Source organism: Pseudomonas brassicacearum subsp. neoaurantiaca (assembly GCF_013608025.1).
In the GTDB taxonomy this organism is placed as follows: Bacteria; Pseudomonadota; Gammaproteobacteria; order Pseudomonadales; family Pseudomonadaceae; genus Aquipseudomonas.
Genome location: NZ_VDLV01000036.1, coordinates 8342 through 123684 on the forward strand (window position 1 = coordinate 8342; position 115343 = coordinate 123684).

A 115343-nucleotide genomic window follows, 5' to 3' on the forward strand; every position below is an offset into this window, starting at 1 on the left:
GGGCTGGGCGACGATCAGTTCGTCCGGCTCATTGCTCAGGTAGATCGCCGCGCGGGCCAGGCTGTTGTGGATCGCCGGGCGTTGCAGGCTGGGAAGGGGGAAGGTGGTGCGGCGGTTTTCCTGGTCGAGCCAGATGACCTGCTCGCCTTCGATCAACAGGCGATGGGCCAGGGCATGGCTCCAGCCGCGACCGAGGCCGATGTCCAGCTCGGCGGCACTGGTGCGGTAGAGCCGGGTGAAGGTAAACGGCAGGCGTCCGTCGAGGGTGCCGTCGTCCAAGGTCAGCAGTTCTTCGCCGGTGACCATCGACACCGGGCAGCCGTGGGTGCGGGTCTGGTTGGCGTTATCGGCGGGGTCGCCGTTGGGGTTTGTTGATTGGGTGGAGGCGTCGTCGTGGTGTTCTTGTTTGCTCAGCCGTGTAGAGGGCTGGGATTTTTCCCGCACCACCGGGGCTGGATTTCTGACCGACAGCGGCGGGGAATCCCCAGTGGTGATTTGCAACGGTGTGACTGGCGCGGGGCCTATGGACGGTCCTCGGCCGGCCATCACGACCGGCTTGAGCACATCGGCATGAGCATCAAGGCTGTCGCCGCCGAGGTGACCCAGGCGTTGGCTCGAGGCCTGCAGCCACGTCCGGACGCGTTCCGAGCGAACCAAACGCAGCACCTTGCCGCTCAGGCGCAGACCCAAACCCAGGCCACCGGTAACAGCCGCCAGCAGGAAATTGATCAGAATCTCGGCGCGAATTTCCCCTATGATTTCGGCCAAGTACCGGGGCGGCAACATCCGCATCCAACTGGTAAACGCGGCGATATAAACGAAGAGCAAGGGCTCATCGCTCAGGATCATCAGTCCTTTGGCGATCGCTTCGGATGAAGCGCTCAGCAGTTGCTCAAGCTCGGCCTCGGTGAGGTATTCCAGCAACTTTTCGCTGTTGGCCTGCAAGTCCGCCAGCAGATCGAAGATCTGTCTGACGTCGTCCCACAGCTTATACAAAGCGTTTTCAAAGCCACGCAGCTGAGCCTCCTCCAACGCGTTGTAGCGATCCAGGAAACCGCTTTCGGCATGCTCCTTCCACAGCGGTTGAAACTCTTTCCACTCGGCTTTCAGCCAACCTTCGAGCTCGCCGATCGCTGTCTGATAAGAGGCATACAGCGCCTCGACATGACCGGTCGTGATATTTGGAAAAAAGCTGATGCGGTAACGCTGGCCGCGATCGCATTCGGGTATTTCCAGAATGCCGCTGGGGCCGATGACGTATGGGATGGGATCGCCAAACGTTTCTTTCCCTGATGCGTCCCGAATGATGGGTTCGAGCACCACGGGTGTGTCGCCGATCGGCACGAAACGCGATGCCCGGAACATATGCACAAGCGTCAATGGGCCTTGTGCCGGACAGCTAGCCACCACGGCGCTGACTTGCTTGCCGCCGTCCTTCGCAGGCGCGAGCGACACCTCATTGCCCACTTTGAACACCTGCTCGATGTCCAGCGTCTGGCCGTTCCAGAACTTTTCCGCCCAGGTGTCGTAATCGCCCAGGCAATTGCGAAAGTCCTGTAGCACCGCCTCGACATCGGGCGAGTTCATGACGGCCAGGACCAGCGAACCAATGGCGCCGTTCAGGGACGGGATCTTGTCAGGGAAACGCATTCAGACATCTCGCAACGCAGGAAGGCGCGAGACTTTGCCGGGGATGGCAGGAGAAATAAGTCAGGAAAGGAGGCAGTGTCTGTAGGGTAAATCTTTAATTGGTCCCGGTTAGGCGAGAACCCCACCAAACCCCTTGTGGGAGCGAGCCTGCTCGCGAAAGCGCCGCATCAGCAGCATGGTTGTCGTCTGACAGACCGCTTTCGCGAGCAGGCTCGCTCCCACAGCTCCCACAGTCGGCAAGTTACCAAGGCGTCCAGCCATTAAAAAAACCACCCCTTTGGCACCGATAACATCGTTTCTCGCGGGTGCGGCTTTTCCCTATATTGGCCCTCAGATTCCGGCGGATGGCTCAACGTCCGCCCCCTCAGTGCGAGTAGTCACAATGAACAAAAAACCTGACAGCGCAGGGCTTATCAACGCAGGAGCGGGCACCCGGGCGGTGTGGGGCGGGGAGCAAGTCAGGCACCCTTACAACGCCACCCAGACCCCCATCGTCGTCAGCGCCGCGTACGGTTATGACGACATCGACGTCTGGTACGACGTCGCGTTGGGCAAGGCCCCCGGCTTTATCTACAGCCGCATGAGCAACCCGACCGTCGAGACCGTCGAAGCGAAAATCCGCGAGCTGGAAATGGCCGAATCCGCCGTCGCCTTCAGCAGCGGCATGGCGGCGATCAGCAGCGTGCTCTACACCTTCCTCGCCAACGGCGATCGCGTGGTGTCGACCAAGGACAGCTACGGCGGCACCAACAAAATCTTCGAGGAATTTTTGCCGCGCACCGGCGTCGCCGTGACCTTGTGCGAAACCTTCGACCACGAAGAAATCGAGCGGGAAATCGCCAAGGGCTGCCAGGTGCTGTACCTGGAAACCCCCACCAACCCGACCTTGAAAATCCTCGATATCCCACGCCTGGTCGCGGCGGCCAAACGCGTCGGCGCACTGGTGGTGGCGGACAACACCTTCGCCACGCCGCTGAACCAGAACCCGTTGGCACTGGGTGTCGACGTGGTGATCCACAGCGCGACCAAATTCCTCAGCGGCCATGGCGATGTGCTCGGCGGCCTGGTGTGCGGCAGCGAAGCCTTGATGGCGAAGGTGCGTCATTACCGCGAAATCAACGGCGCCACGCTCGACCCGTTCTCGGCCTACATGATCATCCGTGGCATGAAAACCCTCGCCCTGCGCATGCGCCAGCAACAGGCGAGCGCCCGTGCCCTGGCGGAGTTCCTCTGCACCGAACCGCTGGTGGAATCGGTCAACTATCCCGGTTTGCCTAGCCATCCGAACCATGCCGTGGCCTGCGCGCAAATGTCCGGGTTCGGCGCCATCGTCAGTTTTGTCCTCAAGGGCGGGATGGACACGGTCAAGGTGCTGTTGCCGCGCCTGCGATTTGCTCATTGCGCGGGCAATCTCGGCGCAGTCGAAACCATCTACGGCCCGGCCCGCACCACCAGCCATGTCGAGAACACCTTGGAAGAACGCCTGGCCCTGGGGATTTCCGAAGGGCTGGTGCGCGTGTCGGTCGGCATCGAAGACACCGACGATTTGTTGGACGACCTGAAACAGGCCTTCGCCTTCGTCAGGAAAACCCTCAACCCGCAACTCAATGAAGTGCTCACCGAGACGGCAAGCTGAAGTCAGCAAGTTGATAACCCCGCGACAAGGCTGTCAGCGGGGCGTTCATGAATAGGAATAATAATAAAAGCTCAGAGGCGCTTGTCTGACTCGCGTAGACGTCGATGCGCGCCCTGACATTTCATGAGAAACAACCATGTCCATAACAGAACAACAAAGCAGTACGCGGGCCGGCTTCAAGCAGGAAATGCAGACGCGCCATATCGTCATGCTCGCCTTGGGCGGCGTGATCGGCACCGGCCTATTCCTGACCTCCGGCTACACCGTCAACCAGGCCGGCCCGATGGGCGCGGTCATCGCGTACGTCATCGGCGCGCTCATGGTCTACATGGTGATGATGTGCCTCGGCGAACTGGCGGTGCAGATGCCGGAAACCGGTTCGTTCAGCACCTATGCAACACGCTTTCTCGGGCCGGGCACCGGCTATACCGTTGCGTGGCTGTACTGGCTGACGTGGACGGTGGCGATCGGTTCCGAGTTCACCGCCGCCGGCATCCTCATGACCCGATGGTTTCCCGACACACCGGTGTGGATCTGGAGTGCGCTGTTCGCCGGCGTGGTGTTCCTCACCAACGTGGTCTCGGTGCGTTTGTTCGCTGAAACCGAGTTCTGGCTGTCGTTGATCAAAGTGTTGACCGTGGTGGTGTTCCTGCTGATCGGCGGTGGTGCGATTCTCGGTTTGCTGAACATCGACCAGGCCCACAGCATCGGGTTAAGCAACTTCACTCGCGAAGGGCTTTTTCCTACGGGCTTCATGCCGATTGCGATGACGCTGCTGGCAGTTTCCTTCGCCTTCTCCGGCACTGAACTGATCGGCATCGCCGCTGGCGAAACCAAGGATCCGCAACGCAACGTGCCGCGCGCCATCCGCACCACGGTGCTGCGTCTGGCGGTGTTTTTTGTCGGGACCATTTTTGTCTTGGCGACTTTGCTGCCCCGCGAACAAGCCGGTCTGGTGGAGAGTCCGTTCGTCACGGTCTTCACTTACATCGGCATTCCATACTCGGCCGACATCATGAACTTCGTGATCATCACCGCGCTGTTGTCGGCGGCCAACTCCGGGTTGTACGCCGCCTCGCGCATGCTCTGGACCCTCAGCGACCAAGGCCACCTGCCCAAGCAGTTCTCGGCCCTGACCCGCATGGGCACGCCGCTCAACGCGATCATCGTCAGCATGGCCGGCGGCGCCGCGTCGTTGCTCAGCAGCGTGTTTGCCGCCGACACCATCTATCTGGCGCTGGTGTCGATTTCCGGCCTCGCCGTGGTGGTGGTGTGGATGAGCATCGCCGCGAGCCAGATCGGTTTCCGTCGTCACTACGTCGCGAACGGCGGCGACATTCGCGATCTCAAGTTCCGCGTTCGCGGTTATCCGTGGGTGCCGCTGGGAGCGTTGGTGTGCTGCAGCCTGGCGTGCGTCGGCATCGCCTTCGACCCTGAACAACGGGTGGCGCTGTACTTCGGCCTGCCGTTCATCGCCTGGTGTTACTTCGTGTATTACATTACTCGCAAAAGCCGCGAGCGACGCTTGTCGGTTACCCTCGTGGCACAACCGTCCGACGCGTTCTAACCGCATCGACGGGGCGGGCAAACGTGCCCGGTGCGTGGGGGTTAACGAGGTAAGACCATGAAGCAAAAAACGTTGCCCCCGTTGAACTGGCTGCGGGCGTTCGAAGTGTCCGCCCGCTGCCTGAACTTCACCCACGCCGCAGACGAATTGTTCTTGACCCAGGGCGCGGTCAGCCAGCAGATCCGCCAGTTGGAAAGTCACCTGGGCGTGGCGCTGTTCAAGCGCTTGCCTCGCGGTCTCGGTCTGACGGAAGAGGGCCAGGCCTACCTGCCGGTGGTGCAGGACGCGATCACACGACTGGCGGTGGGCACCAACGAGATCTTCGGCCAGCACAAGCGCCGGCCGATCAAGGTGCGCGGCAGCCTGGCGTTTTTCGTGCACTGGCTGGCGCCGAAACTGGTGGATTTTCGCCAGGCCCATCCCCACGTCGACATCCGCTACATCAGCAACATTTGGGTCAAGGAGCTGGACGGCGAAGACGACATGGAGATTCGTTGGGGCCACGGTCAATGGCCGGGCCTGGTGTCGCAACGGCTGACCTGGGACACCTTGTTCCCGGTGTGCGCGCCAGCCTTGATGACAACGCTGAAGGAACCGGCGGACGTGGCCAAGCACCCGCTGCTGCACGTGTTGGGTTATGAAGAAGGCTGGGGTTACTGGCTGAACTTGGTCGGCGCGGACAGTGTAGATTCTTCGACTGGCCTGCAATTCGACACGCTGGTCTGCACCTTGCGCATGGCCGAGTTGGGGCAGGGCATTGCACTGGCGCGGTCGTCGATGGTCAGTGAACTGCTGGAAGACGGACGCCTCGTCGAACCCTTCGCCCAGCGCATCGAAGCCAGTGAATCGTTCTACCTGGTGCGCAGTTCCGGTGCCGAGCAACACCCGGACGCGGCGCGGTTTTCCACCTGGTTGGTGGAGCAGGCGCATCGCTACAAATGAGCTGTTTTATCTGATTTTGCGGAGTTGACCATGCGCTACGTGAGTACCCGAAATTCCGCCGTGCAGGTCGATTTCGAAAAAGTTGTGTTGTCGGCCATTGCCGAGGATGGCGGCTTGTTCGTCCCGGTCGAACTGCCGCTGTTCGAACCCCAGGACATCGCCAATTGGTCGACCTTGTCCTACGACGAACTGGCTTATCGTGTGATGCATCCGTTCGTGGGCGAGGCGATCCCCGAGGCCGACTTCAAGCGCCTGCTCAAGGAGGCCGGCAGCCAGTTCAGCCATCGCTCCCTGGCGCCGCTGCATCAGGTGGATCGCAACGAATGGGTGCTGGAATTGTTCCATGGGCCGACTCGCTCCTCGAAGGATTTTGCCGCGCAGTTGCAGGCGCGGCTGGTGCAGTACTTCCTGCGCAAACGCGGGCGTCGCGCCGTGGTGATCGGCGTCACCAACGGCCACACCGGCCTGGCGGCCATCGAGGCGTTCAAGCACTGCGACGAGACTGACGTGGTGGTGATCTACCCCGAGGCCGGCGTACCGCAAGACCAGCTTCAAGACCTGCAAGCGACGGCGCACCCGCGGGTGCATCAAGTCGCCGTGGATGGCAGTTTCGATGAATGCCAGACCCTCGTCACGCAACTGTTCCGAGAGCATGAAGCGATCAGTTTCAACTCCAGCAACTGGGTCAGCGTCATGGCGCAGTTGGTGTTTTATTTCCACGCCGTGCTGCAGTTGGGCGGCGGTCAGCGGCCCATCGGTTTCAGCGTGCCAGCGGCGAGTTTCGCCGAGGTTTATGCCGGTTACATCGCCCAGAAGATGGGCTTGCCAATCACGCAAATGATCGTCGCCACCAACCAGAACGACGCGCTGCATCAGTTCTTTTTGAAGAATCACTACTCGCGGTTACGCGCCAGCAAGACCTTGTCGCCGGCCATGGATCTGTCGATCTTTTCCAACCTGGAACGGTTTCTCTGGGAACTCTATGGCCACGACGATCAAGCCGTCAGCGCGCTGATGCATACCTTCGAAACTGACGGCGAAATGAGCATTGGTAACGAGTTCTGGCTAAAGGCGCGGATGATCATCGACTCGTACGCGGTCAGTGATGAGCAGACGCTGAACGAGATCACGTCGCTGTATCGCGACACCGGTTATGTCATCGATCCGCATACCGCCACCGGCGTGCTCGCGGCGCGCTTGTACCGCCGCAGCTTGGTGGCGCCGATGGTGACTCTCGGCGAGATTTCACCGGTTAAATCGGCGGTATTGCTGGGTGAGTTGGGGATCCCCGTGGCGGCGCAACAACGTGCGGTTTCCGAGCATGGCCCGGCGCAGATTCATCGCATCCAACCGGACGACCTCGGCGCCCTCCATCAACTGCTCGGCTCGCTGTAACCGGAGGCCTCATGAAGCGAATACTCGACCCCCTCGACGAACGCATCATCGCCGAACTGCGCCTCAACGCCCGCGCCGCCCACGCCGAGCTGGCGGCCAAGGTCAACCTCTCGCGCAACGCCGTCCGCCAACGCATCGAACGCCTCGAACGCGACGGCGTGATCCAGGGCTACACGGTGCGCACGGGGGAGGGCGCGCAAGCGTCGTCGAACATCAACGCCGTGATCTTCGTCTACCGCTACGACCGCATGCGCGGCGCCGAGGTGTTGAAGGCATTGCAGGCGATGCCGGAAGTGCTGCAGTGCGATGTGATGAGTGGTGAGTTTGACTTGATGCTGAGGGTCGGCGCCGCGAACCCGGAGCGGGTCCATAAAGTATGGAAAGACATCTCCGCGCTGCCGGGAGTGGAGAACACCGTGACATCGTTTGTGTTGTCGTCGGTGGTCTGAACCTTCACCCAACCCGTGGCGAGGGAGCTTGCTCCCGCTGGGCTGCAAAGCAGCCCCAACCAAATTGACCTCAATCAACCTGACCCACCGCGCTGCATGATTTGGGGCCGCTGCGCAGCCCAGCGGGAGCAAGCTCCCTCGCCACAAGAGCCGGCGCGAGTGCATGCTCTGCCACTAATAGACCAAACACTGAAAAAAACTGTGGGAGCGAGCTTGCTCGCGATAGCGGTACACCAGCCACCATCAATGTCGCCTGACCTGGCCCTTTCGCGAGCAAGCCCGCTCCCACAGGGGAATGTGTTCGGCCAGGCCCCGCCTACTCACTACCGCTAATGGTGTTCACCAATAAGCCAGCCACCACAAACCCCGTGGCGAGGGAGCTTGCTCCCGCTGGGTTGCGAAGCAGCCCCAACCAGGTCACTCCCAATCAACCTGACCCACCGCGCTGAATGATTTGGGGCCGCTGCGCAGCCCAGCGGGAGCAAGCTCCCTCGCCACAAGGGCCGGCCAGGTGCACGCCCCGACACCAATGGACCAAACACTGAAAAAACCTGTGGGAGCGAGCCTGCTCGCGAAAGCGGAGTTTCAGTCGACTTATTGCTGACTGAACCACCGCTATCGCGAGCAGACTCACTCCCGCAGAGGCCTGTGTTCGGCCAGTCGATTCTGTCGGCTTTCCCCCCGCCCACCACTTCGCCCAACCCCTGGTCAAAACGCCCAGAAAATAGAGCAAATTGGCATATTTCACTGCCCACCCAGCCCCCCTAACCTAGATCCCAACAAACCTCATCACCCGGATCATGGGACACAACAAAAATGACTGAATACAAACTGGCTCTAGTCGGCTTCGGCGGTGTAAACCGGGCATTGGCTCAACTGATCGCCGAGCGCAATCAGCAGTGGAAAACCGAACTCGGCTTCACCCTGAAAATCGTCGGCGTGACCGACCTGTTCCTCGGTTCGGTGATGAACCGCCATGGCCTCGACGCCGCCTCGCTCGCCCGACTGCCCGCCAGCAAAGGCGCCATGGCCCAACTGCCCGGTGGCACCGTCGATGCCCTCAACGAAGCCGTGATCAAAGACTGCGGCGCCGACATCATCGCCGAAGCCACCTTCACCAACCCAGTGGATGGCGAGCCCGCCACCTCGTTCTGCCGCTGGGCCCTGGAGCGCGGCAAACACGTGGTCACCACCAACAAAGGCCCCATCGCCCTGCACGGCGCCGAACTCAAGGCCCTGGCCCAACGCAACAACGTCGCCTTCGAATACGAAGGCTCGGTGATGAGCGGCACCCCGGTCATCCGACTCGCCAAACAAGCCTTGGCCGGCAGCTCGATCACTGGTTTCGAAGGCATCCTCAACGGCACCTCCAACTTCGTCCTCACCGCCATGGAGGGCGGCCTCGGATTCGCCGAAGCCGTCAGCCAGGCCCAAGCCCTGGGCTACGCCGAAGCCGACCCAACCGCCGACGTCGAAGGCCACGACGTACGCCTCAAGGTAGTCATCCTCGCCAACGAACTGCTCGACGCCAAACTCACCGTCAACGACGTCAGCTGCAAAGGCATCTCCGCCCTCAGCCTCGCCGACATCGAAAAAGCCCGCCGCGACGGTGCCCGCTGGAAACTCATCGGCGCCGCCACCCGCCAAGCCGACGGCTCCATCAGCGCCAGCGTCGAACCGCGCCTGCTGAGCAACGACCACCCACTGGCAAGTATCAGCAGCGCCACCAACGCCGTGTCGTTCACCAGCGAACTGCTCGGCGCCGTCACCGTCTCCGGCCCGGGCGCTGGCCGCACCGAAACCGCCTTCGCGCTGCTGTCCGACATCATCCAAATCCACCAATCGGCAACCCGCAAACAGGAGCAAGCCCTGTGAACGTATCGCGCCTGGCCCTGGCGGTCGTCGAACCGCACATCGAAGTCCTCAACCCCTTTGACGGCAGCATCGTCGGCACCGTCGCCGACGTGTGCGCCTCAGAAGTCCCACACCTGCTCGAAACCGCACGCGACGGCGCAAAAGCCTGCGCCGCACTGCCGCGTCATCGCCGCGCAAGCATCCTCGAACACGCCGCACTGAACATCGAACGCGACGCCAAAGCCTTCGCCCGACTCATCGTCGACGAAGCCGGCAAGACCCTCAAACAGGCCGAAAAAGAAGTCAAACGCTGCGTCAATACCCTCAAACTCTCCGCCGAAGAAGCCAAGCGCAACGCCGGCGAAATCGTCCCGTTCGACGCCTACGAAGGCGCCGAATCGCGCCAAGGCTGGTTCACCCGCGAACCCCTCGGCCTGATCGTCGCCATCACCCCCTACAACGACCCGCTCAACCTCGTCGCCCACAAACTCGGCCCGGCCATCGCCGGCGGTAACGCGGTCATCCTCAAACCGTCCGAACTGGCGCCGCTGTCCGCCCTCAAACTCGTCTCCTACCTGGTCGACGCCGGCCTGCCACAAACCGTCGTCACCGTCGCCACCGGCGGCGCAGAACTGGGCAAAGCCCTGGTCGCCGCCCGCGACGTGCGCATGATCTCCTTCACCGGCGGCTTCGTCACCGGCGAACAAATCGCCCGCACCGCCGGCCTGAAAAAACTCGCCATGGACCTCGGCGGCAACGCCCCCGTCATCGTCATGGGCGACTGCAACCTCGACGCCGCCGTCGAAAGCTGCGTCTCCGGCGCCTTCTGGGCCGCCGGGCAAAACTGCATCGGCACCCAACGCCTGCTCATCCACGCACCGATCTACGCAGCCTTCCGCGAACGCTTCGTCAACCAGGCCCAAGCCCTCGTCGTCGGCAACCCACTGCTCGCCAACACCGACATCGGCCCGATGATCACCCAACAAGCCGCGCAAAACGCCGAACAGGTCGTCAACGAAGCGCTGCAACAAGGCGCCACGTTGCTCTGCGGGCATCGGCGTCAGGGCAATTGCTACGCGGCTACAGTGTTGGAGAATGTCGATCATTCCAGCCGGCTCTGGTGCAACGAAGCGTTTGCGCCAGTGGTGGTGTTGCAGCCGTTCGACACGTTTGATGAGGCGATTGCGTTGGCTAACGAGCCTGAATACGCGCTTCATGCGGGGATCTTCACCAATGATCTGTCCACGGCAATGAGCGCTGCACGGCGGATCGAAGCGGGCGGCGTGATGATCAATGACTCGTCGGATTTCCGGTTTGATGCGATGCCGTTTGGTGGGTCCAAGTATGGAAGTTTGGGCAGGGAAGGCGTGCGGTTTGCGTATGAGGAAATGACCCAGCCGAAGGTGGTTTGTTTGAATACGTTGGGGTGAGAGGACGCGTGTTTATTGGGGCGCTTGGAATCAGGGCGCGACTGACGTTTTCTTGCGCCATTGCCTACAACTACGCCAGAATCGGCCGGCTTGTGCGTTTTGGGGCCTGTCGGTAGCTTGAGTCTGTCACTGAGCATCAGTGATCGGGTTTAGTCGCCCGTCTCAACCTAAGGCGTAACAAGTCCCCGTCGGACAGGCTTTGCTGTTCCTGTATTGATGGTGGCTGTGCGCAGGGCGCCCTCGGGCGCGCCGGGATTCTTAGGTTCACCGGTCGACTAACCTGCGCACAGCTGCCGCCCTCTCGTTTAGTCGCGAGGTGGTTGCAGCATCACTTAAGGAACCTAAGTCGATGGCAAAAATTACACCGAACCCTCCGATTACAGATGAGCATGTGTCTCGCGCTCAGACTGCTCGTAACAAGAAGCTTGATGACGCTGCCACCCGGGCATTGGATTTTTATCTGAAGCCTACTCCGAAGAAAGAAACGTCTGACAAACCCAACAGCATTTTCCGTATTGCGCCGGATATAGATTCGGAATGTCTGCTTGCCAGTCTCAGTGAAAACCTGGCTTCGGCGAATGCCATGATCAATGATTTGGCGTTTGATCTGGATGGATCGCGACGGCGTGTTGCGATGGGGATTTTGCAGGTGATTGAGGTGAGTGAACTGCTGGCGAATCGGGCTTTGGATATTGTTGAGGTGAGGTAGAAAAGCGAGGCATTCGTGCTTTGGGAGGAAAAAAGGTCTTGCTCAGCAAGGCCTTTTTTTGTGGGGGCTCGGGCAATGAACTGTCATGCATGGAAGCCCCAAGTTTCTGGTTGTCCAATTCGACTGTGAATTTCATTCAATCGCTAATGTCGATCATGACCACGACACCACCCTGGACCGGCAGCTATGCGGAACGGCTTATTAAATCGCTACTGTCGATAGAGCTTGCCGCAGCGTGCCCCGCAAAGCCGCAGGTCCGCCACGAAAAGCCCTTTATCCTCTCAAAGCTGATGCAGTGGCTGACTCGCAGACAGAATGAGTCAAGGGCTTACGGTTGATTTTCTCAATGGGAAATGGCTTGTTTGGGTACGTTGGAGGCACGTTGTTTATCGGGGCGATTTGGATGTGGGCGTGACTGACGTTTTCTTGCGCCATTGCCTACAACTACGCCAGAATCCGCCGGCTTGTGCGTTTTAGGGGCCGCCGGTAGCTTGAGTCTGTCACTGAGCATCAGTGATCGGGTTTCGCAGCCCGGACTCTATAGGCGCACAACGTCACCTTCGAAAGCAGATCGCCCATATCTGCGATTTCGTCAGAGGTGGCTGTGCGTGGGAGACCCCTTGGGTCTGCCGGTCCCTAGAGTCCCGGTCTGCGAACCCGCGTACAGCTGCCACCCCAACTTCGTTTCGCAGCGAATGGTGGTAGCTCCAACAGACTCTAGGAGCTTTACCATGGCTAAAATTACACCAAACCCGCCAGCTGCAGATGAGCATGTATCTCGCGCTCAGACTGCTCGTAACAAGAAGCTTGATGATGCTGCCACCCGGGCATTGGATTTTTATCTGAAGCCTACCCCAAAGAAAGAAACGTCTGACAAACCCAACAGCATTTTCCGTATTGCGCCGGATATTGATTCGGAGTGTCTGCTTGCCAGTCTCAGTGAGAACCTGGCTTCGGCGAATGCCATGATCAGTGATTTGGCGTTTGATCTGGATGGATCGCGACGGCGTGTTGCGATGGGGATTTTGCAGGTGATTGAGGTTAGTGAACTGTTGGCGAATCGGGCTTTGGATATTGTTGAGGTGAGGTAGGGCGTTGCGTTACTGCCCTCCAGGCGTAAAAAAGGTCTTGCTTGGCAAGACCTTTTTTGTGGGCGAGAGATTTGAATGGGTACTTCAGGTTTGGGAGCGTCAGAAGATTCGCCGCTCAATTTGTGCAACGGGTGCTGCACTACTACCAATTAGGAATTTTGTGATGTTGTGTCTCCGGGGCTACAGTATTGAGCAAAATCTAGATTTTTGACGCTTGGGGGCTACAAATGACCACCTTGTTCGACGTGGCTGAGATGCTGAAACAGGCTCGAGGTGAGGCCGATTTGAGCCAGGAGGCCTTGGCCAGTCGTGCTGGCGTATCCCGTTCAACAGTGGCACGTATGGAAACAATGGCAAAGGGAGACATGAGCGTCTCGGCTCTTGTCCGATTATTGGAAGCGGCTGGATACGACTTGAGACTCGTGAAAGCTGGTCATGAACGCACGGTTGAGGACATTCTTGCCGAGCAGCGTTCCGGAGTTTCTGAATAATGATCTTAGACGTACACGTCAGCGGCAAAACGGTCGCCAAACTTTACCGAGAGCGTGATGAGTACGTCCTGAAATACCTTCCGGGTACAGCTGCGGCGGACTTTGTCAGCTTGGCATTACCCGTGCGTGAAGAGCCGTGGCGCTGGCCCCGCGACCTGTTCCCGTTTTTTCGGCAGAACTTACCTGAAGGATACTTGTTGGGAGTTATCCGTGAAGAGTTTGGCGCCTTGCTAGATGGCACGGGCTTATCACTGCTAGCCGTAATTGGCGGTGCGGGTGTTGGGCGTGTGACGGTAACACCGGAAGGCATCATGCTGGGCGTCGAAATGGAGCCCTTGGAAATAGATCATCTGCTGACCGCTGAAAACACAGCCGAGTCGGCATTTCCAATAAATCGGTCGCGCACCTGATGATCGAAGAGGCTGCAACGAAGCTTTGATTTGACGGAGGTAACCTCTGCTCCCCATGCGGTGTACTTAGATTAAGGAGAAACAGATGGATTTAGTATATAGAGATGCCCTGGCTGGCATCTCTATGGGAACTACTAGATAAAACATGGGTAGTGAGTGAATTAGCGTCACAGTAAAGATTTCTGCTCTGGCCGAGATGCACGCATCCACTCGCGCAAACTTACTAGGTCCTCTAAGTCCACATCACTACCCAGCGAGCCGTCTTCCTTAACCCACTTTAAGCGATTTTTATCTTTGGTTAAAAATAAAACTTGACCATAAAAAGCAGGCACATGTTTCGCTTTGCGCGCAGCATCTTTGCTGTCTTGCTTGGTTTCCACCAGCCGCAGAATAGGCGTGTCTCCGGGGTAGTGTGACAAGCAAACAACAAAGTCTGGATAAAAATTATTCTTATGTTCTCCTCGGACGAGTCTCACGGAGTATGGTTTACGGTCAGGGTTGCGATGCCACCATGAAACAAAGTCACTTTTATCAAGGGCGCGTGCGAAATTCATCTCCTCTTTGTTTAGTGCGGCAGTTGAGTCGTACTGCCCGATCTTGAAGCTTCCTTCTTGTAATGGCCACAATTTATCCTTCAATAAATAGCGGTCATCAGCAAAAATGTACTGAGCAATCTGCGGTATCTCATCCTTTGTTGGTGGGAACACTCCATATATATTTCTAATGGATTTGTTTAAAGGTAAAGCTGCTGCAAATGCCATAGCATCCGGAAGCGGGTCTGCCATGAAGGATTCGGCTTGTAAGGCAATTTCCGAATATAGATCTTCCTCAATTTTGTCTGCTTGTTGCTTGGCGACCCAATTCGCAGCATCACGAGACATACGTTCTAGGATTTTTTGATTCGGAATGTTTTCTGAATCGAATTCTTCAAATTTCCCTCGTAAGACTGGGAGAAGTCTTGCGGCCAGAACCGTCAAAATTTCACGGATGTCTTCCTCTTCAACTTGAGGTAGCTTCGCAAGCACTGCATGAGTTTCTTTCGCCAAAGCATTCCGGTCAGTTACGATCAAAACTTTCTCATCGTGAAAATTACCAGATGTGAGCTCAGTGCGTCGCTCCGTATCCCTTAATTGATTTCGAGCAACCTTGATCGCGTTGTCAGCAAGTAGGGTCGGGATTTCGAGTCTTGCGGCAATGTTTCGAGACAGTAACGACATATCAATGAACTGGGGCTTGCGCTCCGCAGGTAATGCTCCGGGCAACGTGGCGAGGTCGGACCGGCGCGGATAAATACGAACTTCTCCTTGTGCCAAACGATTTAATAGCTGTGATCGAGTTTGGGGCTGAAACTTCGCAATAGTTGTGCTCTGCGCTCCTGTATGACCTGGGGCTATTTGCCATTCATCCGGAGCGTCCGTATCCGAAGCGCCAAACATTTCGGCCTGGGGGCCAGTCGTAGCGAGAATACTTACAGCTTTGGTTTTGTCTGGTTTGTTGAAGCCCATCTTCAGCGAGCTGTCAGAACTATAAGTCAACGGAAACTGCAAGGTTTGCTTATTCGTCAATACCGTAGCGCCGCTTGAGGTGCGTCGCTGTTGTAGTTTTTCTGTTTGTCCTTGCAACTGACTTTGCACCAGACTCGTGGCGTAAAGTGCTTTTTCGAAACCCTTCTGTGCACTAGCATCTGCCAAATATACATATGCGGTGTCGAAAGCTTCAGGCATCGCTATAGCGTTGTCGGGATAAGCGTTTCGCATTGCCAGCGAAACCCGCATAACGCGACCAATAAATTGCATCGCAAAGTCAGGGTCATTAACTGGCTTAGTCGATGCAAGGATAAAGGCACGCGGAGCGTCAAAGCCGGTGCCAGCAGATTGTTTGAAAATTAAAACTTCTTTTGAATTGTCATTAGCAATTGCAGCCATCAAAACTGGGTCAGGGTCATCGGAAGAATGTTTTCCTATTAGTCCTGGAGCCACTTTACAAAGCTGTATCAGATCTTGCTCGGCTTCTTCAACCGTTTTATTGCCGTTCGCCACCTGCACGAGCAGCAAAGGTGTCAACGGTATTCCAGCGTCAGATAAGCGCTGCTTAAGCTGTTGGTTTCGCTTCCAAGCTTGACGCAACACGGTACGTTTCAGGTCAGCAACGCTTTGGATACTCTGAGCAAGATCGTAAATGACTGCCTCAATGTATCGCTTATTTAAGCGTGCATCCACGACATCATCGCGGCTAACAGCGAAGGATTCAAAGTCTGATTTCCCAGCACTATCAAGAAAATCCAGTATTCGTTGATCTTTAGGTGTAGCTGTTGCCATTAACAAGAAATCGGGACTGAGCCATTGTGCAAATTTACCGAACTCAGTGGCTTTATCTAATGCTATATGAGCCTCATCCACGACCATTCCGATGGAGTAGCTTCGTTCCCGAGCCAGTGCAACCCACTCTGCTATGGTTCGAGTATCATCATCACCATCTGCGTCATAGCCTTTAGCCCGCCATTGCGACTTCGCAACAGCTTGCGTCGTGGCTATCATCACCAACCCTTCGTCGGGTTGTTGATTCCGCCCTATAGCTAATGTTGTAGGAGTAAGATCACTAGCGTTACTTTTCAGCGCATCGAGTGTTTGAGCTACAAGCGTAACGAAGGGCACAAACCAAAACCAGACCGTAGGCGTAGCGGCGCTTACGTCAGCTAGCACCCTTGCCAACATGAAGGTCTTCCCGGAACCTGTAGGAGCCCGTAGAAGACAAGGAGGTCTACTGCTGCGGAGTAACGTCTTAGTCATATTATTGATCAAGGTCCGTTGGAACGCTTCTGGCTCCAGCAGCGGACCTTGAGCAGTTGTAATTAAGGCTTGCATGGAGATCGCTGTATCAGACATTTCATGACACTCGATGGGTAGTCTGTCCGCGCAATAGCGCGTCCAGCAGGCTGTAACTATTTGCTGACTTTCCATTTCTAGCTAAATGATCAGCCACGCTTTCGGGACGGCTTGAGTACACAGCAAGGCGGCGAGCAGGCCATTCAGCTAATTTCTGTAAAGTTTCATCATTAATATGCGAGGCGAGTAGCACGGCGAGCTCGCCATCAGAGGCTATCTGCAGGATGGAGCTATCGCCTGTATTGATCATCGCTCTTTGACGGTAGCGTAAAGACAGAAGCTGGGCAGCATGGCTAAGCGAACTTTCAAAAGGCACATCCGCGCTGTCCATTTTATCCATTTGAAGATATGCAAATCCTCCTGGCAAGAATCCCTTGGTTCCATATCTTTCGATAACTCTTCGGAGGCGTTTGGCGCAAATATCACGGCATAGGTTTTTGTTTGGCTCTTTGGAGGTGGCTTCGGTGCTAGAACATAGGATGAATTTTCGCGCTCCGCCGTCTTCAGCATTGAGAGCTAGAACGGCCTGTGCAGTGGTGCCAGAACCAGCAAAAAAATCAAGTACAATGTCGCCGGGCCTGGTAGCTTGCGAAAGTAAATTTTTGATCAGCTCGACAGGTTTTGGATGCTGAAATACTTTTGCCCCTAACCACATTTTTATCTCATCGGTAGCAATGCCTCCTCGTGGACTACGCAAGGCGATCGGCTCCATCAGATCATCATGGTCCAACAACGGATCAAGGGTTTCATTTACCCCGCCAATCCAGCTACTCAACGGAGCAATACGTTCCTCCTCTGACTTGGCGTCCCAAAATTCTTTACGTGAAGGCCGTCCAGTAGCTATGGGCTTTGCAATCCAGAATTCTAAATCGGGAAGATCCTCTCGCAAAAGCGGGGTTTTCTTTTTTGGAAGAATTGGACCTTTTCCTTCGCGGATAGCTTTTAAAAGCGCATCCTTATCTTCGAAATACATCACATCTTTTTCAGCGCAAGGCGGAAAATAAACATGGCGTTTCGCGATTAGAGTTTCAATAGTGTCGCTGCGAAGGGCACCAAGCGCTGCCTGAACAGCAATTTCGTTATTTGCATACCGTTTTCGAATTTCTTTCTCGGACGCAAATCGCCAGACGCTATTGGGGTCACAAGGGTACCAATAACCTGTATCTGGGTTTTGAATTGGATAATAAGTGTTGGCGCGCTCGCTCAAACTTTTGTTAGACGTCATTGGTTGTGGCGACCAATCGCCACGCGCATCATTATCGACATTTCTAAATTTAGAACGGTCCGTTTTGCGACCATTAAATTTAAATCTTGAATTTGCATACACCAAGATGTGTTCATGAACGTGACTAAACCGTTGAGACAGATCATTGCCTGTATCTTTGGTGCGCCATACCAAGCTGCCGAGTCTACGTCTTGGAAAAACCTGTTCCATCAGTAACTCGAGGCGTGAGCGATTTTCATCATTTATCGATACGAGAATCACGCCGTCGGGGGTTAGCAAATCACGTGCAAGCGTCAGCCTCCGATAGAGAAATTCTAGCCACTGAGAGTGACGATACCTATCGTTAGCACCAACAAAGTGGTCGTTATATACCCAGTCTTTATTGCCAGTGTTATATGGGGGGTCAATATAGATAACCCGTATTTTACCTCTGTGAGTAGCGCGAAGAAGACGCAGAGAGTCGAAATTGTCACCTTCAATAATGATGTTGCCGTTGGCATCAGGACTGTCCAGCGAATGGCATTCTTCTAGAACCAGTCGAGGCAGCACGATATCCGCATTTAGGGCTTCGTCACGCTCAATTGCGTTGGACTCCCAGTTCAACCCCAGTTTCTTTTGTGTCAACTGCTCCACTAGCAACCGACGTAACTGAGCGGGCGTCATGTTATCCAACTGAGCTAGCAGGCTGTTCGTTTTTGTGCTCATAAAGGCTTTCATATCTCGAAGGCGTTCCGTGGGGCCGATTATCCGGGGTTAGACGCGGTACGTCACCCACTGAGAATAGAAAATCGTACCCGCAGGCCATATAGCAAATTCGCTAAGGATCTTCCTCGATCGGACAGGCGGATGCCTTTGGCGCCCATGGCAGCTAAGTTGTCAAGGGTTTTTTAAATGGAATAGGATTGTTTCAGACAGTAAAAAGCCGGCTTATGGCCGGCTTCTCGTTGACTGATTCAGTTCGTTTTTGACAAACCTTACCAGCCTTCAAAACGTACATCCGGCTCTTGCGGCCGGCTGTGGGACTTGGTCAGAAAGTGATCTGCCTTGTCGGTGCGAGGCGTGGGCTCGCAAATGTGGGGCGGAGGATACGCGGGTTTGCTTTGGAATCCCAGTGGTAAGTGGTGTGGAATCATTGGGTTAGGGGGATTAGGGGGAAAGCAGGGGGCTGCTGCACAGCCCAGCGGGAGCAAGCTCCCTCGCCACAAAAGCTCTCTGCCACAAAAGCTCCTGCCACAGCTCCTACTGCAGTTCTTGCCACGGTTTCTGGTCTTGGGTGGGTTAGTCGAACACCGGCGGTCTCTGTTTGTTGAGGGTTGACCACCAGAACACCCAGCCGATCACGTGGATGTGTTGCGCGTCGATCTGTTCTGCGCTGAAGACTTCGTCGGGGTAGGCGGCGCTGTTATGACTCCGCAGCCGTAGTCGGTTGCCGGGGATGCGGTGGAGGTATTTGATGCGGAGCATGCCGTCGTGTTCGAGGGCGTAGATTTGGCCGTCGACGATTTGGGTCAGGCCGCGGTCGATGGCGAGGGTGGAGCCGTCTTCGATGCGTTCGGCCATGCTGTCGCCGACCATGGTGGTGCAGATGGCGTCGCTGGGGTCGATTTCGAGGGATTCGAGGTGGCTGCGGGGCAGGCGGATGGATTGGTCGGGAATTTCGATGATGTGGGTCTTGGTTTCGCCGGGGGCGATGGGGACTTCCTTATAGAAGGGCAGTTCGATGTCGGTGGGTTCCGCCACGCTGTAGACGCCGTCGTTTTCGGCGGCTTCATAGGTGGTGCCGGGGCCGAGGCCCAGTGGGGTTTGCGGGCCTTCGGCGCGGGCGAGCCATTCCGGGCTGACGGTCAGCAGGCTGGCGATGGAGTGGATGCGCCCGGGCGGGATGCCACGGTTGAACCAGTTGTTCACGTGTTGGGATTTCACGCCGTATAACTTCGCGAAGTCGGCGGATCGGATGTTGGCTTCTCTGAGAAGGGCTCGGAAGCGGTCGCCACTGGAAAGTATTTTCATAAACGGAAAGTTTAGAGACGACTGTGTTTTGGGCAATAAACATGTCGTGTGAATTTATAAGGCGATCTTTCCGTTTGCGGGAATCAAAACTGCCAATGTAAACGTAGGTAAACATTGCTAATACAAGGTTGTATTAAGTTTGGTCCGGGCATAAAAAACCCCGGTATTAACCGGGGTTCTTTTTAAGTTCGATCTTAGCCTTTGTAAGCAGCAACCGACTTGGTGATCGCTTCGCGGGCGGCGTCTGCGCCGGCCCAGCCTTCGATCTTGACCCACTTGCCTTTTTCGAGGTCTTTGTAGTTCGCGAAGAAGTGCTCGATCTGCTGGATCAGCAATGGCGGCAGGTCGGTGTATTCCTTCACGTCGACGTACAGTTGCGACAGTTTGTCGTGCGGCACTGCGATGACTTTGGCATCGCCGCCGCCGTCGTCGGTCATGTTCAGGATGCCGACTGGACGGGCGCGGATGACCGAGCCTGGGGCCACTGGGTATGGAGTTACGACCAGCACGTCGAGGGGGTCGCCGTCGTCGGCCAGGGTGTTGGGGATGTAACCGTAGTTGGCCGGGTAGAACATCGGGGTGGCCATGAAACGGTCAACGAACAGGCAATCGCTGTCTTTGTCGATTTCGTATTTGATCGGGGCGTGGTTGGCCGGGATTTCGATCGCGACGTAGATGTCGTTCGGCAGGTCTTTGCCAGCCGGAATCTTGCTGTAGCTCATTGGGCGGTGCCCCCGTTAGTTGACCAGATGACTGGTCGGATTGACCAAAAAGTGGCGGCGATTATAGGCATATTCGTCCGCTGATGCCACGTTCCCAAGGTCTTAGAGACCTTGGTATGACGCCTGATAGACCGGATCTTCGGCCTGAAGTTGCCGCAGCCGGGCCAACGGATCCTGGCGGTAGAACGCCTTGAGCTGTTCGTACACCTTGGGATAGGCCTGGTGCAGCAGGTCCGGGGCGCTGAAGAAGTATTCGCTGGTGACGGCGAAGAATTCGGCCGGGTTTTCGGCGGCGTAGGGGTCGATGGCGGTTTCTGCGTCGGGGTTCTGGTCAAGTTGGCGGTCGAGGTCGTCGAAGGCTTGCTGCATGGCCTCGGCCCAGTCGCTGACGCGCATGTCGGCGTGCAAGGGCGGCAGGCCGTTGGCGTCGCCGTTGAGCATGTCGAGTTTGTGCGCCAGTTCGTGGATCACCAGGTTGTAGCCGTCCCAGCCGCCGCTGGCCATGACGCCGTCCCAGGCCAGGATGATCGGGCCTTGGGGCCAGGCTTCGCCGCTGTGTTCGCCGTCCCATTCGTGTTCGATGCCGCTGGCATCGCGGTAGCGCTGGGGGCTGAGGAAGTCGTCGGGGTAGAGGACGATTTCGTGGAAGCCCTGGTACCAGTTCAGTTCGCCGAGGTGCATCAGTGGCAATTGGGCTTGGGCGGCGAGCAGCAGGCGTTGTTCCTGGTGCAGTTCGACGCCGGGCAGGGCGGTGAGGTGTTTATCGTGCAGGAACAGCACGCAGGCATCCCGCAGCCATTGATCCTCGGCGGCGCTGATGCCGTCGAGGAAGCTCAATTGTTGGCGCACCCGCTGCCAGGTGTCGTCGGCGACGGGGTGTTTGGCGAGAGTGCGTCGGCGGCGCCAGTTGCTCAGGGACCACATGGGCGATCAGCGCGATTCGGCTTTCGAGGCGCGCTGGCTCATTTTGCTGCGCACCAGGCTGATGATCATCGGCAGCAGCGACACCAGGATGATGCCCACCACCAGCAGCGACAGGTTTTGCTTGATGAAGGGCACGTTGCCGAAGAAGTAGCCGAGGGTCACCAGGCCGCCGACCCAGAGGACGGTGCCGAGGACGCTGAAGCCGAGGAAGCGCAGGTAGTTCATTTTGCCGACGCCGGCGACAAAGGGCGCGAAGGTGCGGATGATCGGCAGGAAGCGCGCCAGGGTCACGGTTTTGCCGCCGTGTTTGTCGTAGAAGTCGTGGGTTTGCTGCAGGTAGTCGCGGCGGAAGATTTTCGAGTTGGGGTTGCTGAACAGTTTTTCGCCAGCGGTACGGCCGATGAGGTAGTTGGTGCTGTCGCCGAGGATGGCCGCGAGCATCAACAGGCCGGCCAGCAGTAGTGGGTCCATGGCGCCACCGGCGGCGACGGCGCCGGCGATGAACAGCAGGGAGTCGCCGGGCAGGAACGGCATGACCACCAGGCCGGTTTCACAGAAGATCACCAGGAACAGGATGGCGTAGACCCACGTCCCGTAGTTGGTCACTAGCATGTCGAGGTAGACGTCGAGATGCAGGATGAGGTCGAGGGGGTTGAAGTCCATGTGTAGCACCTTGGTGGCGGCCCGGCTCGGCGGGGCTGGTGGGTCTGGTTTTGATTATGACTACGGAGTGTGTAGCTTTTTCTTACAAGCTGGGACGAGCGGCATTATACGGTGGGGATTGTGAAGCGCGTGTTGAGTTTGTAGCTGGGGATTTCGAGGTAGGGCAGGTGGTTTGTGGCGAAAGGGGTACCTGTGGCGAGGGGATTTAGCGAAACGTCGCACCGCCCCGCTGGGCTGCGTAGCGGCCCCAAAATCTGGGTATGCGGTGTATCAGGCTGAATGAGTTGGCTGCTTTGGGACCGCTTCGCGTTCCAGCGGGGATAAATCCCCTCGCCACGGGGGGCGGTGTTGTGTCATTGGGTTTTTGGGGTTGCAGAAGGATTGGGGCTGCTGCGCAACCCAGCGGGAGCAAGCTCCCTCGCCACGAGGGTTGCGTCTGGCCACAAAGTTTCATTCATTCACAAGGACGGTGGTGCTAGGGGAGGGCTTTGGTTGTTGGGTCTGTAATGGGGGATGGAGCAGGCTGTCTTTTGTGGCGAGGGAGCTTGCTCCCGCTGGAGCGCGAAGCGGTCCCAAGGCAGCCGACTCGGTCAGCCTGATACACCGCGTGCTCCGGTTTTGGGGCTGCTTCGCACCCCAGCGGGAGCAAGCTCCCTCGCCACGAGGGTTTCACTCAGCCACAAGGGTTTCAGCCAGCTGCAAGGGTTTCATCAGCCACAGAGGCTTCATCTAGCCACAGGGGTCAAAGCCCTTCGCTGATCGGCAGTACGTAGTTCTTGAACTCGGTGTCTTCCTTGAAGCCGATCGATTCGTAGGTTTTCTGCGCGACTTCGTTGTTGCTGCTGGTGGAGACGCGCATGCGGACGGCGTTGGTTTCCTTGGCCATTTTTTTTGCGGTGCGGATCAGGTTGTCGGCGACGAGTTGGCGGCGGGCGTCTTCGGCGACGTAGATGTCGTTGAGGATCCACACGCGCTTGAGCGACAGCGACGAGAAGCTTGGGTAGAGCTGGCAGAAGCCGAGCAATTTGCTGTCGTCGTCATCCGGCAGGGCCAGGTAGATGACCGACTCCTTGCGGCGCAGGCGCTTTTCGAGGAAGGCCTTGGATGAGTCCGGGTAGGGCAGCGAGCCGTAGAATTCCCGGTATTTGACGAACAATGGGGTCAGCAGGTCCAGGTGTTCCAGCGTCGCTTGGATAATCCGCATGGTAGGTCTCGCTTGAAAGGTCGACATGAAGTCTGACAACAACGGCGGACTGCCGTGCCAACGATGCTGCCTGAAAGCGGATCAAAAGCGCAATTGCCAGGCAGGATCAGCTTGGGGGCGGCGCCAGTAGGAAATTACCTTTCATATCGGCGGCGTTTTCCGACTCTAGAGTGTGAACCTGGGCTTCGTCCTTCAGATTGACTCCCGAAAGCTGTCGGCGACAGGCCTCGCGCATCAGGTAGATCAGGCGATGGGCCGCCATGCCGTAGCTCAAACCTTCGAGGCGCACGTTGGAGATGCAGTTGCGGTAGGCATCGGTCAGGCCGACTTTTGGTGCGTAGGTGAAATACAGTCCCAGGCTGTCGGGGGAGCTGAGGCCAGGGCGTTCGCCGATCAGGATCACCGACATTTTTGCGCCGAGCCGCTGCGCCACTTCATCGGCAACGGCGACGCGGCCTTGTTCCACCAATACGATGGGTGACACAGACCAGCCTTCGGCGGCGATCTGTTCTTCGAGCCGCGCCAGGAACGGCAACGTATGGCGATGCACCGCCAGCGCCGACAGGCCGTCAGCCACCACGATAGCCAAATCCACGCCGCCGGGATGGGCCGCCGCGTACTCGTCCAGGATTTGCGCGGAGGCGTCGTCGAGCCTTCGGCCCAGGTCCGGGCGCTGTAAATAGCTGTGGCGGTCGGCTGCGGCGCTGTGGAGCAACAGGCTTTCACGGCCACGTTCGCTCAGTTGTGTACGAATGCCTTGGTGATCGAACGCCAGGTGCACCGCATCGCGCGCTTGGGCGTGGGCGTATTGGAAGTCCAGTTGCGCCTGGGTCGGCAGGCTGGTGCCGGTGCGCCCGAGGGCGATGCGCGCCGGGGTCAGGTTGCGCAGGTTCAGCCAGGGGTTTTGCGAGTCGACAGGTTTTTTATCCATGGGCAGCTCTCTTATCCCAAATGCGCGAGGGCGTGACGGAACGCCGGTGGCAGGTTGTCGCCGAACCGCACCCGGCCATCGGCCTGGGTGAAGATGCCCATGTTCGCAAGCCAGGTTTCGAATTCCGGCGCCGGCTTCAGGCCTAGGGTCTGGCGCGCGTAGAGGGCGTCGTGGAACGAGGTGGTCTGGTAGTTGAGCATGATGTCGTCGGAACCGGGGATGCCCATGATGAAGTTGATCCCGGCCACGCCCAGCAGGGTCAGCAGGGTGTCCATGTCGTCCTGGTCGGCTTCGGCGTGGTTGGTGTAGCAGATGTCGCAACCCATTGGCACGCCCAAGAGCTTGCCGCAGAAGTGATCTTCGAGGCCGGCGCGGATGATTTGTTTGCCGTTGTACAGGTATTCCGGGCCGATGAATCCTACAACCGTGTTCACCAGAAACGGGTTGAAATGTCGCGCCACGGCGTAGGCCCGTGTCTCGCAGGTCTGTTGATCGACGCCGTGGTGGGCGTTGGCCGACAGCGCGCTGCCCTGGCCGGTTTCGAAATACATCAGGTTGTTGCCCAAGGTGCCGCGATTCAGGCTGAGCCCGGCGTCGTAGCCTTCCTTCAAGATGTTGAGGCTGATGCCGAAACTGGCGTTGGCCGCTTCGGTGCCGGCGATGGATTGGAAGACCAGGTCCAGGGGCACGCCGCGATTGGCCGCTTCGATAGAGGTGGTGACGTGGGTCAGCACGCAGCCTTGGGTGGGGATGTCGTAGCGCTGGATGATGGCGTCGAGCATTTCCAGCATGGCGCAGATCGAGGCGGTGCTGTCGGTGGCCGGGTTGATGCCGATCATGGCGTCGCCGTTGCCGAAGAGCAGGCCGTCGAGGATGCTCGCGGCGATCCCGGCCGGTTCGTCGGTGGGGTGGTTGGGTTGCAGGCGGGTGGACAGGCGCCCGCGCAGGCCAAGGGTGCCGCGGAATTTAGTGACCACGCGGATTTTCTGCGCCACCAGCACCAGGTCTTGCACGCGCATGATCTTCGAGACGGCGGCGACCATTTCTGGCGTCAGGCCAGGGGCGAGTGCGCGCAAGCTCTGTTCATCGGCGGCGTCGCTGAGCAGCCAGTCGCGAAAACCGCCGACGGTGAGGTGGCTGACGATGGCGAAGGCGTGTTTATCGTGGGTGTCGACGATCAGCCGGGTGACTTCGTCGGCCTCGTACGGAATCAGCATTTCTTGCAGGAAATGGCTGAGGGGCAAGTCAGCCAAAGCCATTTGCGCGGCCACGCGTTCGCCATCGTTGAGCGCGGCGATCTCGGCGAGGAAATCCCCGGAACGCGCCGGGCTGGCCTTGGCCATCAGGTCTTTGAGGCTGTCGAAGCGATAGGTCTGGGCGCCGACGGAATGGGCGAATGCGGCCATGGGCGGTGTCCTCCTGGTTTCCTATATAACTCAAATACATCCGGTGAACCCTGTGGGAGCGAGCTTGCTCGCGATAGCGGAGTATCAGTCGACAACTACTCTGCTGACCCACCGCTATCGCGAGCAAGCTCGCTCCCACAGAAGAGCAGAACCGTGTGCACTTCTATATGGCAGGCACCGGCCCTTGGGCCCGGTGCCGGTGCAACTTCAGATACCTGTGAGCATAGCGTCCGCCGGTGCATCGGAGCGTTGCTTGGCGGTCAGTTGGAAATACAGGTAGCCGACCACCATGAAACCGAGGAACACCAAGCCGATCACCGTGTTGAACCAGGCCATCGCCACCAGGCACACCACTGCCAGGAACAGCGCGATGCCCGGCACGAGCGGGTAGCCCGGTGCGCGGAAGGTGCGTTCCAGGTTCGGCTCGGTCTTACGCAGCCGGAACAGGCTGAGCATGCTGATGATGTACATGACGATGGCGCCGAACACTGACATGGTGATCATCGCCGCCGTCAGGCTCATGCCCTGCAGATTGACCAGGCCATCGCTGTAGATCGCCGCGATGCCGATGACGCCGCCGGCCAGGATCGCCCGGTGCGGGGTCTGGAAACGCGAGAGTTTCGCCAGGCCGCGAGGCAGGTAGCCGGCCCGGGCCAGGGCGAAGAACTGTCGCGAGTAGCCGAGGATGATCCCGTGGAAACTCGCCACCAGGCCGAACAGGCCGATCCACACCAGCATGTGCATCCACGTTGAGTTGTTGCCGACCACGGCCTTCATGGCCTGGGGCAGCGGGTCGTTGATGTTCGACAGTTGGCGCCAATCGCCGACGCCGCCGGCCATGATCATCACGCCGATGGCCAGGAACACCAGGGTTAGGATGCCGCTGACGTAGGCGCGCGGGATGGTGCGTTTCGGGTCCTTGGCTTCTTCGGCGGCCATGGCCGCGCCTTCGATGGCGAGGAAGAACCAGATCGCGAAGGGAATCGCGGCGAAGATGCCCGGGATCGAGGCGAGGGTGAACTCATTGGAGCCCGACCAGCCGTTGAGCACGAAATTGCTGAAGCTGAAGCCCGGCGCGACCACGCCCATGAACACCAGCAACTCGGCGACCGCCAGCACGGTGACCACCAGCTCGAACGCCGCAGCGATGCTGACGCCGAGGATGTTCAGGGTCATGAATATGATGTACGCGCCAACCGCCGCGAGCTTGGGGTCCAGCTCGGGAAATTGCACGTTGAGGTAGGCACCGATGGCCATGGCGATGGCCGGCGGCGCAAAGACGAATTCGATCAGGGTGGCGATCCCGGCGATCAACCCGCCTTTCTCACCAAACGCCCGTCGGCTGTAGGCAAAAGGCCCGCCGGCGTGGGGAATTGCGGTGGTCAGTTCGGTGAAACTGAAGATGAAGCAGGTGTACATCAACGCCACCATGAGGGCGGTGACGAGGAACCCCAGGGTCCCTGCGGTGCCCCAGCCGTAGCTCCAGCCGAAGTATTCGCCGGAAATCACCAGGCCGACGGCAATGCCCCATAAATGCAGGGTGCCGAGTGTGGGTTTGAGTTGAGTGGTAGAAGTCATAAGTCCTCTCTGTCTTTTTTATTGTTTGATCTGTTGGACTTTCGGGTTTGCTGTGGAGCGGGCACGCAAGGCTCATGCCAGAGCGGTGGGGCATTCGTTCTTTGTGTTAAGTGAGGGCGCCATCGCGAGCAAGCTCGCTCCCACAGTGGATCTGTTGCCAACCCTGGAATAAGAGTTATCCACAAATCCCTGTGGGAGCGAGCTTGCTCGCGATAGCTATCTAAGGGCCAGGCAGAATGACCTGCCCGGCCCTAAGGGCTTAGAAGAACCCCAACGGATTGATGTCGTAGCTCACCAGCAGGTTCTTGGTCTGCTGGTAATGGTCGAGCATCATCTTGTGCGTCTCACGCCCGACGCCGGACTTCTTGTAGCCACCGAACGCGGCGTGCGCCGGGTACAGGTGGTAGCAGTTGGTCCAGACGCGACCGGCCTTGATCGCCCGGCCCATGCGGTAGGCGCGGTTGATGTCGCGGGTCCAGAGGCCGGCGCCGAGGCCGAACTCGGTGTCGTTGGCGATCGCCAGGGCTTCGGCTTCGTCCTTGAAGGTGGTGATGCTCACCACCGGGCCGAAGATTTCTTCCTGGAACACGCGCATCTTGTTGGTGCCCTTGAGCAGGGTCGGCTGGATGTAATAACCGCTGGCGAGGTTGCCTTCGAGTTTTTCCACCTGGCCGCCGGTCAGCAGTTGCGCGCCTTCGCCTTTGGCGATTTCCAGGTAGGACAGGATTTTGTCGAATTGCTGCTCGGACGCCTGGGCGCCGACCATGGTGTCGGTGTCCAGTGGGTCGCCGCGCTTGATCTGCTCGATCTTCTTCATCACCACTTGCATGAATTCGTCGTAGATCGACTCCTGCACCAGCGCCCGGGATGGGCAAGTGCAGACTTCACCCTGGTTGAAGAACGCCAGCACCAAACCTTCGGCGGCTTTTTCGATGAAGCTCGGCTCGGCTTGCATGATGTCTTCGAAGAAAATGTTCGGCGACTTGCCGCCCAGTTCGACGGTGGACGGGATGATGTTCTCAGCGGCGCATTTCATGATGTGCGAGCCCACCGGGGTCGAGCCGGTGAAGGCAATCTTGGCGATGCGCTTGCTGGTGGCGAGGGCTTCGCCGGCTTCTTTGCCGAAACCTTGCACCACGTTCAGCACGCCCGGTGGCAGCAGGTCGCCGATCAGCTCCATGAGCACGCAGATGCCCAGCGGGGTTTGTTCGGCGGGCTTGAGCACCACGCAGTTACCGGCGGCGAGGGCCGGGGCGAGTTTCCAAGCGGCCATCAGCAGCGGGAAGTTCCACGGGATGATCTGCCCGACCACGCCCAGCGGTTCGTGGATGTGGTAGGCCACGGTGTTGCCGTCGATCTCGGCGGCGCTGCCTTCCTGGGCGCGCAGGCAACCGGCGAAGTAGCGGAAGTGGTCGGCGGCGAGGGGGATGTCGGCGTTGAGGGTTTCGCGCACGGCCTTGCCGTTGTCCCAGGATTCGGTGATCGCCAGGGTTTCGAGGTTGGCTTCGATGCGGTCGGCGATTTTCAACAGGATCAGCGAACGCGCCTGGACGGACGTGGCGCCCCAGGCATCGGCGGCGGCGTGGGCGGCGTCCAGGGCTTTGTCGATGTCTTCGGCCGTGGAGCGCGGGAATTCGGCAATGGGCTGGCCATTGACCGGGGAAGTATTGGTGAAGTACTGACCTTTGACAGGCGCGACGAACTCGCCGCCGATGTAGTTACCGTATTTAGCCTTGAACGAAACGATAGCGCCTTCAGTACCGGGGTGAGCGTAACGCATGATGAGTTCTCCTTGGCTTTTGTGCTTATTAGGGAGCCGCGCAAATTCGCGCTGGTACTTAAGCCTAGAGCAAAGGTTGGGCCATTGCCTTGCAGGGCCCGGAAATCAAGACTTTAGGAGGAGTTGACCGGACAAACGGAGGGGGGTTGTCACGGTTGCGATACGCAGGGTGTGACAGTTTGTGCCATGGGTGAGACAGTCTGTGACCGGCAGGTCGCGCCAGCATTGCAAAGGTCGGTGGGCTGGAGGATGCTGGCTCCGACGGCGAGGCCATGGACGGACCGCTATTGTGGCGAGGGAGCTTGCTCCCGCTGGACCACGAAGCGGTCCCCTCAAAGCCAACTCGGTCAGCCTGATGCACCGCGTGCTCAGGTTTTGGGGCTGCTGCGCAACCCAGCGGGAGCAAGCTCCCTCGCCACGGAGCAGTGTGTCTGCAGGTCCAAACGGTCCTTCGGGGAGAACAATAAGAAATGCACAGCAACCACTTGAGTCGCCATGCCCAGCAAGTCCTGACGGTCACCCAGGGCAAGGCCCATTTGCACGGCCCTGGCAGCGATCCGTCGATTGCCCGTTCCTGGCTGCGCTGCCTCGAGGATTATCACCTCGATCCGGCCCAGAACCTGGCGCCGACGGTGCTTGAGCACGGTCGAGTGCTGGAGAGCCGCGAACGTTTGCAGCAAGTGCTGCACATCGCCGGCACGGAAATGACCAGCCTGCATCAACAACTCTCCGGCGCCGGCCACGCGGTGCTGCTGACCGACGCCCGGGGCGTGATCCTCAATTGCGTCACTGCCCCCAGCGAACGGAAGATTTTCGAACGGGCCGGCCTCTGGCTCGGCGCCGACTGGAGCGAAGCCTGCGAGGGCACCAACGGCATCGGCACCTGCCTGGTGGAGCGCCAAGCCCTGACCATCCACCAGGAAGAACATTTTCGCGGCCGCCACACCGGCCTGACCTGCTCGGCCAGCCCGGTGTTCGATCCCCAAGGCGAACTGCTGGCGGTGCTCGACGTATCTTCGGCCCGGCCGGACGTGTCGCGCCAGAGCCAGTTCCACACCATGGCCCTGGTCAATCTCTCGGCGAAGATGATCGAGAGCTGTTATTTCCTGCGTTGCTTCGACAATCAATGGTTGCTGCGCTTCCACTTGCAGGCCGAGTCGGTGGGGTTGTTCAGCGAAGGGTTGATGGCGTTCGACGGCGAGGGGCGGATCTGCGCGGTGAACCAGAGCGCGCTGAACCTGCTCGGGCATGTTCGTGGCGGCTTGCTCGGTCAGCGGGTCGAGGACTTTTTCGATTGTTCCCTGGACGAATTGATGGGCCGGGCCAGCGCCCAGGCCAGCGCCAGTTGGCCGTTGCGCACCCGTGACGGCCGGCATTTGTTCGCCGTGTTGCGCGGGCAGCCGCGCAGTGTGCCGGTGCCGATTGCGCCGGCATTCAAGGTTATCGAACCCGCGCGCCTGCCGGGTATCTGCCTGGGGGATGCGGCGTTGCAGGAGCATTTTCGCAAGGCACTGCGGGTCTACGAGCGCGATGTGCCGCTGCTGATCCATGGTGAAACCGGCTCCGGCAAGGAGGCGTTTGCCAAGGCAGTGCACCACGCCAGCCAGCGTGCCGGGAAAAATTTCGTCGCCCTCAACTGCGCGGCCATTCCGGAAAGTCTGATCGAAAGCGAGCTGTTCGGTTATCGCGGCGGCAGTTTTACCGGGGCACGCAAGGAAGGCATGCGTGGCAAGCTGCAACAGGCCGACGGCGGCACGTTGTTCCTCGATGAAATCGGCGACATGCCCCTGGCGTTGCAGACCCGCTTGCTGCGGGTGCTGGAGGATCGCCAAGTGGTGCCCATCGGCGGCGAGCCCGAAGCGGTGAACGTGCGAATCATCAGCGCCACCCACCGGCAGTTGCTCGACCGGGTGCGGGACGGCAGTTTTCGTGAGGATTTGTACTACCGGCTCAACGGCCTGGAGATCCCGCTGCCGGCGTTGCGTGAGCGCAGTGACAAGTCGCAGTTGTTGGACTTCTTGTTGGCCGAAGAGAGTGGGGTCGAGACGGTGTTTATCGACGAACCGGCGCGCCAGGCATTGTTGGGGTTCGACTGGCCGGGCAACGTTCGGCAATTGCGTAATGTGCTGCGAACCCTTGCAGCGTTGTGCGACGGCGGGCGGATCGGGTTGGAAGACTTGCCGGCCATGATCCGCCAGCGCTCGGTTTCGGCGATTGAACCTCCGACTGAACACCCATTGGAAGACGCTGAGCGCCTGGCGTTGCTCGACGCCCTGGAGCGCCAGCGCTGGCATATGACTCACACCGCTGAGCAACTGGGTATCAGCCGCAACACCCTCTACCGCAAGCTGCGCAAGCACGCGATTGCCCGCTGAATCACTGATAATTAATCTGCTGACTGCTGACTGCTGACTGCTGACTGCTGACTGCTGACTGCTGTTGTGGCGAGGGAGCTTGCTCCCGCTGGGCTGCGCAGCAGCCCCACGTTTTCTTTCCACCCTGAAACCGAAGGCGACTGCTGCGCAGTCGAGCGGGAGCAAGCTCCCTCGCCACAAAAGCAGCCAGTAGCAAGCCGGGGTTGTGCGATCAACTGTGGGAGCGAGCTTGCTCGCGATGACGTCGGCACATCCAACTTCGACGCAAGCTGACCCACCGCTTTCGCGAGCAAGCTCGCTCCCACAGGGGATTTGCGGTGTTCGGGCAGTGCGAAATCTAAACACAAGGTGCGATTTTCCCCTCCCTAGGCTAACCTGCGGCCATGTTTTACGAGGTCGACTATGCACATCCATATTCTCGGTATTTGCGGCACTTTCATGGGTTCGATGGCGGTCCTGGCCAAGGAGCTGGGCCATCACGTGACGGGCTCCGACGCCAACGTCTATCCGCCGATGAGCACTCAACTGGAAGCCCAGGGCATCGAGCTGACCCAAGGCTATGACCCGGCGCAATTGGACCCGGCGCCGGACCTGGTGGTCATCGGCAACGCCATGTCCCGTGGCAATCCGGCGGTGGAGTACGTGCTCAATAAAGGCCTGCCATACGTGTCCGGGCCGCAGTGGCTGGCCGACCACGTGTTGCAGGGTCGTTGGGTCCTGGCCGTGGCCGGCACCCATGGCAAGACCACCACCAGCAGCATGCTCGCCTGGGTTTTGGAGCACGCCGGCATGAGCCCGGGCTTCCTGATCGGTGGCGTGCCGCAGAACTTCTCCGTGTCGGCGCGCCTGGGCGGCACGCCGTTCTTCGTGATCGAGGCCGACGAATACGACAGCGCGTTTTTCGACAAGCGCTCGAAGTTCGTGCACTACCGTCCACGCACGGCGATCCTCAACAATCTCGAGTTCGATCACGCCGACATCTTCCCCGATCTGCCAGCCATCGAGCGTCAATTTCATCATCTGGTACGCACCATCCCTAGCGAAGGTTTAGTGATCCATCCGACCACCGAGCCGGCATTGCAGCGCGTGATCGAGATGGGCTGCTGGACCCCGGTGCAAACCACGGGCGCGGGCGGTCAATGGCAGGTGAAGTTGCTCAAGGATGACGGTTCCGAGTTCGAAGTGATGTTTGAGGGCCAGTCCCAAGGCATAGTCGAATGGGACATGACCGGCCAGCACAACGTCGCTAACGCCTTGGCGACCCTGGCGGCGGCCCGTCATGTTGGCGTGGTGCCATCCATGGGCATTGCCGCGTTGAGTGCCTTCAAAAGCGTGAAGCGGCGGATGGAGAAAGTCGCCGAGGTACGCGGCATCACCATTTATGACGACTTCGCCCACCACCCGACCGCTATCGCCACCACGCTCGACGGTTTGCGCAAGCGCATCGGTGATGCGCCACTGATCGCGATCATCGAGCCGCGCTCCAACTCGATGAAGCTCGGCGCCCATCGCGACGGTTTGCCGGAAAGCGTGGTCGATGCCGACCAGGTGATCTGGTACGCACCGGCCAACCTGGGCTGGGACCTCGCTGCCACCGCCGCGCTGTGCACGGTGCCGTCGATCGTCAGCGATTCCCTGGAAGGCATCATTGAACGCGTGAAGAGCCAGGCCCAGCCCGGCACTCACGTGGTGATCATGAGCAACGGCGGCTTCGGCGGGCTGCACGGCAAACTCGCCGAGGCGCTGAAATGAACACGCGTTTGCAGGACGGCGGCCCGGAGCGCATCACGCTGGCAATGACCGGTGCGTCCGGCGCCCAGTACGGCTTGCGCCTGCTCGATTGCCTGGTGCGCGAGGACCGCGAGGTGCATTTCCTCATCTCCAAGGCTGCACAATTAGTGATGGCCACCGAGACCGACGTGACCTTGCCGGCCAAGACCCAGATGATGCAGGCCTTCCTCACCGAATACACCGGTGCGGCGGCGGGGCAGATTCGCGTGTACGGCAAGGAAGACTGGATGTCGCCGGTGGCCTCGGGCTCCGGCGCGCCGGCGGCGATGGTGGTGGTGCCGTGTTCCACCGGGACGCTGTCGGCGATTGCCACCGGGGCCTGCAACAACCTGATCGAGCGCGCGGCGGACGTCACGCTCAAGGAGCGTCGCCAGTTGATCCTGGTGCCGCGGGAAGCGCCGTATTCGAGCATTCATCTGGAGCACATGCTCAAGCTGTCGAACATGGGCGTGACCATCCTGCCGGCGTCGCCGGGTTTCTATCACCAGCCGCAGACCATTGATGACCTGATCGATTTCGTGGTCGCGCGGATTCTCAACCTTCTGAATATTCCCCAGGACATGTTGCCGCGCTGGGGCGAGCATCATTTGAGCAGTGATGAATAAGCTGCTGGCGGTGTTGCTGGCCTTGCAACTGACCGGCTGCGCCACCGCCCGCACCCTCGACGCTGCGAAGCCGGGGGCGCCGGTGGTGTATGCGGGGACGCGCCTGGACTTGTATGCACTGAACGGTGGCTGCTGCGCCAAGGACCGTTTTGGGGCTGAAGCGCCGAGCTATCCAGGGCTCGATCTGCCGGGGAGTGCGCTGCTGGATACTTTGTTGTTGCCGTTGTCGTTGTTTACCGCGATAGGTGTGGGGTTTCAGGCTACGGGTGGGTTGTAACAAACGCTACAGTGCCTTGAACTGCTCACAATCTGTGGCGAGGGAGCTTGCTCCCGCTGGGTCGGTCCGACGCTTCGGGCGGAGCAGCCCCAAGTTTTTCCCCCTGAAATCCAAGGCGACTGCTGCGCAGCCGAGCGGGAGCAAGCTCCCTCGCCACGATGAGTGCCTGGCTTTGGATCGGCGTTGCTTCCCATCGCGAGCAAGCTCGCTCCCACAGGAATTGCGTTCCACCTCGGTCCACTGTGGGAGCGAGCTTGCTCGCGAAGGCGTCCGACTCGGCACCACATGACTATTTGCCGAGCTTGCGCAACTCATCCGACTCCACCACCCGCACCCCATCCTGTTCTTCCAGCGCAAGCCGCCACATGGCCCGGGCCAGTTGGCAGGCTTCGATGCCGTGGTATTTGCCTGGGATCAACTTGGACAACGGCCCGGCCAGTTGCTCGGCCAAGCGCGGTTCCACTCGGTCGCCCAGCAACAGCGAGGGCCGGCAAATGGTCAGTTGCGGCCAGTCCTGGGCCTTGAGGGCCGCTTCCATTTCACCTTTGACCCGGTTGTAGAAAATCGAGGACTTTGCATCGGCCCCCAGCGCGCTGATCACGATCAGATGCCGTGCGCCCAACTCCCGGGCGCGTTTGGCGAAGGCCACCACCAGGTCCAGGTCCACCGCGCGAAAGGCCTGCTCGGAGCCGGCTTTCTTGATGGTGGTGCCGAGGCAGCAGAAGGCGATGTCGACCTGGCCTGTGAGCCGTGGCAGCAACTCGGCCGGTTCCCCAACCGGATTTTCCAAGTGCGGATGCTCGGCCAATGGGCGGCGGGAAGGGGCCAGGACTCGGGTGATGGTCGGCTCGTTGAGCAGCCGATCCAACAGGTGTTCCCCGGTCAACCCGGTCGCGCCGGCGAGCAAAACATGCTGAGGCGTCAAGTACATAGTGTTTCCCCCTTGATACGGTTCAGCTTAGTTGCTCTTTTTGTCCTCGTCGTTCAGTGCAGCACTTTGCAACGCTTTGCGCGCCTGCTGTTTGCGTAGCAGTTGCCAGTGGGACAGCACGGTGCGGGGCGCCCAGATCTGCGGCTCCGAGGCTTCGAAATTGTCCGCCTGTTCCCGCTCGGCGACGATGCCCTTGGCACGCTTGAAGGCTTGTTCCAAATCATCGGTCTGGTTCAGCGCCTGGGCGAACAGGGCATCGCCAAAGTAAGTGAAGTTCGCCTCCTCCGAGCAGCCGAAGGACACCCGGTCGGCCCGCGAAGCGGTCATGACCAGGGTCCGTTCATCCTTGAGCGCCGGAATGAAACCACCGGAATAGCAGGCGGAAATCACCACGATCTTGTCACGGTTCTTCAGCGGCGCCAGCACCGCGGCGAGTTCGTCGGCGGGCAGGTCGGCCAGTTCCATGCGCGGTTGGTCGAGGACCAGCTCGTGCTCGCTGGTGCCGTGGCTGGTCAGGTAGATGAAGACCAAGTCTTCCGGGCCACTGCGTTCGGCCAGGGTGGCGACGGCGCGGCGCAGGCTCTCGCGGGTGGCCATGGGGCGGTCGCCGAGGTGGTCGCGGTGGTTCACCAGGCGGATCTGGCCGAAGGCGCCGAAGCGGCTGGCAAGCATGTTGGCGACGTAGTCGGACTCGCGCAGGAACACGCTTTGCTTGCCGTCGCCGCCCAGGGTCAGGCTGTACAGCTCCACCGCTGGCGTCGAGGCCGGGATGTTGGCGAGGGCGTCGTCCAGCAGCCGGCCTTGGGCCAGGATGCCGAGTTCGAGCACATCCGGCAGCAGTCTGCCATCGGCGTCGCGTATCCGCTGGCCGTTCGCCCAGGTGCCGCTTTGCACGGTGCCGTCAGTCAGCACCAGGGTGCCGCGCCCGTGGTAGCTGTCGCTTTCGAACTGGCCGGTGTAGAAGCTGCCATCGGGCAGGTTCAGGCGACCCTCGCCGGTGAAGCGCCAATCGTTGAAATGCCCAAGGTAATGGCTGCCGTCGGCGCCGATCAATTCGCCCTTGCCGGTCAGTGCGCCATCCTTGAACTGGCCGATCCAGACATCGCCGTCGGCGTTTTCGTAGCGGCCGCGTCCGTTGAGTTGGTTGTTCCTGAAACCGCCAATGTAGACATCGCCATCGGCGCTATTGAAGGTGCCCTTGCCCTGGAGCTGGCCGTCGACGAAATGCCCGGTGAACTGGTTGCCGCTGGCGTCGAAGCGCTGGCCTTCGCCGTTGGGCTTGCCGTTGACGAACGGGCCTTGGTACTGGCTGCCGTCGTCGAGTTCGAGGCGGCCGAGGCCGGCATAGCGGTCGGCCTTGAACTCGCCCCGGTAGGTCATGCCGTTTTCCTTGAGCGTCCCTTCGCCGTCCCGCCGGCCCTGCTTGAAGCCACCGGTGTAGCTGCTGGTCGGCGTGGTCAGGCTGCCCTGGCCGTGGAACAGCCCATGCTCGAATTGGCCGCGATAAACCTCGCCGTTGCTGCCGTGCCATTCGCCGGCGCCGTGCCACTGACCCTTGTCGAATTGCCCGGCGTACCAACTGCCGTTGGGGTAATCGATGCGCCCCTGGCCTTGCAGGAGGCCGTCCACCAGATCGCCGCGATAGCGCCCACCGTCGGGCAGGCGGGCATCGGGAGGCAACGGCGATTCGCCGTCGCCGCAAGCGGTGAGCAGGAGAGCCAGGGTCAGGGGGACAAGTGCGCGCATAACGGGATCCAAGTAATCAGGCGACGAGTATGCCGCAGCTATGCGCGTTGAAGCGATGCGAAACTGCATGAGCGGTTTCGCGACCGCAAGGGTCTACACGAAGCAGAGTGACAGTGGCTCGGCGATGTAGGCCGGTTTTTCCGACCCTTCGATTTCCAGGGTAGCGGTCGCCTTGAGCAGCCACTGGCCGGGTTTTTTCTCGGTGGCGTCCACCAGTTCGACCTTGAGCCGGACCTTGGAATCGACTTTTACCGGCTGGATGAAGCGCACGCTGTCCAGCCCATAGTTGACGACCATCTTCACGCCCTCGGGCAAAATCAGGATGTCTTCCATCAGTTTGGGCATCAGCGACAGCGACAGGAAACCATGGGCGATGGTGCTGCCGAACGGGGTCTGCGCGGCCTTCACCGGATCGACGTGGATGAATTGGAAGTCGCCAGTGGCTTCGGCGAACAGGTTGATGCGGTCCTGATCGATGGTCAGCCAATCGGAACATCCGAGTTCCTTGCCGACATAATCCTTGAGCGCTGTAACGGGAACGTAGGGCATTGCGACTCTCCTTGGTTCATCTGTCCTGCTTTTATGGAACGGGGATCTGCGCCCCCGAGAACCACTGTAGATCAACATGGCGCGCCGGGAAGGTCACCGACCATGCTTTTTACGAATGCCGAACCATAGGGCGGGCATGCTTATAATGCCGGCGCATTCATTGCAATGCTGTTCACCCAGGCGCTTTTCGTGGCGAGGGAGCTTGCTCCCGCTTGAGTGCGAAGCACTCATGAAACAGGGCTGCTGCGCAGCCCGGCGGGAGCAAGCTCCCTTGCCACGGAATCATTCCGCTTGCTGGCGTGAACCGTATTGGGCGGGTTTTTTGAGGCTGTGAGGGGAGAGAGCGGATGTTGCTAAGGGGCCTGACCTGGCTGGTGCTGTTCCAATTGCTGGGCACCGCCATCAATCATTTGTTCCTGCCGATCCTGCCGGGGCCGATCGTGGGCCTGCTGCTGATGCTGGGCTACCTGATCGCTCGCGGCGAAGTGAGCGAGCCATTGAACCTGGCCGCCAGCAGCTTGTTGCGCTACTTGCCATTGCTGCTGGTGCCGCCGGCGGTGGGGGTGATGGTCTATGCGCGGGCAATCGCCGCCGACTTCTGGGCCATCGTCGGTGCGCTGGTGCTGTCGTTGGTCCTGTCCGTGATGCTGACGGGCGTGCTGATGCAGCGCCTGGCCCGGCGCCACGTTGTCGAGCCGGAGGACGCGCCATGATGTTCGATTGGCAGGGCGCCTGGACCTCCGTCATCCACCATCCGCTGTTTGGCATCGGCATTACCCTGGGTGCCTACCAATTGGTGCTGGCGGCGTTCGAAAAGACCCGCTGGGTGTTTCTCCAGCCGGTATTGATGTCGATGCTGGTGCTGATTGCCGTGCTGGTGGGCTGTGGCATCAGCTACGCCGAGTACCGCAAGAGCACTGAAATCCTCAGCATCCTGCTGGGGCCGGCGACCGTGGCGCTGGCGGTGCCGCTGTACTTGAACCTGCGGCGAATCCGTCAATTGTTCTGGCCGATTTTTACTACGCTGGTGATAGGCGGGGTGTTTGCCACCGGTTCCGCCGTGGTGCTGGGCTGGGCGTTTGGCGCCGAGCACATGATTCTCATGACGATGGCACCCAAGTCCGTGACTTCGCCCATCGCCATGCTGGTGGCCGAGCAGATCGGTGGCGTGGCGGCGATGGCGGCGGTGTTTGTGTTGATCACCGGTGTGCTCGGGGCGATCCTCGGCCCGAGCATTCTGACCCGGTTGGGTGTCCACAGTCCCGAGGCCCGGGGTATGGCCCTGGGCCTGACGGCCCACGCGGTGGGCACGTCGGTGGCATTGCAGGAAAGTGAAGAAACCGGTGCCTTCGCGGCGCTGGCGATGAGTCTGATGGGCGTGGCCACGGCGGTGCTGCTGCCGCTGGTGGTGTCGATGACGGTTTAAGGAATGAGTTATGAGCTTGCCGCTGTTTCCGTTGAACACCGTGTTGTTCCCCGGTTGCATTCTCGATCTGCAGATTTTCGAGGCGCGTTACCTCGACATGATCGGACGCTGCATGAAAAAGGGCGAAGGCTTCGGGGTGGTGTGCATCCTCGATGGCGAGGAAGTCGGCATCGCGCCTGACGGCTATGCGCGGGTCGGCTGTGAAGCGCTGATCACCGATTTTTCCCAGCAGGAGAACGGCCTGCTGGGCATTCGTGTGCAGGGCGGCCGGCGTTTTCTCGTGCACAGCAGCAGCGTCCAGGCTGATCAGCTCACCGTGGCTGAGATTGAATGGTTGGAGGATGAGCCGGAACAACCGCTGCAGGATGAAGATGCCGACCTGGTGGCGCTGCTCAAGGCCTTGGCCGAGCACCCGATGGTCGAGGCGCTGAACATGGGCACCGAGGCGACCGGGCAGCAGTCTCTCGCCAATCAGTTGGCCTATCTGCTGCCGTTCAACGAACTGGACAAGCTCGACCTGTTGCAACTCGACGACCCGCAACAGCGGCTGGATGCGATCCAGGCGTTGCTCGATGAGTTGCAGGGCGAGCTGTTTGCCTGACGTACATCCATGGAGAAGCACCGATCCCTTGTGGGAGCGAGCTTGCTCGCGATAGCGGCGGGTCAGCTTGCATCATTGTTGAATGTACAGCCGCCATCGCGAGCAAGCTCGCTCCCACAGGGAAACACTGTGTCTTGGGGTCAATAGGCATACCGCAACATTGCATGCGGCAAATGCCGCAGCGCGAAGAAGCTGAACACCGCCATCAGCGCCGGCAGAATCAGCCACCAGATTTTCGGCGGCATGGCGCGCAGCGGCTCCTGGCGTTGGCTCAGCCACAGCACGGCGGCGCAGACGCTGGCGGCGAGCATGGCGCCGGCAACGATGTCGCTCGGCCAATGAGCGCCGAGGTACACCCGCGACAGGGCAATGGCCAACGCCGGCAATGAGCCGAGCAGCAGCCAGGTCAGGCGCAGGCGCGGCGGTTGGCCGCGACCGGCCAGTACGGCGAGGCTCAGGAACAGGGCAAATGCGCCGGAGGCGTGACCGCTGGGCATGCTGTAGCTGGTCAAGGGATCGGTGAGGATTTCCGGGCGCACGCGGGCGAAAAAGTGCTTGGTGCCGGTGTTCGCCAGGGCGGTGAGCAACATGGTCGCCCCGGCAAAGATCGCCTGCCGCCACTGGCGCGCCAATAACAGCAGCCCGGTCAGCAGGGCGCTGAAGATCAGCATGTTGCGAAATTCACCGATCAGCGTGAACGTCACGGCGATTTCATCCAGCGTCGCGCTGCGATGTTCTTGCACCAGTGCCATCAAGCCTCGGTCGAAGGCTTCCAGGTAGCGAAAACCGATAAACAGACTGATCAGGATCGCCAGGCCAACTCCCGCGATGATTGCCGAGGCATGGCGATGGCGGCGCAGGCTGCTGTTGACGCTCAGGCCGAGCATCAACGCGATGCTGCCGATGACGACGCCAGCCTGCGGCCAGAAGCCTTCGGGCAATGGCAGGCGGAATGCCGCGCCAGTGGCCCAGCCCGGCAGCAGATAGGCGACGGTCCAGCCTGATGCGGCCACCAGGCTGACGAGGGCGAAGCGCGGGAACGGCATGTCACACATCCCGGCCACCATCGGCAGCATCGGTCGCAACGGGCCGATAAAGCGCCCCACCAGCAGGCTGGCGATGCCGTAGCGTTGGAAATAGTTTTCCGCCGCGCTCATCCATTCCGGATGATGCCGCAGCCCCGGCAGGCGGCGGATGTTCTGGTGGAAATGCCGGCCCAGGAAGTACGACACCAGGTCCCCCAACAATCCGCCGAGAAGGCCCAGCAACAAGGTTTCACCCAAGGACAACGCACCACTGCCGGCCAGTACTGTGATCGCGAACAACAGCACGGTGCCCGGCACGATCAACCCGGCGATGGCCAGGCATTCAACGCATGCGACGACGAACACCGCCACCGCCAGCCACTGCGGATTGACGGTCAGCCAGCCGGTAATGCTATCGAGCCATGGGCCCATAAAGACAACTCCTTTGAATGTTGATGGGCATGCACCGAACCCCCTGTGGGAGCGAGCTTGCTCGCGATAGCGGTGTGTCAGTCGCCATTTGTTTCACAGGTCCGACGCTATCGCGAGCAAGCTCGCTCCCACAATGGACAGCGTAGGGTTCAGGACAGCAAAAAATAATCCCGGCCCTCGACCTGTCCACGCCGCAGTGGGTTGCGGGTGCACCATGGCGCGTAGGCTGCATCGACGAAGCGGTAGGGCAGGTGTTCGTCCCGTCCCAGCGGGATGCCCAGGCGAGTGGTCTGGATCACATTGACCGTCGGCACGCCGACGTCTTCCACCAGCAACCGTTCCGGGTCGAAGCGCTTGGCGTCCCAGTCCGGCACTTTCAGGCCCAGGGCCTTGCACAGCAAGGTCTGGCCCGCACAGAGCTTTTGCGGTGTGCGCGGCCGGCCTTGAGCGTCGGGGTTGTTGAGGAGCATCTGCGCCAGGCTCGCTGGCCCGGAAACAGCATCGACCCACGGGTAGGCCGATTTGATCAGCACGGCATTGCCCGGGCCTTGGGCACTGAAGTTCAGCGAATCGCCGCCCCGGGCGTAATACATATAGATGTGCCCGCCATCCAGAAACAAAGCCCTGCGCTTTTCGGTGTAGCCCAGTGAGGCGTGGCTGCCTTTTTCGGCGAAGTAATACGCTTCGGTCTCGATGATCCGCGCGCTGAGCCACAGGTCACCGACCTTGTGGCGGATGACCTTGCCCAGCAGATCCCGGGCGAGTACCTGGGCGTCGCGGTCAAAAAAAGCGTGGGGCAAGGCGTTGGGTGTTGGAGGCGAATCGGTCATGGCAGTGGACGAGATAAGGCCAAAGATAGCGCGATGATAACAACGGATTGCTTAATTACCGCTGAACAGTGAGCGGAATGTGGGCCGTTTATGCCTGTTTTCAATCTCCGCCGGTCACTGCTGTGAGACCGCGCTGTTAGTCGAGGGTTACGACAGCTATAATCTGCCGCTTTCCTCTTTGCCAAGACCACACAGACCATGACTGAGTCCGTTCTTGACTACATGACCCGCCTGGGTCGCGCCGCTCGCGAAGCGTCGCGCATCATCGGCCGTGCCAGCACCGCGCAGAAAAACCGCGCCCTGCAGGCCGCCGCCAATGCGCTGGACGCCGCTCGCGCCGAGTTGTCCGCCGCCAACGAACTGGACCTGGCCGCTGGCCGGGCCAATGGGCTTGAGCCGGCCATGCTCGAACGCCTGGCGCTGACCCCGGCACGCATCGACAGCATGATCGTCGGTCTGCGTCAGGTCGCGGCACTGCCGGACCCGGTCGGGGCGATCCGCGACATGAGCTATCGGCCGTCGGGTATCCAGGTCGGCAAGATGCGCGTGCCCCTGGGCGTGGTCGGGATCATCTACGAGTCGCGGCCGAACGTGACCATCGATGCCGCGAGCCTGTGCCTGAAGTCCGGCAACGCGACCATCCTGCGTGGCGGTTCCGAGGCGATCCATTCCAACCGCGCCATTGCCGCCTGCATCCAGCGCGGCCTGGCCGAAGCCAACCTGCCAGCCGCCGTCGTGCAAGTGGTGGAAACCACCGATCGCGCCGCGGTCGGCGCGCTGATCACCATGCCCGAGTTCGTCGATGTCATCGTGCCCCGTGGCGGCAAGGGGCTGATCGAGCGCGTCAGTCGCGACGCCCGCGTGCCGGTGATCAAGCACCTGGACGGCATCTGCCACGTCTACGTCAGCGCCCACGCCGAATTGCCGAAAGCCCAGCGCATCGCCTTCAACGCCAAGACCTACCGCTACGGCATCTGCGGTGCGATGGAAACCTTGCTGGTGGACCAGGCGGTTGCCGAGCAATTCCTGCCGTCGATGGCGGCCCAGTTCCGCGAAAAAGGCGTCGAACTACGCGGTTGCGAGCGCACCCGGGCGATCATCGAGGCCGCGGTGGCGACCGAAGAAGACTGGAACACTGAATACCTGGCGCCGATCCTGTCGATCCGCGTGGTGGACGGGTTGGACGAGGCCATCGAGCACATCAACCGCCATGGCTCCCAGCACACCGACGCCATCGTCAGCGAACACCAGGGCGAAACCCGGCGTTTCGTGACCGAAGTGGACTCGGCGTCGGTGATGATCAACGCCCCGACCTGCTTTGCCGATGGCTTTGAATACGGATTGGGCGCCGAGATCGGCATTTCTACTGATAAGCTGCACGCCCGTGGCCCGGTCGGTCTGGAAGGCCTGACCTGCGAGAAGTACATCGTGGTCGGCGACGGCCAGTTGCGCGGGCAGGAGCCGGTCTGACTTGGGCGACCTCGACCCACTGGCCTCTATGACTACGCCGGCTGTGGCGGCGACCGCGCCAAAGCGCATCGGTATCCTGGGCGGCACGTTCGACCCGGTGCACATCGGCCATTTGCGCGGTGCGCTGGAAGTCGCCGACGCCCTGGCCCTCGATGAGCTGCGCCTGACGCCCAGCGCCCGACCGCCTCATCGGGACACGCCGCAGGTGTCGGCCCGGGATCGCCTAGCGATGGTCGAGTGCGCGGTGGCCGGTGTGGCGCCGTTGGTGGTGGACGCCCGCGAATTGCAGCGGGACAAACCGTCCTACACCATTGATACCCTGGAGCTGATGCGCGCCGAACTGGCCGCCGAAGCCCAGGTTTTCCTGCTTCTGGGCTGGGACGCATTTTGCGGCCTGCCCACTTGGCATCGCTGGGAAGAGTTGCTCCAGCATTGCCACATCCTGGTGCTGCAACGCCCGGATGCCGACAGCGAACCGCCGGATGCCTTGCGCAACCTGCTGGCGGCGCGCTCGGTGAGCGACCCGCTGGCCCTGAATGGGCCGAGCGGACAGATTGCATTCGTCTGGCAGACGCCGCTCGCGGTATCCGCCACCCAGATCCGTCAACTGCTGGCCAGCGGTAAGTCGGTACGTTTCCTGGTGCCCGACGCGGTCCTGGCCTACATCGATGCGCACGGTCTGTACCGTGCGTCGAACTGAACAAGGCGCGCTCCGCCGACACGGATCAACGTGTACCGAGCGCCCGAACACATGAGCAAAACGAGTTTTTTATGACTGACAAAGACCTGAACAAAGTAAAGCGCAAGGGCACCTTCAAGAGCGCCCCGCTGCCGGTAGAAGCACACACCGGCGTGGCGCTGGCCGGCGAAGAGCTGGTCAAGGTGGCCGTGGCTGCCCTGGAAGACGTCAAGGCCCAGGATATCCAGGTGATCGACGTTCGCGAGAAGCAGAGCATCACCGACTACATGATCATCGCCACCGGTACCTCCAACCGCCAGATCGGCGCGATGCTGGACAAGGTCCGCGAAGCGGTCAAGGCCCAGGGCGTCAAGCCGCTGGGCGAAGAAGGCAAGGGTGACAGCGACTGGGTCCTGTTGGACATGGACGACGTCATCGTGCACATGATGACCGCGTCGGCGCGCCAGTTCTACGACCTGGAGCGCCTGTGGGCCGGTGCCGAGCAGAGCCGTTCGGCCAGCGCCGCGCACCACAGCCCGGAAAACACCCATGAGCACTTCACCAAGCTCAACAAAGACCAGCAATAAGGGACCGCTGTGCGACTGCGCCTGATCGCCGTCGGTTCTCGCATGCCCAAGTGGGTGGAAGAAGGCTGGCATGAATATGCCAAGCGTCTTCCGTCCGAGCTGGCCCTGGAACTGGTGGAAATTCCGCTCAACACCCGTGGCAAGAATGCCGACGTGGCGCGCTTCATCCGCCAGGAAGGCGAAGCCATGCTGGCCAAGGTCGGGCCGAACGAGCGCATCGTGACCCTGGAAGTCCACGGCAAGCCCTGGAGCACCGAGCAACTGGCGGTCGAACTCGATCGCTGGCGGCTGGACTCGCGCACGGTCAATTTCATGGTCGGTGGCCCGGAAGGGCTGGCGCCGGAAGTCTGTGCCCGGGCCGACCAGCGCTGGTCGTTATCGCCGTTGACGTTGCCGCACCCGTTGGTGCGGATCCTGATCGGTGAACAGTTGTATCGTGCCTGGACAGTCTTGTCCGGGCACCCTTACCACAAGTAATCCTGCTCTCATGCCCCAGCCGATCCGCATCAAGGACCACGAAAAAGACGCCCGCCTGGTGCGGGGCCGCGTCGTGTTCGGCGCCATTACCGTGGTGACGCTGATTGGCGTGCTGATCGCGCGGTTGTATTTCCTCCAGGTCATCCAGTACGAGTACCACTCGACCCTGTCGGAAAGTAACCGGGTGCATGTGCAGCCGATTCCGCCGACCCGTGGGTTGATCTTCGACCGCAATGGCGTGGTGGTGGCGGATAACCGGCCCAGCTTCAGTCTGAGCATGACCCGCGAGCGCTCTGGCGACTGGCAGAAAGTCCTTGATGTGATCGTCGAAGTGCTGCAATTGACGCCCGAGGACCGGGTTATCTTCGAGAAACGCATGCGTCAGGGCCGGCGCCCCTTCGAGCCGGTGCCGATCATGTTCGAGCTGACCGAAGAGCAGATCGCCCTGATCGCCGTGAACCAGTTCCGCCTGCCCGGCGTGGAGGTGGTGGCGCAACTGGTGCGGCATTACCCCCAGGGGCCGCATTTCGCCCACTCGGTCGGCTACATGGGCCGGATCAACGAAAAAGAGCTCAAGACCCTCGACCCGGTCAACTACAGCGGCACCCACCATATCGGCAAGACTGGCATCGAGCGCTTCTACGAGGCCGAGCTGCACGGCCAGGTGGGCTACGAGGAAGTCGAGACCAACGCCCGCGGCCGGGTGCTGCGGGTGCTCAAGCGTACCGACCCGATTCCGGGCAAGGACATCGTCCTGAGCCTGGACATCAAGTTGCAGGAAGCCGCCGAGGCGGCGCTGGGCGGGCGGCGTGGCGCCGTGGTCGCGCTGGACCCGAACACCGGCGAGGTCCTGGCGATGGTCAGCCAGCCGAGCTTCGACCCGAACCTGTTCGTCACTGGCATCAGCTTCAGGGCCTATGCCGACCTGCGCGATTCCATCGACCGGCCGTTGTTCAACCGCGTGCTGCGCGGGCTCTATCCGCCGGGTTCGACCATCAAGCCGGCCGTGGCGATTGCCGGGCTGGACTCCGGCGTAGTGACCGCATCGACCCGTGTCTATGATCCGGGCTATTACATGCTGCCCAACTACGACCACAAGTATCGCAACTGGAACCGCACCGGCGACGGCTACGTGGACCTGGAAACAGCGATCATGCGTTCCAACGATACCTATTTCTATGACCTGGCCCACAAGCTGGGGATCGATCGGTTGTCGTCCTACCTGAACAAGTTCGGCATCGGTCAGAAAGTGTCCCTGGACATGTTCGAAGAATCCCCAGGCCTGATGCCGTCCCGGGAGTGGAAACGGGCGACCCGCCGCCAGGCCTGGTTCCCCGGCGAAACCCTGATCCTCGGGATCGGCCAGGGCTACATGCAGGCGACGCCGCTGCAGCTGGCTCAGGCCACCGCGCTGGTGGCGAGCAAGGGCAAGTGGTATCGCCCGCACCTGGCCAAGACCATCGAAGGCGAGAAACCGGTCGACCCAGACCCGATGCCGGACATCATCCTGCGCAACCCGTCGGACTGGCAGAAGGTCAACAACGGCATGCAACAGGTGATGCACGGCGCCCGGGGTACCGCGCGCAAGGCAGCCATCGGCTCGCCGTACCGGATTGCCGGCAAGAGCGGTACCGCCCAGGTGGTGGCGATCAAGCAGGGCGAGAAGTACGACCGCTCCAAGGTTCAGGAGCGCCATCGCGACCACGCGTTGTTCGTCGGCTTCGCGCCGGCCGACAACCCGAAGATCGTCGTTTCGGTGATGGTCGAGAACGGTGAGTCCGGCTCCGGCGTCGCCGCCCCGGTGGTGCGCCAGGTCATGGACGCCTGGCTGCTGGACGAGCACGGCCAGCTCAAGCCCGAATTCGCAAGCCCCATCAGCGCGGAGGCTACGGCCCGTGAAGAATAATTTCGACCGCATCCTCTCCAGCGAAGATGTGATGCGTCGTCGCGCCACCTTGTTGCAGCGCATGCACATCGACGGACCGTTGCTGATCCTGCTGCTGACCCTGGCGGCCGGCAGCCTGTTCGTGCTGTATTCGGCCAGTGGCAAGAGCTGGGACCTGTTGGCCAAGCAGGCCACCTCGTTCGGCATCGGCCTGGTGTCGATGATCGTCATCGCCCAACTCGAACCGCGATTCATGGCGCGCTGGGTGCCGCTGGCCTATGTGGTGGGCGTGGGCCTGCTGGTGGTGGTGGACGTGATGGGCCACAACGCCATGGGCGCCACCCGCTGGATCAACATTCCCGGTGTGATCCGCTTCCAGCCCTCGGAATTCCTCAAGATCATCATGCCGGCGACCATCGCCTGGTACTTGTCCAAGCGCACACTGCCGCCACAGCTCAAGCACGTGTGCATCAGCCTGTTGCTGATTGGCATCCCATTCATCCTCATTGTTCGCCAGCCGGACCTCGGCACCTCGCTGCTGATTCTTGCTGGCGGCGCCTTCGTGTTGTTCATGGGCGGGTTGCGCTGGCGCTGGATCCTCAGCGTGATCGCCATCGCCGTGCCGGTGTCAGTGGCCATGTGGTACTTCGTGATGCACGACTACCAGAAGCAGCGGATCCTGACGTTCCTCGATCCAGAGAGCGATCCGCTGGGCACCGGCTGGAACATCATCCAGTCCAAAGCCGCCATCGGCTCTGGCGGGGTGTTTGGCAAAGGCTGGCTGATGGGCACGCAGTCGCACCTGGACTTCCTGCCGGAAAGCCACACCGACTTCATCATCGCCGTGATGGGCGAGGAGTTCGGCCTGGTGGGCATCTGCGTGCTGCTGCTGATCTACCTGTTGTTGATCGGCCGGGGCCTGGTGATCACGGCCCAGGCGCAGACGCTGTTCGGCAAATTGCTCGCCGGCAGCCTGACCATGACGTTTTTTGTTTATGTTTTCGTCAACATCGGTATGGTCAGTGGCCTGCTGCCGGTCGTGGGGGTGCCGTTGCCATTCATTAGCTACGGAGGAACTTCGCTGGTGACGCTACTGTCAGCGTTTGGGGTTTTGATGTCGATCCATACCCACCGCAAGTGGATCGCTCAGGTTTGAATAAGGTGAAGAGTTCAATGCAAGCAATGCGTGGCTGGTCGACGCGATATGCGCCGTGGGTCGGCCTGGTCGGCTTCCTGGGCTGTGCGCCGCATGCCGTGGCAGGCGACTATGAAGGCTCGCCACAAGTGGCCGAGTTCGTCGGTGAAATGACCCGCGACTACGGTTTTGCCGGCGAACAGTTGATGGGGGTGTTCCGCGAGGCCGAGCGCAAGCAGTCGATTCTCGACGCGATCTCCCGGCCCGCCGAGCGCGTCAAGCAGTGGAGCGAATACCGGCCGATGTTCATCACCGAGGCGCGGATCGCCCGGGGCGTGGATTTCTGGCGCCAGCACGAGGCCGCCCTGGCCCGCGCCGAGCAGGAATATGGCGTGCCGGCCCAGGTCATCGTGTCAATCATCGGCGTCGAGACCTTCTTTGGCCGTAATACCGGCAATTTCCGGGTGATCGACGCGCTGTCGACCTTGGGTTTCGATTACCCGCCGCGTGCCGAGTTCTTCCGCAAGGAGCTGCGCGAGTTCCTGCTGCTGGCGCGCGAAGAGCAAGTCGATCCCATGACCCTGAAAGGCTCCTACGCCGGGGCGATGGGCCTGCCGCAATTCATGCCGAGCAGTTTCCGCGCCTATGCTGTGGATTTCGACGGCGATGGCCACATTAATATCTGGACCAATCCGACGGATGCCATTGGCAGTGTTGCCAGCTATTTCAAGCGACATGGCTGGGAGGCCGGCGAACCGGTGGTCAGCCGTGCCGATGTGCGTGGCGAGCAAGTGGACGAGGGCCTGACCGAGGGCATCGAGCCGACGAAAACCGTTGGGGAGTTGCGAGCGTTGGGCTGGTCGAGTCATGATGCGCTGCGTGATGACATGCCAGTCACCGCAATGCGCCTGGAAGGCGAGCAGGGCCCCGAATATTGGATGGGCCTGAAGAATTTCTACGCGATTACGCGTTATAACCGCAGCGTGATGTACGCGATGGCCGTATATCAACTGTCTGAAGAGCTGGTCAAAGCACGGGGCGTCAAATAATGCGGGCAATGCCTACCTATCAACCCCTGAAAGCCAGGCCCCTCAAGTTGGTGGCATTGGCGGCGCTGTCGCTGTTGGTCGTCAGTTGTTCGACCAGTCGCGCACCGACCCAGAAGAACAGCAACGTCGTGAAGGCCACGCCGGGCCTGGACATCAACCGGGCCCACAAGGATGGCGCGCCGTGGTGGGACGTCGATGTCTCGCGCATTCCCGACGCAACGCCGACCCTGCACACCGGGCCCTACAAGGCCAACCCGTATACCGTGCTGGGCAAGACCTATTTCCCGATGGCCGATTCCAAGCGCTACGTCGCTTCGGGCACGGCGTCCTGGTACGGCACCAAGTTTCATGGCCAGAACACCGCCAATGGCGAGGTCTACGACCTTTATGGCATGAGCGCCGCCCATAAGACCTTGCCGCTGCCCAGCTATGTGCGGGTGACCAACCTGGACAACAACAAGACGGTGATCCTGCGGGTCAACGACCGTGGGCCGTTCTATTCCGACCGCATCATCGACTTGTCGTATGCAGCGGCCAAAAAACTTGGATACGCTGAAACCGGTACCGCGCGGGTCAAGGTCGAAGGCATCGATCCGCAGGAATGGTGGGCCCAGCGCGGCCGTCCGGCGCCTTTGATGCTCAACGAGCCGAAAGTGGCGCAAAATGCCGCGCCGACCGTGACGGCGTCCACCGGTACGGTCGAACAATGGACCCCACCGCCGCAGCAACACGCGGCGGCCGTGGTGCCCGTGCAGATCGACCCAAAAAAAAACGCTTCTGCAACAGCGTCTGGCCAGTATCTGCAAGTGGGCGCGTTCGCCAACCCGGACGCTGCCGAGCTGTTGAGGTCGAAGCTGAGCTCGATGGTCAGCGCGCCGGTGTTCATCAGCTCGATCGTGCGCAACCAGCAGACACTGCATCGGGTGCGCCTGGGGCCGATCGGTTCTCCGGGTGAGGTCCAGCAGGTGCAGAACAGTGTGCGCCTGGCCAATCTCGGTTCGCCGAGCCTGGTCACGGCTGAGTAGATTTGAAAGGCCCGCTTGCGGTTTGGGCGGGTCAGGTTGTTGGCTCCATCAATAACAAAAGCCCGGCAAGGGTTGTGAGTGAGCAACTTAAATACGCGGCGGCCCGTTAAGAGGCAGCCTGTTTAGTTCTGCCTTCGGGCAGTCCCATTAGCGATTTCGAGAGACGGATGAACATCACCACCTTTGCCAAACGCCTTTGCCTGCTAGTCCCGCTGCTTCTCTCTCCGGCCGCGTTCGCGGTCGAGATGATGCCTTCGCCTCCACAACTGGCGGCCAAGGCCTACGTCCTCATGGATGCCAGCAGCGGCAACGTGCTGGTGGAGAACAATGGTGACCAACGCCTGCCACCGGCCAGCCTGACCAAGCTGATGACCGCCTATATCGCCACGCTGGAAATCCGTCGTGGCCAGATTGGCGAGAACGATCCGGTCACCGTCAGCGAAAATGCCTGGCGCACCGGCGGTTCGCGGATGTTCATCAAGGTCGGCTCGCAAGTGACCGTCAGCGATTTGCTGCACGGCATCATTATCCAGTCCGGCAACGACGCCAGCGTCGCCCTGGCCGAGCACATCGCCGGCAGCGAAGATGCGTTCGCCGACATGATGAATAAAACCGTGGCCGACCTGGGCATGACCAACAGCCACTTCATGAACCCGACTGGCCTGCCGAACCCTGAGCACTACTCGTCGGCTCACGACATGGCGGTGCTGGCCCGTGCAATCATCCACGAAGACCCGGCGCACTACGCCATCTACTCCCAGAAGGAGTTCTTCTGGAACGGCATCAAGCAGCCTAACCGCAACCTGCTGCTGTGGCGCGACAAGACGGTTGATGGCCTGAAGACCGGTCACACCGACGAAGCTGGCTACTGCATGGTGTCTTCGGCGGTGCGCGACGGCATGCGCCTGATCGCCGTCGTCTTCGGCACCAGCAGCGAAGTGGCCCGTGCTGCCGAGACCCAGAAGCTGTTGACCTATGGCTTCCGTTTCTTCGAAACCCAGACCTTCTACCAGAAGGGCACCGAACTGGCCCAGGCCCAGGTCTGGAAAGGCTCGACCAACCAGGTCAAGGCCGGCCTGGCCCAGGACCTGACCATGACCTTGCCTAAAGGCCAGCTCAAGAAGCTCGCTGCCAGCATGACCATGAATCCGCAACTGACCGCGCCGATCGCCAAGGGCGACGTCATCGGCAAGGTCGAAGTCAAACTGGAAGACAAAGTGGTGCACAGCGCCGACCTGATCGCGCTGGACGCGGTCGAGGAAGGTGGTATCTTCCGCCGCATGTGGGATAGCATCCGTCTATTCTTCTACGGCTTGTTCAACTGATTTCGAGTGTTGACCTGCATGGCCCCGTTCCTTTCCGGCACGGGGCCATGTTCGTTACCACGGCTTGCGAGGCCGTTACGCCATGACAGACTCTGAAGTAAAGGCGCCAAAGATCGAATTTCCCTGCGCGGATTATCCGATCAAAGTAATCGGCGACACCGGTGTGGGGTTCAAGGACAAGATCGTCGCGATTCTTGAGAAACACGCCACCGTTGACCTCAAGACCCTGGCCGAGCGCCAGAGTACCAACGGCAAGTACACGACGATCCAGTTGCACATCATTGCCACCGGCCAGGAACAGCTCTACGACATCAATAGCGAGCTGCGAGCGACCGGTTTCGTGCACATGGTGTTGTGATGCCGGGCACGCTGGGCTTTCGCGAGCTGGGCACGATGGCTTACGAGCCGGTCTGGCATGCCATGCAACGCTTCACGAACGAACGCGGCGATGCTGCGGGTGACGAAGTCTGGCTGGTCGAACACCCGCCGGTGTTCACCCAGGGCCAGGCGGGCAAGGCCGAGCACTTATTGCTGCCGGGTGACATCCCGGTGGTGAAGGTCGACCGGGGCGGGCAGGTGACTTACCATGGTCCCGGCCAATTGGTTGCCTACCTGCTGCTGGACGTGCGCAAGCTGGGATTCGGCGTGCGCGAGCTGGTCACGCGCATGGAGACGTGCCTGATCGAACTGCTCGCCAGCTACGGTGTGGCCGCGGCGGCCAAGCCGGATGCACCGGGCGTGTACGTCGACGGGGCGAAAATCGCCTCCCTCGGCCTGCGGATCCGCCATGGCTGTTCGTTCCACGGCCTGGCGTTGAACGTGGACATGAATCTTGAACCGTTCCGACGGATTAATCCCTGTGGCTACGCAGGGCTGGCGATGACCCAGCTGCGCGATCACACAGGATCGATTGAATTTTCCGAGGTAAGTGCCCGGCTGCGCGCGCAGCTCGTCAAACACCTCGACTATGCTGAGCAGACGACCCTCACGGGCGGAATCGACTGATATGACTACTGATGCAGTGCAAACCATGATCCCGACGCAGGACGTCACCGAACGTCCGGCCCCGCGTGCCAAGGTAGAGGCCGGCGTCAAGCTGCGCGGCGCCGAGAAGGTTGCACGCATTCCGGTCAAGATCATCCCCACCACCGAATTGCCGAAGAAACCCGACTGGATCCGCGTGCGCATCCCGGTTTCCCCGGAAGTCGACCGCATCAAGGCGCTGCTGCGCAAGCACAAGCTGCACAGCGTCTGCGAAGAAGCCTCCTGCCCGAACCTGGGCGAATGCTTTTCCGGCGGCACCGCGACGTTCATGATCATGGGCGACATCTGCACCCGTCGCTGCCCATTCTGCGACGTCGGCCACGGTCGTCCGAAGCCATTGGACGTCAACGAGCCGGAAAGCCTGGCGATCGCCATTGCCGACCTGAAACTCAAGTACGTGGTCATCACCTCGGTGGACCGCGATGACCTGCGCGACGGCGGTGCCCAGCACTTTGCCGACTGCATCCGCGAAATCCGCAAGCTGTCGCCGAACGTGCAACTGGAAACCCTGGTGCCGGACTACCGTGGCCGCATGGACATCGCCCTGGAAATCACCGCCGCCGAGCCGCCAGATGTGTTCAACCATAACCTGGAAACCGTGCCACGCCTGTACAAGGCCGCGCGTCCGGGTTCGGACTATCAGTGGTCGCTGACCTTGCTTCAGCGCTTCAAGAAGATGATGCCGCATATTCCGACCAAATCCGGCTTGATGCTGGGCCTGGGTGAGACCGATGAGGAAGTCATCGAAGTCATGAAGCGCATGCGTGAGCATGACATCGATATGCTGACCCTCGGCCAGTATCTGCAGCCTTCGCGCAGCCACTTGCCGGTGCAGCGTTTTGTACACCCGGATACCTTTGCCTGGTTTGCCGAGGAGGGGTACAAGATGGGCTTCAAGAACGTGGCTTCGGGGCCGTTGGTGCGGTCTTCGTATCATGCGGATGAGCAGGCCAAGTTGGTCAAGGCTGAGCTTTTGGGTAGCTGATCCGTTTTTTGCGTAACGGCGGCTGATGGTTCCGCCCTTACGGCGGGTCACTTTTTTCAGACGCCAAAAAAGTAACCAAAAAGGCTTTGCCCCCACCACTCGGTGCCTCGCCTAGGCTCGGCATGCCTAAACGAAGGCCTTGCTCCGTGGGCCCGCCGCGATGGGCCATCCATGGCCCTGCGCGGCTAACCCGGCATCCATGCCGGGTTACCCACTGCGCAATACCTTCGTTCAGCCATCGTGGTTAACGGGGCGTTCCAGATCAGAAGCAAAAGCAAAAGCGAGGCGGCCTTAGGGCCGACCTGGTTCCTGATGGATCGCATATCCCCTGTGGGAGCGAGCCTGCTCGCGAAGGCGGTGTGTCAGTTTGCGGTGATGTTGGGCGTACTGGCCTCATCGCGAGCAAGCTCGCTCCCACATTGTTCTGCGGTGTATGTGCAAATTGTGTCTGCTGGGATCAGAAGTGGGAGCGAGCCTGCTCGCGAAGGCGGTGTGTCAGTTTGCGGTGATGTTTGTGTACTGGCCTCTTCGCGAGCAGGCTCGCTCCCACGAGGTTTTGCGGCGAACTGCATCGGTTGGCTCCTGAAGATCCATTGTGGGAGCGAGCTTGCTCGCGATAGCGGTGGTTCAGCTACACATATTCTGGCTGATGCCCCGCTGTTGCTGTTGCTTTGGATCTTGATCTTGATCTTGATCTTGATCTTGGCGCCCCGTTAAACCACGCTGGCCGAACGCAGGCCTTGCGCAGTGGGCATCCCGGCATGGATGCCGGGATAGCCGCGCAGGGCCATGGATGGCCCATCGCGGCGGGCCCACGGAGCAATGCCGGAGTGAGGGCATGCCGAGCCTAGGCGAGGCACCGAGTGGTGGGGCAAGAGCGTTTTGCTTACTTTTGCGCTTCTCAAAAGTGAGCCGCTGTAAGAGCGGAACCGCCAGCAGCCGTGACCGCAGAAACGGATATTCACACGATCAAAAAACCGGAAAACCCATGACCCCACACCACCCCGTCCCAGCACTCCCAAAAGAAGGCCTGATCGGAGTAATCGCCCCCGCAGGCCCCGCCCCCCTGGACACGGAAAAAGCCACCCAATGGATGCGCGCGAGGGGCCATGAACTGCGAATCTTCCCCGGCGTCTACGAAAAAGACAGCTACCTCGCCGGCCCCGACGAAGTACGCCTCAACGACCTCCACGCCGCATTCTCCGACCCAGAAGTAAAAGCAATCATCTGCCTACGCGGCGGCTACGGCACCCCACGTCTGCTCGACCGCATCGACTTCGACCTCATCAAGCGCAACCCCAAGCCATTCGTAGGCTACAGCGACATCACCGCACTGCACCTCGCCATCAGCCGTTACGCAGGCTTCGTGACCTTCCACGGACCGCTGCTCAACGCCGATCTACTGGGCGACAAAGAACCCCCGACCGTCACCTCATTCTTCAGCCTGCTACGCGGCCAATTGAAGGCTGGCGACGCACTGAGCCATCCCGCAGCGTATCCGCTGACCACCGTCGAGCCGGGCGTCGCCCACGGCCGTTTGCTGGGAGGCAACTTGTCGATGATCGCCGCGACCATGGGCACGCCTTACCAAATCGACGCCGAAGGAGTGATCCTGTTCATCGAAGACGTCAACGAACCCCTGTACCGCATCGATCGCCTGCTGACCCAACTGCGACTCGCGGGCACGTTGGCGAAATTGCGCGGTGTGTTGGTGGGCGATGTGGCGGGCGTGGATGTCGAGGCGCTGAACCGGCTGTTCAAGCAGACTTTTGAGCCGTTGCAGATCCCCGTGTTATCCGGTTGGCGCAGCGGGCACTGCGATCCGAACCTGACCTTGCCCATGGGCGCGTTGGTGAGGCTGGATGCGGGGGAGAAGCAGTTGGTGTTGGAACAGGATGTGGTGGTCGGGCGCTAATCATCTAGCGACTGTGAGTCAGTCTTCGCGAGCAGGCTCGCTCCCACATTCGACCGAGGGTCCCCTGTGGGAGCGAGCCTGCTCGCGAAAGCGGTAGCCGCCATACGGCTGACTCAGCGGCTACGCAACGCCTCCAGCAACTGATGCGTCGGATACCCATCCGCCGGCCAGCCAAACGATTGTTGCGCGCTGCGGATCGCCTTGCGGGTGTTGGCGCCGATGATGCCGTCGGGGTTGCCCGCGTCGTAGTTGTGCTTGCCCAGCAGCGTCTGCAATTCGATACGTTCGCTGCGGCTCAGCGGCAAATCTTCCTTTGGCCACTGCCCGTAGACCAGGCCTGCGCCGTTGAAGCGCTCCGACAACAGCCCAACCGCCAGTGCGTAGGACGACGAGTTGTTGTATTTGAGGATGGCGCGGAAGTTATCGAATATCAGGAACGCCGGGCCGCGATGGCCTGCCGGAAGGAGGAGGGATGCCGAGAGTTGCTTGTCGTCCGGGGTTATCGGCAGGCCGCCGTATTCTGAAACGCCCAGTCGCTCCCATTCGGCGACAGGCTTGCGGATCGTGCCATCGGCCAGCGTGTAGTCGAAGCCTTCGTTGAGCGAGACCTCGAACCCCCAGCGTTGACCACGCTGCCAGCCGGAGCTCTGCAAATAATGCGCGGTCGAGGCGAGGGCATCGGTTGAGCTGCCCCAGATATCGCGGCGACCATCACCGTCAAAATCCACCGCATGGGTGTTGTACGTGGTGGGAATGAACTGGGTCTGGCCCATGGCACCGGCCCAGGAGCCGAGCATTTTTTCCGGTGTGATATCGCCCTGTTGCAGGATCTGCAGCGCGGCGATCAGTTGGGCATGGGCAAATGCCGGACGCCGGCCTTCATAGGCCAGGGTCGCCAGGGAGTTGATGACGGACTTGGTGCCCTGGAACTGACCGAAATTGCTCTCCATGCCCCACACCGCCACCAGCGCCGCGCGATCGACGCCATAACGCTGTTCGATGTTTTGCAGGACCTGGGCATTCTGTTGGATCAGGCTCTTGCCTTTATTGACCCGTAGCGGCGACAACGCGCCATCGAGGTATTCCCACACGGGGCGAGTGAATTCCGGCTGGCTGCGATCGGCCTTGATCACGCTCATGTCCGGGCTGACACCGATAAACGCACGATCGAACAGGTCGGCACGGATTCCGGCGGCCAGGGCCTCCTTGCGAAACCCGGCCTGCCATTCAGCGAAGGTCTGGGTCGGTACGATGTCCAGGTCTTCGCCAGTGGGCACAACAGGCGGCACGATGGCCGGTGCGGTCACGACGGGAGCTGTCTGGAGCGGTTGGGCGTCGGCGGCCGTAGGTTTTTCGGCGCAGGCGACGAGCAGGGCGACGCTTGTGGCAACAATCATTTGGCGCAGTGGCCAACGATGGGAAAGACAGAAGGGCATGCACGGGTCCAGAAATACAAATCAGGTGCCGACCTTAACATGCGAAAGGGGCGTAGGGCTTGTCTGGGTGTTTCAAGCCGCCAGAAAGCAAGAAGCCTCCCAGTTGTCAGACTGGAAGGCTTCGCGGCGGTAGCTGCCCTTGCCCTTGGCGGGTCGTTCCTGGCGGCTGCGGAACAAGGGTTGGGCGACGATGGATTTGGCCTTGTTGGGGCCATGCTTGGATGGCTTTTTGCTCATGATCGGATCTCTCGCGGGGTGGTTTTGCGGGGGAAATCATGGGGCAGGACTGGGGTTTTGTCCAGTCCCTGCATTGCGTAGGAAGTTTCAAGGATGGGTAAGGGACATTGTGGCTGGGGCGCATTTGTGGCGAGGGAGCTTGCTCCCGCTGGGCTGCGCAGCAGCCCCAAAAAACAGGGCCGCTACGCGCCCCAGCGGGAGCAAGCTCCCTCGCCACAAAAAGCATCCTTGACACAAAAATCTGTTGCCTGGAAAAGAGGTTTATTCCGCAGGTAAAGGCAGCCGTTGACCCGCCATCAACAACGACAACCGACTGAGGCTCATCCACGGCGAGCCGGCAGCCTGGCCCTTGATTTGCGCATCGATGCGCTGGGCTTCCAGCAGCAGTTGTGCCCAGCGTGACGCCGAATACCGTTGCAGCGCTTTGCTCATCAGCGGTTTGCGTTTATCCCACACGGGCGGACGGGCTTGGCTGAAGGCCTTGTCCAGGGGGACGCCCTGGCTGTATTGCAGCGACAGATTGGCCAGCAGCCGCAGCTCCCGGGCCAAGGCCCAGAGGATCACCGGTGGCTCGACGCCTTCGCCCCGCAGGCCTTCGAGCATGCGCAAGGCGTGGGCGGCTTCGCCGTTGAGGATCGCATCGGTCAGCCCGAAGACGTCGAAGCGGGCGCTGTCGGCCACGGCGGCCTGGACCGTTTCCACGGTGATCTGCCCGCCCTCGGCCATCAGCTTGAGCTTTTCTATTTCCTGGGCGGCGGCCAGCAGGTTGCCTTCGACCCGGGCGGCGATCAATTCCACCGCGTCCTGGCTGGCCGACAGCCCGGCCTGGGACAGGCGCTGGCGGATCCAGCTTGGCAATTGGCTCACATCCACTGGCCAGATCTGCACGAACTGGGTCTGCGGTCCTTCGACCAGGGCCTTGCCCCACTTGGTTTTCTGCGCGCTGCCGTCGAGCTTAGGCAGGCTGATGAGCAGCACCGTGTCTTCGGCCGGTCGCGAGCAATATTCGATCAGCGCGGCGGCGCCTTTGTCACCGGGTTTGCCTGACGGCAAACGCAGTTCCAGCAGGCGTTTCTCGGCGAACAGCGACATGCTTGCCCCGGCCTGCAACAACGTACCCCAGTCAAAACTGGCGTCGGCGGCGAACACCTGGCGTTCGTCGAAACCTTGCTGGCGAGCGGCGGAGCGGATGGCGTCGGCGGCTTCCTGGCACAGCAGCGGGTCATCGCCGCTGATGATGTAGACCGGCGCAAGGGCGCCTTGCAGGTGTTTGCCGAGTTGAGCGGGAGCGAGCTTCATAGGAGAAGGCGAGCGGGGCGCCAAGGCGCCCCGCAAGGCTTATTCCGCTGGGATTTGCATTGGCGACTGTTGCGGGGTTTCCGCCTCAGCCTTGCGTGCTGCTTCCAGTGCGTCGGCTTCTTGCTTGGCCTTGGCGTCAGCGGTCTGCTGCAATTGCTCCAGCTGACCTGGGCTCAACTGCTGCAGGCGCAGCATCATCCGCTGGACCATGTCGCGACGCATCTCTTCGCGCACTTCGCTGGACTCCTGGTCGGAGCCGGTGATGTTGTTGCCGTCATGCAGGTAGACCTTCTGCACTTGCAGCTTGTCGTCCAGCAGCACCAGGTTGTTCCGGCCGCGGATTTCATAGTTCAGCACGTTGTTCAGCTCGTACTCGGCGGAACGACCGGCGCCGGCATAGCTCAGGCTGCGCTGGCTTTGCTGCTCACGGGTCAAGACCAGCTTGTACGGGGCACCGTTGTAGACCTTCACACCGCTGTCTTCCAGCGAGTCGCGCAACGCTTTTACTGTTTCGCCATAAGCATCACGGGCGCTGAGGTCCAGCTCGGTGATGGCCAGTTCGGTGGTGCCGGTGCCGCGCAGCTGGAAGCCGCAGGCGCTCAACAGGACCGCGAGGCCCATCACCAGCAGATTACGTTTGATCATCTTGTTGCTCCCCTTGAAACCCATGGGCCGGTCGTGCGGCCCCGCAGGTCATGTTCGGCGCCGGACCCGTGGCCCGGTCGCCCGGTCCAATTAGCTTGCGACGATATTGACCAGCTTGCCGGGCACGACGATCACTTTACGAATCGTCAGGCCATCGACAAAGCGCAGCACGTTCTCATTGGCTCGCGCCGCGGCTTCGACTTCTTCGCGAGTGGCGGCAGCGGGCATTTCGATCTGGCCGCGCAGCTTGCCATTGACCTGGATGACCAGGGTCAGGCTGTCCTGCACCAGCGCGGTTTCGTCCACCAGCGGCCAACGGGCGTCGATCACCGGGTCGGCGTGACCCAGTTGATTCCACAACTCGTGGCTGATGTGCGGGGTGATCGGCGCCAGCAGCAGCGTCACGGCTTCCAGGCCTTCATGGATCAACGCGCGATCCTGCTCGGTGCCTTGGGCGGCTTTTTCCAGTACGTTCATCAGCGTCATCACCTGGGCGATGGCGGTGTTGAATTTGTGGTTCTGGCCGACGTCATGGCTGGCCTGCTTGATGGCCAGGTGGATCGCGCGGCGAACGGCTTTCTGCTCGTCGTTCAGGCTGGCCACGTCCAGTTTGCCCGGCAGGCCTTGGGTGACGTGGGCCTGGGCCAGGCGCCAGACGCGCTTGAGGAAACGGTGCGAGCCCTCGACGCCCGAGTCGGACCATTCGGCGCTCATGTCGGGCGGCGAGGCGAACATCATGAACAGGCGGCAGGTGTCTGCGCCGAACTGGTCGATCATCGACTGTGGGTCGACGCCGTTGTTCTTCGACTTGGCCATTTTCTCGGTGCCGCCGATTTCCACCGGCAGGCCGTCGGCGATCAGCTTGGCGCTGATGACCTTGGCCTTGCTGTCACGCTCGAGCTCGACGTCGCTCGGGTTGAACCAGGTGTAGGCACCGTTGGCTTCGCGACGATAATAAGTCTCGGCGATCACCATGCCCTGGGTCAGCAGGTTCTTGAACGGCTCGTTGGAGCTCACCAGGCCTTCGTCGCGCATCAGCTTGTGGAAGAAACGCGCGTAGAGCAGGTGGAGAATGGCGTGTTCGATGCCGCCGATGTACTGGTCCACCGGCAACCAATGGTCGGCCGCGGATTTTTCCACCAGGCCGCCTTCAAAGTGCGGCGAGGCGTAGCGCGCGTAGTACCACGAGGACTCGACAAAGGTGTCCATGGTGTCGGTTTCGCGCTTGGCCGGTGCACCGCATTTCGGGCAGTTGCACTCATAGAACTCGGGCATGCGCGCCAGGGGCGAACCGGCGCCGTCGGGTACGACGTCTTCCGGCAGGACCACCGGCAATTGATCTTCCGGCACCGGTACGTCGCCGCAGGTGTCGCAATGCACGATCGGGATCGGGCAGCCCCAGTAGCGCTGGCGGCTGATGCCCCAGTCGCGCAGGCGGAACTGGGTGCGCGAGGCGCCGAGGTTCTTCTTGATGAGGGCCACTTCGATGGCATCGAACGCGCCGGCGAAATCCAGGCCGTTGAACTCACCGGAATTGATCAGCTCGCCGTGCTCACCGTAGGCGTCTTGCCAAGGTGCCGGGGTCTGGTCGCCGGCGCTGGTGCGCACGACCGGTTTGACCGGCAGGTTGTATTTGTGGGCGAATTCGAAATCGCGCTCGTCGTGGGCCGGAACGGCCATGACTGCGCCGTCGCCGTAGTGCATCAACACGTAGTTGGCGACCCACACCGGCAGTTTCTCGCCGGTGAGCGGGTGCTCGACGAACAGCGAAGTCGGCAGGCCTTTCTTCTCTTGGGTGGCAACGTCGGCTTCGGCGACGCTGCCGCCCTTGCATTCGGCGATGAACGCCTGCAGCTCGGGGTTGTTCTGCGCTGCCAGGGTCGCCAGCGGGTGCTCGGCGGCCACGGCCACGTAAGTGGCGCCCATCAGGGTGTCCGGGCGGGTGGTGAAGACTTTCAGGGTGCCGGCTTCGCCAATGGAGGCGACGTCGTAGGGGAACTGCACTTCCATGCCCCGGGACTTGCCGATCCAGTTGCGCTGCATGGTCTTGACCTGCTCGGGCCAGCCGGTCAGCTCGTCGAGGCTCTCCAGGAGTTCATCCGCGTAGGCGGTGATCTTGAAGTAGTACATCGGGATCTCGCGCTTTTCGATCTGCGCGCCGGAGCGCCAGCCGCGGCCGTCGATCACTTGCTCGTTGGCTAGTACGGTCTGGTCCACCGGGTCCCAGTTCACGGTGCCGTTCTTGCGGTAGATCACGCCTTTTTCGAACAGGCGGGTGAACAGCCATTGTTCCCAGCGGTAGTAATCAGGCTTGCAGGTGGTGACTTCCCGGGACCAGTCCACCGCCAGGCCCAGGCTGCGCAGCTGGGACTTCATGTAGGCGATGTTTTCGTAGGTCCACTTGGCGGGGGCCACGTTGTTCTTCATCGCGGCGTTTTCCGCCGGCATGCCGAAGGCGTCCCAACCCATGGGTTGCAGGACGTTCTTGCCTTGCATGCGCTGGTAGCGGGAGATCACGTCGCCGATGGTGTAGTTGCGCACGTGCCCCATGTGTAGCTTGCCGCTGGGGTAAGGGAACATCGACAGGCAGTAGTAAGTTTCCTTGCCTGGCTGTTCGCTGACTTCAAAGGACTTTTGCTCGTCCCAGAACGACTGGGCGGCGGCTTCGATTTCACGGGGCTGGTAGTGTTCGTGCATGGCTACTTTTGTACTGAATGGGGTGGCCCAATCCTCTTCGTTGCCATGCTGGACGCGGACGACGCCGAATGCGGCGTTTTCGATGCCCAGCCAAGCTGGAAGTGGAGTTACAGGAAGCGCCGTAGCATACATGACCGCGCTCTGCCGAGGGAAACCCTGATTGCTGCCGAACCATCGCCAAGCCTTGCAGACCTTCGTCGACGATCGGCGTTCAGGGCCGTTGGTCGCGGCGCGCTGCCGGTTTGCCCAGCGAAGCTAAGCTTCTCAATGGGGAGTGAGTCTTATCTTCAATGAGGTGAGGGATGGTTGAATCACAACGAAAAGTCGCTACACCTGAGTTATACGAAAAACTGATCGATCGTCTCGGGGTGGCCCTTGACGCTGCAAGAACCGCCGGTCGCTTGCGTGATGAACGCCCGGCAGAGCTGGAACTGCGCGGCTTGAGCCCCGCAGAGTTCGAACTGGTCAAGGCCTACCTTGAGCAGGTCGGGCACCAGGCCCCTGCGATCGGGGCCCAGGCAAACAAGCGTCTCGATGCGCCCCGTTCGGCCAAAGTTGTCTGGCTAAAGGACCGGACGCCCGACAAGGATGCTGTAAAGGTCCGGTCACTGCAGTTCAAGTAACGCCGGATTCACGCGTGTCGCTTTTTTTTGATTCGATGTTTTTGGAATCTGTTGTCGCTTTGCGTCAACCCACCTAGGCTTCGGGCATCTATGGAGATGCCCGATGCCGTTTCGCTATTTCATCAAACAACTTTTATTGCCGCCCGGCATTCTTCTGCTGCTGTTGGCGCTTGCCTGGTGGTGGCGTCACTCCCGGCCGCGCCTGGCCCGGGTGTGTTTCGCCGTGGGGATGGGTGGCTTCTGGCTGCTGAGCCTGCCGGTGGTGGTGCAATGGAGCGCCCGGGCGCTGGAGCGTGAACCGCCGCTGCTGCGCAGCGAATGGGCGACCCTGGCCCAGCGCGCCGATGCCATCGTGGTGCTGGGCTCGGGGCGTGAGCGCGGCGACCTGGCCTGGGGCGCCGACCAGCCCACCGGCATCGGCCTGGAGCGCCAGCGCTATGCCGCGCGGCTGGCCAAGGCGTCCGGTTTGCCGGTGCTGACCACCGGTGGCCTGCATTACGGCACCCCGCCCAGCGAGGCGAAGCTGATGGCCGATTCGATGCTCGACGACTTCGGCGTGACCGTGCGCTGGCAGGAGGAACGCAGCCGCACGACATGGGAAAACGCTCAGATGAGCGCGCAGATTTTGCTGCCCGAAGGCGTGAAGCGCGTGGTGGTCGTGACCCAGGCCTGGCACATGCCACGCGCGGTCTGGAGTTTCGAGCGGGCAGGTTTCGAGGTGATTGCGGCGCCGGTGGGGTTCCTGGGGCAGGATAACGCCCGGCCACTGGGCGGCTGGATGCCGGAATTCAAGTCGATCTGGCAGTCGGGACAGCTCATGAACGAGGCGGTGGGGTTGGTGGGGTATTGGTTGTTCTACCGCTGACTTATCAAGGTGAACGCTATGTGGCGAGGGAGCTTGCTCCCGCTGGGGCGCGAAGCGGCCCCCAAAAAGCGGGGCCTGCTGCGCCCGAAGCGTCGGACCGGTCCAGCGGGAGCAAGCTCCCTCGCCACAGGTTTTTCATCCACATGGGGAAGGAGTCAAACGGTCTTGGCCATCCGTCCCGCCATCAGCGCCCAGCCCAGCAGCAACACGCACAAGATGATCAGCGGCCACGAGCGCCATTGCAGGTAAGGCGTCAGGTCGTGCATCGGCACCACTTCGCCGTAAAGAATGCCCCGTTCGAATTGCGGGATGCTGGCGGTAATCTGGCCAAAGGGGTTGATCAGGCCGGTGACGCCGTTGTTGGTGGCGCGAATCATCCAGCGGCCGGCCTCCAGTGCGCGCATCTGCGCCATCTGCAGGTGTTGCAACGGGCCGATCGAGGTGCCGAACCAGGTGTCGTTGCTGATGGTCAGGAGCAAATCACTGCGCGCCGAAAGGCTGGCGGCGAATTCCGGGTAAACCACCTCATAACAAATGAACGGCGCGATCTGGTATCCCTTGGCCTGTAGCAATGGCTGGTCAGCCGGGCCACGGGCAAAATCCGACATGGGCAGGTCAAAGAATGCGATCAGCCCGCGCAGCAGGTCCTGCAGCGGCACGTATTCGCCGAAGGGCACGAGCTTTTGCTTGAGGTAAGTCCCGTCGCCTTCCCCCGTCACCGTGATGCCGTTGAAGTAGCGTTTTTCGTGGCGCACCAGTTGGCGAATCGGCACGCCGGTAATCAGCGCCGAATGCCGCTCGGCGGCAAAACTGCCCATCATGTCCAGGTAGCCCTGGGCAGACTCCTTGAGCACTGGCACGGCGGTTTCCGGCCAGATCAGCAGGTCGACACGCTTGGAGGTGAAACTCATGTCGCGGTACAGCGCCAACTGGGCGTTGAGCTGTTCCGGGTCCCATTTCATGCTTTGTTCGATGTTGCCCTGGATCGCCGCGACGCTGAGCGGGTCGCCCGAAGGACTGGTCCAGGCATGCCCTTTAAGCGCCATGCCGGCGATCCATGGGCCAACCAACAGCGCCACGCCCGCGACGATGAAGCCTTTGCGCCCGGAGCGCAGCAGTCGGGGCGCGTTGTACAGCAGCGCGGCGGTCAGGGCCAGAGTAAAGGAGATCAGCCACATCCCACCCAGCGGCGCGAGACCGGCCAGAGGACCGTCGAGCTGGCTGTACCCGGAGTAAAGCCAGGGGAAGCCGGTCAGGAACCAGCCGCGAAAAGCCTCTTGGCCCAACCACAGCGCGGCGAACGCCAGGGCATCGGCCAAGGGCGCTTCGCTGCGCCGCAACCACCGCGCCCAGAGCCAGGCGGGCAGGGCGAAAAACCAGGCGATGGCGGCGATGAACAACAGCATCAGCAACCCGGCGAGCAACACCGAGGCGCCACCGAAGTTATGGATGCTGACGTAGATCCAACTCGTGCCGGCGCCAAACAGGCCGAAGCCGAAACACCAGCCGCGTCCCAGCGCCTGGCGCGGCGAGAGTTCGCGCAAGCCGGCATAGAACAGCCCGACCGCCAGCAATGCCAGCGGCCAGATATTGAAGGGCGCCAGGGCCAAGGTGGTGATCGCGCCAGCCGCCACGGCCAGCAGGTTACCGGGCCAGCCGGGGCGGGTTATCCAGCGCATGTGTTTCCTTAGCGGGGCTCGCAGGGTTTAACGGGCAATGGGTGACAGGCGCAGCAGATGAATTCGGCGGCTGTCGGCATTCAGGATGCGGAAGCGCCAGGAACCGATCTCGGTGGTTTCGTTGCGCTTGGGCAGGTGTCCGAAAGCACTCATCACCAGGCCGCCGACGGTGTCGAACTCATCGTCGGAAAATTCGCTGTCAAAAAACTCGTTGAAGCTATCGATCGGCGTCAGCGCCTTGATCAGGAAGTCGCCGCTGGGCAGTGGCTTAATGTAGCTGTCTTCCTCGACGTCATGCTCATCCTCGATGTCGCCGACGATCTGTTCAAGCACGTCTTCAATGGTTACCAGTCCAGCCACGCCGCCGTATTCATCGATGACGATGGCCATGTGGTTGTGGTTGGCGCGGAATTCACGCAACAGCACGTTCAGGCGCTTGGACTCGGGCACGAAGGTGGCCGGACGCAGCAGGTCCTTGATATTGAAGCTGTCGCCGTTCTCCTGGAGGATCAGCGGCAGCAGGTCCTTGGCCAGCAGTACGCCCATGACATCGTCATGGCTTTCGCCGACGACCGGGTAGCGCGAGTGGGCGGAGTCGACCACGGCGGGCAGGAATTCGCGGGGTGTCTGGGTCGCCTTGATGCTGATCATCTGCGAGCGCGGGACCATGATGTCCCGCACTTGCAGGTCAGCGACCTGGATGGCGCCTTCGACGATGGCCAGCGCTTCGCTGTCCAGCAATTTGTTCTGGTGTGCATCGCGCAGAAGCTCCAACAGCTCCTGGCGGTTTTTCGGCTCATGGGCAAAAGCCTGGGTGAGCTTGCCCAGCCATGACTTATGCCCGTTGGTCGATCGATCTTCGCTCATAGCGATTACTCTGAATCCTTTGTCGTTACAGTTGATGTATCAATGGTCGTCGTCGGCGTAGGGGTCGGGATGACCCAGCTCTGCAAGCAACGTTCGTTCCAGTGCTTCCATTTCTTCAGCTTCGTCATCTTCTATATGGTCGTAACCCAATAGATGCAAGCAGCCGTGAATCACCAGATGGGCCCAGTGGGCTTCGGGAGACTTGCCTTGTTCGGCGGCTTCACGCTCAACGACCGGGACGCAGATCACCAGGTCGCCCAGCAGCGGAATGTCGAGCAACTCATCGGGGACGTCGGCGGGGAAGGACAGCACGTTGGTGGCGTAGTCTTTCTGTCGCCAGGTGTGGTTCAGTTCACGACCTTCAGGCTCGTCCACCAGGCGGATCGTCAGCTCGGAGTCGGCGCTGCGCTGGCGCAGGGCCAGTTCGCACCATTGGCGGAACTGGGCTTCGCTGGGGGCGGCGTGTTCACAGGCCACTTGCAGGTCGAGTTCAAGCATTGCGGCCATTGCCTTTGCTCTCGGCCAGCTCTTCCTCGGCGCGATGCTCGAAACGCTCGTAGGCTTCGACAATGCGCTGCACCAACGGGTGGCGCACGACGTCCTTGGGCATGAAGTGCGTGAAGCTGATACCCGGCACATCCTTGAGGACCTGGATCACATGGTTCAGCCCGGACTTGGTGCCCCGCGGCAGGTCGACCTGGGTGATGTCCCCGGTGATGACGGCGGTGGAGCCGAAGCCGATCCGCGTCAGGAACATCTTCATCTGTTCGACCGTGGTGTTCTGGCTTTCGTCGAGAATGATGAAGCTGTTGTTCAGCGTGCGACCACGCATGTAGGCCAGCGGCGCGACCTCGATGACCTGGCGCTCGATCAGCTTGGCGACGTATTCGAAACCGAGCATTTCGTACAGCGCGTCATAGAGCGGACGCAGGTACGGGTCGATTTTCTGGGCCAGGTCGCCTGGCAGGAAGCCGAGCTTTTCGCCCGCTTCGACGGCCGGGCGCACCAGCAGGATGCGTCGTACCTGTTCGCGCTCCAGCGCATCGACGGCGCAAGCCACGGCCAGGTAGGTCTTGCCGGTACCGGCCGGACCGATGCCGAAGTTGATGTCGTTGGCCAGGATTTCCTTCACGTAGCGCTGCTGATTCAAGCCGCGCGGGCGAATCATGCCTTTTTTCGTGCGCAGGGCCACGGCAGGTTCGGAAGGGGCGTGGTTGTCGAGTTCTTCGACCGCCGACTCCTGCAGGAACAGGTGGACCATGTCCGGAGACAGCTCGCTTGCCTTGGTTTCCCGATAGAGGCGGCGCAACAGGTTTTCCGCGGAGGAGGTGAGCTTGGGTTCGCCGATCAGTTCGAACTGGTTCCCGCGGTTGCGGATCTCGATGGCCAGGCGCTGTTCGATCAAGCGCAGGTGCTCGTCGAATTGCCCGCACAGATTGGCGAAGCGGCGAGCCTCAAAGGGCTCGAGTATGAAACGATGAGGTTCGATGGGTGCGTTCAAGGTCGTTTTTAGCCGCCCAGGGGCAATTAAGGTGAAATCAAGGATAACGCCAGTAGGCTGGGTGCGAAAGCTCTTAAGCGGGCGAATCTGACAACAGGCCCCACACAACTCATTGTGGGGGCGAGCTTGCTCGCGATGGGGGCCCTGCATTCAACATACGTATTGACTGTCATGCCGCTATCGCGAGCAAGCTCGCTCCCACAGGGGAATTGCGTTGTTACTGGACCAGCGAACCCCGCAGCGAGTGCGGTTGCGCGGCATCGATGTGCACGTCGGCGAACTGGCCGATCAAGGCCGGCGTGTCGCAACGGAAGTTGACGATGCGGTTGTTCTCGGTACGGCCCTGTAATTCGCCCGGGTCTTTTTTCGAGTAATCGGTGACCAGGATGCGCTGGATCGAACCGACCATTTGTCGGCTGATCTCGAAACCCTGCTGGTTCAGGCGGTGCTGCAAGGCGTTGAGTCGTTCCTTTTTCACTTCTTCCGGGGTTTCGTCCGCGAGGTCGGCCGCCGGGGTGCCAGGGCGCTGGCTATAGACGAAGGAATAGGAGAAGTCGAAGCCCACATCCTCGATCAACTTCATGGTTTGCTGGAAATCTTTCTCGGTTTCGCCAGGGAAACCGACGATAAAGTCCGAACTGATGCAGATGCCCGGCACTGCCGCACGCAGCTTGCGCAGTTTGGATTTGTACTCCAGCGCCGTGTGGTTGCGCTTCATGGCGGCGAGGATCCGGTCGGAGCCCGATTGCACCGGCAGGTGCAGGTGCTTGACCAGCTCGGGGACCTCGGCGTGGGCCTGGATCAGGCTGTCGGAGAACTCCAGCGGATGGGAGGTGGTGTAGCGGATGCGGTCGATGCCGTCCACCGCCGCCACGACGCGGATCAGCTCGGCGAGGTCCGCCAGGCGACCGTCGTGGGTCAGGCCGCGATAGCCGTTGACGTTCTGCCCCAGCAGGGTCACTTCGCGCACGCCGTTTTCCGCCAGGTGGATGATTTCGGCGATCACGTCGTCGAAGGGCCGGCTGACTTCTTCGCCGCGGGTATAGGGCACCACGCAGAACGTGCAGTATTTGCTGCAGCCTTCCATTACCGACACGTAGGCACTGGGGCCGTCGATACGTGGCTCGGGCAAATGGTCGAATTTTTCGATTTCCGGGAACGAGACGTCCACTTGCGGCAGCTTGGTGCTACGCGCGGCGTCGATCATTTCCGGCAGGCGGTGCAAGGTCTGCGGGCCGAAGACCACGTCCACGTAGGGCGCACGATCACGAATGGCGGCGCCTTCCTGGCTGGCCACGCAACCGCCCACGGCGATGACCATTTCCGGGTTGGCGAGCTTCAGTTCGCGCCAGCGGCCGAGCTGGGAATACACCCGGTCCTGGGCGCGCTCACGGATCGAGCAGGTGTTGAGCAGGATCACGTCCGCGTCTTCGGCGCGGGCGGTGACTTCCAGGGCCTGGTGTTCACCCAGCAGATCGACCATGCGCGAGCTGTCGTACTCGTTCATCTGGCAACCGTGGGTTTCGATGTAAAGCTTCTTGGCCATGGACGGGGTCATCACGTGATTCAAAGAACCGCGCATTATAGGGAACAAGTCCCGCTGTTCCTACCGTTGTGCGAGCAGTGGCTATGCTATAGTTCGCGCCCTCATTTTTACCCGCCGATGTGTTTCGCCAGCCATGACCAAACGTGAAGCTCCAATCTACAAGGTGATTTTCCTCAACCAGGGCCAGGTGTTCGAGATGTACGCCAAGCAGATCTATCAAAGTGATCTGTGGGGCTTCCTGGAGGTTGAGGAATTCGTCTTTGGCGAGCGCACGCAAGTGGTCGTCGACCCGAGCGAAGAAAAGCTCAAGGCGCAGTTCGAAGGCGTGGTGCGCAGCTTCGTGCCGATGCATTCGATCGTGCGCATCGATGAAGTGGAGCGCCTGGGCACTCCGAAGATCAGCGAAGCCCGCGGCGCGGTCGGCAATGTCATGCCGTTTCCGATGCCGATGCCTGAGAAATAAAAATCCGCTGGCAAGCTGAGCGCAGTCCTTTGTGGCGAGGGAGCTTGCTCCCGCTGGGCCGGTCCGACGCCTCGGGCGAAGCGGCCCCCAGATGTTGCGGTCGCTGCGCAACCGAGCGGGAGCAAGCGCCCTCGCCACGATAAGTACCAGTACCCGTTCTGCGGCGGGTTCAGGGCTGCGGGGAAAAGGCATACGCCTATTCCATGAGGTATTTGCGAAAGATCTGCCCTAGCACCTGGGGCGCCACTTCCAGCTCGTCGCGGGGCATCTGTTCGGCGGCTTCATCGGCGGTGTCCGGGGCTTCTTCGACGGCGTTGACCGCCGCCATCTTCTTCCCGAGGCAATCGGCAAAATGACCGGCTCGGTGGCTACTCAGGAGCTACCTGTCAGGTCTGACAGTAGCGGCATTTTCATCCGACGATAATATTTCCCTCACCGCGAGTCGGTGGAATACCGGGACGCGGTGACTTGCTCTGTCTTGGTCTCGGTTACACCAGTACCGCTGGAAATGGTCCCGGGTGGGCAGCGTGCTGCCTCGCCACAGGCGAATTGGAGTGTGGCTGCACATGTCTCTCACTGGTTTGCTGCACAGTAACACTCCGACCCTGAACCTCATCGACCCACGGGGCCTGCCGTCACGCACGGTGCGCTATTGCCGCACTTCATCAGGGCAAGATGCCGAAGCGCGGATAGAGCGCCAGGTATTCGACGCCGCCGGACGTGGGGTGGCGCAGTGGGACGCGCGGTTATGGACCCGGCACGAGGCCGGCGAGGCAGTAACACCGAACCAGACCGCAATCCATAGCCTGTCGGGGCAGGTGCTGTCGACCGTAAGCGTGGACGCGGGTTGGCGGGTGGCGCTGCCGGGCGAGGCCGGACAGGTTCGACAGGCTTGGGACGGGCGCGGTAGTCATCGCACTGATTATGATGGCTTGCTGCGTCCGGTGGCGGCATACGAACAGGCGGCCGGGGAGGCCGGGCATCGTGTGGAGCGTCTGTCCTATGGTGGCCCCGCGGAAGCCGGCAGCAATCGTTGCGGCCGACTGCTGCGTCACGACGACCCGGCCGGCACGCGACGCTGGCCGATCTACTACCTGCGGGGCCAGGCTCGGGTCGAAATCCGCAACTTCCTGCTGACGCTGGAGACTCCGGACTGGCCTGAGGACGAGGTCGAGCGCGATGCGTTGCTTGAGCCAGAGGCCTTTACCACGATCTGGACCCATGACGCGTTCGGCGCGGTGCTCACCCAGATCGATGCGCGCGGCCACGAGCGGCGCCACGCGTACACGGTTGCTGGGCAGCTCAGGGAAAGCGGGTTGACTCTCTCGGGAGGTACCGAACTGTGCCTGGTCCACGAACTTGCCTACAACGCTTTCGGCCAGGTCGAATCTCAGGCGGCGGGCAACGGCGTGCGCAGCACGGCCACCTACGATCCGGCCGACGGCCGCCTGCTGCACTTAGCGACCAGTCGCCCCGGCGGCGCCCAGCTGCAGGCACTCAGCTATGTCTACGATCGGGTTGGCAATGTGCTGAGTATCGAGGATGGCACCGTGGCGATCACTTATTTCGCCAACCGCAAGAGCGATGGGCTAAGCACCTATGCCTACGACAGCCTGTATCAACTGATCGAGGCAACGGGGCGGGAAACTCCCAGCGTTGGCGTAGGCCCCGGGTTGCCGGGAACCATCCCGCTGCCCGGCGCTGGAGACACCAGCGTACTCACACCTTACACCGAACGTTATGTCTATGATGCCGGTGGCAATCTCACCTTGCTGGCACACCAGGGCTTGCAGAGCTGGACCCGGCGCATGGCTATTGCCCCCACCAGCAACCGCAGCTTGCCGTGGCCAGAGAACAGCCCCGAACCGGACATCGAGGCGGGTTTCGATGCCAACGGCAACCTGCGAAGCCTGGAAGGCCAGCCATTGGCGTGGGGCGTGCGCAACCAACTCCGGCAGGCAGCTCAACTGCTGCGCGAGGACGGGCCGGCGGACCGAGAACACTACATCTATGACGGCGGCAACTGGCGAGTGCGCAAGACCACCCTGCGCCAGGCGTTAGCCATCACTCACGTCGCCGAAGTGCGCTACTTGCCGGGGTTGGAGCTGCGGACCAACACGGCTACGGGAGAGGCGGTGGAAGTGGTCACGGCATCGGCCGGACGAGCCCAGGTGCGAGCTTTGCACTGGCAGGCGGGGCGCCCGTCCGACATCCCCAACGATCAGCTGCGCTACCAGTTCGGCGATCACTTGGGCAGTGCGGTGATGGAGCTCGATGGCCAGGCCCAACTGATGAGTCGGGAGGGCTACTATCCGTACGGCGCTACGGCCTGGAGGGCGGCCCGCAGCGCCACAGAGGCGAAGTACAAGGTGATCCGCTACTCAAGCCAGGAGCGTGATGCCACAGGGCTCTTATATTACGGCTTCAGGTATTACGCCCCGTGGCTGCAGCGGTGGGTCAATCCGGATCCGGCGGGGGATGTCGATGGTATGAACCTGTTCAGGATGGTGCGGGGCAATCCCCTGGCTCTGATCGACAAACAGGGGCATGGCGCGGTACCCGTCATAGGCGAGGCTGCGGACGACTACCGATATTTGCCGATTGGTCTGACATCGATAAATGAGCTGAAAGATATAAGGCCAGCCGGTAATACGACACCCTTGAAAGACAGTGATTTGGTTCACTCGATTGAGCCGCCAAAAGAATTCTTGTTTGACGATGCGAGTCGCGAAACCTTTAGCGAAGCTGCGCAAGGAGCAGCGTTCACAGGCGTGGCGCATATCAATACCGGCGTGATTTATCTTGCTCCGTTGCGCGCCAGTGGGCGCTCCATGCCTCATACAAATAGAACGTGGGACAATGCAACGGTTACGAACATAAAAGGCGAAAGAGTAAAAATCCTGCCGATTACGCACAATGATCCCGCGCAACCTATACCGGGTCACACTCAATTAGCGGAGAAGATTGAGGTTGATCAAAGCGAGCTGGTTGGTTTCTCGGTAATCAAAGGGGTAGGGGGAGCAGTCTACAGTGTGGGGTACACTTCCAGGTCAAGTCAGAATACGCCGCTTGTTGAGGGTGCCGATACGATAGGTTCACCAGATGACTTTAAGAATTTTAAGTTTGTTAAAAAAAATGACCTGGTTGGATTTACGCATATCGTTGGTGTCATTCCCGAAAAATGGGCGAATCCGATCCGTAATCGCCTGACGCAAGAGTTTGGAACATCAACCGAAAACCCCAACCCCTTTGCTCAAGCTACTTTAACTGCAATTGCACTGCCGCCCCCACCGCCACCGCCACCCCCACCGCCATTATCGATTGGCAGACCGCGCCGCTAACATTCAGGGCTGCGCAATAATCAGGGCAATGGCGAGAACGGCGTACGCCCGTCGGCGTTCTGCAATTCCATCAGGTATTTGCGAAAGATCTGTCCCAGCACCTGGGTCGCCACCTCCAACTCATCGCGGGGCATCTGCTCGGCGACTTCATCGGCGGTGTCCAAGGCTTCTTCGGCGCCATTGACGGCCGCCATCTTCAAGACGATGTAAGCCTGGACGTTGTTCGCCGGTACGCCTTCGCCATGAAAGAACATGCCGCCGAGCTTGAATTGCGCCTGGGCATGGCCTTGTAGCGAGGCTTTTTCGAAATAGTTGAGGGCTTGCTTGAGGTCGCGGGGCGCAGCCTTGCCGTCATAGTAGAACTCGCCCAATTCATATTGCGCTTGGGCATCGCCCTCGTCGGCAGCTTTTCGACAGGCGTCGAGTGCCGGTGCGAGATCCTGTGGCTGGGTATTGAGCGTGCAACGGCCCATCGCCGGGATCAACAACGAGTTACCGCCTGCCTGTGCGTTAGCGAGCAGGGGCTGAAGGAGCAACAGGCAGCCCAAGGCAAGGGTGCGGCCGGTGCGGTTCATGGGAATCGACTTACCTCTGAGGGGCGCGCGGACCCTCCGGGGGATCCAATAAGCGCGCATTATGAAATAAGCGGGGCCATCCTTACAAAGTCTTTACTCGATTTTCTGCTGCGAGGGAATGGCAGCGGCCACTTGTTGGGTAAATACGTAAGAAAAACGCTCGAGAACTATCGGCAATCGCTGACGCTGGTGTCAGCCAGCACCGTCAGTTATCACCGCGCCAGACTGAGTCGCCACCCATTACTACCTGCCGCTTTTTCTGGCCCTCACCTGACAGATCTGACAGTAGCCACACTTCTTGTCCGTGGTTAGTGTGGGTGAGGCCGCGACATCGTTCTTCACATTTACCATGTGAGGGCCACGCCCGGCGGCTACGCTGCCGCCCCCAGGTAGCTTTGGAATGGAGTTGTTTGGCTATGACTGCTTGCTTGCATCAGTACACCCCGACTCTATCTGTCACGGACCCGCGGGGCCTGCCGTCGCGCACGGTGCGCTACTGTCGCGCGGGGGCGGCTGAGGTAGCCGAGGCGCGCGTGGAACGCCAGGCATTCGACGCGGCCGGTCGGCGAGTGGCGCAGTGGGATGCACGGCTTTGGGCGTTACAGGAGGGCCCGGTACCGCTCGCCAATCAGGTCGTGATCCCCAGCCTCTCGGGACAGGTATTGGCTAGCAAGAGCATAGATGCGGGCTGGCGTGTGGCGTTGCTGAGCGAAACCGGGCTGGCAAAGGACGTTTGGGACGGACGCGGTAGTCATGTCCGCACCGATTACGATAGCTTGCTTCGCCCGGTGGCAGTGTATGAGCAGGCGGCGGACGAGCCCGAGTGTTGTGTAGAGCGCCTGACTTACGGTGGCCCTTCGGAAGCCGACGGAAACCGTTGCGGGCAAGTGCTGCGCCACGACGACCCTGCCGGCACAAGACACTGGCCCGACTATGGCATACGAGGTCAGGCACTGACCGAGAGCCGTGCTTTTCTGCAGACGTTGGAAACTCCCGACTGGGCCGAGGACGAGATCGCGCGTGACGCACTGCTCGAGCCCGAGGTCTATACCACGGCTTGGACCCATGACGCATTCGGTGCGGTGCTCACGCAGGTCGATGCGCGCGGTCACAAGCAGCGCCAGGCTTACACGGTCGCGGGTCAGCTAAGCGAAAGCGCGCTGACCCTGTCGGGGGGGGCTGAGCTATGTTTGGTGCGAGAGCTGACATACTCTGCCTTTGGCCAAATCGAGTCCCAGACGGCGGGCAACGGCGTGCGAAGCACCGCCACGTACAGCCCGGCCAACGGCCGCCTGCTGCACCTGATGACCAGCCGCTCTGACGGGATCCTTCTGCAGTCGCTCAGCTATGGCTACGATCCGGTGGGTAATGTGCTACGCATCGAGGACTCTACCGTGGCGAATGCCTACTTCGCCAACCGCAAGACCGACGGAGTGAGCACCTATGCCTACGACAGCCTGTACCAATTGATCGAGGCCTCGGGCCGGGAGAGCCCCAGCGCCGGCGTGGGCCCTGGGTTGCCGGGGATCATTCCACTCCCCGGCGGTGCAGACCCCAGCGTGCTCACGCCTTACAGCGAACGCTATACCTACGATGCCGGCGGCAATCTCACTTTATTGACACATCACGGCCAGCAGAACTGGACCCGGCGCATGGCCGTAGCCCCCGGCAGCAATCGCAGCCTGCCCTGGCCACAGGACAGCCCCGCACCGGATATCGAGGCGGGTTTCGATGCCAATGGCAATTTGCAGAGCCTGGAGGGCCAACCGCTAGCGTGGGACGTGCGTAACCAGTTGAAGCAAGCGACCCAGCTGTCGCGCCAGGATGGCCCGATGGACCGGGAACGTTATGTTTATGACGGCGGCAACTGGCGAGTGCGCAAGATTATCCTGCGCCAGGCGAAGGCCATCACCCATGTCGCCGAGGTGCGCTATCTGCCGGGACTGGAGCTAAGGACCGATTCGGTCACGGGGGAAGTGCTGGATGTGGTCACGACCTCGGCCGGACGGGCCCGGGTGCGGGCGCTGCGCTGGCATGCGAGGCTCCCGCAGGACATCCACAACGACCAGTTGCGCTATGAGATGGACGATCACCTTGGCAGCGCGGTGCTGGAACTCGATGCGCAGGCCCGGTTGATGAGTCGGGAGGGTTACTACCCATATGGCGGCACGGCGTGGCGGGCGGCGCGAAACGCCACTGAAGCGAAGTATAAGGTGATTCGTTATTCGGGCCAGGAGCGTGACGCCACAGGGCTCTCCTACTATGGCTTCAGGTATTACGCCCCGTGGTTGCAAAGATGGATCAATCCCGACCCGGCAGGGGCGGTTGACGGGCTGAATCTCTACAGAATGGTTCAGAATAATCCCGTGTCGTTGCGTGACGCGGAGGGCTTGGCTCCACTGCTCGATCCATTTATGCGGGATGTTGATCAAGCCAAGAGCGCCGCCCAAAAGATAATCGGCAAGACGATTGAAATTCTGGAGACAGGAAGTAGCCCCGGAATTGAAGTGGTGATGAATTTATTTTTCGGTGATTCGTCTCCTGAACGAAAGATGCACTGGAAAGAAGATCTCGGAAAAGTTCAAGCACTTATGGATGACACGAACGTTTCGCGTGATTTCAAGGATATACCTTGGCGAGAAGGTCTGACGACAGTTGCTCAGATAGATCAGAGGGAATATCAAGATTTCAAGATATATCGGCGGAGCATGGAGCGAACTGTAGAGCAATCCAAAGATCTTTCATGGATGGAGAAAAGGAAGCTTATCAGCGAAAAGAAAGTCGATCTGAAGGATTATAAAGGGGCGAAGTTCTTACAAGCCAATAAGGAAAATTGGCAACAACTGCGTCAGATCACAGATAAGGACTTTATGGCTCAAACGATCATTCATGAATTTTCGCATGCGGCGGCAGGCACCGAAGACTATGTCTACGGTAAAGTCTTGAGCGGCATGGACCCAAGCTCTTTATATGAGCTTCCACGAGGGCAGGTTGTTCCGAAGGATCAGCTTGACGCATACAGAGAGAAGCTTAAGGGCGGCGGAGCAATAAATTTCCATCAACTAGCTTATAAAAATGCCGATTCCTTCGCTTACGCGACGACGCTTTTGTCGTTCGCAGAGTCCAAGCAGGCTATTCGACGTGAGAAATACCAGAACTTTGTGACCAATCGAGTCAGATCATAGGATGAGTTTGTTTGAGTGCTGAATATTCAGTACCGGAACACTACTTCATATAATTCAACTGCCCTGGTAAGGGCAGGGTTGACGCCCCGGGCAGCGGCTTCACTGGAAGACCGCTGCTGTGTCGAGGGGCGGTATTGTCCAGCGACAGACAGGCGCGGGACACCAATCTGAGCTGGGCGAGGGGACATCGATAAGCGGCGATCCTACTTCAGTGCAGCGAAGGCCCGCTCGGCCGCGTCGAGCGTGATTTTCAACTCGGCGTCGCCATGGGCGATGGAGGTGAAGCCGGCTTCGAACGCGCTCGGCGCCAGGTACACGCCACCTTCAAGCATCAGGTGGAAGAAGCGCTTGAAGCGGTCGGCGTCGCTGGCCATCACGTCATCGAAGGTCACGATGTCATCGGCGCCACTGAAGTACAGGCCGAACATGCCGCCGGCCTGGGTGGTCACGAAGGGAATGCCCGCTGCATCGGCACGTACCTGCAAGCCGTCGAGCAGGCGCGTGGTGAACTCGGTCAGTTCGGCATGGAAACCCGGGCGGCTGATCAGGCGCAGGGTGGTCAGGCCGGCAGCCATGGCCAGCGGATTGCCTGACAGCGTGCCAGCCTGGTAGACCGGGCCCAGCGGGGCGATGCATTCCATGATCGCGCGTTTGCCGCCGAAGCAGCCCACCGGCATGCCGCCGCCAATGATCTTGCCGAACGTGCTCAAGTCCGGCGTCACGCCGTAATGGGCCTGGGCGCCACCGAGGGCGACACGGAAACCGGTCATCACTTCATCGAAAATCAACACCACGCCGTGCTGGTCGCACAGGCTGCGCAGGCCTTCGAGAAAGCCTGGCGCCGGCGGCACGCAGTTCATGTTGCCGGCCACCGGCTCGACGATGATGCAAGCCACTTCCTGACCGACTTCGCCGAGCATCTTCTCGACTTCTTCAATATCGTTGAACGGCAAGGTCAGGGTGTGTTTGGCGAACGCCGCCGGCACGCCGGCCGAGCTCGGCACGCCTTGAGTCAGAGCGCCCGAACCGGCCTTGACCAGCAAGCTGTCGGAGTGGCCGTGATAGCAGCCTTCGAACTTGATGATGCTGTCGCGACCGGTGTAGCCGCGCGCCAGGCGGATCGCACTCATGGTCGCTTCGGTGCCGGAGCTGACCATGCGTACCATCTCCATCGACGGCACGATGGAGCAGACCAGGTCCGCCATCTCGGTTTCCATCGCGGTCGGGGCGCCGTAGGACAGGCCGTGTTCCAGCTGCTTGCGCACCGCATCCAACACGTCCGGATGGCTGTGACCGAGGATCATCGGACCCCACGAGCCCACATAGTCAACGTAGCGCTTGTCATCTTCGTCGGTGACGTAGGCGCCTTCGGCATGCTTGAAGAACAGCGGGGTGCCGCCGACGCTCTTGAACGCACGAACGGGCGAATTCACGCCGCCGGGGATGTGTTTCTGGGCGTTGGCAAACAGGGTTTCGGAACGGGACATGGTTGGGCTCTCGAAAACGAAAAATGACTATTTGATGAGCAGCAGGTCGTTGAAGGCGCGGGCGCGTCGCGTCACTTCAGCGGTGCTGTCGGCGCCGAACAGGCCATGGACCACCGCGAGCAGATCGACCCCATGGGCCACCAGCGGGGCGGCGTTTTCCAGGGTGATGCCGCCAATCGCGCAAATCGGTACATGCAATTTGATGCGGGCCTGTTCGAGCAGTTCAAGGTTTGCGCTGGGCGCGCCGGGCTTGGTGCTGGAGTTGAAGAAACGGCCGAACGCGACATAGCTGGCGCCTTCGTTGACGGCCTGCTCGGCCAATTCCAGGCTGGCGTGGCAGGTAGAGCCGACGATTGCCTTGTGGCCGAGCAACGCCCGCACCGGCGCCAGCGGGCCATCGGTCTGGCCCAGGTGGACGCCGACGCCGAGGCGCGCGGCCAGTTCGGCGTCATCATTGATGATCAGTTGGGTCTTGTAGCGTTCGCACAGGTTGCGCAGGGCTTCGGCTTCGCGCAGGCGCCGGGCCTCGTCGCTGCTTTTGTCGCGGTACTGCAGCAACGTCACGCCACCTTCCAGCGCCGCTTCGACATAGACGAGGAATTTGCCGGCCAGCAACTGGCTATCGGTGACGGCATAAAGGCCACGTAGTTTCATTTCACGGCTCCCGTGCTACGAGCAGAAATCCAGCGGCAGGCGACGCGGTACGAACTGGCCTTTGCCCAGTTGCTCGGCATCGCGCAGGGTGCGCCAGGTGTAGTCCAGCGCTGTCTTGACCGCGCTGGCGAGCTGTTCGCCCTGGGCCAGCCGGCCGGCGATGGCGCTGGCGAGGGTGCAACCGGAACCGTGATAGCTGCCGGGCAAGCGCTGGCAGGTGAACGTTTCGCGGTGCCCGTCACGGCTGTACAGGCGATTATGGACTTCATGCTCGTCGCCGTGACCGCCGGTGATCAGCAGGTGCTTGACGAAGGGCAGCAATTTTTCGGCGCATTCATCGGCGCTGCCTTCAGGCAGTTCGGCGAGGATGCGCGCTTCAGGCAGGTTGGGCGTGGCGATGATCGCCAGTGGCAGCAGGCGTTCGCGCATGGCGTAGCCGACTTCATCCTTGCCCAGCCGTCCGCCGCCACCGGCGCGCAGCACCGGGTCGCAGACCATCGGCAAATGCGGGTGCGCCTGGAGCAGCTCGACCACCGTGTCGACCATTTCCAGCGAGCCGAGCATCCCCAGCTTGACCGCCGCCACGGGCGAATCGTTGAGCACGGCATTGGCTTGCGCCAGCACCCACTCGCGATCGAGCACGCGAAAATCGCTGACGTTGACGGTGTCTTGCACGGTCAACGCAGTAACGGCCGGGGCGGCATGACATCCCTGGGCGAGCAGGGCTTCGATATCTGCCTGCAAGCCGGCGCCACCACTGGGGTCGTGGCCGGAGAGACAGAGGACAACGGGGCGAGAGCTGTAGATATTCATGGTGCGCGAGCTTATCACCAAACCTGTTTTGTCGGTGATTGGGCTCAGCAGGTTTTACACGACGTTGCCTGCTGGCGACTGCTTTTGTGGCGAGGGAGCTTGCTCCCGCTGGGCCGGGAAGCGGCCCCGAGATCTTGCGGTTGCTACGCAACCGAGCGGGAGCAAGCTCCCTCGCCACAAATGGCCTGTCAGTACCAACCTGACCAAAGCAACAGCTCTATCTCAATGCTTGGCGCTGAGACGCCCGTCCTAGAGCCTTTTGTCGGAAAAATTTCCATGGTGCAAATTGGCCATCAACGGCTATGCTAGAGATGGATCCAACCAATAACAGGTAATGCCGGTGTTACGTCAACTCAGGGAATGGGGGGCTTCCTGACTCAACCGGACAGGCCACGCTGGGGCTTAAATGCGCTATTTGCTGATGTTGCTGTTGTGCTTGTCCCCCTTGGCAAGCGCCCTCGAATTCGATGAACGTACCCAGAGCCTGCCCTTGGGCCATGCCCTGCAAGTCTTCGAAGACGCCAGCGGCACGGCTTCCATCGATGACGTCCTGGCCCAGGCCGCGGCCGGTCGCTTCAAGCCCCATGACAAAGCCACGTTGAACGCGGGTTATTCACGCTCGGCGTTCTGGCTGAAAATCGACTTGCACTATCGTCCCGGCAATCCCGACGCGCAGCGGACCTGGCTGTTGGAGCTCGCATATCCGCCGTTGGATCACCTGGACCTGTATCTGGCTGACGGCACCGGAGCCTATCGCCTGGTCCGCCAGACGGGCGATGCGCTGCCCTTCGCCCGTCGCGAGATTCGCCAGAACAACTACTTGTTCAGCCTGGATTTCCAGCCCGATCAACGCCAGACCGTCTACCTGCGACTGCAAAGCGAGGGCTCGATCCAGGCGCCACTGACGTTGTGGTCGAGCACTGCTTATCTGGAACAACAGCCGTTGCGCCTGTATGTGCTGGGGATCATCTATGGCGTGTTGCTGGGCATGCTGGTCTACAACCTGTTCATTTACCTGAGCGTGCGCGACACCAGCTACCTGTATTACATCTTCTACATCGCCTCGTTCGGCCTGTATCAATTGTCGGTCAATGGCGCGGCGGTCGAATATTTCTGGCCGGACAATCCCTGGTGGGCCAACGCTGCGACGCCGTTCTTCATCGGTTGCGCGGGGCTGTTCGGCAGTCAGTTCGCTCGTAGTTTCCTGCAGACCGCGCAGCACAGCCGCTGGCTCGACCGGTTGCTGTTGGCGCTGATTGCCTATGGCGCCGTGGTGGTGGGCTTGTCATTGATGACCAGCTACGCACTGGCGTTGCGCCTGGCGACGGCATTGGCCTTGGTGTTCACCGTGGTGATTTTTACCGCCGGGCTGTTCGCCTGGTGGCGTGGCCTGCGGGTCGCGCGTTATTTCATCATCGCGTGGTCGGCGTTCCTGTTAGGGGGCATCGTCAACACAATGATGGTGCTCGGTTACCTGCCGAACATCTTCCTGACCATGTACGCCAGCCAGATTGGCTCGGCCATCGAGGTGGCGCTGTTGTCCCTGGCCTTGGCCGACCGCATCAACGCCATGCGCGAGCAGCAGGCCCAGACGCTGTTCGACGCCGGGCAGAAACTGGAAGTGCTCAACCAGCAATTGGCCCAGGGCAATAAGCTCAAGGATGAATTCCTCGCCACCTTGACCCATGAGTTGCGCACCCCGATGAACGGTGTGATCGGCTCGCTGGAGTTGATGGAAACCGTCGAAATGGACGAGGAGCTGACCCAGTACCAACAGACTGCCGCCGGCTCGGCGCGGGACATGATGCGCATGGTCAACGGCATGCTCACGCTCACCGAGTTGCAGGCCGGCAAGCTCAAGGTCTACCCGGCGCCGTTCAGCCTGCGCGGTGTGATTGACGCGTTGCAGGTGCAGTTTGATGCCAACGCGGCGACCCAGGGCCTTGATTTCAAGGTCGACATAAACCCCGGCCTGGCAGACCGGCTGGTGGGCGACAGTGGCAAACTGGCCCAGTGCTTGGAATGCCTTCTGGACAACGCCATCAAGTTCACCCGCACAGGCGGCGTCGCGTTGCGGGTCAGCGGGCGTCCGTCGGAGCTCGATCGCCTGGTGTTGTCCTTCGCCGTGATCGACACCGGCATCGGTTTCACCGACCTCGGCGAAGCAACCCTGTACCAGCGCTTTTTCCAGCTCGACGGTTCGATGACCCGCGAATACGGCGGTCTCGGTGTGGGCTTGGCGATCTGCCGCCAACTGGTCGAATTGCTCGGCGGGCGCCTGACCCACACCTCCGAGCCGGGGCGCGGCAGTCGTTTCCAATTGGACGTGGCGTTCGATCTCGCGTTGCCGGCGGGTGTCCCAACCCCTTTTTCGTTCAGCGGGCGCCGGGATTCGCGCGAGCCCCAGGATTGCACGGTGCTTTTGGCGGATGACAACAACATCGATCAGTTGGTCATGCGCGGCATGTTGCTCAAGCTGGGCTACCGGGTGCGCACCGTCGACAGTGGTCGGGCGGCCTTGGAGGTGCTGCAGGTCGAAAGTTTTGACGCCGTGCTCCTCGATTGCCAGTCACCGCCCCTGGACGGCGTGTCGGTTGGCTGCCAGATTCGCGCGCTGGCCGGTTGCGAGGACTTGCCCGTGCTGGTGGCCGGTCCGCATCATGATCCTGCTTGCTGCCCTTCGGGAGCTTTGATCGATTATCTGGGCAAACCGGTGAAATTCGAGGTGTTGCAAGCGGTTTTGCAGCGGCGGGTACTTTGTCCGAAACAGGGTGAAAGCGCCGATATTTAGGCGGGTATGCCACTTTGATCGATCAGGAGGCGATGCTTAACTGAATCCCTGCTGGCCGACCAAGGAGCCCCGTCATGAACCTGCACCAGTTCGCCGAAACCCACGACGTCACCAATCAGCCGCCGTCCCTGGACGGCGCCAATTTGTATCGCATCGACCTGCCGCTGCAACAGTGGTCGCAGCGTTTCGGCGCCGGTTGGGCGCAGGCGCGGATCGATGCCTACGGTGCGCTGGCCGGCGGTCCGCTGATGGAGGCCGGGTTCCTGGCCAACCAGAACAAACCGGTGTTTTCCAGTCATGACCGTTACGGTCACCGCATCGACCTGGTGGAGTTTCACCCTGCCTATCATCAGTTGATGCGCACCGCCATCGAGCATGGCCTGCCCAGCCTGCCGTGGGCTCATCCGCAACCCGGCGCCCACGTCGCCCGCGCTTCGATGACTTACCTGCACAGCCAGGCCGAAGCAGGCACCGGTTGTCCATTGACCATGACGTTTGCCAGTGTGCCGGCGCTGCGCTTGCAGCCTGACCTGGCCGAGCGCTGGGTGCCGAAGGTGCTCGCCACCGAATACGATCCGCGCAACGTTGGCATGGCCCACAAGGCCGGGGTCACGCTGGGCATGGCGATGACCGAAAAACAGGGTGGCACCGATGTGCGGGCCAATACCACCAAAGCCTTTCCAGTGGGGGCCAGCGGGCCGGGGCAGGCGTATGAACTGGTGGGGCATAAATGGTTCTGCTCGGCACCGATGTGCGATGCGTTCCTTACCTTGGCCCAGACCGACAAGGGCCTGACCTGTTTCCTGCTGCCACGCCATCGCCCGGACGACACGCGCAATCAGTTCTACATCCAGCGCCTGAAAAACAAGCTGGGCAATTGTTCCAATGCCTCCAGCGAAGTGGAGTTCCGCGGCGCCTTGGCGTGGATGGTCGGGGAAGAGGGCCGGGGCGTGCCGACGATCATCGAGATGGTCGCCATGACCCGCTTCGATTGCATGGTCGGCTCCAGCGCCCTGATGCGCCAGGCCTTGACCCAGGCCAGTCATCACTGCGCGCACCGCACGGTCGGTGGCAAGGTATTGAATGAACAGCCGCTGATGCAAAACGTGCTGGCCGACCTTGCCTTGGAAAGCGAAGCCGCGCTGGCCCTGAGCCTGCGCATGGGACGGGCGCTGGACCATCTGGACGACGAGCACGAAGCCAAGTTCGCCCGGCTGGTGACGGCGGTGGGCAAGTACTGGATCTGCAAGCGCGCCCCCGCGATGATCAACGAAGCCGCCGAATGCATGGGCGGTGCCGGCTACGTCGAAGACAGCATCCTGCCGCGCCTGTATCGGGAGGCGCCGGTCAACTCGACGTGGGAAGGTTCAGGCAACGTGCAATGCCTCGATGTATTGCGCGCCTTGTCCAAGGAACCTGGCGTGCTGGAAGTGCTCTTCAACGAACTGGGCGACGGCCACGGGGACAAGCGCCTGGCCGCCCATATCGACCAATTGCACGCGGCGTTCAAGGACACCGACGACATCCAGTATCGCGCCCGGCAATTGACCGAAGACATTGCTATCGGCCTGCAAGCGAGGTTGCTGCTCGAAGCGGGGAACAGCGATGTCAGCGATGCGTTCATTGCCAGTCGCCTGGGTTCGGCCGGTCGGGTGTACGGCGCCTTGCCTCGGGGCCTGAATATCGAGGCCATCGTCGCCCGCTCGACCCCGCAGGGTTTCTAAGAAAGTTCAGGTCGGCACATACCCCTGTGGGAGCGAGCCTGCTCGCGAAGGCGTCGGTACATCCAATATGTTTGTTGCCTGACACACCGCTATCGCGAGCAAGCTCGCTCCCACAACGGACTTGGGCATGACCCAACATCCAAGAACCCCACCAAACCCTGTGGGAGCGAGCTTGCTCGCGAAAGCGTCGGCACATCCAATATCTTTGTTGCCTGACACACCGCTATCGCGAGCAAGCTCGCTCCCACAACGAACTTGGGCATGACCCAACATCTAAGAACCCCACCAATCCCTGTGGGAGCGAGCCTGCTCGCGAAGGCGTCGGTACATTCAACCTGTGTGTTGTCTGACACACCGCTTTCGCCAGCAGGCTCGCTCCCACAACAAGCTCCGCGAAAGATCAACCAATACGCCACTGTTCCCGTCGGACCACGATGCAGGCAAGATGAAGACCTGCAAGTCAGAACACAGGAAGCTGATCGTGACCGAAGCGTTTATTGTCGTTCAAACCGCCGAACAAGCCGTGGATCGTCTCGCGGCCCTGCATGAGCGTGCAACCACCGCGCTGAACCAGGCGCTCAAGCGTTATCTCAAGGACCGCATCGAGCCGGATGCCGAGCAGCGGGCCTTGTTTCGCTATCCCGCCCTGCGCCTGACCTACCATTGCCACGGCGAAGTCCCGCAAACTACCCGCGCCTACGCCAAGGTCCAGTTGCCCGGCACTTACAGCGTCACCGTCACTCACCCAGCCGCGTTCCGCAAATACCTGCTGGAACAGCTCGTGCCGCTGATGCACGACTTCACCGTCACCGTCGAGGTGGGCGTCAGCGAGCAGAACATTCCTTACCCGTACGTGGTTGAGCAGGGCGATGAACTGGCCGGCTCCGGTGTGACCGCCGCCGTGCTGGCGCGGGTGTTCCCGAGCACCGACTTGTCGGCCGCCACCGATGGCATCGCCGATGGCCTCTACGATTGGGAAAACACCGATCCGCTACCCCTGGCGCTGTTCGACGCCGCGCGAGTGGATTTCTCCCTGCGCCGGCTGGTGCACTACACCGGCAGCGACTGGCGCCACGTGCAGCCGTGGATCCTGTTGACCAACTATCACCGCTATGTCGACCAATTCATCGTCCACGGCCTTGAGCAGTTGCGCAGCGACCCGCGTTTCGTACGCATGGTTTTGCCGGGCAACGTGATCATCGACAAGAACATGGACCACGGCGAAGCCTCGGCCATCGCCGCTGGCGTGGTCTGGCACCGCTACCAGATGCCGGCCTATCACTTGCAGGCCAGCGACGGTCACGGCGTAACCCTGGTGAACATAGGCGTCGGCCCGTCCAACGCCAAGAACATCACCGACCACCTGGCCGTGCTGCGCCCGCATTGCTGGCTGATGATCGGACACTGCGGCGGCTTGCGGCAGTCCCAGACCATCGGCGACTACGTGCTGGCCCACGCCTACATGCGCCGTGATGGGATTCTCGACCGGGTGGTGCCGCCGAACATCCCGATCCCGGCCCTGGCCGAAGTGCAACTGGCGCTTCAACAGGCCGCAGCGAACGTGACTGGCGAGAAAGGCGACGAGCTGAAAAAGCGCCTGCGCACCGGCACCGTGCTGACCTACGACGACCGCAACTGGGAGCTGCGCTGGGCTCAGGAGCGCCCGTTGATCAACCTCTCCCGCGCTGTGGCGGTGGACATGGAAAGCGGCACCATTGCCGCCCAGGGTTATCGTTTGCGGGTGCCTTATGGCACGTTGCTGTGCGTTTCGGACAAGCCGCTGCACAGCGAGATCAAGCTGCCGGGCTCGGCCAACGCCTTCTATGAGCGGGCGGTCAACCAGCACCTGAAGATCGGGATCGCGGCGGTGGATCTGCTGCGCACCGAGCTCAATTCGTTGCACTCGCGCAAGCTGCGCAGCTTCGACGAGCCGCCGTTCCGCTGATCGGATGGTGGTCATTTAACGGTCGGGCCACTAGCATGGTCGGCCCTGACCGTTAGATGTTGTCGCTGCCATGCCCCGTCCTCCACGTCCCGTTTCCCGCCGCCCCGGCGCGAAACCTTCCGCGTCCGCCCCGCGCCGTGTGGCCAAGGCACCTCCGGCCGAGCCGAAGCTGATCCTGTTCAACAAACCCTTTGATGTATTGACGCAATTCAGCGATGGCGAAGGGCGGGCGACGCTCAAGGATTTCATCGACGTGCCTGGCATCTACCCGGCCGGTCGACTGGACCGCGACAGCGAAGGGCTGCTGTTGCTCACCAACGATGGGCAGTTGCAGGCGCGTATCGCCGATCCCAAACACAAGCTGGCCAAGACGTACTGGGTGCAAGTCGAGGGGGAGCCGAGCGACGAACAGCTACAGCGCCTGCGTGATGGCGTGGAGTTGAACGATGGCATGACGCTGCCGGCCGAGGCCCGCCAACTGGAGGAGCCGCAGTTGTGGCCGCGCAACCCGCCGGTGCGCTTTCGCAAAAGCGTGCCGACGAGCTGGCTGGAGCTGGTCATACGCGAAGGACGCAACCGTCAGGTACGGCGCATGACCGCCGCGGTAGGCTTGCCGACCTTGCGCCTGGTGCGGGTCAGGATTGGCGACTGGACGCTGGAAGGGCTCGACCAGGGCCAGTGGAAGGAAGTGCCGGCGCGCTTATAACGCGCCGGACTCGATCAGGCCGATCACCACGCTCTTGATGACGAATGCCGCGACGCCCAGACCCAGCACGAAAAACAGGATGAACGAGCCAAAACGCCCGGCCTTGGACTTCTTCGCCAGGTCCCAGACAATGAAACCCATGAAAATGATCAGGATGCTGACCAGGCCGGTCATCATCCACTCTTCGAAAACAGCAGGATCCATCGGGACACTCCAGCGTGGGCGGGATTGAAAAGGCGCGGCGAGTATAAGGCATGGGGGCAGGGCGCAGGATTGGGCTGCGGCGGTGTGTCGCAGCTGTTCATCGCCTGAGCTGACGCCATCGCGAGCAAGCTCGCTCCCACAGGGACCCGGGGCGCTCGCAGATGTTGCGTTCGCCTGGGTCCCATGTGGGAGCGAGCTTGCTCGCGATGGCGGCTTCAGCTGCGCAGATGCGTCAACGGCAACTCAGTGCTGTTTAGCACTTGGTTCAGTACGAAACTCGACCGAACACTGGTAACCCCCTCGATCCGGGTCAGATGCCCCAACAGCAGTTTCTGGTAATGGTCCATGTCCGGCACCACCACCTTGAGCTGGTAATCCGCGTCGATGCCCGTCACCAGGCTGCACTCCAGCACTTGCGGCAGGCTCCGGATCGCGGCTTCGAAAGTCTCGAAGCGATCGGGGGTATGACGGTCCATGCCGATCAGCACATAGGCCGTCAGGCTCAGGCCCAGCATCTTGCGGTCGAGCAGGGCGACCTGGCGGGTGATGTAGCCATCGTCCTCCAATTGCTTGACTCGCCGCGAACACGGGGAGGGCGACAAGCCGATGCGCTCGGCCAATTCCTGGTTGGAGATACGCGCGTCGCGCTGCAATTCCGCCAGAATGCTCAGGTCGTAACGGTCGAGTTTGCTCATCGAGCGGGCCTTTATCCGGTTAATTGCGGAAGATTATCCATCCAAGGGTAAAAATTGCGCAAGTAGTGTTTATTCAAGCAATCTTCGCAATCGGCTGCCGGCGCCCCAGGCCTATGCTTACCACCAAGATCACTGCTCGGACAAACAGTCCAGTGCAGCCCGCCCAATCCGGCCGGCTGCGGTCGCAGTACCCACCGGTACTGGCAGACCCCCGAGCTGCACACTGTCCAGAAGACGGCGTGAGGTGAGCCGATGCCACAAGCGTCGCGCACGGACGAAGTTCTCAAGGGGAGGCCGACGGGCCTCCCTTTTTTATGCCTGCGAAATAAACCCCGCGCCTGATAACCTGTCGCAGAACCGGCCTTGGCTTTTCCAGTCTTACCTTCAGGCCCCGAACCGTTGTGAGGAATTTCATGAAGTCGCGCATCTGGCGTTTGGCAGGTGTTGGTCTGTTGTGGGCAAGTGTCAGTGCGCAGGGAGTGGCCGACGATCAGCAAAACCGTGGCGGCCCCGACGGTGGTCACGGCCAGGACGGGCGAGGCGGCAACGGCCAGGGTTATTCAGGCCAGCCCAGGCAGCAAAGCAACGAGATCATCCGCGGCGATAACAGCCGACAGTTCGAGGTCAAGCCGCAGTACCAGGGCGGACAACACTACGAACGTCCGCCGCAAGACCCCAACGTTCAAGGTCGCCCGCCGCAGCCACAACCGGGCAATAATCTGCCGATACAGGGCCGGCCGGGCAGCGTGACCCAGACCCGCGAGCCGCAACCGGGGTACTACCGCGATATTCCGCGCCGCAACGACGGCTATCCGAACGGCGGGCCTCGTCCCGGTCATGATGGCCGTCCCGATCAGCATTGGTCCGGTCGCCCGGATGGTCATGGCAATGGCTGGGGCCCAGGGCCGCAATATCGTCCGGGGTATGTGATCGATCGTTTCCCCGATCGCAACTACCGAGTGCCCTATCGCGGCCAGGATTATTTCTACTCCGGTGGCTACTGGTATCGCCCGCAGGGCCCGCGTTATGTCGTGGTCCAGCCGCCACGGGGAATTCGCACCCGCTATCTGCCGGACTACGCCCGTGAGGTCTGGATCGGCAGTTCGCTGTTCTTCCTCGCCGCCGGCGCGTATTACATCTACGAAGCCAATACCCAGGATTACGTCGTGGTCGACGCACCAGCCGCCAACCCGCAGCCACAGCCCCAGGGCAACAGTTTTGACGTGGTGGCTTACCCGGCCAACGGCCAGTCGCCCGAGCAGGTCAACCAGGACGGCTACGACTGCTACCGCTGGGCGGTGCAACAGAGTGGTTTCGATCCGCGCAACTACACCTACCCACCGGCGCCGGAAGTGGTGCAGACCTATCGCCAGGCCCAGGGGAGTTGCTTGAGTAGCCGTGGGTATCAAGTGACGTACTGATCACTCGAAATAGAAACAGTCCCCTGTGGCGAGGGAGCTTGCTCCCGCTGGCCTGCGCAGCAGGCCCTGGATTTGACGGTCGCTGCGCAACCGAGCGGGAGCAAGCTCCCTCGCCACGGGTTTTGTGTTCGAATCCTGGGTATCAAGCGCTGGTGTGCTTCACCACTTCCAGCGGATCGGCATGCACCAGCACTTCGGCCTTCGGATACGCGCGGTGAATCGCATCGGCGGCCTGGTCGCTGATGCCGTGGGCGACTGACAAGGTCAATTCACCCGGCAACTCCAGGTGCAACTGCACGAACCAATGGTTGCCGGAGATCCGCGTGCGCAGGTCATGGGCACCGACCACGCCGGGCACGGCGCAGGCCAGTTCCAGCATGTGCTGGCTGACGTCCGGCGGCAGCTCTTCATCCATCAGCACCGCGAAGCTTTCCCGGGCGATCTGCACCGCGCTCCACAGAATGTAGAGGGCGATACCGAGGCCGAACCAGGCGTCGAGTTGATACCAACCGAACCCGGCCAGGACCAGCGCGACCAGGATGCTGCCGTTGAGCAACAAGTCCGAGCGGTAATGCAGCGAGTCGGCGCGCACCGCATTGGAGCCGGTGGCGCGCACGACCCGATGCTGCAACGCTAGCAGCGCCAAGGTCAGCACCAGGGAAAACACGATCACGCCGACGCTGAGCCAAGGCGCGTCCACGGGCAGCGGGTTTTTCAGCCGCTCGAAGGCCTGCAAGGCGATCAGCACCGCACTGCCGCCGATAAACAGCGCCTGGGCCATGCCCGCCAAGGATTCAGCCTTGCCATGGCCATAGCGGTGATCGTCGTCGGCAGGGCGCAGCGAGTAATGCACCGCCAGCAGATTGAGCAACGAGGTGACGCCGTCCAGCGCCGAGTCGGTCAGGCCGGCGAGCATGCTCACCGAACCACTCAACCACCAGGCCAGCGCCTTGGCGGCGACCAGGATAAGCGCCACGGCCACCGACGCCCGGGTGGCCAGGCGTAGCAGGCGAGCGTGTTCGGCACCAGTGGTCATGACGCGATCATCCTTGGGTTGCTTCAAGCAGCGGGTTTCAGACCGAGGGTGGCCAGTTGTTGAGCGTTGCCCTTGTGCTGGATCAGGCGTGGATCGTCCAGCGGGAAGCTGCGGCCCAGTTCGCTTTCAAGGATGGCTTGCAGCTTGTGATTGTTGACCGTGCCGTCGGGGTTGATGGCCGGCTTGAGTTTCTCCGGATCGATCTGGACGCTCTTGCCCGGCTCGAAATAAATCGCGCCGGTGGCGAAGTCCACGGCAAAGGCGATCAGGCCGGGGATGATGTAGAACAACAGGCCGACGGCATCGAGCGCGGCGATGGCCGGGTCGATCTTGCCTTCGATCTGGCCGCGACGGTCCGGGTAGAAGATCGAGCCACAGGCGCTGATCTGGGTCAGCAGGGTGGCGACCAGGACGCCGCCGATCACGCGAAAGGGAATACGCATAGCAATCTCCTGAGCAGGTATGGGCGTTGCTGGTTGGAGTCCAGACCACGCTAAACAGTTCGCCGTTATACTCGGCCCTCTGTTTTGGAGCCAGCATGATTTCTTTGCCGATTGATGAAGTTTTACCCGCGCTGCGCCAAGCCCTGGCATTGCGCCACGAAGCGGTGCTCGAAGCGCCGCCTGGCGCCGGTAAAACCACCCGTGTTCCCCTGGCCTTGTTGAACGAGCCCTGGCTGGCCGGGCAAACCATTCTCATGCTCGAACCCCGCCGCCTGGCGGCACGGGCGGCGGCCGAGCGGCTGGCCAGCGAGCTGGGGGAAAAGGTCGGTGAAACCGTGGGCTACCGGATTCGCCTCGACAGCAAGGTCGGCCCCAATACCCGCATTGAAGTGGTCACCGAAGGCATCCTCACCCGCCGCTTGCAGGATGATCCGGCCCTGGAAGGCGTGGGGCTGCTGATTTTCGATGAATTCCACGAGCGCAGCCTCGACGCCGACCTGGCCCTGGCTTTGAGCCTCAACGGTCGGGAGCTGTTTCGCGAAGAGCAGCCGCTGAAAATCCTGTTGATGTCCGCGACATTGGAAGGCGAGCGCCTGGCAGGACTGCTCGACGACGCGCCGATCCTGCGCAGCGAAGGACGCATGTTCCCGGTGACGGTGCGCTGGGGCCGCCCCTTCCAGTCTGGAGAATTCATCGAGCCGCGACTGGTGCAGACCGTGCTCGAGGCGCTGCACGATGAAACCGGCAGCGTGCTGGTGTTCCTGCCTGGGCAAGCGGAAATCCGTCGCGTTCATCAACAATTGGCCGATGCCCTCGGCGACGGCGGCAACGTGTTGCTCTGCCCGTTGCATGGCGAACTGGACCTCGCTGCCCAGCGCGCCGCCATCGATCCGGCGCCGCCCGGCCAACGCAAAGTCGTGCTGGCCACCAACATCGCCGAGACGAGCCTGACCATCAATGGTGTGCGGGTGGTGGTGGACGCCGGACTCGCCCGCGTGCCGCGATTCGATCCGGGCAGTGGCATGACCCGTCTCGACACCCAGCGCATCTCCCGGGCCAGCGCCACCCAGCGTGCCGGACGTGCCGGGCGATTGGAACCCGGGGTTTGCTACCGGTTGTGGTCCGAAGACCAGCACGAACAATTGGCCGCCTACGGCAGTGCGGAGATTCTTTCAGCGGACTTGGCAGGGTTGGCCCTGCAACTGGGACGCTGGGGCGTGACGCCGCAGCAGTTGGTCTGGCTCGACGTTCCGCCGACCGCCGCGTATGCCCAGGCCCAGGACCTGCTGCAACGTCTCGGCGCACTCGATGGCGGCCAACTGACCCGACACGGTCAGGCCATGGCCGAGCTGCCGGCCCATCCGCGGATCGCGCACTTGCTGTTGCGCGGACAGGCGCTGGGGTTGGCGGACATGGCCTGCAACGTCGCCGCACTGTTGGGCGAGCGTGACATTCTCCGGGGTGCTGGCGCGGACCTGCACAGCCGACTGGTCTTGTTGTCCGGCGAGGAGCGAGCGGCGCGCGGCGCCCAGGGTGGCGTGCAGCGGGCCCGGCAGTTGGCCAAGCAATATCGCGGCTATCTACGGGGCAAGGCCGAGGAAGCCGTCGCCGATCCCGACCATCCGCGCTGGCTTGGTGCATTGTTGGCGTTGGCCTATCCGGATCGTGTCGCGCAGCAACGGCGCCCCGGCGGTGCGGAGTATCGCCTGGCCAATGGTCGTGCGGCGCTGTTCGCCGAGGCGGACAGCCTTATGAAACAAGCGTGGCTGGTGATCGCCGACCTGGGCAGCCGCCAGGGCCAGCGGGAAGAGCGGATTTACCTGGCGACGGATTTCGACCCGACGCTGTTCGATTCGGTATTGGCCGAGCAAGTGCGCACGGTGGATCAACTGGATTGGGACGAGCGCGAAGGCGTGCTGCGGGCCGAGCGCCAGCGCAAGGTCGGCGAACTGGTGCTCAGCCGCGAGCCGTTGATCGGGCTGGATGAAGCGGCCCGCAGCCAGGCGTTGGTCAACCTGGTGCGGCGCAAGGGCCTGGAGCTGCTGCCGTGGACGCCGGAGTTGCGGCAATGGCAAGCGCGCGTGGCGCTGTTGCGCCGGCTCGACCTGGAGGCCAAGGGTGAAAGTGAATGGCCGGATGTCAGCGACATAGCGTTGCTGGGCAGTCTCGAAGATTGGTTGATGCCGTATCTGGGGCGGGTGTCGCGACTCAGTCATTTCGCCAACCTGGATCTGTCGAATATCGTCCATAACCTGTTGCCCTGGCCGTTGCCGCAACGCTTGGACGAACAGGCGCCCCATCACCTGAGCGTGCCTTCGGGGTCGTCGATCCGCCTGGATTACAGCGAGCATCCGCCGATCCTGGCAGTGCGCTTGCAGGAGCTTTTCGGCCTGGCCGACACCCCGCGAATCGCCGGTGGCCGCCAGGTGGTCAAGCTGCATCTGCTATCGCCGGCACGTCGGCCAGTGCAAGTAACCCAGGATTTGGCGAACTTCTGGCGCAGCACCTACGCCGAGGTGAAGAAAGACCTCAAGGGGCGATATCCCAAGCATTACTGGCCGGATGATCCGCTGGTGGCCGAGGCGACGGCGCGGGCCAAGCCGCGTAAGTGAACAGAACCGACACAAAGCCCCTGTGGGAGCGAGCTTGCTCGCGATAGCGGCCGATCAGGCAAATTTTTTGTCGACTGACACGCCGCCATCGCGAGCAAGCTCGCTCCCACAGTCTCCGGATTCTGTCACGGCATCGCCGGCAACAAGAACCGCGCAATCACCGGCAAATGATCCGAGATGCGTAACGTGTCGTCCTGCCGGACCTGGGCTTCGACTCGCTTGAGGCGCGGGCTGTAGAACAGGTAGTCGACGGTGCGGTCGGGGCCGTTGAGGCCGGGGTCGTTCGGGTAGTGGGTCAGCCAGTGCTCGCGGTCGATGCCGCTGGCCTCATTGTTGGTCGGGATCATCGGGTATTTGTCCCATAGGACGTGCAGCTCGCTGTCGGCGGAGTAGGGCGAGCGCTGTTCGGCCGGTAGGCGTCGGTATTGACCCAGGGGCAACAAGTTGAAATCGCCACCGATCAACCAGGACGTGCCGGCGGATTCAAGCTTGTCCAAAGCCTTGGACACGGCATTGACCTGTTTCTGCGTGGTGTCGTCCGGCTGTGTCGCTCGCTCCAGGTGCGTGTTGAGCACCGCCACTTGGCCGCCGCCGTTCAGGGCCAGGTAACTCACCAGCAAGGCGTTTTTCGGCTGGAACTGACGGCTGATGAAATTCCCATCCGCCACCGGCAATTGCACCCGCTCGGCATGGTCGATGCGGTAGCGACTCAGTGTCGCCAATTGCCGGCCGACGCTGCCGAAGATTCGCGGGCTGGGGATGAAGTCGGCTTTCCAGTCGAAGGCGCTGGTGCCGCATGGGTAGAGGTCGGCCAGGCGCTCCTGCAACAGCTTGAGTTGTTCCTGGTAATGGCTGGCCTTGGCGCCGTTATCCAGTTCCTGGAGCAACACCACGTCCGGTTGCTCGTCGCGGATGACCCGTGCCACTTCGTCGAGGCTGAAGGCCATGTCTTCCAGGGTCGGGCTTTCATCGTCGCCCTGGGCCAGGTCGTGCCAGAACACGTAGCGCTTGCCGGCCAGGAACTGCACGTTCCAGGTCATCACCTTCAACGCCTGGCCGGGCATCAGCGTCGCGGCGTTCGCGGCGCAACTGACCGGCAGCGCTTCCCGGGCCTGGGGCCGCCAGGTCAGCCCATAGATCGAAAAGACGCCGATACCGACGATCAACAACATGCCCAGCACGGTGTATCGCAGCACACGGCTCATGGCTCGGATTTTTCTGCAATCAGCATGAACATTCGGAACAGCACCACCGTCGTGAACAATTGCAGGAAGCTGTGGACGCTGTCGATCAGCAAGCTGATCAACGGGTTCTGGGGCGCAGGGTACACCGAGACGCTGGCGCCCTTGAGCAGCCACAGCGGGACCATCACGGCCAGGATGCACAGCAGGATTCGCCAGAAATGACCTCGACTCAGGCGCGCGCTTTCCTTCATGGCGGCCAGTGGCGACATGCCCCTCAACACCAACAGGTATTCACCAAAGGCCAGGACCACCATCAGCCACAGCCCCGGCAGGAAATACAACGAGATGCCAATCAGGATCAGCAGCGTATTGAGGGCGGTCAGCAAGGCAAAGCGTGGCCACTGGAGCAGGGCGGCCGCGAGCAGGTCGCGGGCGCGTGGGGCTTCGCCGCGACTGCGGGCGTCGAGAAACAGAATCAACGCGGCGGTATACAACGGGTACACCAACAGACCGACGATCACGCTGTAGCCGGAAAAACCTTCGGCCCCGAAGGCGTTGTCCACCCCTTGTTGCAGCACCGCTTCAATGATCACCAGCGGCAGGCACAACTGGGCGATGCGGCCCAGATGGCGCTTGAAAAAATACAAGGAGTCACGCAGTACTTCTAACGGATTCATGGGTCGGTATCGCAGTTCAAAAAAGCGGTCCGACACTTTACCCATCAGGTGACCGCAGAAACAAACGTAAACATCAGGTAAAGACCATTGAAAGGTTCCCGGAGGCCCCCATTACTGACGGGCACCGGTCTTTTGCGGACCGGCTTGGTTTTTTATCCGGCAATCTGATGAGGTCGCCATGAACAGCGAAGAACAAACCCTGATCGATGGACTGTTTTCACGGCTGCAACAGGCCGAAAAGGATTCAGCCCCGCGCGACGCCCAGGCTGAGGCGCGGATCAAGGAGCATTTGGCCAACCAGCCTGCGGCGGGCTATTTCATGGCCCAGGCGATCCTGGTGCAAGAGGCCGCGATCAAGCGCCTGGACGAGCAGAACAAGCAACTCGCCCAGCAGGTCGAGCAATTGCAAGCCGAGTTGCAGCAGGCCCGCAACCCGGTTTCGGCGCCCAGCGGCGGCGGTGGTTTTCTCTCGAGCATTTTTGGTGGCAGCAGCCGCGATTCCCGTCCTGCGGGCACACCGGCACCCAGCGGTGGCGGCTGGCGTGAACCGGGACGGCCATCGTCCAATGCGCCGGCCCAGCAAGGTTTCGCTGCCGCGCCCGGCAACTATGGCGCGCCGCAACAGCAGGCCCCGGCGGCCAGCAGCTTCCTCGGTGGCGCCCTGAAAACCGCGGCAGGCGTGGCCGGTGGCGTGATGCTGGCCCAGGGCATCAGCAGTCTGTTCCACAGCAATCAGCCTCAGGAAATCGTTGAGATCCTCAAGGAGGAACCGGCCCAGCCCGTGAACGATACGGCCAACAGCAGCGACAACGGCTGGGGCGATGACCAGCGGGTGGCCGACAACGGTACCTACGACAACGACCCGGGCGGTTTCAGCGACGCGGACTACGGCGACGATTCGTCCTTCTTTGGCGACGACGATTCCTTCGTCTGACCTGCCATTCGTCCGAGGCGCACGGGCGCCTCGGGCCGATTATTCGCGGAACATTCCTTGAGGCTGGCATACTGGGCGACTTTTCGGGCCGGGTGGCCTGCACGCGTGTGCATTCATGAGGAAACGCGGTGAAAAAAATCGCAGTGTTCGCCGATGTCCAGAACCTCTACTACACCGTGCGCCAAGCCTATGGCTGCCATTTCAACTACGCGGCGCTGTGGGCTGATGTCAGCAAACAGGGCCAGATCGTCGAGGCCTATGCCTACGCGATCGATCGCGGCGACAGCAAGCAACAGCAGTTCCAGCAGATCCTGCGCAACCTCGGCTTCACCGTAAAGCTCAAGCCCTACATCCAACGCAGCGACGGCTCGGCCAAGGGCGACTGGGATGTGGGCATCACGCTCGACATCATGGACGCCGCCGACCATGTCGATGAAGTGGTGCTGGCCTCCGGCGATGGCGATTTCGACATGCTGCTTGAACGCATCATCAGCAAGCACGGTGTGCAGGCGGTGGCCTACGGCGTGCCAGGGTTGACCGCCAACTCGCTGATCCGCGCCGCCAGCCGCTACGTGCCCATCGAAGGCGCGTTGCTGCTCAAGAACTGATCTTCAAGGAGCCCCACGGGTTTGGAACGCATCGCAGTCATCGACTTTGAAACCACCGGCATCACCCCGAGTAGCAGTTGCCGCGCCACGGAAATCGCCGTGGTGATCCTTGAACAGGGCCGGATCGTCGACCGTTACCAGAGCCTGATGAACGCCGGCGTTCGCGTGCCGGCCTTTATCGAACAGCTCACCGGCATCAGCAACGCCATGCTGCGCAGCGCACCCCCGGCGGAAAAAGTGATGAACGAGGTCAACGAATTTGTCGGTATCACGCCGCTGCTGGCGCATAACGCCGCGTTCGACCAGAAGTTCTGGGACTTCGAACTGGGGCGCATCAAGCGCACCCGCCTGCAGAACTTTGCCTGTTCGTTGTTGCTGGCCCGGCGCTTGATGCCATCGGCGCCGAACCACAAGCTCGGCACGCTCAACGCATTCGCCGGCCTGCCCCACACTGGCCAGGCTCACCGGGCCATGGCCGACGCCGAAATGGCCGCCAACCTTACCGCGCACCTTGCTGCGCAATTGCGGCACAAGCATGGGCTGCGGGAGTTGTCCCACGACCTGCTGTGCAGTTTGCAGAAAGTGCCAGCGGCGAAGATCAACGAACACCTCAAGCGCCATCGCGGGTTCTGAAAACACCCCAAGATAGAAACTGTGGGAGCGAGCTTGCTCGCGATAGCGTCGGATCAGGCAGCCTTTATGTTGACTGACACACCGCTATCGCGAGCAAGCTCGCTCCCACAGGGTGGAGTTGTGTTGATCAGAAATCTGCGATGCCTTGAAAAGTGTATGGCTCGGATAAACAGATTTTGTAACTTAATTTCTGTCGATCACCTTTTTAGAATGGCGGGTTTCATCGTCCTGACTTCGAGTTGAACATGCCTGGCCCACGCCGTTTTCCGTTGCCGTTGATCGCTGCCTTTTTCGCCTTGTACGTCATCTGGGGTTCGACCTACCTGGTGATTCGCATAGGCGTCGAGCATTGGCCGCCCTTGCTGCTGGCGGGGATTCGTTTCGTGATCGCCGGGTCGTTGATGTACGGCTTCTTGCGGTGGAAGGGCGCGCCGGCGCCGACCTGGGCGCAATGGAAGGCCGGGGCGCTCATTGGCGTGTTGCTGCTGACCTTTGGCAATGGTGCGGTGAGTATCGCCGAGCATACGGGCGTGGCTTCGGGCGTGGCGGCGCTGGCCGTGGCGACGGTGCCGTTGTTTACCTTGCTCTGCGGTTATTTCTGGGGCGCACGCAATACCCGTCTCGAGTGGGCGGGAATTGTGCTGGGATTGATCGGCATTGCCATGCTCAACTTGGGCTCCAATTTGCAATCGAGCCCGTTGGGAGCGGCTTTGCTGGTGTTCGCCGCCGCCTCGTGGGCCTTCGGTTCGGTGTTGAGCAAACACCTGCCCTTGCCGGCGGGGGCGATGGCCAGCGCCGTGGAGATGCTGGTGGCCGGCGTGGTGCTGTTGATCGGCAGCTTCGCCAGCGGTGAACGCCTGGACCACGTGCCGCCGCTGGAAGGCTGGTTCGCGTTGGTCTATCTGATCGGGTTCGGATCGATCATCGCCTTCAACGCCTACATGTACCTGCTCAAGCATGTGCGCCCGGCAGCGGCCACCAGCTATGCCTACGTCAACCCGGCGGTGGCGGTGTTGCTGGGGATCGTCTTCGCAGGAGAAACCATTGGCACCGAAGAAGCCCTGGCGATGCTGGTGATCATCAGTGCCGTGGTATTGATCGGGTTGCCGCAGTGGCGCAAGCCCAAGCCTGCACCGGCCGAATCCTGATTTAGGGTAAACTGCCGCGCATTGCACACCCTGCGCTGATTTTTCCTACGGTATCTCCATGACTTTCGCCACCCTTGGCCTGATCGAACCCCTGCTGCGCGCCCTCGAGACGCTCGGCTACCAGACTCCGACCCCGGTCCAGGCCCAAGCCATGCCGGCCGTGCTCGCCGGGCGCGACCTGATGGCTGCGGCCCAGACCGGCACTGGCAAGACTGCCGGTTTCGCCGTGCCGCTGTTGCAGTTGCTGACCACCGAAGGGCCGAAAGTCGCCGCCAACTCGGTGCGTGCGCTGGTCCTGGTGCCGACCCGCGAACTGGCCGAGCAGGTCCACGAAAGCGTGCGCCAATACGCGCAGAACCTGCCGCTGAGCACCTACGCCGTGTACGGCGGCGTCAGCATCAACCCGCAGATGATGAAGTTGCGCAAAGGCGTCGACCTGCTGGTCGCCACGCCAGGCCGTTTGCTCGACCTGTTCCGCCAGAACGCGCTGAAGTTCAACCAGCTACAGACCCTGGTGCTGGACGAAGCCGACCGCATGCTCGACCTGGGCTTCTCCGAGGAACTGGCGAACATCTACAAGGCTCTGCCAAAGAAGCGCCAGACACTGCTGTTCTCGGCGACTTTTTCCGATGCGATCCGCCTGCTGGCCGGGCAGATGCTCAACGACCCGCTGAGCATCGAAGTGAGCCCGCGCAACGTGGCTGCCAACACCGTCAAGCAATGGGTGGTGACGGTGGACAAGAAGCGTAAGCCGGAGCTGTTCATCCACCTGATGCGCAAGCACAAATGGAAACAGGTGCTGGTGTTCGCCAAGACCCGCAACGGCGTCGATGCGCTGGTGGAAAAACTCCAGGGCCTCGGTGTCAATGCCGATGGCATCCACGGTGACAAACCCCAGGCGACCCGCCAACGTGCGCTGGACCGCTTCAAGGCCAGCGAAGTGCAGATCCTGGTGGCCACCGATGTCGCCGCCCGTGGCTTGGATATCGAGGATTTGCCATTGGTGGTGAACTTCGACCTGCCGATCGTCGCCGAGGACTACATCCACCGCATCGGCCGCACCGGTCGGGCGGGCGCCACCGGGCAGGCCATTTCCCTGGTCTGCGCCGATGAAGTGAATCTGCTGTCAGCCATCGAAACCCTGACCCGTCAGACATTGCCTCGGCAGATGGAGCAGGACTTCGAGCCTGAGCATCGTGTGCCGGAGACCGACGCCAGCGGCCAAGTGATCAAGAAACCGAAGAAGCCGAAAAAACCGAAAACCCAAGGCACCGGTGGCAAGCGCAACCTGGGCAAGTGGGTGGACAGCGGCGATTCGGGGCCGGTGGAACCGTCGGTCAAGCCTGTGCGGAAAGTACCGGTGTTCAACACTGGGCCGCGTAAGCGTAAGCCTTGATGATGTGCTGCGGCTGATAGACCGCTTTCGCGAGCAGGCTCGCTCCCACAGTCGATAGGTGTAGGCCGTCAATGTGGGAGCGAGCCTGCTCGCGAAGGCGGCAGCCAGGCTTTCAGCCCTTGCCTTGCAACCATTCCAACATCCCCAACCCCGCCGCCCGGCCACTGGCAAAGCACGCTGTGAGCAGATAGCCGCCAGTGGGTGCTTCCCAGTCGAGCATTTCCCCAGCGCAGAAAACCCCGGGTAACTGCTTCAGCATCAGTCGTTCATCCAACGCTTCGAAGGCCACGCCGCCAGCGCTGCTGATGGCTTCGTCCAGCGGACGGGTTTTCACCAGCGTGACCGGCAGGGCCTTGATCGCTTCCGCCAGCCGCGCCATGTCGGCGAAGCAATCGGCGGAAGTCAGCTCGCGCAGCAACGCGGCCTTGACCCCATCGATCCCCAACTGACTATGCAGATGCTTGGACATCGAGCGTGACCCGCGTGGCTTGTTCAGGGCCTGGAGGATTTTATCCACAGGCCGGCCCGGCAGCAGGTCCAGATGAATGGTCGCGCGGCCGTGCTGGTTGATGGCTTCGCGAATCGCTGCAGACAGGGCATAGATCAAGCTGCCTTCGATGCCGGTGGCGGTGATGACGCATTCGCCCAGGCGAGGTACATCGTCGTTGAGACCGATGGCGATGTTCTTCAGCGGGGCGCCGGCGAATTTGCTGATCATCAGGTCGCTCCAGGCCGTCACGTCGAATCCACAATTGCTCGGCTGCAACGGCGCAAGGGCCACGCCGCGCTGTTCCAGTGGCAGCATCCAGGCGCCATCGGAGCCCAGGCGCGACCAACTGCCGCCGCCCAACGCCAGTAACGTTGCGTCAGGGGTAAGACTTTTTTCGCCCTCCGGGCTGGCGATGCGCAGGCTGCCGTCGGGGTTCCAGCCGAGCCAGCGGTGGCGGGTGTGGATCACCACGCCGGCCTCACGCAGGCGCTTGAGCCAGGCGCGCAGCAGCGGGGCGGCTTTCATGTCGGTTGGAAACACCCGTCCCGAGCTGCCGACGAAGGTATCGATGCCCAAGCCGTGAATCCATTGGCATAACTCATCCGCGCCGAATGCCCGCAGCAGCGGGGCGATATTCGGCGCGCGTTCGCCGTAGCGGGACAGGAACGCCGGAAAGGCTTCGGAGTGAGTGATGTTCATGCCGCCGACACCCGCCAGGAGAAACTTCCTGCCCACCGAAGGCATGCCGTCGTACAGGTCGACCCGGACACCGGCCTGGCTCAACACCTCGGCCGCCATCAGGCCGGCGGGGCCGCCGCCGATGATGGTGATGTTTGGGATGGGAGGTTGGGTGGTCGAGGTCATGATTTGGACTGCGGGGGCTGGAATAGGCGGGGCATTCTATCAGCACAAATCACTGATATCCCTGTGGGAGCGAGCTTGCTCGCGATTGCGGTATGTCAGTGGTAAAGGTTTAGCTGACCCTCCGCCATCGCGAGCAAGCTCGCTCCCACATGGATATGTGGTGTGTTCCGATAAGGTGATCAAAAAACAACCAAGCCCCTGCGAGCCATAGGCAACACAGGCTGCGAGCCGTTTCGCTCAGGTTATCCACAGGCCGCTCCACAGGCATTGTGGGTAAAGCCCAGACTTCAATGACAGCCTGATGACGTCCAGACCTTTTGTGCGCTGTGGTGCAGGATCCCATGGCGCCGGGCCAGGGCCCTGCGGTCCTTGCTGTAGCCGCCACCGATCACGCCGACGACGGGGATGTCCCGTCCCAGGCAATGGCGCATGACGCTTTCATCCCGGGCGGCAAGGCCTTCGTCGGTCAGTTTGAGGTAGCCGAGGGCGTCGTCCTTGTGCACATCGACGCCGGCGTCATACAGCACCAGGTCCGGCTGGTAGAGCGGCAGCAGGTAATTGAGCGCATCGTCCACGACGTTAAGGTAGGCGGCATCGTCCATGCCCATCGGCAGCGGGATGTCCCAATCGCTTTGCGCCTTGCGTGTCGGAAAATTCTTTTCGCAGTGCAGGGAAACTGTCACGGCGTCCGGGGTGTCATGGAGTATTCGAGCCGTACCGTCACCCTGGTGCACGTCGCAGTCGAAAATCAACACCCGCGAGACGCGCCCGCTGGCCAGGAAGTAGCGGCTGATCACCGCCAGGTCATTAAAAATGCAGAACCCGGCCGGGTGGTCGTAGTGGGCATGATGGGTGCCGCCGGCCAAGTGGCAGGCCAGTCCGTGTTCAAGGGCCTTTTCGGCAGCCAGGAGCGAGCCGCCCACCGCGCGAACCGTTCGCCGGGCCAAGGCTTCGCTCCAAGGCAGGCCCAGTCGCCGTTGGTCTTCGCGGGACAACTCGCCGCCCATGTAGCGTTCGATATAAGCGCGGTCATGGGCCAGGGCGAGAATGTCTGACGGACACAGGGCGGGACGCAGCAGGTCGGCATCCCGGGCCAGGCCGCTCTCCACCAGGTGATCGCGCAGCAGGCGGAACTTGTCCATGGGGAAACGGTGTTCCGCTGGGAACTCGGGACTGTAGTCTTCGTGGTAGATCAACGGTAGTGGCATGGTGTTTTCAGTGGTGATCAGGTGACGGATCCTACCAGCGATGTAGACTCTGGGGCATGGAAAGGGAGTGAAGATGGAGCCGATACTGGAACTGGAAAGCGCACGGCTGATATTGCGGCAGTGGCGCGACGATGATTTGCCGGCGTTTGCGGCCATGTCCGCCGATCCGCAAGTGATGCGTTATTTTCCGGCACCCTTGAGTCGCCTGGAAAGCGCTGCGCTGATCGGCCGCGTGCGCGGGCATTTTGCCGAGCATGGTTTTGGTTTGTGGGCACTGGAGCGCAAGGACACCGGCGCTTTCATTGGCTTTACCGGGCTGGGCGTGGTCGGGTTCGACGCGCATTTCACCCCAGCGGTGGAAATCGGTTGGCGCCTGGCCCGCGAGCATTGGGGCCTGGGTTATGCCAGCGAAGCCGCGTGGACGGCGTTGCGCTGTGCCTTCGACCGGCTGGGGCTGGACGAAGTGGTGGCGTTTACCGCGATCGATAACCTGCCATCGCAGAAGGTCATGCAGGCCATCGGCATGCAGCATGATCCGGCCGATGATTTCGAGCATCCAAAGCTCGCGGTCGGTCATCCGTTGCGTCACCATGTGCTCTATCGCATTGACCGGGAGCAGTGGTTGCAGACCCTGCACGGTTAGCCGACACGGACGTTACAATGCCCGCCAAAATGGCCCGGGCCAATTATCGATCCGCCGCAGCACAGACTGCGCGGTTTTTGCGCTGTGTGAGGAAAGTCTGAATGAGCCACGTGTTGGAAGATCTGGTCGACCTGCTGACCCTGGAACCGATCGAAGAGAACCTGTTTCGCGGTCGTAGCCAGGACCTCGGGTTCCGCCAGTTGTTCGGCGGCCAAGTGTTGGGCCAGTCGCTGTCGGCGGCCAGCCAGACCGTGGAAGAGGCGCGCCATGTGCATTCGATGCACGGTTACTTCCTGCGTCCGGGCGATGCGGCGTTGCCGGTGGTCTACCAGGTCGATCGCGTCCGCGATGGCGGCAGCTTCAGCACCCGTCGGGTCACGGCGATCCAGAAGGGCAACCCGATCTTCACCTGCAGCGCCTCGTTCCAGTATGACGAGCAGGGCTTCGAGCACCAGAGCACCATGCCGCAAGTCGTCGGGCCGGAAAACCTGCCTTCCGAACTGGAGCTGACCCAGCAGCGCGCCCATCTGCTGCCGGAGCACATGCGCGAAAAGCTGCTGTGCCCCAAGCCGATCGAGGTGCGCCCGGTCACCGAAAAAGATCCTTACAATCCGCAACCGGCCGATCCGGTCAAGTACGTGTGGTTCCGTGCCGATGGCGCCTTGGCGGACATTCCGGCCCTGCACAAATACCTGTTGGCCTACGCGTCGGATTTTGGCTTGCTGACCACCTCGCTGCTGCCCCACGGCAAATCGGTATGGCACAAGGATATGCAGGTCGCGAGCCTTGACCACGCCTTGTGGTTCCACGCCGACCTGCGCGCCGATGACTGGTTGCTCTACGCCATGGACAGCCCGTGGGCCGGTAATTCCCGTGGTTTTTCCCGGGGCAGCGTGTTCAACCGCGCCGGGCAACTGGTGGCATCGGTGACCCAGGAAGGCTTGATCCGCCATCGCAAGGACTGGGCATGAGCCTGGCCGATGTGCGGCATTGGGTGTTCGATATGGACGGCACGCTGACCATCGCCGTGCATGACTTCGCCGCGATCCGCGTGGCCCTGGCGATTCCGGCCGAAGACGACATCCTCACCCACCTGGCGGCCCTGCCCGCTGCAGAAGCCGCCGCCAAACACGCCTGGCTGCTGGAACACGAGCGGGACCTGGCGCTGGGCTCCAAGCCCGCGCCCGGGGCGGTCGAACTGGTGCGTGAGCTGGCCGGACGCGGCTATCGCCTGGGCATCCTGACCCGTAACGCCCGCGAGTTGGCCCACATCACTCTGGAAGCCATTGGCCTGGCGGATTGTTTCGCGGTGGAAGATGTACTGGGCCGTGACGAGGCGCCGCCCAAGCCGCACCCCGGCGGCCTGTTGAAACTGGCTGAGGCCTGGGACGTGGCGCCTGGCTCTATGGTGATGGTGGGCGACTACCGTTTCGACCTGGACTGCGGTCGCGCGGCGGGGGTGCGGACGGTGCTGGTGAATCTGCCGGATAATCCGTGGCCGGAGCTGGCGGATTGGCATGCGCGGGATTGTGGGGAATTGCGGCGGATGCTTTTGGCTTGAGAGGTCGGTTGACTGCTCGATTGCTTTCGCGAGCAAGCTCGCTCCCACAAGGATTCTTTGTCGATCACAAAATCTTTGTTCACCACACCTCCACTGTGGGAGCGAGCTTGCTCGCGATAGGGCCCTAACATTCGCTACAAAGCTCACTGCCCAAACAACACCCTCAACCCCTCCGGCGAATTGAACATCCCATCCCCATCATGCCCAACCCCAGGCACCTCGATCAGTCGTTGATTGAGTCCCTGCGGATGGCGTCGCGTCAGGTAGTCGAAAAAGAAATGCCCGCGCAGCAGTCGATACGCGCCTTGGGTCTGCGCTTCGCAGCCTTTGTCTAGCGCGGGATGCTCCGGATCAATGTCCTGTTGTCCCAGCAGATAAGTGATGTCGCGCTTGATGTAGTTATCTTCGAGTTGCGCTGCTGTTTGCCCGGCAGCATAGGCGGGCAGGTGCTCCAGGCCGTATTTCCAGCGATTGAAAGCCGGGCAACTGGCGGGGGCGAATGCCATGGGCCGTTGCGCGTCCAGGTAGGCATAGGACGATGGGTTGGCCACGACGAACCGTGGCGCGATGCGGTAGGTGCCGTGGGCGAGCAGGGCATAGCGCTGCACAACCTGGGCGCCGCCGGAATGACCGGCGATGACGATCTCCTTCACTTCGGGAAACTGTTGTCGGTCGCTGACCCGCGCCACGATGTCGTCCAACACTTGGAATGAACTGACCGGGTTGGGCCCGATGGACAGGCCTCCCGCCATCCAGTCGTTGCCTTGCCAGCGCAGCAGGTCGGCGGGCAGTTGATGGCGGGCCGCGTCCTGTTCGTTGAGAAATTGCGGGGCGATGATCAATGTCGTCGCGGTTTGACCGGCCTGCGCGGCGACCTTTTCGCCACTGCGAAGATAAGTGTCGGCATTGCGCAGTCGACCGTGGACGATGATCAGCACCCGCTGGATCGAAGCCGGTGGCGGGCTCACGGCGACGACCATGGCACCGCCCTTGAGTTGCAATCGTCCCTGGGCAATGGCATTCACCCCGTGTTCCTCCGCCTGGGCAACGGCGCAGCACAGCATCAACCCGAGCAATGCCCCCCACTTCATTACAGATTCTTCGCCGCGAAGGTGTCGCACTGGCTGACCTGGCCCTGGGCGAAACCGGTCTTGAACCAGCGCACCCGCTGCGCCGAGGTACCATGGGTAAACGAGTCGGGCACCACGCGGCCCTGGCCTTGTTGCTGCAGGCGATCGTCACCAATGGCATTGGCGGCGTTCAAGGCTTCTTCGATGTCCCCCGGCTCAAGCCAGTTCAGGCGTTTTTGCGCGTGGTTGGCCCAGACACCGGCGAGGCAATCGGCTTGCAATTCCTGGCGCACCAGTAAACCGCCGTCGCCCTCCATTTGCCGGCCTTGCTGGCGCGCCTCCTGGACTTTCGCCGAGACGCCAAGCAGCGTTTGCACGTGATGGCCGATTTCGTGGGCGATGACGTAGGCCTGGGCGAAATCCCCGGCGGCCGAAAAGCGCTGGGACATTTCCTGGAAGAAGCTCATGTCGAGGTAGACCTGCCGGTCCGCCGGGCAATAGAACGGGCCGGTCGCCGAGGAGGCCAGGCCGCAGGCCGAGTTGACCCGACCGCTGAACAGCACCAGCTTCGGTTGCTGGTATTGGCGTCCGGCCTGCTGGAAGACCTGGCCCCAGGTGTCTTCGGTATCGCCCAGGATGGCGCGCACGAATTCGGCCTGTTCGTCGTTGGCCGGCGGCGCCTGGCGAGTCTGCGAAGAGGTCGGCGCGGAGCCCTGGTCCATTTGCCCGGCCAATTGTCCGAGGATTTGCATGGGGTCCTGGCCGGTGATCCAGCCGATGCCGACGATCAGGATGATCGCCGTCAGGCTCAACCCCTTGCCACCGCCGAAACGCATTCCACCGCCGCCCCCACCGTCATCACGGGCGTCCACCACGTTGTCACTGCGGCGACCTTTTTTCCATAACATGTGGGAAGTCCTCTGAATGGCCTTGCGAAGAAATGGCTGCTGTGGCGATGAGTCTAGCTTCCGGGCGCCCAAGGCGCGCGCCGTGCTTGAGCCTTGAGGCAACGGACAAGGATTTTGGTTCATCGCTGAGCCGATCCTGCCGGGTGGCGGATTTTTCATTACACTTGGGATCCAGAACTATCGGAACCCTCGCTGGCCCAATATCTGCACTGTGCGTCACGGCCCCAACTTCAAGCAACGCAGGTTTCCTTCATGACCATCAGCACTCCGCTCTCCGGTGTCAATCAGGCTTTCAAGGGCATCGTGCTTATTCTGGTCGCAACGTTTTTGTTCTCCAGTCACGATGCGTTGTCCAAATACCTCTCGGGTTTCTATCCGATCATCATGGTGGTCTGGGCCCGCTACGTGGTGCACACCTTGTTGATGGCGGGTATTTTCCTGCCGCGCTCGGGGCTGCGCGTCCTGCGCACCAAGCGCCCGTTGTGGCAGGTTGCCCGGGCGTTGTGCCTGTTGGGCACCAGTTTGTTTTTCACCACTTCGCTGATGTTCATCCCGTTGGCGGAGGCGACGGCGGTCAACTTCCTCGCTCCGGTGCTGGTCACTGCGTTGTCGGTACCGCTGCTGGGCGAGCATGTGACGCGTGGTCAGTGGATCGCGGTGATCTTCGGGTTCATCGGGGTGTTGATCATTGTTCATCCCGGCGGCGATCTGTTCACGCCGGCGGTGTTGTTGCCGTTCTGTTCGGCGCTGTTTTTCTGCTTCTACCAACTGCTCACGCGCAAACTCGCCGAGATCGACAGCCCCACGACCAGCAATTTTTTTGCCGGGTTGTGCAACACGTTGGTGATGAGCGCCTTGGTGCCGTTCTTCTGGCAGGTGCCCAGCGTGACCCACGGCTTGATGATGCTGGCGCTGGGAGCCTGCGGGATGACCGCGCACTTGATGCTGACCCAGGCCTTCCGTTTCGCCGCCCCGGCGCTGCTCGCGCCGTTCGGGTATTGCCAGATCATCTTTGCCGGGTTGTTGGGCTGGTTGTTTTTCAGCCATACGCCGACGCTGACCACGGTGGTGGGGATTACCTTGATCTGCTTGAGTGGGTTGGCGGCGGCGTGGCAACAGCGGCGTAAATAACCGCTACACAGAACCCTTGTGGCCCGCGCAGTCCCTGTGGCTAGCACAGCCTTCTGTGGCGAGGGAGCTTGCTCCCGCTGGGCTGCTCCGCAGCCCTCGTTTTTTTTGCGATTGCTACGCAATCGAGCGGGAGCAAGCTCCCTCGCCACAGGTCCACCATGCCCCCGGACAAACAGTCATCTCCAGCCCCATCAGCTTTCCAGCGTAGGCACCTTGCGCGGTGCCATGAAGTACATCCAGGTCAGCGCGATGAAGTACATCGCCGGGATCAGGGTGAACAGCACCGTGTAGTTGTTGTTCGTGATCGTGAGGATGTGCCCCACCAACTGCGTCATGAACATCCCGCCGATGGCCGCGCACATGCCGCCGAAGCCGAACACCGTGCTCATCATGTGCTTGGGCGTGTAGTCCATCACCAGGCTCCAGATGTTGGCGGTCCAGGCCTGGTGCGCGCCGATGGCCAGGGAAATTGCAAACACCGCCACCCACAGGCTGCTGGAGCCGGCCGCCATGATCACCCCGACGATGCAGCAGGCGAACAGCAACATGGACATCAGTCGCGCCTTGATCGGATTGACCCCGCGGCCAATCAGGAATGACGACAGGATCCCGCCGCCGACGCTGCCGAAATCGGCGGTCAGGTAGATGATGATCAGCGGGATGCCCATCTGGGTCACGTTGATGCCCAGGTTGTATTGCTGGTTCAGGAACGGCGGCAGCCAGTAGAGGTAGAACCAGAACACCGGCGCGGTCATCGAATAGGCCAGGGCGAACGCCCAGGTGCCGCGCATGCGCAGGATACGAGAGAAGGGCACGCGGGCCTGGTCCGGTTCGTCCTGGGCCTGGATGTAGTCCAGTTCCGACTGCTTCACGCTCGGGTGGTCTTCGGGGTTGAAGTATTTCAGGCCCCAGAACAGCAGCCAGATCCCGCCCAGCGTCGCCATGCACAGGAACGCGGCCTGCCAGCCCCAGACGTGCAGGATCAGTGGCAGCAGCATCGGGGTAAACATCGCACCGACGTTGGTTCCGGCGTTGAAAATACCGGTGGCCACGGCCCGTTCGCCCGCCGGGAACCACAGTCGCGTGGTTTTAACACAGGCCGGGTAGTTGGCGGCTTCGGTCAGGCCGAGAATGAAGCGGCACACCATGAAGCCCACTGCCGAGGTCGCCAGGCCATGGGCACCGGTCGCCAGGCTCCAGAGCAGCACGGCGCAGAAGAACACGCGCTTGACGCCGATCCGGTCGATCAATCGGCCCTGCAGCACGAAACCGACCGCATAACCGACCTGGAACCAGAAGTTGATATTGGCGTAGTCCATCGCCGTCCAGCTCATTTCCTTGGCCAGGATCGGCTGCATCACCCCGAGGGCAGCGCGGTCGATGTAGTTCAGCGTGGTCGCAAAAAACACCAGGGCGAGCATGCCCCAACGGGTCTTGCCCACGGCCATCGCGCCACGGATCTTGTCGCCGATGCCACCGTGGGTGGCAACCGGGCCGGGGGCCAGGCGGGAACTTTGGGAAGGAATCATAAGGTGCACCCGTTCTTGAAATTCTTATGGTGTGGTCTGGGTCTGCATTGAACCCGAAGTCAGGCGTCAATGTGGGGCCGATGGTGGGCAGTGGACAAAAAGTAGTCAATTCGCTGATCGGGCATTGTGTTCGATAATCGCCCAAAAAACTAACCAGACGGTACATATTAAATTGCCCAATGAAACCGGCAGCTCAATAATCCCCTGACTCTTTCAAAAGCGGCGCATCTCTTGTAGCCGACGCCTGTCCCGGGAGCCGAAGTCATGCAGCGTTCCATTGCCACCGTTTCGTTGAGCGGTACCCTGCCGGAAAAACTCGAAGCCATTGCCGCCGCCGGTTTCGACGGCGTGGAAATCTTCGAGAACGACCTTCTCTATTACGATGGCAGCCCTCGGGAGATCCGGCAGATGTGCGCCGACCTGGGCATCGCCATCACGCTGTTCCAGCCCTTTCGCGATTTCGAAGGCTGCCGCCGCGATCGCCTGGCGCGCAACCTGGAACGGGCCGAGCGCAAATTCGATTTGATGCAGGAGTTGGGCACCGACCTGGTGCTGGTGTGCAGCAATGCCTCGGCTGACAGCGTTGGCGATGAACAGATCCTGATCGACGACCTGCGCCTGCTGGCCGAGCGGGCCGGCGCGCGTGGCTTGCGCATTGGCTACGAGGCGTTGGCCTGGGGCCGGCACGTCAATACGTATCAACAGGTCTGGAACATCGTGCGCCAGGCCGATCATCCGAGCCTCGGCGTGCTGCTCGACAGCTTCCACACCTTGTCCCTCAATGGCGACCCGAGCGCGATAGCCGAGATTCCCGGCGACAAGATCTTCTTTGTGCAAATGGCCGATGCGCCGATCCTGGCGATGGACGTCCTGGAGTGGAGCCGGCATTTCCGCTGTTTCCCGGGCCAGGGCGAATTCGACTTGCCAGGTTTCCTCGCGCCGATCATCCAGAGCGGCTACACCGGCCCGCTGTCGCTGGAGATCTTCAACGACGGTTTCCGCGCCGCGCCGCCACGGGCCAACGCTGCCGACGGCTTGCGTTCGTTGCTGTACCTGGAAGAAAAGACCCGTCAGCGCCTGGCCGAACAAGTGCCTGCGCAAAAGCCTGACATTCTGTTCGAGACAGCGCCGGCCAGCGAGTACGACGGCATCGAGTTCCTGGAGTTCGCTGTCGACGATAACCTGGGGGCCAAGCTCGCCCATTGGTTGGAGCGCCTGGGTTTCGTCAAGGCCGGCCAGCATCGCTCCAAGAACGTCAGCCTGTTGCGCCAGGGCGATATCAACCTGATCCTCAATTGCGAGCCGTACTCGTTCGCCCACAGCTTTTTCGAAGCCCATGGCCCGTCGCTGTGCGCCATGGCGGTACGGGTCAAGGACAGCGCCAGCGCCCTGAAACGGGCCGTAGCCTACAAAGGCCAGCCTTATCGCGGCCTGGTCGGGCCCAACGAACTGGAGCTGGCGGCGGTGCGCGCGCCGGACAGCAGCCTGATCTACCTGGTGGACCGGGACGCCGATGTCTATGGCACCGATTTCAACTTGCAACCCGCTGCCGCCATTGGCGCAGGGCTCAAGCGCATCGACCACATGGCGATGGCGTTGCCGGCCGACAGCCTCGACAGTTGGGTGCTGTTCTACAAGAGCCTGCTGGATTTCGAGGCTGACGATGAAGTGGTGCTGCCCGACCCTTATGGCCTGGTGAAAAGCCGTGCCCTGCGCAGTCGTTGCAGCTCGATTCGCTTGCCGCTGAACATTTCCGAGAACCGCAACACCGCGATCTCACACGCCTTGTCGAGTTATCGCGGCTCCGGCGTGCATCACATCGCCTTCGATTGCGATGACATCTTCGCCCAGGTCAGTCGTGCCAAGGAGGCCGGGGTGCCGTTGCTCGACATTCCGCTCAACTACTACGATGACCTGGCGGCGCGTTTCGATTTCGACGACGAGTTTCTCAGCGAACTGGCCTACTTCAACGTGCTGTACGACCGTGATGCCCAGGGCGGTGAGCTGTTCCATGTCTATACCGAGCCGTTCGAAGGGCGGTTTTTCTTCGAGATCATCCAGCGCAAGAACGGTTACGCCGGTTACGGCGCGGCCAACGTCGCGGTGCGCCTGGCGGCCATGGCCAAGTCCCGCAGCGGCGGCGTGCGACACGCCAAGTTGTAGGGAAATCGTAACCGTGGCGGTAAAGGGCGGTGCCTTGGCTTCCTTCACTGCCCGGTGCGGCCCATAATCGCCAACCTGTGCAGTGATGGCCTGAGCCCGCAATGACTAATAATCCAGAGCTTTCCGCAGCCATCGACGAGCCTGTCGCCGCGCCGCGCAAGAGTCGCAAGAACAACCCGGAGAAAACCCGGGAAAACATTCTCCAGGAAGCCATCGTCGAATTCGTCCAGCAAGGCCTGGCCGGTGCTCGGGTCGACGCCATCGCCGAGCGCATCCACACCTCCAAGCGCATGATCTATTACTACTTCGGCAGCAAGGAGCAGTTGTACGTCGAGGTGCTGGAGAAACTCTACGGTGATATCCGCACGACCGAAAGCCGCCTGCACCTGGCGGAGCTCGCGCCGGTCGACGCGATCCGACGCCTGGTGGAGTTCACCTTTGACCACCATGACCGCAACGTGGATTTCGTGCGCATCGTCTGCATCGAAAACATCCACAACGCCGAATACGTGAAACAGTCCGGTGCGATCAAGGCGATGACCAACACCATCCTCGATTCCCTGGGCGTGATCCTGCGTCGTGGCGCCGAAGAAGGCGTATTCCGTGCCGGCCTCGAGCCGCTGGACGTACATTTGTTGATCAGCTCGTTCTGCTTCTACCGGGTATCCAACCGCCAGACATTCGGTGAAATCTTCCAGATCGACCTGTCGGACGAAGCGGTCAAGCAGCGGCATCGGCAGATGGTGTGTGAGTCGGTGTTGCGGTACTTGCGGGCCTGACACCGAACCTGACGTGCAAGCAATCCTGTGTGGGAGCGAGCTTGCTCGCGATAGCGGTGGATCAGCCAACCTCGATGGTGACTGGTGTACCGCAATCGCGAGCAAGCTCGCTCCCACAGTTCATTCCTCGCAGGGATTTTCACTCGGCTTTAGTGATTCATGCTCTGGAAATGCGCCAGCATCCGCTGTGCATCCGGCGCCACGCCGCTGAACAGTTCGAACGCCTTCACCGCCTGGAACACCGCCATGTTGCCACCGTCCAGCGTGCGGCAGCCGAGGGCGCGGGCGTTGCGCAGCAGTTCGGTTTCCAGCGGGAAATAGACGATTTCCGCGACCCACAAAGCGCTTCGCAACAACTCGACCGGCACCGGCATGCCCGGCAGTTTCGCCATGCCCATGGGCGTGGTGTTCACCAGGCCGTCGGCCTCGGCCATGGCGGCTGACAGCTCATGGCCTGCGCGAGCGCGGCCGGCGCCGAAGTGTTGGTTCAGGTTGTCGGCCAGCGCCTCGGCACGGCGAGTCTCGACGTCAAAGATGCTCAGTGTCTTCACGCCTTCCAGCAGCAGCGCGTGGGCCACCGCCGCGCCAGCGCCACCGGCACCCATCTGGACCACGCGTTTGCGCGCCACATCCCCCAGGCCACGGCGAAAACCTTCGGCGAACCCCAGGCAGTCGGTGTTGTGGCCGATGCGCTTGCCGTCCTTGAGCACCACGGTATTCACCGCACCGATGCCGTTGGCCTCGGGCGACAGCTCGTCCAGCAGCGGGATGATCGCCTGCTTGCAGGGAAAGGTGATGTTCAGGCCGGTGAAGTCCATGCGCTCGGCGGCGAGCAGCAAGTCGGGCAGAGCGCTGCTGTCGAGTTTTAACGCATCGAGATCGATCAAGCGATACAGGTAGCGCATGCCTTGGGCATCGCCTTCGCGCTCATGCAGCGTCGGCGTGCGCGACGCCTGGATGCCCGCGCCGATGAGCCCGGCCAGCACAGTGATATTCGACATGCGCATCAACCCTTCAACCGCTGACTGAAATGTTCCAGGGCCAGGCGATAACCATGGCTGCCAAACCCGCACATCACGCCGATGGCCACCGAGGAAACAAAGGAATGGTGGCGGAACGTCTCGCGGGCGTGGACGTTGGAAAGGTGGACTTCGATCACTGGGACTTCGCTCGCCACCAGGGCGTCGCGGATTGCCACGGAGGTGTGGGTCCAGGCCGCCGGGTTGATGATGATCCCGGCGCACCGGCCACGGGCACCGTGAATCCAGTCGAGCAATTCACCTTCCTGATTGGTCTGGCGAAACTCCACGGCCAGGCCCAACTCCTCGGCGGTGCGGCCACATAAAGCAGAAATGTCAGCCAGGGTTTCGTGGCCATAGGTTGCCGGCTCGCGGGTGCCGAGCAGGTTCAGGTTCGGGCCGTTGAGCACCAGAACGATCGGAGGCATCGCACATTTCTCCACATTTTTATTGTTGGTGTCGGCGGGGATTCAGCCGGTGGAGTTAAATTGTACTAGTTGGTTAATTTGGTCAAATAAAGCAGCGGTCGACGGGCAATAAGTGTTCGATGATCGAACATTGCCTCGGATCGAAAGATAAGGGCGGGCAATCGTGGCGAGGGAGCTTGCTCCCGCTGGGCTGCGCAGCAGCCCCAGGTTTTTTGCGGTTGCTGCGCAACCGAGCGGGAGCAAGCTCCCTCGCCACGAAGGTTTGCGTAGATCAGCGCCGAGTCAACAACACCCCGGATTCCATGTGATGGGTCCACGGGAATTGATCGAACAACGCGCAGCGGGTGATGCGGTGGGTGTCGTTCAGTTGCGCGATGTTCGCGGCGAGGGTGTCGGGATTGCAGGAGATGTACAGGATGTTGTCGAAGCGCCGCGTCAGCTCGCAAGTGTCCGGGTCCATGCCGGCGCGAGGCGGGTCGACGAAGACGCTGCCGAATTCGTAGCTTTTCAGGTCGATGCCCTGCAGGCGACGGAACGGGCGGACTTCGTTCAAGGCTTCGGTCAGTTCTTCGGCGGACAGGCGCACTAGCGTGACGTTATCCACAGCGTTCTCGCTGAGGTTGCTCAGCGCAGCGTTGACCGAGGTCTTGCTGATTTCGGTGGCCAGCACTTTGCGCACGCGGGTTGCCAGCGGCAGCGTGAAGTTGCCGTTGCCGCAGTACAGCTCCAGCAAGTCGTCAGCACGATCGCCCAGGGCTTCATACGCCCAATTGAGCATCTTCTGGTTCACCGTGCCGTTGGGCTGGGTGAAGGCGCCTTCGGGTTGGCGATAGCTGAAGATGCGACCGCCGACATCGAGCTTTTCCACCACGTAATCATGGCCGATCACTTCGCGTTTGCCCTTGGAGCGACCAATGATGCTGACGCCCAGGGCGGCCGCCAGTTTCGATGCCGCGGCATGCCAGTGTTCATCCAGCGGGCGGTGGTAGCACAGGGTGATCATCGCGTCGCCGGCCAGGGTGGTGAGGAATTCTACCTGGAACAACTTGTGGCTCAACGGCGCGCTGGCCTGCCAGGCTGCCTTGAGTTGCGGCATCAACTGGTTGATGCGCAGGCTGGCGATGGGAAATTCTTCGATGAGGATCGGCGTGCGCTTGTCGTCCTGGGAGAACATCGCGTAATGCCGTTCGCCGGCCTCGCGCCACAGACGAAATTCGGCCCGCAGGCGGAAGTTGCCCAGGGGCGAGTCGAATACGGCAGGCTCTGGCGCCTCAAAAGGGGCCAGAAGGTCACGCAAGCGCGTGACCTTGCCCTGCAACTGGGCGGCGTAGGCTTGGGAATCAAAAGTCATGCGTTGAACCAACCCAACTTGATAACGAACAGAATCGACAGGATCACCAGCGCAGGGTTCAGCTCACGGCCACGACCGGAGACCAGCTTGATGGCGGTCCAAGCGATGAAGCCGAAGGCAATGCCGTTGGCGATGGAATAAGTGAACGGCATGGCCAGGGCAGTGATCACGACCGGGGCGGCGACAGTGATGTCGTCCCAGTCGATTTCCGCCAGGCCGGAGGTCATCAATACCGCGACGAACAAAAGCGCCGGGGCGGTGGCGAAGGCCGGGACGCTGGCGGCCAGCGGCGAGAAGAACAGCGCCAACAGGAACAGGATCGCCACCACGATGGCCGTCAGGCCGGTGCGTCCGCCGGCGCTGACGCCCGCCGCCGATTCGATGTAGCTGGTGGTCGTCGACGTGCCCAGCAGCGAACCGGCCATCGCGGCGGTGCTGTCGGCGATCAGCGCGCGGCCCATCTTCGGCATGTGGCCGTCCTTGCCCATCAACCCGGCGCGCTTGGCGACGCCGATCAGGGTGCCGGAGTTGTCGAACAGATCGACAAACAGGAAGGCGAAGATCACGTTCACGAGACCGATGTCCAAGGCGCCCATGATATCCAGTTGCAGGAAGGTCGGGGCCAGGGATGGCGGTGCGGAAATGACGCCGTTGAACGGGGTAAAGCCCATCAGGATCGAGACGATGGTGACCGCCAGGATGCCGATCAGCACCGCGCCGCGTACCTTCAAGGCTTCGAGGGCAACGATCAGGACAAAGCCGAGGGTCGCGAGGATCGGTGCCGGTTGTTTCAGGTCGCCGAGGCCGACCATAGTCGCCGGGTTTTTCACCACGATGCCGGCATTGCTCAGGGCAATCAGCGCCAGGAACAGCCCGATACCGGCGGCAATGGCCGAGCGCAGCGGCAGCGGGATGCTGTTGATGATCCATTCGCGGATGCGGAAGATCGACAACAGGAAGAACAGCACGGCGGAGACGAACACCGCACCCAGCGCCACTTGCCACGTGTGGCC

99 protein-coding genes and 1 pseudogene (1 of these 100 cut by a window edge) are annotated in these 115343 nt (G+C 61.2%); 53 read left to right on the top strand and 47 right to left on the bottom strand.

Annotated elements, in window-relative coordinates; all coding sequences use genetic code 11:
• Window positions 1-1650, bottom strand: a 1650-nt coding sequence (locus FHK92_RS27640) for a DUF6531 domain-containing protein (RefSeq protein ID WP_258232688.1), incomplete at its 3' end; no start/stop codon positions are given.
• A 382-nt stretch (window positions 1651-2032) separates the two neighbouring features.
• Between FHK92_RS27640 and FHK92_RS18895 the strand changes: the two genes are divergently transcribed.
• The 11 genes from FHK92_RS18895 to FHK92_RS18945 all read left to right on the top strand — a co-directional run bounded on the left by FHK92_RS18895 (window position 2033) and on the right by FHK92_RS18945 (window position 13624).
• Window positions 2033-3286, top strand: a complete 1254-nt coding sequence (locus tag FHK92_RS18895; protein WP_181289385.1) for a cystathionine gamma-synthase family protein — start codon at window positions 2033-2035, stop codon at window positions 3284-3286.
• Window positions 3287-3422: 136 nt separating this feature from the next.
• Window positions 3423-4853 carry an amino acid permease gene (locus FHK92_RS18900; RefSeq protein WP_181289386.1) on the top strand — a complete coding sequence of 477 codons (1431 nt, stop codon included), beginning with the start codon at window positions 3423-3425 and terminating at the stop codon, window positions 4851-4853.
• A 57-nt stretch (window positions 4854-4910) separates the two neighbouring features.
• Window positions 4911-5795, top strand: a complete 885-nt coding sequence (locus FHK92_RS18905; protein ID WP_181289387.1) for a LysR substrate-binding domain-containing protein — start codon at window positions 4911-4913, stop codon at window positions 5793-5795.
• A gap of 30 nt (window positions 5796-5825) precedes the next feature.
• Entirely contained in the window at window positions 5826-7190 is a 1365-nt protein-coding gene (gene thrC, locus FHK92_RS18910; RefSeq protein WP_181289388.1) for a threonine synthase, read from the top strand.
• Between the two features lie 11 nt (window positions 7191-7201).
• Window positions 7202-7639, top strand: a complete 438-nt coding sequence (locus FHK92_RS18915) for an Lrp/AsnC family transcriptional regulator (RefSeq protein WP_030140409.1) — start codon at window positions 7202-7204, stop codon at window positions 7637-7639.
• Between the two features lie 816 nt (window positions 7640-8455).
• Window positions 8456-9514, top strand: coding sequence for a homoserine dehydrogenase (locus FHK92_RS18920; protein ID WP_181289389.1), 1059 nt, complete (start codon window positions 8456-8458; stop codon window positions 9512-9514).
• Window positions 9511-10923, top strand: coding sequence for an aldehyde dehydrogenase family protein (locus tag FHK92_RS18925; RefSeq protein WP_181289390.1), 1413 nt, complete (start codon window positions 9511-9513; stop codon window positions 10921-10923). The genes FHK92_RS18920 and FHK92_RS18925 overlap by 4 nt, the downstream gene beginning before the upstream one ends.
• A 349-nt stretch (window positions 10924-11272) precedes the next feature.
• A complete protein-coding gene (locus FHK92_RS18930; protein WP_181289391.1) occupies window positions 11273-11632 on the top strand; it encodes a DUF6124 family protein in 360 nt (119 codons plus the stop codon).
• Between the two features lie 731 nt (window positions 11633-12363).
• Window positions 12364-12723: a DUF6124 family protein gene (locus tag FHK92_RS18935; RefSeq protein ID WP_181289392.1), complete on the top strand. Its 360-nt coding sequence runs from the start codon at window positions 12364-12366 to the stop codon at window positions 12721-12723.
• 227 nt (window positions 12724-12950) lie between these two features.
• Entirely contained in the window at window positions 12951-13214 is a 264-nt protein-coding gene (locus tag FHK92_RS18940; protein ID WP_181289393.1) for a helix-turn-helix transcriptional regulator, read from the top strand.
• On the top strand, window positions 13214-13624 hold the full coding sequence (locus FHK92_RS18945) for a HipA N-terminal domain-containing protein (RefSeq protein ID WP_258232689.1): 411 nt from the start codon (window positions 13214-13216) through the stop codon (window positions 13622-13624). The genes FHK92_RS18940 and FHK92_RS18945 overlap by 1 nt, the downstream gene beginning before the upstream one ends.
• Before the next feature lie 167 nt (window positions 13625-13791).
• Here the strand turns inward: FHK92_RS18945 and FHK92_RS18950 are convergent, their stop codons facing one another.
• From FHK92_RS18950 to exaC, 11 genes are all read right to left on the bottom strand, one after another.
• Window positions 13792-16509: a DEAD/DEAH box helicase gene (locus tag FHK92_RS18950; RefSeq protein WP_181289394.1), complete on the bottom strand. Its 2718-nt coding sequence runs from the start codon at window positions 16507-16509 to the stop codon at window positions 13792-13794.
• A gap of 1 nt (window position 16510) precedes the next feature.
• Window positions 16511-18451: a site-specific DNA-methyltransferase gene (locus FHK92_RS18955; protein ID WP_258232690.1), complete on the bottom strand. Its 1941-nt coding sequence runs from the start codon at window positions 18449-18451 to the stop codon at window positions 16511-16513.
• Window positions 18452-19012: 561 nt separating this feature from the next.
• Window positions 19013-19744 (bottom strand): LexA family transcriptional regulator, encoded by a 732-nt coding sequence (locus FHK92_RS18960; RefSeq protein ID WP_181289395.1) that lies wholly within the window; start codon window positions 19742-19744, stop codon window positions 19013-19015.
• 194 nt (window positions 19745-19938) lie between these two features.
• The gene (gene ppa / locus FHK92_RS18965; RefSeq protein WP_003205933.1) at window positions 19939-20466 is read right to left on the bottom strand and encodes an inorganic diphosphatase; all 528 of its coding nucleotides are present in this window, start codon (window positions 20464-20466) and stop codon (window positions 19939-19941) included.
• Between the two features lie 102 nt (window positions 20467-20568).
• Complete coding sequence (locus FHK92_RS18970) at window positions 20569-21390, bottom strand: M90 family metallopeptidase (RefSeq protein WP_181289396.1); 822 nt, start codon at window positions 21388-21390, stop codon at window positions 20569-20571.
• A gap of 6 nt (window positions 21391-21396) precedes the next feature.
• A complete protein-coding gene (locus FHK92_RS18975) occupies window positions 21397-22053 on the bottom strand; it encodes a DedA family protein (protein ID WP_181289397.1) in 657 nt (218 codons plus the stop codon).
• Between the two features lie 742 nt (window positions 22054-22795).
• Window positions 22796-23257 (bottom strand): GNAT family N-acetyltransferase, encoded by a 462-nt coding sequence (locus FHK92_RS18980; protein ID WP_181289398.1) that lies wholly within the window; start codon window positions 23255-23257, stop codon window positions 22796-22798.
• 106 nt (window positions 23258-23363) lie between these two features.
• Window positions 23364-24188 (bottom strand): ethanolamine ammonia-lyase subunit EutC, encoded by an 825-nt coding sequence (gene eutC / locus FHK92_RS18985; RefSeq protein ID WP_181289399.1) that lies wholly within the window; start codon window positions 24186-24188, stop codon window positions 23364-23366.
• An 11-nt stretch (window positions 24189-24199) separates the two neighbouring features.
• Complete coding sequence (locus FHK92_RS18990) at window positions 24200-25594, bottom strand: ethanolamine ammonia-lyase subunit EutB (protein WP_181289400.1); 1395 nt, start codon at window positions 25592-25594, stop codon at window positions 24200-24202.
• A 207-nt stretch (window positions 25595-25801) separates the two neighbouring features.
• Window positions 25802-27172, bottom strand: coding sequence for an ethanolamine permease (eat, locus tag FHK92_RS18995; RefSeq protein ID WP_181289401.1), 1371 nt, complete (start codon window positions 27170-27172; stop codon window positions 25802-25804).
• 259 nt (window positions 27173-27431) lie between these two features.
• The gene (exaC, locus tag FHK92_RS19000; protein ID WP_181289402.1) at window positions 27432-28952 is read right to left on the bottom strand and encodes an acetaldehyde dehydrogenase ExaC; all 1521 of its coding nucleotides are present in this window, start codon (window positions 28950-28952) and stop codon (window positions 27432-27434) included.
• Window positions 28953-29422: 470 nt separating this feature from the next.
• On the opposite strand from exaC, the gene FHK92_RS19005 reads away from it, so the two are divergent.
• The 4 genes from FHK92_RS19005 to FHK92_RS19020 all read left to right on the top strand — a co-directional run bounded on the left by FHK92_RS19005 (window position 29423) and on the right by FHK92_RS19020 (window position 34000).
• Window positions 29423-31327: a sigma-54-dependent Fis family transcriptional regulator gene (locus FHK92_RS19005; protein WP_181289403.1), complete on the top strand. Its 1905-nt coding sequence runs from the start codon at window positions 29423-29425 to the stop codon at window positions 31325-31327.
• A 402-nt stretch (window positions 31328-31729) separates the two neighbouring features.
• Entirely contained in the window at window positions 31730-33079 is a 1350-nt protein-coding gene (gene mpl, locus FHK92_RS19010) for a UDP-N-acetylmuramate:L-alanyl-gamma-D-glutamyl-meso-diaminopimelate ligase (RefSeq protein ID WP_181289404.1), read from the top strand.
• Window positions 33076-33723, top strand: coding sequence for a flavin prenyltransferase UbiX (gene ubiX, locus FHK92_RS19015; protein WP_181289405.1), 648 nt, complete (start codon window positions 33076-33078; stop codon window positions 33721-33723). Before mpl ends, ubiX begins: the two co-directional genes overlap by 4 nt.
• Window positions 33716-34000, top strand: coding sequence for a YceK/YidQ family lipoprotein (locus FHK92_RS19020; RefSeq protein WP_181289406.1), 285 nt, complete (start codon window positions 33716-33718; stop codon window positions 33998-34000). Before ubiX ends, FHK92_RS19020 begins: the two co-directional genes overlap by 8 nt.
• Window positions 34001-34289: 289 nt before the next feature.
• Here FHK92_RS19020 and FHK92_RS19025 read toward each other — a convergent pair whose 3' ends face one another.
• The 3 genes from FHK92_RS19025 to FHK92_RS19035 all read right to left on the bottom strand — a co-directional run bounded on the left by FHK92_RS19025 (window position 34290) and on the right by FHK92_RS19035 (window position 37226).
• On the bottom strand, window positions 34290-34931 hold the full coding sequence (locus tag FHK92_RS19025) for an oxidoreductase (protein WP_181289407.1): 642 nt from the start codon (window positions 34929-34931) through the stop codon (window positions 34290-34292).
• 27 nt (window positions 34932-34958) lie between these two features.
• The gene (locus FHK92_RS19030; protein WP_181289408.1) at window positions 34959-36677 is read right to left on the bottom strand and encodes a C13 family peptidase; all 1719 of its coding nucleotides are present in this window, start codon (window positions 36675-36677) and stop codon (window positions 34959-34961) included.
• Between the two features lie 93 nt (window positions 36678-36770).
• Window positions 36771-37226: a MaoC family dehydratase gene (locus tag FHK92_RS19035; RefSeq protein ID WP_181289409.1), complete on the bottom strand. Its 456-nt coding sequence runs from the start codon at window positions 37224-37226 to the stop codon at window positions 36771-36773.
• A 347-nt stretch (window positions 37227-37573) separates the two neighbouring features.
• Here FHK92_RS19035 and FHK92_RS19040 point away from each other — a divergent pair, with 347 nt between their 5' ends.
• From FHK92_RS19040 to FHK92_RS19050, 3 genes are read left to right on the top strand one after another with little or no spacing between them, the layout of a single operon-like run.
• The gene (locus FHK92_RS19040) at window positions 37574-37939 is read left to right on the top strand and encodes a CidA/LrgA family protein (protein ID WP_181289410.1); all 366 of its coding nucleotides are present in this window, start codon (window positions 37574-37576) and stop codon (window positions 37937-37939) included.
• On the top strand, window positions 37936-38652 hold the full coding sequence (locus FHK92_RS19045) for an LrgB family protein (RefSeq protein WP_030140385.1): 717 nt from the start codon (window positions 37936-37938) through the stop codon (window positions 38650-38652). Before FHK92_RS19040 ends, FHK92_RS19045 begins: the two co-directional genes overlap by 4 nt.
• A gap of 10 nt (window positions 38653-38662) precedes the next feature.
• Window positions 38663-39253, top strand: a complete 591-nt coding sequence (locus tag FHK92_RS19050) for an LON peptidase substrate-binding domain-containing protein (protein ID WP_181289411.1) — start codon at window positions 38663-38665, stop codon at window positions 39251-39253.
• Window positions 39254-39393: 140 nt separating this feature from the next.
• Here the strand turns inward: FHK92_RS19050 and FHK92_RS19055 are convergent, their stop codons facing one another.
• Window positions 39394-40710: a bifunctional DedA family/phosphatase PAP2 family protein gene (locus tag FHK92_RS19055; RefSeq protein WP_181289412.1), complete on the bottom strand. Its 1317-nt coding sequence runs from the start codon at window positions 40708-40710 to the stop codon at window positions 39394-39396.
• A 149-nt stretch (window positions 40711-40859) separates the two neighbouring features.
• Complete coding sequence (locus tag FHK92_RS19060; protein ID WP_181289413.1) at window positions 40860-41540, bottom strand: DNA-3-methyladenine glycosylase; 681 nt, start codon at window positions 41538-41540, stop codon at window positions 40860-40862.
• A gap of 198 nt (window positions 41541-41738) precedes the next feature.
• Here FHK92_RS19060 and FHK92_RS19065 point away from each other — a divergent pair, with 198 nt between their 5' ends.
• The 13 genes from FHK92_RS19065 to FHK92_RS19125 all read left to right on the top strand — a co-directional run bounded on the left by FHK92_RS19065 (window position 41739) and on the right by FHK92_RS19125 (window position 55116).
• Window positions 41739-43010, top strand: coding sequence for a glutamate-5-semialdehyde dehydrogenase (locus FHK92_RS19065; RefSeq protein ID WP_181289414.1), 1272 nt, complete (start codon window positions 41739-41741; stop codon window positions 43008-43010).
• 28 nt (window positions 43011-43038) lie between these two features.
• Complete coding sequence (gene nadD, locus FHK92_RS19070; RefSeq protein ID WP_181289478.1) at window positions 43039-43710, top strand: nicotinate-nucleotide adenylyltransferase; 672 nt, start codon at window positions 43039-43041, stop codon at window positions 43708-43710.
• Between the two features lie 71 nt (window positions 43711-43781).
• Window positions 43782-44276 (top strand): ribosome silencing factor, encoded by a 495-nt coding sequence (rsfS, locus tag FHK92_RS19075; protein WP_030140379.1) that lies wholly within the window; start codon window positions 43782-43784, stop codon window positions 44274-44276.
• 9 nt (window positions 44277-44285) lie between these two features.
• Window positions 44286-44753, top strand: a complete 468-nt coding sequence (rlmH, locus tag FHK92_RS19080) for a 23S rRNA (pseudouridine(1915)-N(3))-methyltransferase RlmH (RefSeq protein ID WP_003185785.1) — start codon at window positions 44286-44288, stop codon at window positions 44751-44753.
• A gap of 10 nt (window positions 44754-44763) precedes the next feature.
• Window positions 44764-46659, top strand: coding sequence for a penicillin-binding protein 2 (gene mrdA / locus FHK92_RS19085; protein ID WP_181289415.1), 1896 nt, complete (start codon window positions 44764-44766; stop codon window positions 46657-46659).
• 31 nt (window positions 46660-46690) lie between these two features.
• Window positions 46691-47794, top strand: coding sequence for a rod shape-determining protein RodA (gene rodA, locus FHK92_RS19090; protein ID WP_051065975.1), 1104 nt, complete (start codon window positions 46691-46693; stop codon window positions 47792-47794).
• 17 nt (window positions 47795-47811) lie between these two features.
• A complete protein-coding gene (gene mltB, locus FHK92_RS19095; RefSeq protein ID WP_181289416.1) occupies window positions 47812-48822 on the top strand; it encodes a lytic murein transglycosylase B in 1011 nt (336 codons plus the stop codon).
• The gene (locus tag FHK92_RS19100) at window positions 48822-49847 is read left to right on the top strand and encodes a septal ring lytic transglycosylase RlpA family protein (RefSeq protein WP_181289417.1); all 1026 of its coding nucleotides are present in this window, start codon (window positions 48822-48824) and stop codon (window positions 49845-49847) included. The genes mltB and FHK92_RS19100 overlap by 1 nt, the downstream gene beginning before the upstream one ends.
• 167 nt (window positions 49848-50014) lie before the next feature.
• A complete protein-coding gene (locus FHK92_RS19105; RefSeq protein ID WP_030140374.1) occupies window positions 50015-51172 on the top strand; it encodes a D-alanyl-D-alanine carboxypeptidase family protein in 1158 nt (385 codons plus the stop codon).
• Between the two features lie 82 nt (window positions 51173-51254).
• Window positions 51255-51530, top strand: a complete 276-nt coding sequence (locus FHK92_RS19110; RefSeq protein ID WP_030140373.1) for a DUF493 domain-containing protein — start codon at window positions 51255-51257, stop codon at window positions 51528-51530.
• Window positions 51530-52177 carry a lipoyl(octanoyl) transferase LipB gene (gene lipB / locus FHK92_RS19115; RefSeq protein WP_181289418.1) on the top strand — a complete coding sequence of 216 codons (648 nt, stop codon included), beginning with the start codon at window positions 51530-51532 and terminating at the stop codon, window positions 52175-52177. The genes FHK92_RS19110 and lipB overlap by 1 nt, the downstream gene beginning before the upstream one ends.
• Window position 52178: 1 nt before the next feature.
• Complete coding sequence (gene lipA, locus FHK92_RS19120; RefSeq protein ID WP_375154616.1) at window positions 52179-53201, top strand: lipoyl synthase; 1023 nt, start codon at window positions 52179-52181, stop codon at window positions 53199-53201.
• Between the two features lie 988 nt (window positions 53202-54189).
• Window positions 54190-55116: a S66 peptidase family protein gene (locus FHK92_RS19125; protein ID WP_181289419.1), complete on the top strand. Its 927-nt coding sequence runs from the start codon at window positions 54190-54192 to the stop codon at window positions 55114-55116.
• A gap of 113 nt (window positions 55117-55229) precedes the next feature.
• On the opposite strand, the gene FHK92_RS19130 is transcribed toward FHK92_RS19125, so the two are convergent.
• The 5 genes from FHK92_RS19130 to leuS form a co-directional block, all read right to left on the bottom strand.
• Window positions 55230-56552 carry a lytic murein transglycosylase gene (locus FHK92_RS19130; protein WP_181289420.1) on the bottom strand — a complete coding sequence of 441 codons (1323 nt, stop codon included), beginning with the start codon at window positions 56550-56552 and terminating at the stop codon, window positions 55230-55232.
• Window positions 56553-56624: 72 nt separating this feature from the next.
• The gene (gene arfA, locus FHK92_RS19135; RefSeq protein WP_003205882.1) at window positions 56625-56789 is read right to left on the bottom strand and encodes an alternative ribosome rescue factor ArfA; all 165 of its coding nucleotides are present in this window, start codon (window positions 56787-56789) and stop codon (window positions 56625-56627) included.
• Between the two features lie 261 nt (window positions 56790-57050).
• The gene (gene holA / locus FHK92_RS19140) at window positions 57051-58088 is read right to left on the bottom strand and encodes a DNA polymerase III subunit delta (protein ID WP_181289421.1); all 1038 of its coding nucleotides are present in this window, start codon (window positions 58086-58088) and stop codon (window positions 57051-57053) included.
• A gap of 39 nt (window positions 58089-58127) precedes the next feature.
• Complete coding sequence (locus FHK92_RS19145; protein ID WP_181289422.1) at window positions 58128-58733, bottom strand: LPS-assembly lipoprotein LptE; 606 nt, start codon at window positions 58731-58733, stop codon at window positions 58128-58130.
• A 90-nt stretch (window positions 58734-58823) separates the two neighbouring features.
• Complete coding sequence (leuS, locus tag FHK92_RS19150) at window positions 58824-61430, bottom strand: leucine--tRNA ligase (RefSeq protein ID WP_181289423.1); 2607 nt, start codon at window positions 61428-61430, stop codon at window positions 58824-58826.
• A 302-nt stretch (window positions 61431-61732) separates the two neighbouring features.
• Here leuS and FHK92_RS19155 point away from each other — a divergent pair, with 302 nt between their 5' ends.
• Window positions 61733-62053: a hypothetical protein gene (locus tag FHK92_RS19155; RefSeq protein ID WP_181289424.1), complete on the top strand. Its 321-nt coding sequence runs from the start codon at window positions 61733-61735 to the stop codon at window positions 62051-62053.
• A 103-nt stretch (window positions 62054-62156) separates the two neighbouring features.
• Complete coding sequence (locus FHK92_RS19160; RefSeq protein ID WP_181289425.1) at window positions 62157-62918, top strand: YdcF family protein; 762 nt, start codon at window positions 62157-62159, stop codon at window positions 62916-62918.
• A 155-nt stretch (window positions 62919-63073) separates the two neighbouring features.
• On the opposite strand, the gene lnt is transcribed toward FHK92_RS19160, so the two are convergent.
• From lnt to miaB, 5 genes are all read right to left on the bottom strand, one after another.
• Window positions 63074-64597, bottom strand: coding sequence for an apolipoprotein N-acyltransferase (gene lnt, locus FHK92_RS19165; protein WP_181289426.1), 1524 nt, complete (start codon window positions 64595-64597; stop codon window positions 63074-63076).
• Window positions 64598-64624: 27 nt separating this feature from the next.
• Window positions 64625-65464, bottom strand: a complete 840-nt coding sequence (locus tag FHK92_RS19170) for an HlyC/CorC family transporter (protein WP_030140361.1) — start codon at window positions 65462-65464, stop codon at window positions 64625-64627.
• A 39-nt stretch (window positions 65465-65503) separates the two neighbouring features.
• Entirely contained in the window at window positions 65504-65962 is a 459-nt protein-coding gene (ybeY, locus tag FHK92_RS19175; protein WP_181289480.1) for an rRNA maturation RNase YbeY, read from the bottom strand.
• Window positions 65955-66965, bottom strand: coding sequence for a PhoH family protein (locus FHK92_RS19180; RefSeq protein WP_181289427.1), 1011 nt, complete (start codon window positions 66963-66965; stop codon window positions 65955-65957). Before FHK92_RS19180 ends, ybeY begins: the two co-directional genes overlap by 8 nt.
• A 217-nt stretch (window positions 66966-67182) precedes the next feature.
• Window positions 67183-68511, bottom strand: a complete 1329-nt coding sequence (miaB, locus tag FHK92_RS19185) for a tRNA (N6-isopentenyl adenosine(37)-C2)-methylthiotransferase MiaB (protein WP_167659362.1) — start codon at window positions 68509-68511, stop codon at window positions 67183-67185.
• A gap of 133 nt (window positions 68512-68644) precedes the next feature.
• Here miaB and FHK92_RS19190 point away from each other — a divergent pair, with 133 nt between their 5' ends.
• On the top strand, window positions 68645-68974 hold the full coding sequence (locus tag FHK92_RS19190; protein WP_003185742.1) for a DUF1820 family protein: 330 nt from the start codon (window positions 68645-68647) through the stop codon (window positions 68972-68974).
• Window positions 68975-69170: 196 nt separating this feature from the next.
• Here the strand turns inward: FHK92_RS19190 and FHK92_RS19195 are convergent.
• Window positions 69171-69305, bottom strand: a pseudogene (locus FHK92_RS19195) (tetratricopeptide repeat protein); the annotation flags it as partial.
• 235 nt (window positions 69306-69540) lie between these two features.
• Between FHK92_RS19195 and FHK92_RS19200 the strand changes: the two are divergent.
• Window positions 69541-72315, top strand: coding sequence for an RHS repeat-associated core domain-containing protein (locus tag FHK92_RS19200; RefSeq protein ID WP_181289428.1), 2775 nt, complete (start codon window positions 69541-69543; stop codon window positions 72313-72315).
• 20 nt (window positions 72316-72335) lie between these two features.
• Here the strand turns inward: FHK92_RS19200 and FHK92_RS19205 are convergent, their stop codons facing one another.
• Entirely contained in the window at window positions 72336-72890 is a 555-nt protein-coding gene (locus tag FHK92_RS19205; protein WP_181289429.1) for a tetratricopeptide repeat protein, read from the bottom strand.
• 533 nt (window positions 72891-73423) lie between these two features.
• Between FHK92_RS19205 and FHK92_RS19210 the strand changes: the two genes are divergently transcribed.
• Window positions 73424-76075 carry an RHS repeat-associated core domain-containing protein gene (locus FHK92_RS19210; protein WP_309109611.1) on the top strand — a complete coding sequence of 884 codons (2652 nt, stop codon included), beginning with the start codon at window positions 73424-73426 and terminating at the stop codon, window positions 76073-76075.
• A 203-nt stretch (window positions 76076-76278) separates the two neighbouring features.
• On the opposite strand, the gene hemL is transcribed toward FHK92_RS19210, so the two are convergent.
• Genes hemL through FHK92_RS19225 form a run of 3 tightly spaced genes read right to left on the bottom strand, consistent with a single transcriptional unit; the run spans window position 76279 to window position 79029 of the window.
• Window positions 76279-77562, bottom strand: coding sequence for a glutamate-1-semialdehyde 2,1-aminomutase (gene hemL / locus FHK92_RS19215; protein WP_181289431.1), 1284 nt, complete (start codon window positions 77560-77562; stop codon window positions 76279-76281).
• Window positions 77563-77589: 27 nt separating this feature from the next.
• Entirely contained in the window at window positions 77590-78216 is a 627-nt protein-coding gene (gene thiE, locus FHK92_RS19220; RefSeq protein ID WP_181289432.1) for a thiamine phosphate synthase, read from the bottom strand.
• Between the two features lie 15 nt (window positions 78217-78231).
• On the bottom strand, window positions 78232-79029 hold the full coding sequence (locus FHK92_RS19225; protein ID WP_030140354.1) for a hydroxymethylpyrimidine/phosphomethylpyrimidine kinase: 798 nt from the start codon (window positions 79027-79029) through the stop codon (window positions 78232-78234).
• Window positions 79030-79435: 406 nt separating this feature from the next.
• Between FHK92_RS19225 and FHK92_RS19230 the strand changes: the two genes are divergently transcribed.
• The 4 genes from FHK92_RS19230 (at window position 79436) to FHK92_RS19245 (ending at window position 86195) form a co-directional block, all read left to right on the top strand.
• On the top strand, window positions 79436-81820 hold the full coding sequence (locus FHK92_RS19230; RefSeq protein ID WP_181289433.1) for a hybrid sensor histidine kinase/response regulator: 2385 nt from the start codon (window positions 79436-79438) through the stop codon (window positions 81818-81820).
• Between the two features lie 74 nt (window positions 81821-81894).
• The gene (locus FHK92_RS19235) at window positions 81895-83544 is read left to right on the top strand and encodes an acyl-CoA dehydrogenase family protein (protein ID WP_181289434.1); all 1650 of its coding nucleotides are present in this window, start codon (window positions 81895-81897) and stop codon (window positions 83542-83544) included.
• Window positions 83545-83989: 445 nt separating this feature from the next.
• Window positions 83990-85489: an AMP nucleosidase gene (amn, locus tag FHK92_RS19240; RefSeq protein ID WP_181289435.1), complete on the top strand. Its 1500-nt coding sequence runs from the start codon at window positions 83990-83992 to the stop codon at window positions 85487-85489.
• Window positions 85490-85628: 139 nt separating this feature from the next.
• Window positions 85629-86195, top strand: a complete 567-nt coding sequence (locus FHK92_RS19245) for a pseudouridine synthase (protein ID WP_181289481.1) — start codon at window positions 85629-85631, stop codon at window positions 86193-86195.
• Here the strand turns inward: FHK92_RS19245 and FHK92_RS19250 are convergent.
• Both FHK92_RS19250 and FHK92_RS19255 read right to left on the bottom strand, forming a co-directional pair.
• Window positions 86190-86399 carry a DUF2788 domain-containing protein gene (locus FHK92_RS19250; protein ID WP_003185724.1) on the bottom strand — a complete coding sequence of 70 codons (210 nt, stop codon included), beginning with the start codon at window positions 86397-86399 and terminating at the stop codon, window positions 86190-86192. The genes FHK92_RS19245 and FHK92_RS19250 overlap by 6 nt on opposite strands.
• Window positions 86400-86614: 215 nt before the next feature.
• A complete protein-coding gene (locus FHK92_RS19255) occupies window positions 86615-87094 on the bottom strand; it encodes an Lrp/AsnC family transcriptional regulator (RefSeq protein ID WP_030140349.1) in 480 nt (159 codons plus the stop codon).
• A gap of 413 nt (window positions 87095-87507) precedes the next feature.
• On the opposite strand from FHK92_RS19255, the gene FHK92_RS19260 reads away from it, so the two are divergent.
• A complete protein-coding gene (locus tag FHK92_RS19260; RefSeq protein ID WP_181289436.1) occupies window positions 87508-88515 on the top strand; it encodes a DUF6515 family protein in 1008 nt (335 codons plus the stop codon).
• Window positions 88516-88657: 142 nt separating this feature from the next.
• On the opposite strand, the gene FHK92_RS19265 is transcribed toward FHK92_RS19260, so the two are convergent.
• Together FHK92_RS19265 and FHK92_RS19270 are read right to left on the bottom strand one after the other, a co-directional pair.
• On the bottom strand, window positions 88658-89551 hold the full coding sequence (locus FHK92_RS19265; RefSeq protein ID WP_181289437.1) for a cation diffusion facilitator family transporter: 894 nt from the start codon (window positions 89549-89551) through the stop codon (window positions 88658-88660).
• A 23-nt stretch (window positions 89552-89574) separates the two neighbouring features.
• A complete protein-coding gene (locus FHK92_RS19270; RefSeq protein WP_181289438.1) occupies window positions 89575-89994 on the bottom strand; it encodes a polyribonucleotide nucleotidyltransferase in 420 nt (139 codons plus the stop codon).
• Window positions 89995-90089: 95 nt separating this feature from the next.
• Here FHK92_RS19270 and hrpB point away from each other — a divergent pair, with 95 nt between their 5' ends.
• Complete coding sequence (gene hrpB / locus FHK92_RS19275; protein ID WP_181289439.1) at window positions 90090-92606, top strand: ATP-dependent helicase HrpB; 2517 nt, start codon at window positions 90090-90092, stop codon at window positions 92604-92606.
• Between the two features lie 125 nt (window positions 92607-92731).
• Here the strand turns inward: hrpB and FHK92_RS19280 are convergent, their stop codons facing one another.
• Window positions 92732-93811 carry an endonuclease/exonuclease/phosphatase family protein gene (locus tag FHK92_RS19280; protein WP_181289440.1) on the bottom strand — a complete coding sequence of 360 codons (1080 nt, stop codon included), beginning with the start codon at window positions 93809-93811 and terminating at the stop codon, window positions 92732-92734.
• The gene (locus FHK92_RS19285) at window positions 93808-94467 is read right to left on the bottom strand and encodes a YciC family protein (RefSeq protein ID WP_181289441.1); all 660 of its coding nucleotides are present in this window, start codon (window positions 94465-94467) and stop codon (window positions 93808-93810) included. The genes FHK92_RS19280 and FHK92_RS19285 overlap by 4 nt, the downstream gene beginning before the upstream one ends.
• A 178-nt stretch (window positions 94468-94645) precedes the next feature.
• Here FHK92_RS19285 and FHK92_RS19290 point away from each other — a divergent pair, with 178 nt between their 5' ends.
• The 5 genes from FHK92_RS19290 (at window position 94646) to FHK92_RS19310 (ending at window position 99186) form a co-directional block, all read left to right on the top strand.
• Entirely contained in the window at window positions 94646-95401 is a 756-nt protein-coding gene (locus FHK92_RS19290) for a DUF2076 domain-containing protein (protein WP_181289442.1), read from the top strand.
• Window positions 95402-95529: 128 nt separating this feature from the next.
• A complete protein-coding gene (locus FHK92_RS19295) occupies window positions 95530-96009 on the top strand; it encodes a LabA-like NYN domain-containing protein (RefSeq protein WP_030140338.1) in 480 nt (159 codons plus the stop codon).
• Window positions 96010-96030: 21 nt separating this feature from the next.
• Window positions 96031-96642, top strand: coding sequence for a 3'-5' exonuclease (locus FHK92_RS19300; protein WP_181289443.1), 612 nt, complete (start codon window positions 96031-96033; stop codon window positions 96640-96642).
• 245 nt (window positions 96643-96887) lie between these two features.
• Complete coding sequence (gene yedA / locus FHK92_RS19305) at window positions 96888-97790, top strand: drug/metabolite exporter YedA (protein WP_181289444.1); 903 nt, start codon at window positions 96888-96890, stop codon at window positions 97788-97790.
• 58 nt (window positions 97791-97848) lie between these two features.
• A complete protein-coding gene (locus tag FHK92_RS19310; protein WP_181289445.1) occupies window positions 97849-99186 on the top strand; it encodes a DEAD/DEAH box helicase in 1338 nt (445 codons plus the stop codon).
• A gap of 112 nt (window positions 99187-99298) precedes the next feature.
• Here the strand turns inward: FHK92_RS19310 and FHK92_RS19315 are convergent, their stop codons facing one another.
• Both FHK92_RS19315 and FHK92_RS19320 read right to left on the bottom strand, forming a co-directional pair.
• Window positions 99299-100540 (bottom strand): TIGR03862 family flavoprotein, encoded by a 1242-nt coding sequence (locus tag FHK92_RS19315; protein WP_181289446.1) that lies wholly within the window; start codon window positions 100538-100540, stop codon window positions 99299-99301.
• A 287-nt stretch (window positions 100541-100827) separates the two neighbouring features.
• Window positions 100828-101748, bottom strand: a complete 921-nt coding sequence (locus FHK92_RS19320) for a histone deacetylase family protein (RefSeq protein WP_181289447.1) — start codon at window positions 101746-101748, stop codon at window positions 100828-100830.
• Between the two features lie 73 nt (window positions 101749-101821).
• Here FHK92_RS19320 and FHK92_RS19325 point away from each other — a divergent pair, with 73 nt between their 5' ends.
• From FHK92_RS19325 to FHK92_RS19335, 3 genes are all read left to right on the top strand, one after another.
• Window positions 101822-102391 (top strand): GNAT family N-acetyltransferase, encoded by a 570-nt coding sequence (locus tag FHK92_RS19325; RefSeq protein ID WP_181289448.1) that lies wholly within the window; start codon window positions 101822-101824, stop codon window positions 102389-102391.
• A gap of 101 nt (window positions 102392-102492) precedes the next feature.
• The gene (gene tesB / locus FHK92_RS19330) at window positions 102493-103362 is read left to right on the top strand and encodes an acyl-CoA thioesterase II (RefSeq protein WP_181289449.1); all 870 of its coding nucleotides are present in this window, start codon (window positions 102493-102495) and stop codon (window positions 103360-103362) included.
• Window positions 103359-103952: an HAD family hydrolase gene (locus FHK92_RS19335; RefSeq protein ID WP_181289450.1), complete on the top strand. Its 594-nt coding sequence runs from the start codon at window positions 103359-103361 to the stop codon at window positions 103950-103952. Before tesB ends, FHK92_RS19335 begins: the two co-directional genes overlap by 4 nt.
• Before the next feature lie 143 nt (window positions 103953-104095).
• Here the strand turns inward: FHK92_RS19335 and FHK92_RS19340 are convergent, their stop codons facing one another.
• Complete coding sequence (locus tag FHK92_RS19340; RefSeq protein ID WP_181289451.1) at window positions 104096-105043, bottom strand: alpha/beta hydrolase; 948 nt, start codon at window positions 105041-105043, stop codon at window positions 104096-104098.
• Entirely contained in the window at window positions 105043-105930 is an 888-nt protein-coding gene (ypfJ, locus tag FHK92_RS19345) for a KPN_02809 family neutral zinc metallopeptidase (RefSeq protein ID WP_181289452.1), read from the bottom strand. The genes FHK92_RS19340 and ypfJ overlap by 1 nt, the downstream gene beginning before the upstream one ends.
• Window positions 105931-106182: 252 nt before the next feature.
• Here ypfJ and FHK92_RS19350 point away from each other — a divergent pair, with 252 nt between their 5' ends.
• On the top strand, window positions 106183-107061 hold the full coding sequence (locus FHK92_RS19350) for a DMT family transporter (RefSeq protein WP_030140327.1): 879 nt from the start codon (window positions 106183-106185) through the stop codon (window positions 107059-107061).
• Window positions 107062-107252: 191 nt separating this feature from the next.
• On the opposite strand, the gene FHK92_RS19355 is transcribed toward FHK92_RS19350, so the two are convergent.
• Window positions 107253-108590: an MFS transporter gene (locus FHK92_RS19355; protein WP_181289453.1), complete on the bottom strand. Its 1338-nt coding sequence runs from the start codon at window positions 108588-108590 to the stop codon at window positions 107253-107255.
• A 264-nt stretch (window positions 108591-108854) separates the two neighbouring features.
• On the opposite strand from FHK92_RS19355, the gene quiC reads away from it, so the two are divergent.
• Together quiC and FHK92_RS19365 are read left to right on the top strand one after the other, a co-directional pair.
• A complete protein-coding gene (gene quiC, locus FHK92_RS19360; RefSeq protein ID WP_181289454.1) occupies window positions 108855-110753 on the top strand; it encodes a 3-dehydroshikimate dehydratase QuiC in 1899 nt (632 codons plus the stop codon).
• Between the two features lie 101 nt (window positions 110754-110854).
• Window positions 110855-111532 carry a TetR/AcrR family transcriptional regulator gene (locus FHK92_RS19365; protein ID WP_181289455.1) on the top strand — a complete coding sequence of 226 codons (678 nt, stop codon included), beginning with the start codon at window positions 110855-110857 and terminating at the stop codon, window positions 111530-111532.
• Between the two features lie 149 nt (window positions 111533-111681).
• On the opposite strand, the gene FHK92_RS19370 is transcribed toward FHK92_RS19365, so the two are convergent.
• The 4 genes from FHK92_RS19370 to FHK92_RS19385 all read right to left on the bottom strand — a co-directional run.
• Window positions 111682-112533 carry a shikimate dehydrogenase gene (locus FHK92_RS19370; RefSeq protein WP_375154617.1) on the bottom strand — a complete coding sequence of 284 codons (852 nt, stop codon included), beginning with the start codon at window positions 112531-112533 and terminating at the stop codon, window positions 111682-111684.
• Window positions 112534-112538: 5 nt separating this feature from the next.
• Complete coding sequence (aroQ, locus tag FHK92_RS19375; protein WP_181289457.1) at window positions 112539-112979, bottom strand: type II 3-dehydroquinate dehydratase; 441 nt, start codon at window positions 112977-112979, stop codon at window positions 112539-112541.
• Between the two features lie 271 nt (window positions 112980-113250).
• Entirely contained in the window at window positions 113251-114330 is a 1080-nt protein-coding gene (trmA, locus tag FHK92_RS19380) for a tRNA (uridine(54)-C5)-methyltransferase TrmA (RefSeq protein ID WP_181289458.1), read from the bottom strand.
• A protein-coding gene (locus FHK92_RS19385) for an NCS2 family permease (protein ID WP_181289459.1) crosses the window boundary here: on the bottom strand, window positions 114327-115343 show its 3' portion. It continues 279 nt past the right edge of the window; the window shows 1017 of its 1296 coding nt (coding positions 280-1296); its start codon lies off the right edge, out of view; the stop codon is at window positions 114327-114329. Before FHK92_RS19385 ends, trmA begins: the two co-directional genes overlap by 4 nt.

Bases quoted from the DNA above. Each gene is read 5' to 3' on its own strand.
- FHK92_RS19340 (WP_181289451.1), bottom strand. From the start codon at position 105,043: ATGAAGTGGGGGGCATTGCTCGGGTTGATGCTGTGCTGCGCCGTTGCC.
- FHK92_RS19250 (WP_003185724.1), bottom strand. From the start codon at position 86,399: ATGGATCCTGCTGTTTTCGAAGAGTGGATGATGACCGGCCTGGTCAGC.
- FHK92_RS18915 (WP_030140409.1), top strand. From the start codon at position 7,202: ATGAAGCGAATACTCGACCCCCTCGACGAACGCATCATCGCCGAACTG.
- FHK92_RS19055 (WP_181289412.1), bottom strand. From the start codon at position 40,710: ATGGGCCCATGGCTCGATAGCATTACCGGCTGGCTGACCGTCAATCCG.
- FHK92_RS19315 (WP_181289446.1), bottom strand. From the start codon at position 100,540: ATGACCTCGACCACCCAACCTCCCATCCCAAACATCACCATCATCGGC.
- FHK92_RS18920 (WP_181289389.1), top strand. From the start codon at position 8,456: ATGACTGAATACAAACTGGCTCTAGTCGGCTTCGGCGGTGTAAACCGG.
- rodA (WP_051065975.1), top strand. From the start codon at position 46,691: ATGCGTCGTCGCGCCACCTTGTTGCAGCGCATGCACATCGACGGACCG.
- nadD (WP_181289478.1), top strand. From the start codon at position 43,039: ATGACTACGCCGGCTGTGGCGGCGACCGCGCCAAAGCGCATCGGTATC.
- FHK92_RS18945 (WP_258232689.1), top strand. From the start codon at position 13,214: ATGATCTTAGACGTACACGTCAGCGGCAAAACGGTCGCCAAACTTTAC.
- FHK92_RS19145 (WP_181289422.1), bottom strand. From the start codon at position 58,733: ATGATCAAACGTAATCTGCTGGTGATGGGCCTCGCGGTCCTGTTGAGC.
- FHK92_RS19170 (WP_030140361.1), bottom strand. From the start codon at position 65,464: ATGAGCGAAGATCGATCGACCAACGGGCATAAGTCATGGCTGGGCAAG.
- FHK92_RS19270 (WP_181289438.1), bottom strand. From the start codon at position 89,994: ATGCGTATTCCCTTTCGCGTGATCGGCGGCGTCCTGGTCGCCACCCTG.
- FHK92_RS18930 (WP_181289391.1), top strand. From the start codon at position 11,273: ATGGCAAAAATTACACCGAACCCTCCGATTACAGATGAGCATGTGTCT.
- leuS (WP_181289423.1), bottom strand. From the start codon at position 61,430: ATGCACGAACACTACCAGCCCCGTGAAATCGAAGCCGCCGCCCAGTCG.
- FHK92_RS19125 (WP_181289419.1), top strand. From the start codon at position 54,190: ATGACCCCACACCACCCCGTCCCAGCACTCCCAAAAGAAGGCCTGATC.
- yedA (WP_181289444.1), top strand. From the start codon at position 96,888: ATGCCTGGCCCACGCCGTTTTCCGTTGCCGTTGATCGCTGCCTTTTTC.
- FHK92_RS19160 (WP_181289425.1), top strand. From the start codon at position 62,157: ATGCCGTTTCGCTATTTCATCAAACAACTTTTATTGCCGCCCGGCATT.
- quiC (WP_181289454.1), top strand. From the start codon at position 108,855: ATGCAGCGTTCCATTGCCACCGTTTCGTTGAGCGGTACCCTGCCGGAA.
- FHK92_RS19205 (WP_181289429.1), bottom strand. From the start codon at position 72,890: ATGAACCGCACCGGCCGCACCCTTGCCTTGGGCTGCCTGTTGCTCCTT.
- FHK92_RS19025 (WP_181289407.1), bottom strand. From the start codon at position 34,931: ATGTACTTGACGCCTCAGCATGTTTTGCTCGCCGGCGCGACCGGGTTG.
- FHK92_RS19350 (WP_030140327.1), top strand. From the start codon at position 106,183: ATGACCATCAGCACTCCGCTCTCCGGTGTCAATCAGGCTTTCAAGGGC.
- FHK92_RS19320 (WP_181289447.1), bottom strand. From the start codon at position 101,748: ATGCCACTACCGTTGATCTACCACGAAGACTACAGTCCCGAGTTCCCA.
- FHK92_RS19260 (WP_181289436.1), top strand. From the start codon at position 87,508: ATGAAGTCGCGCATCTGGCGTTTGGCAGGTGTTGGTCTGTTGTGGGCA.
- FHK92_RS19235 (WP_181289434.1), top strand. From the start codon at position 81,895: ATGAACCTGCACCAGTTCGCCGAAACCCACGACGTCACCAATCAGCCG.
- arfA (WP_003205882.1), bottom strand. From the start codon at position 56,789: ATGAGCAAAAAGCCATCCAAGCATGGCCCCAACAAGGCCAAATCCATC.
- mltB (WP_181289416.1), top strand. From the start codon at position 47,812: ATGCAAGCAATGCGTGGCTGGTCGACGCGATATGCGCCGTGGGTCGGC.
- FHK92_RS19310 (WP_181289445.1), top strand. From the start codon at position 97,849: ATGACTTTCGCCACCCTTGGCCTGATCGAACCCCTGCTGCGCGCCCTC.
- mpl (WP_181289404.1), top strand. From the start codon at position 31,730: ATGCACATCCATATTCTCGGTATTTGCGGCACTTTCATGGGTTCGATG.
- FHK92_RS18975 (WP_181289397.1), bottom strand. From the start codon at position 22,053: ATGGACTTCAACCCCCTCGACCTCATCCTGCATCTCGACGTCTACCTC.
- FHK92_RS19370 (WP_375154617.1), bottom strand. From the start codon at position 112,533: ATGTCGAATATCACTGTGCTGGCCGGGCTCATCGGCGCGGGCATCCAG.
- FHK92_RS19130 (WP_181289420.1), bottom strand. From the start codon at position 56,552: ATGCCCTTCTGTCTTTCCCATCGTTGGCCACTGCGCCAAATGATTGTT.
- FHK92_RS19060 (WP_181289413.1), bottom strand. From the start codon at position 41,540: ATGACCGATTCGCCTCCAACACCCAACGCCTTGCCCCACGCTTTTTTT.
- hrpB (WP_181289439.1), top strand. From the start codon at position 90,090: ATGATTTCTTTGCCGATTGATGAAGTTTTACCCGCGCTGCGCCAAGCC.
- thrC (WP_181289388.1), top strand. From the start codon at position 5,826: ATGCGCTACGTGAGTACCCGAAATTCCGCCGTGCAGGTCGATTTCGAA.
- FHK92_RS19255 (WP_030140349.1), bottom strand. From the start codon at position 87,094: ATGAGCAAACTCGACCGTTACGACCTGAGCATTCTGGCGGAATTGCAG.
- hemL (WP_181289431.1), bottom strand. From the start codon at position 77,562: ATGTCCCGTTCCGAAACCCTGTTTGCCAACGCCCAGAAACACATCCCC.
- FHK92_RS19155 (WP_181289424.1), top strand. From the start codon at position 61,733: ATGGTTGAATCACAACGAAAAGTCGCTACACCTGAGTTATACGAAAAA.
- FHK92_RS18905 (WP_181289387.1), top strand. From the start codon at position 4,911: ATGAAGCAAAAAACGTTGCCCCCGTTGAACTGGCTGCGGGCGTTCGAA.
- lipB (WP_181289418.1), top strand. From the start codon at position 51,530: ATGCCGGGCACGCTGGGCTTTCGCGAGCTGGGCACGATGGCTTACGAG.
- FHK92_RS19045 (WP_030140385.1), top strand. From the start codon at position 37,936: ATGATGTTCGATTGGCAGGGCGCCTGGACCTCCGTCATCCACCATCCG.
- FHK92_RS19065 (WP_181289414.1), top strand. From the start codon at position 41,739: ATGACTGAGTCCGTTCTTGACTACATGACCCGCCTGGGTCGCGCCGCT.
- aroQ (WP_181289457.1), bottom strand. From the start codon at position 112,979: ATGCCTCCGATCGTTCTGGTGCTCAACGGCCCGAACCTGAACCTGCTC.
- FHK92_RS19365 (WP_181289455.1), top strand. From the start codon at position 110,855: ATGACTAATAATCCAGAGCTTTCCGCAGCCATCGACGAGCCTGTCGCC.
- rsfS (WP_030140379.1), top strand. From the start codon at position 43,782: ATGACTGACAAAGACCTGAACAAAGTAAAGCGCAAGGGCACCTTCAAG.
- eat (WP_181289401.1), bottom strand. From the start codon at position 27,172: ATGACTTCTACCACTCAACTCAAACCCACACTCGGCACCCTGCATTTA.
- FHK92_RS19005 (WP_181289403.1), top strand. From the start codon at position 29,423: ATGCACAGCAACCACTTGAGTCGCCATGCCCAGCAAGTCCTGACGGTC.
- ybeY (WP_181289480.1), bottom strand. From the start codon at position 65,962: ATGCTTGAACTCGACCTGCAAGTGGCCTGTGAACACGCCGCCCCCAGC.
- FHK92_RS18960 (WP_181289395.1), bottom strand. From the start codon at position 19,744: ATGAAAATACTTTCCAGTGGCGACCGCTTCCGAGCCCTTCTCAGAGAA.
- FHK92_RS19110 (WP_030140373.1), top strand. From the start codon at position 51,255: ATGACAGACTCTGAAGTAAAGGCGCCAAAGATCGAATTTCCCTGCGCG.
- FHK92_RS18980 (WP_181289398.1), bottom strand. From the start codon at position 23,257: ATGCGGATTATCCAAGCGACGCTGGAACACCTGGACCTGCTGACCCCA.
- FHK92_RS19020 (WP_181289406.1), top strand. From the start codon at position 33,716: ATGAATAAGCTGCTGGCGGTGTTGCTGGCCTTGCAACTGACCGGCTGC.
- FHK92_RS19290 (WP_181289442.1), top strand. From the start codon at position 94,646: ATGAACAGCGAAGAACAAACCCTGATCGATGGACTGTTTTCACGGCTG.
- FHK92_RS19040 (WP_181289410.1), top strand. From the start codon at position 37,574: ATGTTGCTAAGGGGCCTGACCTGGCTGGTGCTGTTCCAATTGCTGGGC.
- FHK92_RS19100 (WP_181289417.1), top strand. From the start codon at position 48,822: ATGCGGGCAATGCCTACCTATCAACCCCTGAAAGCCAGGCCCCTCAAG.
- miaB (WP_167659362.1), bottom strand. From the start codon at position 68,511: ATGGCCAAGAAGCTTTACATCGAAACCCACGGTTGCCAGATGAACGAG.
- amn (WP_181289435.1), top strand. From the start codon at position 83,990: ATGAAGACCTGCAAGTCAGAACACAGGAAGCTGATCGTGACCGAAGCG.
- eutC (WP_181289399.1), bottom strand. From the start codon at position 24,188: ATGGATAAAAAACCTGTCGACTCGCAAAACCCCTGGCTGAACCTGCGC.
- tesB (WP_181289449.1), top strand. From the start codon at position 102,493: ATGAGCCACGTGTTGGAAGATCTGGTCGACCTGCTGACCCTGGAACCG.
- FHK92_RS19285 (WP_181289441.1), bottom strand. From the start codon at position 94,467: ATGAATCCGTTAGAAGTACTGCGTGACTCCTTGTATTTTTTCAAGCGC.
- FHK92_RS18955 (WP_258232690.1), bottom strand. From the start codon at position 18,451: ATGAAAGCCTTTATGAGCACAAAAACGAACAGCCTGCTAGCTCAGTTG.
- FHK92_RS19105 (WP_030140374.1), top strand. From the start codon at position 50,015: ATGAACATCACCACCTTTGCCAAACGCCTTTGCCTGCTAGTCCCGCTG.
- FHK92_RS18990 (WP_181289400.1), bottom strand. From the start codon at position 25,594: ATGGCCGCATTCGCCCATTCCGTCGGCGCCCAGACCTATCGCTTCGAC.
- FHK92_RS18970 (WP_181289396.1), bottom strand. From the start codon at position 21,390: ATGTGGTCCCTGAGCAACTGGCGCCGCCGACGCACTCTCGCCAAACAC.
- FHK92_RS19335 (WP_181289450.1), top strand. From the start codon at position 103,359: ATGAGCCTGGCCGATGTGCGGCATTGGGTGTTCGATATGGACGGCACG.
- FHK92_RS19355 (WP_181289453.1), bottom strand. From the start codon at position 108,590: ATGATTCCTTCCCAAAGTTCCCGCCTGGCCCCCGGCCCGGTTGCCACC.
- FHK92_RS19030 (WP_181289408.1), bottom strand. From the start codon at position 36,677: ATGCGCGCACTTGTCCCCCTGACCCTGGCTCTCCTGCTCACCGCTTGC.
- FHK92_RS18895 (WP_181289385.1), top strand. From the start codon at position 2,033: ATGAACAAAAAACCTGACAGCGCAGGGCTTATCAACGCAGGAGCGGGC.
- FHK92_RS19265 (WP_181289437.1), bottom strand. From the start codon at position 89,551: ATGACCACTGGTGCCGAACACGCTCGCCTGCTACGCCTGGCCACCCGG.
- ppa (WP_003205933.1), bottom strand. From the start codon at position 20,466: ATGAGCTACAGCAAGATTCCGGCTGGCAAAGACCTGCCGAACGACATC.
- holA (WP_181289421.1), bottom strand. From the start codon at position 58,088: ATGAAGCTCGCTCCCGCTCAACTCGGCAAACACCTGCAAGGCGCCCTT.
- FHK92_RS19325 (WP_181289448.1), top strand. From the start codon at position 101,822: ATGGAGCCGATACTGGAACTGGAAAGCGCACGGCTGATATTGCGGCAG.
- FHK92_RS19190 (WP_003185742.1), top strand. From the start codon at position 68,645: ATGACCAAACGTGAAGCTCCAATCTACAAGGTGATTTTCCTCAACCAG.
- ypfJ (WP_181289452.1), bottom strand. From the start codon at position 105,930: ATGTTATGGAAAAAAGGTCGCCGCAGTGACAACGTGGTGGACGCCCGT.
- ubiX (WP_181289405.1), top strand. From the start codon at position 33,076: ATGAACACGCGTTTGCAGGACGGCGGCCCGGAGCGCATCACGCTGGCA.
- mrdA (WP_181289415.1), top strand. From the start codon at position 44,764: ATGCCCCAGCCGATCCGCATCAAGGACCACGAAAAAGACGCCCGCCTG.
- FHK92_RS19035 (WP_181289409.1), bottom strand. From the start codon at position 37,226: ATGCCCTACGTTCCCGTTACAGCGCTCAAGGATTATGTCGGCAAGGAA.
- FHK92_RS19050 (WP_181289411.1), top strand. From the start codon at position 38,663: ATGAGCTTGCCGCTGTTTCCGTTGAACACCGTGTTGTTCCCCGGTTGC.
- thiE (WP_181289432.1), bottom strand. From the start codon at position 78,216: ATGAAACTACGTGGCCTTTATGCCGTCACCGATAGCCAGTTGCTGGCC.
- FHK92_RS18940 (WP_181289393.1), top strand. From the start codon at position 12,951: ATGACCACCTTGTTCGACGTGGCTGAGATGCTGAAACAGGCTCGAGGT.
- FHK92_RS19280 (WP_181289440.1), bottom strand. From the start codon at position 93,811: ATGAGCCGTGTGCTGCGATACACCGTGCTGGGCATGTTGTTGATCGTC.
- lnt (WP_181289426.1), bottom strand. From the start codon at position 64,597: ATGCGCTGGATAACCCGCCCCGGCTGGCCCGGTAACCTGCTGGCCGTG.
- lipA (WP_375154616.1), top strand. From the start codon at position 52,179: ATGACTACTGATGCAGTGCAAACCATGATCCCGACGCAGGACGTCACC.
- exaC (WP_181289402.1), bottom strand. From the start codon at position 28,952: ATGCGTTACGCTCACCCCGGTACTGAAGGCGCTATCGTTTCGTTCAAG.
- FHK92_RS18900 (WP_181289386.1), top strand. From the start codon at position 3,423: ATGTCCATAACAGAACAACAAAGCAGTACGCGGGCCGGCTTCAAGCAG.
- trmA (WP_181289458.1), bottom strand. From the start codon at position 114,330: ATGACTTTTGATTCCCAAGCCTACGCCGCCCAGTTGCAGGGCAAGGTC.
- FHK92_RS18935 (WP_181289392.1), top strand. From the start codon at position 12,364: ATGGCTAAAATTACACCAAACCCGCCAGCTGCAGATGAGCATGTATCT.
- FHK92_RS19200 (WP_181289428.1), top strand. From the start codon at position 69,541: ATGTCTCTCACTGGTTTGCTGCACAGTAACACTCCGACCCTGAACCTC.
- FHK92_RS18950 (WP_181289394.1), bottom strand. From the start codon at position 16,509: ATGTCTGATACAGCGATCTCCATGCAAGCCTTAATTACAACTGCTCAA.
- FHK92_RS19225 (WP_030140354.1), bottom strand. From the start codon at position 79,029: ATGAATATCTACAGCTCTCGCCCCGTTGTCCTCTGTCTCTCCGGCCAC.
- FHK92_RS19230 (WP_181289433.1), top strand. From the start codon at position 79,436: ATGCGCTATTTGCTGATGTTGCTGTTGTGCTTGTCCCCCTTGGCAAGC.